General features: G+C 71.9%; 75 protein-coding genes. 44 read left to right on the top strand and 31 right to left on the bottom strand.

Annotation, left to right across the window (positions count from 1 at the left end; translation table 11 throughout):
* The first annotated feature begins 851 nt into the window (after positions 1–851).
* The 3 genes from AB0O48_RS33145 to AB0O48_RS33135 all read left to right on the top strand — a co-directional run bounded on the left by AB0O48_RS33145 (position 852) and on the right by AB0O48_RS33135 (position 2665).
* Complete coding sequence (locus tag AB0O48_RS33145) at positions 852–1484, top strand: LysE family transporter (protein ID WP_357256090.1); 633 nt, start codon at positions 852–854, stop codon at positions 1482–1484.
* A gap of 51 nt (positions 1485–1535) precedes the next feature.
* On the top strand, positions 1536–2189 hold the full coding sequence (locus AB0O48_RS33140; RefSeq protein WP_357256092.1) for an acVLRF1 family peptidyl-tRNA hydrolase: 654 nt from the start codon (positions 1536–1538) through the stop codon (positions 2187–2189).
* A 116-nt stretch (positions 2190–2305) separates the two neighbouring features.
* Positions 2306–2665: a nuclear transport factor 2 family protein gene (locus AB0O48_RS33135; RefSeq protein ID WP_357573058.1), complete on the top strand. Its 360-nt coding sequence runs from the start codon at positions 2306–2308 to the stop codon at positions 2663–2665.
* A 97-nt stretch (positions 2666–2762) separates the two neighbouring features.
* Here AB0O48_RS33135 and AB0O48_RS33130 read toward each other — a convergent pair whose 3' ends face one another.
* On the bottom strand, positions 2763–3683 hold the full coding sequence (locus tag AB0O48_RS33130) for a neutral zinc metallopeptidase (protein WP_357256097.1): 921 nt from the start codon (positions 3681–3683) through the stop codon (positions 2763–2765).
* A gap of 262 nt (positions 3684–3945) precedes the next feature.
* Between AB0O48_RS33130 and AB0O48_RS33125 the strand changes: the two genes are divergently transcribed.
* The gene (locus tag AB0O48_RS33125) at positions 3946–5550 is read left to right on the top strand and encodes an ABC-F family ATP-binding cassette domain-containing protein (protein ID WP_357256099.1); all 1605 of its coding nucleotides are present in this window, start codon (positions 3946–3948) and stop codon (positions 5548–5550) included.
* Between the two features lie 67 nt (positions 5551–5617).
* Here AB0O48_RS33125 and AB0O48_RS33120 read toward each other — a convergent pair whose 3' ends face one another.
* Positions 5618–6217 (bottom strand): cadmium resistance transporter, encoded by a 600-nt coding sequence (locus tag AB0O48_RS33120; RefSeq protein WP_357573057.1) that lies wholly within the window; start codon positions 6215–6217, stop codon positions 5618–5620.
* A gap of 215 nt (positions 6218–6432) precedes the next feature.
* On the opposite strand from AB0O48_RS33120, the gene AB0O48_RS33115 reads away from it, so the two are divergent.
* The 3 genes from AB0O48_RS33115 to AB0O48_RS33105 all read left to right on the top strand — a co-directional run bounded on the left by AB0O48_RS33115 (position 6433) and on the right by AB0O48_RS33105 (position 9566).
* Positions 6433–6660, top strand: coding sequence for a helix-turn-helix domain-containing protein (locus tag AB0O48_RS33115; protein ID WP_007462679.1), 228 nt, complete (start codon positions 6433–6435; stop codon positions 6658–6660).
* A gap of 46 nt (positions 6661–6706) precedes the next feature.
* Positions 6707–7474, top strand: a complete 768-nt coding sequence (locus tag AB0O48_RS33110; RefSeq protein ID WP_357256103.1) for an enoyl-CoA hydratase/isomerase family protein — start codon at positions 6707–6709, stop codon at positions 7472–7474.
* 115 nt (positions 7475–7589) lie between these two features.
* On the top strand, positions 7590–9566 hold the full coding sequence (locus AB0O48_RS33105; RefSeq protein WP_357256125.1) for an ABC transporter ATP-binding protein: 1977 nt from the start codon (positions 7590–7592) through the stop codon (positions 9564–9566).
* A gap of 20 nt (positions 9567–9586) precedes the next feature.
* Here AB0O48_RS33105 and AB0O48_RS33100 read toward each other — a convergent pair whose 3' ends face one another.
* From AB0O48_RS33100 to AB0O48_RS33070, 7 genes are all read right to left on the bottom strand, one after another.
* Entirely contained in the window at positions 9587–9997 is a 411-nt protein-coding gene (locus AB0O48_RS33100; RefSeq protein WP_357256105.1) for a hypothetical protein, read from the bottom strand.
* An 84-nt stretch (positions 9998–10081) separates the two neighbouring features.
* On the bottom strand, positions 10082–10669 hold the full coding sequence (mug, locus tag AB0O48_RS33095) for a G/U mismatch-specific DNA glycosylase (protein ID WP_357256107.1): 588 nt from the start codon (positions 10667–10669) through the stop codon (positions 10082–10084).
* On the bottom strand, positions 10666–11427 hold the full coding sequence (locus AB0O48_RS33090) for an SDR family oxidoreductase (protein WP_357256109.1): 762 nt from the start codon (positions 11425–11427) through the stop codon (positions 10666–10668). Before AB0O48_RS33090 ends, mug begins: the two co-directional genes overlap by 4 nt.
* Positions 11412–11951 carry a hypothetical protein gene (locus AB0O48_RS33085; protein ID WP_365069818.1) on the bottom strand — a complete coding sequence of 180 codons (540 nt, stop codon included), beginning with the start codon at positions 11949–11951 and terminating at the stop codon, positions 11412–11414. Before AB0O48_RS33085 ends, AB0O48_RS33090 begins: the two co-directional genes overlap by 16 nt.
* Complete coding sequence (locus AB0O48_RS33080) at positions 11948–12766, bottom strand: DUF692 domain-containing protein (protein WP_365069816.1); 819 nt, start codon at positions 12764–12766, stop codon at positions 11948–11950. The genes AB0O48_RS33085 and AB0O48_RS33080 overlap by 4 nt, the downstream gene beginning before the upstream one ends.
* On the bottom strand, positions 12763–13701 hold the full coding sequence (locus AB0O48_RS33075) for a TIGR04222 domain-containing membrane protein (RefSeq protein WP_357573056.1): 939 nt from the start codon (positions 13699–13701) through the stop codon (positions 12763–12765). The genes AB0O48_RS33080 and AB0O48_RS33075 overlap by 4 nt, the downstream gene beginning before the upstream one ends.
* Positions 13702–13782: 81 nt before the next feature.
* Positions 13783–14355 (bottom strand): helix-turn-helix domain-containing protein, encoded by a 573-nt coding sequence (locus tag AB0O48_RS33070; protein WP_365069814.1) that lies wholly within the window; start codon positions 14353–14355, stop codon positions 13783–13785.
* 78 nt (positions 14356–14433) lie between these two features.
* Between AB0O48_RS33070 and AB0O48_RS33065 the strand changes: the two genes are divergently transcribed.
* The 3 genes from AB0O48_RS33065 to AB0O48_RS33055 all read left to right on the top strand — a co-directional run bounded on the left by AB0O48_RS33065 (position 14434) and on the right by AB0O48_RS33055 (position 17246).
* Positions 14434–15294 (top strand): carbon-nitrogen hydrolase family protein, encoded by an 861-nt coding sequence (locus tag AB0O48_RS33065; RefSeq protein ID WP_365069812.1) that lies wholly within the window; start codon positions 14434–14436, stop codon positions 15292–15294.
* Between the two features lie 65 nt (positions 15295–15359).
* Positions 15360–16004 (top strand): HAD family hydrolase, encoded by a 645-nt coding sequence (locus AB0O48_RS33060; protein ID WP_357256121.1) that lies wholly within the window; start codon positions 15360–15362, stop codon positions 16002–16004.
* A 309-nt stretch (positions 16005–16313) separates the two neighbouring features.
* Positions 16314–17246 carry an RIO1 family regulatory kinase/ATPase gene (locus tag AB0O48_RS33055; RefSeq protein ID WP_357256122.1) on the top strand — a complete coding sequence of 311 codons (933 nt, stop codon included), beginning with the start codon at positions 16314–16316 and terminating at the stop codon, positions 17244–17246.
* Between the two features lie 41 nt (positions 17247–17287).
* Here AB0O48_RS33055 and AB0O48_RS33050 read toward each other — a convergent pair whose 3' ends face one another.
* Complete coding sequence (locus AB0O48_RS33050; protein ID WP_357069883.1) at positions 17288–17536, bottom strand: DUF2630 family protein; 249 nt, start codon at positions 17534–17536, stop codon at positions 17288–17290.
* Positions 17537–17972: 436 nt separating this feature from the next.
* Between AB0O48_RS33050 and AB0O48_RS33045 the strand changes: the two genes are divergently transcribed.
* From AB0O48_RS33045 to AB0O48_RS33005, 9 genes are all read left to right on the top strand, one after another.
* A complete protein-coding gene (locus AB0O48_RS33045) occupies positions 17973–19286 on the top strand; it encodes a cytochrome P450 (RefSeq protein WP_365069809.1) in 1314 nt (437 codons plus the stop codon).
* 18 nt (positions 19287–19304) lie between these two features.
* The gene (locus tag AB0O48_RS33040) at positions 19305–20192 is read left to right on the top strand and encodes a terpene synthase (RefSeq protein ID WP_357248759.1); all 888 of its coding nucleotides are present in this window, start codon (positions 19305–19307) and stop codon (positions 20190–20192) included.
* Positions 20189–21820 carry a prenyltransferase/squalene oxidase repeat-containing protein gene (locus AB0O48_RS33035; protein ID WP_365069807.1) on the top strand — a complete coding sequence of 544 codons (1632 nt, stop codon included), beginning with the start codon at positions 20189–20191 and terminating at the stop codon, positions 21818–21820. The genes AB0O48_RS33040 and AB0O48_RS33035 overlap by 4 nt, the downstream gene beginning before the upstream one ends.
* Positions 21821–21881: 61 nt before the next feature.
* On the top strand, positions 21882–24443 hold the full coding sequence (locus AB0O48_RS33030) for a nitrate- and nitrite sensing domain-containing protein (protein ID WP_365069805.1): 2562 nt from the start codon (positions 21882–21884) through the stop codon (positions 24441–24443).
* An 81-nt stretch (positions 24444–24524) separates the two neighbouring features.
* Positions 24525–24944, top strand: coding sequence for a roadblock/LC7 domain-containing protein (locus tag AB0O48_RS33025; RefSeq protein ID WP_357248750.1), 420 nt, complete (start codon positions 24525–24527; stop codon positions 24942–24944).
* 5 nt (positions 24945–24949) lie between these two features.
* Complete coding sequence (locus AB0O48_RS33020) at positions 24950–25336, top strand: DUF742 domain-containing protein (RefSeq protein ID WP_357248747.1); 387 nt, start codon at positions 24950–24952, stop codon at positions 25334–25336.
* Positions 25317–25928 (top strand): ATP/GTP-binding protein, encoded by a 612-nt coding sequence (locus tag AB0O48_RS33015; RefSeq protein WP_357248744.1) that lies wholly within the window; start codon positions 25317–25319, stop codon positions 25926–25928. The genes AB0O48_RS33020 and AB0O48_RS33015 overlap by 20 nt, the downstream gene beginning before the upstream one ends.
* A gap of 84 nt (positions 25929–26012) precedes the next feature.
* Positions 26013–26348, top strand: coding sequence for a YciI family protein (locus AB0O48_RS33010; RefSeq protein WP_357248742.1), 336 nt, complete (start codon positions 26013–26015; stop codon positions 26346–26348).
* A gap of 5 nt (positions 26349–26353) precedes the next feature.
* Positions 26354–27610, top strand: a complete 1257-nt coding sequence (locus AB0O48_RS33005; protein ID WP_365069802.1) for a sigma-70 family RNA polymerase sigma factor — start codon at positions 26354–26356, stop codon at positions 27608–27610.
* 289 nt (positions 27611–27899) lie between these two features.
* Here the strand turns inward: AB0O48_RS33005 and AB0O48_RS33000 are convergent, their stop codons facing one another.
* Positions 27900–28268 carry a VOC family protein gene (locus AB0O48_RS33000; protein ID WP_357573052.1) on the bottom strand — a complete coding sequence of 123 codons (369 nt, stop codon included), beginning with the start codon at positions 28266–28268 and terminating at the stop codon, positions 27900–27902.
* Between the two features lie 93 nt (positions 28269–28361).
* On the opposite strand from AB0O48_RS33000, the gene AB0O48_RS32995 reads away from it, so the two are divergent.
* Positions 28362–29327, top strand: coding sequence for a WYL domain-containing protein (locus AB0O48_RS32995; RefSeq protein WP_365069800.1), 966 nt, complete (start codon positions 28362–28364; stop codon positions 29325–29327).
* 342 nt (positions 29328–29669) lie between these two features.
* Here AB0O48_RS32995 and AB0O48_RS32990 read toward each other — a convergent pair whose 3' ends face one another.
* The gene (locus AB0O48_RS32990) at positions 29670–32522 is read right to left on the bottom strand and encodes an aconitate hydratase (protein WP_365069798.1); all 2853 of its coding nucleotides are present in this window, start codon (positions 32520–32522) and stop codon (positions 29670–29672) included.
* A 251-nt stretch (positions 32523–32773) separates the two neighbouring features.
* Here AB0O48_RS32990 and AB0O48_RS32985 point away from each other — a divergent pair, with 251 nt between their 5' ends.
* On the top strand, positions 32774–33490 hold the full coding sequence (locus tag AB0O48_RS32985; RefSeq protein WP_365069796.1) for a DedA family protein: 717 nt from the start codon (positions 32774–32776) through the stop codon (positions 33488–33490).
* A 131-nt stretch (positions 33491–33621) separates the two neighbouring features.
* On the opposite strand, the gene AB0O48_RS32980 is transcribed toward AB0O48_RS32985, so the two are convergent.
* The gene (locus AB0O48_RS32980; protein WP_365069794.1) at positions 33622–34284 is read right to left on the bottom strand and encodes a C39 family peptidase; all 663 of its coding nucleotides are present in this window, start codon (positions 34282–34284) and stop codon (positions 33622–33624) included.
* Positions 34285–35056: 772 nt separating this feature from the next.
* Entirely contained in the window at positions 35057–35245 is a 189-nt protein-coding gene (locus AB0O48_RS32975) for a hypothetical protein (protein WP_357248815.1), read from the bottom strand.
* A gap of 19 nt (positions 35246–35264) precedes the next feature.
* Between AB0O48_RS32975 and AB0O48_RS32970 the strand changes: the two genes are divergently transcribed.
* The 4 genes from AB0O48_RS32970 (at position 35265) to pulA (ending at position 43293) form a co-directional block, all read left to right on the top strand.
* Positions 35265–36041, top strand: a complete 777-nt coding sequence (locus tag AB0O48_RS32970) for a hypothetical protein (protein WP_357572201.1) — start codon at positions 35265–35267, stop codon at positions 36039–36041.
* 225 nt (positions 36042–36266) lie between these two features.
* Entirely contained in the window at positions 36267–36902 is a 636-nt protein-coding gene (locus AB0O48_RS32965; protein WP_357248714.1) for a hypothetical protein, read from the top strand.
* Positions 36903–36995: 93 nt separating this feature from the next.
* Complete coding sequence (locus tag AB0O48_RS32960; RefSeq protein WP_365069791.1) at positions 36996–37688, top strand: cellulose binding domain-containing protein; 693 nt, start codon at positions 36996–36998, stop codon at positions 37686–37688.
* A gap of 109 nt (positions 37689–37797) precedes the next feature.
* Positions 37798–43293, top strand: coding sequence for a pullulanase-type alpha-1,6-glucosidase (gene pulA, locus AB0O48_RS32955; RefSeq protein ID WP_365069789.1), 5496 nt, complete (start codon positions 37798–37800; stop codon positions 43291–43293).
* 72 nt (positions 43294–43365) lie between these two features.
* Here the strand turns inward: pulA and AB0O48_RS32950 are convergent, their stop codons facing one another.
* From AB0O48_RS32950 to AB0O48_RS32940, 3 genes are all read right to left on the bottom strand, one after another.
* Positions 43366–45018 (bottom strand): hypothetical protein, encoded by a 1653-nt coding sequence (locus AB0O48_RS32950; RefSeq protein ID WP_357248706.1) that lies wholly within the window; start codon positions 45016–45018, stop codon positions 43366–43368.
* A 302-nt stretch (positions 45019–45320) separates the two neighbouring features.
* Positions 45321–47522, bottom strand: coding sequence for a hypothetical protein (locus AB0O48_RS32945; RefSeq protein WP_357572204.1), 2202 nt, complete (start codon positions 47520–47522; stop codon positions 45321–45323).
* Between the two features lie 412 nt (positions 47523–47934).
* Positions 47935–49416, bottom strand: a complete 1482-nt coding sequence (locus tag AB0O48_RS32940; RefSeq protein ID WP_357248700.1) for an aminopeptidase P family protein — start codon at positions 49414–49416, stop codon at positions 47935–47937.
* 132 nt (positions 49417–49548) lie between these two features.
* Between AB0O48_RS32940 and asnB the strand changes: the two genes are divergently transcribed.
* Complete coding sequence (gene asnB / locus AB0O48_RS32935; protein WP_088951893.1) at positions 49549–51510, top strand: asparagine synthase (glutamine-hydrolyzing); 1962 nt, start codon at positions 49549–49551, stop codon at positions 51508–51510.
* An 81-nt stretch (positions 51511–51591) separates the two neighbouring features.
* On the opposite strand, the gene AB0O48_RS32930 is transcribed toward asnB, so the two are convergent.
* Positions 51592–52689 carry a lytic polysaccharide monooxygenase gene (locus tag AB0O48_RS32930; protein ID WP_357248812.1) on the bottom strand — a complete coding sequence of 366 codons (1098 nt, stop codon included), beginning with the start codon at positions 52687–52689 and terminating at the stop codon, positions 51592–51594.
* A 394-nt stretch (positions 52690–53083) separates the two neighbouring features.
* Between AB0O48_RS32930 and AB0O48_RS32925 the strand changes: the two genes are divergently transcribed.
* Together AB0O48_RS32925 and AB0O48_RS32920 are read left to right on the top strand one after the other, a co-directional pair.
* Positions 53084–54235, top strand: coding sequence for an XdhC family protein (locus AB0O48_RS32925; RefSeq protein ID WP_365069786.1), 1152 nt, complete (start codon positions 53084–53086; stop codon positions 54233–54235).
* A 109-nt stretch (positions 54236–54344) separates the two neighbouring features.
* Positions 54345–55280 (top strand): PfkB family carbohydrate kinase, encoded by a 936-nt coding sequence (locus AB0O48_RS32920; RefSeq protein ID WP_357572206.1) that lies wholly within the window; start codon positions 54345–54347, stop codon positions 55278–55280.
* Here the strand turns inward: AB0O48_RS32920 and AB0O48_RS32915 are convergent.
* Together AB0O48_RS32915 and AB0O48_RS32910 are read right to left on the bottom strand one after the other, a co-directional pair.
* A complete protein-coding gene (locus AB0O48_RS32915; protein WP_357572207.1) occupies positions 55277–56107 on the bottom strand; it encodes an MBL fold metallo-hydrolase in 831 nt (276 codons plus the stop codon). The two genes, AB0O48_RS32920 and AB0O48_RS32915, sit on opposite strands and share 4 nt — an antisense overlap.
* A complete protein-coding gene (locus AB0O48_RS32910) occupies positions 56104–56508 on the bottom strand; it encodes a hotdog domain-containing protein (RefSeq protein WP_357248688.1) in 405 nt (134 codons plus the stop codon). Before AB0O48_RS32910 ends, AB0O48_RS32915 begins: the two co-directional genes overlap by 4 nt.
* Before the next feature lie 127 nt (positions 56509–56635).
* Here AB0O48_RS32910 and AB0O48_RS32905 point away from each other — a divergent pair, with 127 nt between their 5' ends.
* Positions 56636–57712, top strand: coding sequence for a phosphatase PAP2 family protein (locus AB0O48_RS32905; RefSeq protein WP_365069782.1), 1077 nt, complete (start codon positions 56636–56638; stop codon positions 57710–57712).
* 42 nt (positions 57713–57754) lie between these two features.
* Here AB0O48_RS32905 and AB0O48_RS32900 read toward each other — a convergent pair whose 3' ends face one another.
* The 3 genes from AB0O48_RS32900 to AB0O48_RS32890 form a co-directional block, all read right to left on the bottom strand.
* Positions 57755–59269, bottom strand: a complete 1515-nt coding sequence (locus AB0O48_RS32900; protein WP_365069780.1) for a PH domain-containing protein — start codon at positions 59267–59269, stop codon at positions 57755–57757.
* 43 nt (positions 59270–59312) lie between these two features.
* Positions 59313–59792 carry a PH domain-containing protein gene (locus tag AB0O48_RS32895; RefSeq protein ID WP_357572293.1) on the bottom strand — a complete coding sequence of 160 codons (480 nt, stop codon included), beginning with the start codon at positions 59790–59792 and terminating at the stop codon, positions 59313–59315.
* Between the two features lie 68 nt (positions 59793–59860).
* Positions 59861–60091 carry a hypothetical protein gene (locus AB0O48_RS32890; RefSeq protein WP_357248680.1) on the bottom strand — a complete coding sequence of 77 codons (231 nt, stop codon included), beginning with the start codon at positions 60089–60091 and terminating at the stop codon, positions 59861–59863.
* A 242-nt stretch (positions 60092–60333) separates the two neighbouring features.
* On the opposite strand from AB0O48_RS32890, the gene AB0O48_RS32885 reads away from it, so the two are divergent.
* Genes AB0O48_RS32885 through AB0O48_RS32875 form a run of 3 tightly spaced genes read left to right on the top strand, consistent with a single transcriptional unit; the run spans position 60334 to position 63355 of the window.
* Positions 60334–61431, top strand: coding sequence for a MoxR family ATPase (locus AB0O48_RS32885; RefSeq protein WP_357572209.1), 1098 nt, complete (start codon positions 60334–60336; stop codon positions 61429–61431).
* Positions 61410–62408: a DUF58 domain-containing protein gene (locus tag AB0O48_RS32880; RefSeq protein ID WP_357248806.1), complete on the top strand. Its 999-nt coding sequence runs from the start codon at positions 61410–61412 to the stop codon at positions 62406–62408. The genes AB0O48_RS32885 and AB0O48_RS32880 overlap by 22 nt, the downstream gene beginning before the upstream one ends.
* Positions 62405–63355, top strand: a complete 951-nt coding sequence (locus AB0O48_RS32875; protein WP_357248675.1) for a VWA domain-containing protein — start codon at positions 62405–62407, stop codon at positions 63353–63355. The genes AB0O48_RS32880 and AB0O48_RS32875 overlap by 4 nt, the downstream gene beginning before the upstream one ends.
* A gap of 324 nt (positions 63356–63679) precedes the next feature.
* Here the strand turns inward: AB0O48_RS32875 and AB0O48_RS32870 are convergent, their stop codons facing one another.
* The 4 genes from AB0O48_RS32870 to AB0O48_RS32855 form a co-directional block, all read right to left on the bottom strand.
* Positions 63680–64912, bottom strand: coding sequence for an acyltransferase (locus tag AB0O48_RS32870; protein ID WP_357572210.1), 1233 nt, complete (start codon positions 64910–64912; stop codon positions 63680–63682).
* Complete coding sequence (locus AB0O48_RS32865; protein ID WP_357572211.1) at positions 64909–65814, bottom strand: alpha/beta hydrolase; 906 nt, start codon at positions 65812–65814, stop codon at positions 64909–64911. The genes AB0O48_RS32870 and AB0O48_RS32865 overlap by 4 nt, the downstream gene beginning before the upstream one ends.
* A 99-nt stretch (positions 65815–65913) precedes the next feature.
* Positions 65914–66576, bottom strand: coding sequence for a response regulator transcription factor (locus tag AB0O48_RS32860; protein WP_357248668.1), 663 nt, complete (start codon positions 66574–66576; stop codon positions 65914–65916).
* On the bottom strand, positions 66573–67802 hold the full coding sequence (locus tag AB0O48_RS32855; RefSeq protein ID WP_357572212.1) for a histidine kinase: 1230 nt from the start codon (positions 67800–67802) through the stop codon (positions 66573–66575). Before AB0O48_RS32855 ends, AB0O48_RS32860 begins: the two co-directional genes overlap by 4 nt.
* A 154-nt stretch (positions 67803–67956) precedes the next feature.
* On the opposite strand from AB0O48_RS32855, the gene fabG reads away from it, so the two are divergent.
* The 4 genes from fabG to AB0O48_RS32835 all read left to right on the top strand — a co-directional run bounded on the left by fabG (position 67957) and on the right by AB0O48_RS32835 (position 71380).
* A complete protein-coding gene (gene fabG, locus AB0O48_RS32850; protein ID WP_357248662.1) occupies positions 67957–68661 on the top strand; it encodes a 3-oxoacyl-ACP reductase FabG in 705 nt (234 codons plus the stop codon).
* A gap of 27 nt (positions 68662–68688) precedes the next feature.
* Positions 68689–69456 carry an enoyl-ACP reductase FabI gene (fabI, locus tag AB0O48_RS32845; RefSeq protein ID WP_357248659.1) on the top strand — a complete coding sequence of 256 codons (768 nt, stop codon included), beginning with the start codon at positions 68689–68691 and terminating at the stop codon, positions 69454–69456.
* A 99-nt stretch (positions 69457–69555) separates the two neighbouring features.
* Positions 69556–70608: a ferrochelatase gene (locus tag AB0O48_RS32840; protein WP_357248657.1), complete on the top strand. Its 1053-nt coding sequence runs from the start codon at positions 69556–69558 to the stop codon at positions 70606–70608.
* Positions 70601–71380 (top strand): HAD-IIA family hydrolase, encoded by a 780-nt coding sequence (locus AB0O48_RS32835; protein WP_007462546.1) that lies wholly within the window; start codon positions 70601–70603, stop codon positions 71378–71380. Before AB0O48_RS32840 ends, AB0O48_RS32835 begins: the two co-directional genes overlap by 8 nt.
* Positions 71381–71407: 27 nt before the next feature.
* On the opposite strand, the gene AB0O48_RS32830 is transcribed toward AB0O48_RS32835, so the two are convergent.
* Complete coding sequence (locus AB0O48_RS32830) at positions 71408–72202, bottom strand: hypothetical protein (RefSeq protein ID WP_357248653.1); 795 nt, start codon at positions 72200–72202, stop codon at positions 71408–71410.
* A gap of 184 nt (positions 72203–72386) precedes the next feature.
* Here AB0O48_RS32830 and AB0O48_RS32825 point away from each other — a divergent pair, with 184 nt between their 5' ends.
* Entirely contained in the window at positions 72387–73199 is an 813-nt protein-coding gene (locus AB0O48_RS32825; protein WP_357248650.1) for a DUF3097 domain-containing protein, read from the top strand.
* A gap of 379 nt (positions 73200–73578) precedes the next feature.
* Here the strand turns inward: AB0O48_RS32825 and AB0O48_RS32820 are convergent, their stop codons facing one another.
* Positions 73579–74892, bottom strand: coding sequence for a serine hydrolase domain-containing protein (locus AB0O48_RS32820; protein ID WP_357572213.1), 1314 nt, complete (start codon positions 74890–74892; stop codon positions 73579–73581).
* Between the two features lie 107 nt (positions 74893–74999).
* Between AB0O48_RS32820 and AB0O48_RS32815 the strand changes: the two genes are divergently transcribed.
* The 4 genes from AB0O48_RS32815 to AB0O48_RS32800 all read left to right on the top strand — a co-directional run bounded on the left by AB0O48_RS32815 (position 75000) and on the right by AB0O48_RS32800 (position 79933).
* The gene (locus AB0O48_RS32815; protein WP_357248644.1) at positions 75000–75473 is read left to right on the top strand and encodes an NfeD family protein; all 474 of its coding nucleotides are present in this window, start codon (positions 75000–75002) and stop codon (positions 75471–75473) included.
* Between the two features lie 5 nt (positions 75474–75478).
* A complete protein-coding gene (locus AB0O48_RS32810) occupies positions 75479–76585 on the top strand; it encodes an SPFH domain-containing protein (protein WP_357248641.1) in 1107 nt (368 codons plus the stop codon).
* Positions 76586–76750: 165 nt separating this feature from the next.
* Positions 76751–77518, top strand: a complete 768-nt coding sequence (locus AB0O48_RS32805) for a hypothetical protein (RefSeq protein WP_357572214.1) — start codon at positions 76751–76753, stop codon at positions 77516–77518.
* 213 nt (positions 77519–77731) lie between these two features.
* Entirely contained in the window at positions 77732–79933 is a 2202-nt protein-coding gene (locus tag AB0O48_RS32800; RefSeq protein ID WP_357572215.1) for a transglycosylase domain-containing protein, read from the top strand.
* 65 nt (positions 79934–79998) lie between these two features.
* Here AB0O48_RS32800 and AB0O48_RS32795 read toward each other — a convergent pair whose 3' ends face one another.
* Together AB0O48_RS32795 and AB0O48_RS32790 are read right to left on the bottom strand one after the other, a co-directional pair.
* Complete coding sequence (locus AB0O48_RS32795; RefSeq protein ID WP_357248632.1) at positions 79999–80730, bottom strand: hypothetical protein; 732 nt, start codon at positions 80728–80730, stop codon at positions 79999–80001.
* A gap of 114 nt (positions 80731–80844) precedes the next feature.
* The gene (locus AB0O48_RS32790; protein WP_357248629.1) at positions 80845–82692 is read right to left on the bottom strand and encodes a thiamine pyrophosphate-requiring protein; all 1848 of its coding nucleotides are present in this window, start codon (positions 82690–82692) and stop codon (positions 80845–80847) included.
* A 25-nt stretch (positions 82693–82717) separates the two neighbouring features.
* Here AB0O48_RS32790 and AB0O48_RS32785 point away from each other — a divergent pair, with 25 nt between their 5' ends.
* From AB0O48_RS32785 to AB0O48_RS32775, 3 genes are read left to right on the top strand one after another with little or no spacing between them, the layout of a single operon-like run.
* Positions 82718–83632: an RNA methyltransferase gene (locus AB0O48_RS32785; RefSeq protein WP_357248803.1), complete on the top strand. Its 915-nt coding sequence runs from the start codon at positions 82718–82720 to the stop codon at positions 83630–83632.
* A 47-nt stretch (positions 83633–83679) separates the two neighbouring features.
* Positions 83680–85131 carry an argininosuccinate synthase gene (argG, locus tag AB0O48_RS32780; RefSeq protein WP_357572216.1) on the top strand — a complete coding sequence of 484 codons (1452 nt, stop codon included), beginning with the start codon at positions 83680–83682 and terminating at the stop codon, positions 85129–85131.
* Positions 85132–85169: 38 nt separating this feature from the next.
* Positions 85170–86966, top strand: coding sequence for a PucR family transcriptional regulator ligand-binding domain-containing protein (locus AB0O48_RS32775; protein ID WP_357248623.1), 1797 nt, complete (start codon positions 85170–85172; stop codon positions 86964–86966).
* Positions 86967–87142 lie beyond the last annotated feature (176 nt).

Here is an 87142-nt window from a genome sequence, read left to right as displayed (position 1 = left end):
GTAGCGCGGTGCGCCCGCGTTGCGTGTCCTTGCGCGGTGCGCCCGCGTTGCGTGTCCTTGCGCGGTGCGCCCGCGTTGCGTGTCCTTGCGCGGTGCGCCCGCGTTGCGTGTCCTTGCGCGGTGCGCGCGTTGCGTGTCCTTGCGCCCTGCGCCCGCGTTGCGTGTCCTTGCGCCCTGCGCCCGCGTTGCGTGTCCTTGCGCCCTGCGCCCGCGTTGCGTGTCCTTGCGCGGTGCGCCCGCGTCGCGCCGTCGCGCCGTCGCGCCGTCCCACCCTGCAAGATCGCGCAATATCGTGGTTGTAGTGGTGTCGGCACGTCAGTGAGGCCACTAAAACCAGGATCAAGCACGATCTCTCGTTAGAGAGCCTCAAGCCCCACCGAAGATCCGCGCAACATCAGCGATAGTGCTGCCTCTGGCGCCTCTGAGGCAGCACCATCCCGGAAGTTGCACGGATCTTGGTCACCGCCCCGGGGGAGGGGCGAGGGATGACGCCGGCACGGCGGGGGGCGCAGGCACGGGGGTGCATGGCGCGGGGACGCATGGCGCCGGCGCGGGGCACGGGGGCCGCGGGGCGTGCGGGCGTTCGGCGCGGGCGCTCGGCGCGGGGCACGGGGGCCGTGGGGGCGTGCGGGCGTGCGGGCGTTCGGCGCGGGCGCTTGGCGCGTGGCGTGCGGGCGTTCGGCGCGGGTGCACGGCTCGGGGCCGGAAATGCGGTGGCGCGGGCGTGGCTTCGGCGCGCAGGATGCGCGTGTGATTGAGGCGTACCCGATGCAGGTCCCTGTCCATGCGGCCACTGCCGGGCGTCGACAGCGGCCGATCCGGGGACGAGCCTCGATCCGGCACCGACGATCGTGAGCGGGGCGTTCCTGGCCGGTCTGGTGGCCGGCTACGGCGTCGCCATCCCCGTCGGCGCGATCGCGATCCTGATCCTGGGCCTGAGTGCGCGTACCTCGTTTCGGGTCGGTGCGGCGGCGGCGCTCGCGGTGGCGACGGCCGACGGGCTCTATGCGGCGGTCGCCGCGCTCGGTGGCGCCGGCCTGGCCGGATTCATCGGGCCGGTCGCCGGGCCGCTGCGGGTGGTTGCCGCCGTCGTCCTGCTGGGTCTCGCCGGGCACGGTCTGTGGCGGACCTGGTCCGCCCACCGCTCGCGGCAGACGCCGACGGCACCGGTCGGGCGTGGTTTGAGCACGCCCGGGCGGGCCTACGCGGCGTTGCTCGGGCTGACCCTGCTGAACCCGGCGACGGTGCTGTACTTCACCGCGCTGGTGCTCGGTCGTCGGGACACCGCCGACGCGGACCCGGGCGCGGTGGTGCTCTTCGTGGCGGGTGTGTTCCTTGCGTCGGCGAGTTGGCAGCTGGTCATCGCCGGCGGCGGCACCGTGGTCGGCCGGGCGCTGAGCAGCCCGCGCGGACGACTGGTCACCGGACTGGTCTCCAGTGCGTTGATCGCCGCGCTGGCAGTGGTCGCGCTGTTGCCGCGCTGAGCGGTCCCGCCCGAGGGCCCGCTCGCGTCCGTCGTGCCGTACGGTCGGGCGGTGAGCAGTCGACCAGCAGCCGGGGGCGGTCGGTGGGTCGAGGTCGACCCGGCCCGAATCGGCCGCTGGGTCGAGGGCTTCGCCGGCCGGCACGGCCCGCCCGACACGACCGTGCGGGAGTACGGCCTGCTGCTCACCGCCCCCGACGGATCGACCGCCGAGTTGTACGCCCCACCCGGTGCGCCGTCCAGCGACGACGTCCCCGGGTTCGTGGCCCACGCCGTCGCGCCCCGCCGGATCGGTCTGTTGCTGGCCCGCAAGGGCGCGGTGGCCGTCGGTGTGGCCGACGGTGCCGATCTTGTCGTCTCCAAGGTGGACACCCGGTACGTGCAGGGGCGCACCGCGGCGGGGGGATGGTCGCAGCACCGGTTCGCCCGGCGGCGCGACAACCAGGCGAAGGCGGCGCTGGGTGATGCGGCGGACCTGGCCGTACGGCTGCTGTTGCCGGAGGTGGCGGCGCTGACCGCGGTGGTCTGCGGCGGTGACCGGAAGGCGGTGGACACGGTGCTGACCGACCGGCGGTTGGCCCCGCTCGTGCCGCTGCGGGCCGAGCGGTTGCTCGACGTGCCGGAACCGCGCCACGCGGTGCTTGTCGCGGCGGTGGGTGCGGCCCGTGCGGTGTGGATCCGGTTGCGCGACCCGGCTCCCGAGTGACCTCGGCGCTCGACCGAGGGGAAACCGGCGTTCCTGGTGTGCTGCCGTGCGGCCGGTCCGAGGATGGGCGCATCGACGCGGTAACCCGTGACCGCAACACTCCCAGGGAGATCATCATGTCCGAGGCGCAGATCCTGCGTACCGTCCTCGACCGCTGGAAGTCCGCGGTCGACGCCCACGAGCCGGACCGGGTCGCGTCGTACTTCACCGAGGACGCGATCTTTCAGGGGCTGCGTCCGTACGCCGTGGGCCGTGTCGGGGTCGCCGCGTACTACGCCGGCCAGCCGCTCGGCCTGACCGCCGCCTACGAGATCCGGGAGACCCGGCGTCCCGCCGACGACCTGGTCCTCGGTTATCTGGAGGTCGAGTTCGGCTTCACCGACCGCCGGCCGCTGACGGTCCACCTCGGCGTGCTGCTGCGCCGGATCGGCGACGACTGGCTGATCAGTCACTACCAGGTGTCCCAGCTGAACTGACACGCCCGCGCCGCCCGCGCCGATCGGGGAGTTGTGGTGGACCCCATCCCGGGCACCACAACCGACTGATCGACGCGGACGGCGACCGGAGCGCGGGTCAGAGCTGGTCGGTGCCGAAGGTGTCGCAGGTCTTCGGGTCGCCGCTGTCGAAGCCCTGCTGGAACCAGCGTTGCCGCTGCTCAGAGGTGCCGTGGGTGAACGAGTCCGGGTTGACCTTCCCGCCGGAGCGTTCCTGGATGCTGTCGTCGCCGATCGTCTCGGCGGCCTTCAGCGCCTCGGTGATGTCGCCCGGGGTGATCGAGGTGAAGAGCGGTTCCTGGCCGGTCTTGTCCTTGGTCTCGGTGGCGTGCTTGGCCCAGGAGCCGGCGTAGCAGTCGGCCTGCAACTCCAGCCGCACGGAGGCGGAGCGGGGGCCGCTCTGGTCGCCCTGGCCGGCCTTGGCGTTGGTGCCGAGCAGGTTCTGGATGTGGTGTCCGTACTCGTGGGCGAGCACGTAGGGCTGGGCGAACTCGCCCTTCGCGCCGAACCGGGAGGCCAGCTCCTCGTAGAAGCTCAGGTCGATGTAGACCTGCCGGTCGGCGGGGCAGTAGAACGGGCCGACGCCCGAGTCGGCCTGGCCGCAGCCGGTGCTCACGGCGGCCTGGAAGTAGTTGGTGTCGGTGGGCTCGTACTTTCCGTTGCCCAGCTCCGGGTACGCCGTCTGCCAGTAGGCCTGGATGCTGTTGACGAAGGCCAGGTTGCGGCAGCGGAGGTCGTCGAAGCGCTGCGGGTTGTCACGCGAGCACAGCTGCGACAGGTCGGTGCCGCCGGCCTGCCCCCCGCCCTCGTCGCCGTTGGTCATCGCGTTCAGGCCGAACCCGCCGCCGAGCAGCGCGACGAGCACCGCCACCACGATGCCGATGATGCCGCCCCGGCCGCCGCCCCCGGGGATCGGGATGCCGAAGCCACCGCCCCCGCCGCCCCGACCCCGGTCGTTGACCTGGGAGGTGTCGAGTTCGGCCCGCTCGTTGAGTTCCATACTGACCCCGATCGCCGTATGCGCTGAATGTCGTGTGAAAGTCGTTGTGTCGGTTGCGTGCCGGACGGGGTCCGGACAGCGCTTTCGGTACCCGATGATCTTGATCGGTAATCCGGGCGGACCCTCCGGCGGCGCCCGGTACACTTGTCGGGTGCTGCGCTGCGAAGGCTGAACCGCCCCGCGCCGTCGGGCCCCTTGAGCCCGCCGGCCGTTTCGCGTGCCCCGAGTCAGCCTTCCAGACCCCGAGAGCGAGCCCGAAAACATGATCACAGCCACCGGCCTGGAACTGCGTGCCGGTTCCCGGATCCTGCTGTCCGACACCACCCTGCGCGTGCAGCCGGGAGACCGGATCGGCCTGGTCGGTCGCAACGGCGCCGGCAAGACCACCACGCTCAAGGTGCTCGCCGGCGAGGGGCAGCCGTACTCCGGCCAGATCGACGCGCGCAGCGCCATCGGCTACCTCCCGCAGGACCCGCGCACCGGCGACCTGGAGGTCACCGGCCGCGACCGGGTGCTCTCCGCGCGCGGCCTGGACGTCCTGATGTCCCAGATGCAGGAGATCGAGGCACGCCTCGCCGACGACGCCAGCGACAAACTGGTCCGCCGCTACGGCGCGCTGGAGGACCAGTTCGCCGCGCTCGGCGGGTACGCGGCCGAGGCCGAGGCCGCCCGCATCTGCGCCAACCTCGGGCTGCCCGACCGGGCGCTCGCGCAGACCATCGGCACCCTCTCCGGCGGTCAGCGCCGCCGCATCGAGTTGGCCCGGATCCTGTTCCGCGACGCGGGCGAGAACGGCGGCGGCATCCTGCTGCTCGACGAGCCGACGAACCACCTCGACGCCGACTCGATCACCTGGTTGCGCGGCTTCCTCGCCAACCACAAGGGCGGCCTGATCGTGATCTCCCACGACGGCGCGCTGCTGGAGTCGGTGGTCAACAAGGTCTGGTTCCTCGACGCCACCCGATCCGTGGTCGACGTCTACAACCTGGGCTGGAAGGCGTACCTGGAGGCGCGCGAGACCGACGAGCGGCGTCGCCGTCGGGAGCGGGCCAACGCGGAGAAGAAGGCCGGCGCGTTGATGGCGCAGGCCGACAAGATGCGGGCCAAGGCCACCAAGACCGTGGCCGCGCAGAACATGGCCCGCCGTGCCGAGAAGCTGATCTCCGGCCTGGAGGAGGTGCGGGTCGCCGACCGGGTGGCCAAGGTGCGTTTCCCCAACCCCGCGCCGTGCGGCAAGACCCCCCTCACCGCGACCGGCCTGTCCAAGTCGTACGGCTCGCTGGAGATCTTCACCGACGTCAACGTCGCGGTGGACCGGGGCTCCCGGGTGGCCATCCTCGGGCTCAACGGCGCCGGCAAGACCACCCTGCTGCGGATGCTCGGCGGGCTGCTCACCCCGGACACCGGCGAGGTGCACGCGGGTCACGGCCTGCGGCTGGGCTACTACGCCCAGGAGCACGAGACCCTCGACGTGGAGCGGACCGTGCTGGAGAACATGCGCGCCGCCGCCGTCGAGCAGTCCGACACCGACCTGCGCAAGATCCTCGGCGCGTTCCTCTTCTCCGGCGACGACGTGAACAAGCCGGCCGGGGTGCTCTCCGGTGGCGAGAAGACCCGGCTGGCCCTGTCCACCCTGGTCTGTTCCGGTGCCAACGTGCTGCTGCTCGACGAGCCGACGAACAACCTCGACCCGGTCAGCCGGGAGCAGGTGCTCGACGCCATCGCCAACTATCCGGGCGCGATCGTCCTGGTCACCCACGACCCGGGCGCGGTGCTCGCGCTCAAGCCGGACCGCGCGATCCTGCTGCCCGACGGCGACGAGGACGCCTGGAGCGACGACCTGCTCGAGCTGGTCGAGCTGGCCTGACCGGCGTCGCCTCCGGGCGCGCCGCAGCCGAGCAGGTCGAGGTCCGCAACCGGGCGCGGCGAGGTTCTCAGCCGAGTAGGTCGACCAGCCGGCCCAGCACGCCGGAGCTGACCAGGATCACCACCCCGACGCCGACGAAGATCGCCGGCACCAGCCAGTGGCCCGCGCGTTCGACCAGCCGGACCACGCGGGGGTGCCCGCCCAGCCACGCGCCGGCGGCGCACCACAGGGCGACCAGCAGCACGAACACCAGCAGGAAGATCGCGCTGTCGGCCAGGCCGAGGGCACGGAAGACGGGTACGTAGACGGCCACGTTGTCGGCGCCGTTGGCGATCGTCACCCCGGCCACCCCGAGCAGGCCGGTGACGACGGTGGGGGTCTCGTCGTCGTCGGAACCCCGTAGCGCGCGTACGCCCAGCGCGATCGGCAGCAACCCGAGCAGCCCCGTCCACGGGTCCGGCACCACCAGCAGGCCCGCCGCGACCACCGCGCTGGCCAGCGCGAGCGCGCCGATGCCCAGGTATTGGCCGGCGACAATCTGCCAGGGTCGGGGCCGACCGGTGGTGCGGGCCGCGACGAAGAACAGAGTCAGGATGACGATGTCGTCGATGTCGGTGGCGGCGAAGACCACTGCCGCTCCGGCCGCGGTGCCCAACAGGTCGATCACGACCGAAGGCTACGGGTCGCCGGCGGCCGCCGGCACACGGCATTGGTACGCCCGGACACCACGCCGCGTCGATTGCCAGGATCACTCTATCGGGAAGCTGACATTGCATAGCGTGTCGGTTGGCGAAGAGTTGATATCTGGCGCATGATCGTTCGAGGCGGTCTAATAGGTGGGACCGTATCCGAACCGCACAGTCTGGGACGTGAGGACACAGCATGGCAGCCACTGGCACAGCCACCAGCACTGAGAAGGGTCGCCGGATCGTCGGAGCCGAGCGTCAGACGCTCGCCAAGGACCTGGTAAAGCGGTACACGTCGGGGGAGAGCATCCGCGCGTTGGCGGCCTCGACCGGCCGTTCCTACGGGTTCATCCACCGAGTGCTCACCGAGTCAGGGGTGCAGCTGCGTCAGCGCGGCGGTGCCCGGCGCCGCAAGAAGGCGTGACCCGCCTCCCCGCGTCGTCGACAAGCGCCACGCCCCGGACCGCCCGGTGACCACCGAGGCGACCGGGGTTCGGTTGACCTGCGACGGGCCGGTCGCCACGGTGACGTTGTGCCGGCCCGACGTGCTCAATGCGCAGACGCCTGCCATGTGGCGGGCGATGAGCGACTTCTCCCGTGAGCTGCCCGGTGACGTGCGGGTGGTGGTGGTCCGGGGCGAGGGGCGTGCGTTCTCCGCCGGCCTCGACCTCGCGGTGGCTGGCGCTTCCGGCCCCGGCTCCTTCGCGGAGCTGGCCACGCTGCCCGAGCAGGAATGCGCCGAGCGCATCGCGGAGTTCCAGGCTGGCTTCACCTGGCTGCACCGGCCGGACGTCATCTCCGTCGCCGCTGTGCAGGGCCACGCGATCGGCGCCGGCTTCCAGCTCGCGCTCGCCTGCGATCTGCGCGTGCTGAGCACGGACGCGAAGCTGTCGATGGCTGAGGTGACCCTCGGCCTGGTGCCCGACCTGGCCGGCACGAAGCGTCTCGTGGAGCTGGTCGGCTACGCACGGGCACTGGAGATCTGCGCGACCGGCCGCCGGTTGGACGCCGCCGAGGCGGACCGGATCGGGCTGGCGACCCTGGTGGTGCCACCGGCCGAGGTGGATGGCGCGGTCCAGGACCTGACCGCCGGGTTGCTCGCCGGAGCCCGCGACGCGGTGGTGGAGATCAAGGCACTGCTGGTGGGTGCGGCCGGGCGGTCGCACGCCGACCAGCAGCGCGCCGAGCGGGAGGCGCAGACCCGCCGACTGCGCGATCTGGCTGGCCAGGGAGAATAGGTAAGGACCGGCCGGGAAGATCCAGGTTACGACCGAGGTTGTCACAGCTGTCGGGAGAATTGGCCTGACGGTGCAGTCCGCCCGACGACCCCGGAGGTGAGCGATGTCCAACCCGATGTCCGGCGGTGGCATGGCCGGGTGGAGCATGCTCCGGTCGATGCGCAACAGCGACGAGGTCTCCACCCATCGGCTCAAGCGCGGGGTCGCCCGACGCATCGTGGCCTTCGCCCAGCCCTACCGGCGCGACATCATCGTCTTCCTGGTCACCGTGGTCCTGGCCGCCGTCATCGGCGTGGCCACACCGGTGCTCGCCGGCGACGTCATCAACGCGATCAACCGGGGCGGCACCGAGGCCGGCCGGCTCGTGGTGCGGCTGGCCCTGTTCATCGCCGCGCTGGCGGTCGCCGACGCGCTGCTCTCGCTGGCCCAGCGGTGGTATTCGGCCCGGATCGGCGAGGGCATCATCTTCAACCTGCGCACCCGGGTCTACGACCACGTGCAGCGGATGCCTCTGCAGTTCTTCACGCGTACCCAGACCGGCGCCCTGGTCAGCAGGCTCAACAACGACGTGCTGGGCGCCCAGCGGGCGTTTACGTCGACGTTGTCCGGCGTGGTCAGCAACGTCATCCAACTCGTGCTCACCGCCGCGGTGATGTTCACCCTCTCCTGGCAGATCACCGCGCTCTCGCTGGTGCTGCTGCCGATCTTCATCATCCCGGCCCGACGGGTGGGGCGGCGGCTGGCCGACATCACCCGTGAGTCGTACAACCTCGATGCCAAGATGAACGCGACAATGACCGAGCGGTTCGGGGTGGCCGGCGCGCTGCTGGTGAAGCTCTTCGGCCAGCCCGAGATCGAGGCCCGTCGGTTCGCCGACCGGGCCGAGCGGGTGCGGGACATCGGCATCCAGTCCGCCATGTATTCCCGTACGTTCTTCGTCGCGATGCTGCTGGTCGCCTCACTGGCGCAGGCGCTCACCTACGGCCTCGGTGGCTGGCTCGCCGTGACCGGCGGCGTCAGCGCAGGCACCGTGGTGACCCTCGCGCTGCTGCTGACCCGCCTGTACGGTCCGCTCACCGCGCTCTCCAACGTGCGGGTGGACGTGATGAGCGCGCTCGTCTCGTTCGACCGGGTCTTCGAGGTGCTCGACCTCAAGCCGGGCATCGTGGAGAAGCCCGACGCGGTGGCGGTGCCCCGGGGCGCCGGCCGGGTCGCCTTCCGGGACGTCCGGTTCCGCTACCCGAGCGCCGCCGAGATCTCCCTCGCCTCCCTGGAGGAGGTCGCCACGCTCGACCGCACCGTCAACGAGCCGGTTCTCAAGGGCGTCTCGTTCAGCGTCGAGCCGGGGCAGATGGTCGCCCTCGTCGGCCCGTCCGGCGCCGGCAAGTCGACGCTGTCGATGCTCATCTCCCGGATCTACGACGTCACCGACGGGCAGGTGCTCGTCGGTGGCGTGGACGTGCGGGACGCGACCCTCGCCTCGCTGCGTGACGAGATCGGCGTCGTCACCCAGGATTCGCACCTGTTCCACGAGACGATCGCCGAGAACCTGCGGTACGCCAAGCCGGACGCCACCGACGACGAGATCTGGGCCGCCCTGGCCGGGGCGCAGGTGGCTGATCTGGTCCGGGCGCTGCCCGACGGTCTGGATACCACGGTGGGGGAGCGCGGCTACCGGTTCTCCGGTGGCGAGAAGCAGCGCATCGCCATCGCCCGTCTGCTGCTCAAGGCCCCGTCGGTCGTGATCCTCGACGAGGCGACCGCACACCTGGATTCGGAGAGCGAGGCGGCGGTGCAGCGGGCGCTGTCGGTGGCGCTGGCCGGACGTACCGCGTTGGTGATCGCGCACCGGCTCTCCACCGTGCGCGACGCCGACCAGATCCTGGTCCTCGACGGCGGACGGATCGTCGAGCGCGGGCGGCACGACGAGTTGGTCGCGGTCGGCGGGCTCTACGCCGAGCTGTACCGGACCCAGTTCGCGGTCGCCGACTCGCCCACCCCGTTCGTCGACGCGACCGGCCCCGAGCCGGTGGTCATGCCCCTGGGCACGTACCGCGCCGACGAGGTGCTGCCACCGGCCGCCGCCAACTGACGGTTGCGGGACTGCTCGGCTCAGTCCGCCACGAAGGCCGCGATGGTGCTGGCCAGCGGCGTGCAGGCGAACGCAGCGTAGGCGGCGACGAGAGCGGTGGAGGCGACGCACCACCGGTACCGGGTCGCCGGGCAGCGGCGGCGCGTCGCCACCAGCACACCGACCCCGACCACCGCGAGCAGGATGCCGGGCACCGGCCCGAGCAGGGTGAGGTAGAAACCGGGCACGCCGAGCAGCCAGCCCGGCACGATGAAGGTCCAGGTCGGCGGGTACGGCCGGGGTGCCCACAGATAGGGCACGACGGCCGCGGCGAGGTAGGCCGCCACGGTGTACAGCTGGATGCCGACAAGCGTGCGGATCGGCGCGGTGGACGCCTCGGTGGGGGTCTCGAGGGTCGAGACCTGGGCCGTGCCGGCGGGAACATCCGTCATTGTCGCTCCACTGTGGCGGGATCGTGGTCTGCGCCGAGGGTAGGTGTGCCCGTGCCGCCCGACAAGCTCGTCGCGGACCGCTCGTCAGAACGCCGCCACCCGCAGCTCGGCGAAGGCCAGGCCCAGGGTGACCGGCGTGAAGTGCGCGTTCAGGCCGCTCGGGTTGGGTAGCACCCACAGTCGGGCGCCGGCCAGCAGCTCCGACTGCGGCCCGAAGGTGGCCTTCGGCCGTTGAAAACCGATCCGGTACGCGGTCACCCCCACCACCGCCACCCAGCGCGGCCGGTACCGGGACACCTTCTCGGTGAGGATCGCCGCGCCGGCGAGAAGTTCCTCCGTGCTCAGCTCGTCCGCGCGGGCGCTGGCCCGGGCCGCCATGTTGGTGATGCCGAGCCCGAGCGCGGGCAGCTCGGCCTGTTCGCTCGGGTGCAGCAGCCGGGGGGTGAACCCGCCCCGGTGCAGGGCGGGCCAGAACCGGTTGCCGGGCCGGGCGAAGTGCCAGCCCGTCGCGGCCGACCAGAGGCCCGGGTTGATGCCGACGAAGAGCACCGCCAGCCCCGGCGCGAGCACGTCGGGAATCGTCCGATCGGCTGCCGCCGCCAGGTCCGCGCGGCTCGGCCGGGCCGTCCCGGGCGTCACCGCACGCGCGTCGCCGGCCCCGTCGGGGGTCACAGCCCGCGCAGCGCGCCGCCGTCCACCGGCAGGGTGATCCCGGTGAGGTAGCTCGCGGCGGGGGAGAGCACGAACGCGGCCACCCGGCCGAACTCGGCGGGGTCGCCGAGGCGGCGCAGCGGGATGCTGGCCTCCGCGGCGGCCCGGGCCTGCTCCGGGTCGCCGGTCGCGGCGAAGAGCTCCCGGTTGCGGTCGGTCAGGATCCGGCCGGGCAGCAGCCCCACCACCCGGACGCCGCGCGGGCCGTAGTCGTCGGAGATGTCCTTGGCCGCACCGACCAGGCCGGGCCGGAGACCGTTGGAGATGCCCAGGCCGGGGACCGGGCCGCGAGCCGAGGTGGAGAGCACCAGCCCGATCGCACCACCCGAGGGCAGCGCGGCGGCGATCGTGCGGACCGCGCGGATGGTGCCCAGGAAGACCGTTTCGAAGGAGAGCCGCCACTGCTCGTCGCTGATCGCCGCGGCGTTCCCCGCCGGTGGGCCGCCGACCGAGATCAGTGCGCCGTCGAGCCGGCCGAAGTGCTCCTGGGCGGCGGCGACGAGCTGCCCCGGGGTCTCCGGGTCGGTCAGGTCAGCGGTCACCCCGACGGCGTGCTCGGGACCACCCAGCCGCTGCGCGGCGGCGGCCACGGCATCCGGGTCCCGGGCCGACAGCACCACCCGCGCACCGTCGGCTACCAGGCTCTGCGCGGTCGCGTAACCCAGACCGCGGGAGGCGCCGGTGAGGACGTACACGCGGTCGGTCAGTCCGAGGTCCATGACTCCGATCCTGCCGCATCCGGCACACCGTCGCCGCGAGGGGTGGGTGGGCGCGGCGCGGGGCGCAGCAGACGTACCCGGCCGGCGATCTGCACCGCGACGGCGCCGCCGGCGCGGCCCACCGCCGGCACCCGGCGCGGACGCGGCGTCCGCAGCCCGTCGTAGCGCAGGCGCGCCTCCCGAACAGCCAACTCCTCGGCGGCCACCGGGGGGAGCACCCGCTGGTCGCGCAACGCACGGGCCAGGTCCCAACCGTCGCGCAGTGAGCCGGCGGTGGGTCGCCGGGCGGCCCAGTCGGCGAAGGTGGTCGACCACCCGGCACCGAGACCGGTGGCGAGCAGTGGCCAGTGCCGGGCCACCTCGCCGGCCCGCTTGCGCAGCAGGGCCGCGCGGGTGGCGGCCAGCGGGCCGGGTGCGAACCCCGCCGGTGGCGCACCCCCGGCGACCAGCGCCGCGACCAGTTCGGCCTGTCGCTCGGCGAGCCCCGCGCGGGGCGTGGCGTCGCCGTCGGGTGCGCCCGTCATGTCACGGCCGGAAAGCCCGCCGCGGCGGCCAGGGCGTCCAGTTCGGCGCGGAGTTCGGCGGCCGGCGGGTAGTGGCCGTCGCGTTCCAGCAGCAGCGCCGGCGGTCGCCGTCGGGCGCAGAGCGCCTCGACCAGCTCCAGCACCGCCGACGGCACCGGGTCGGTGTGGGTGTCGTGGTAGAAGCCGCCGTGCTCCGCGCCGCCGGCCACGTGGACGTACGCGACCCGCTCCAGCGGCAGCCGGTCCAGCAACGCCAGCGGGTCGGCGCCCCGGTTGCGAGCGTTGGCGTGCACGTTTGCCACGTCCAACAGCAGCAGCGCCCCGGTCCGGTCGAGGATCTCGGTGAGGAAGTCCGCCTCGTCCAGCTCGTCGTCGGGCCAGTCGAGCAACGCGGCGATCGGTTCCAACGCGATCGGCACCGGAAGCTCGGCCTGTGCCCGCGCCACGTTGGCGCAGACCGCGTCGACGGCTTCCCGGCTGCGCGGCAGCGGCAGCAGGTGGCCGGCCTCCAGACCGCCCGCCCGGACGAACGCGATGTGCTCGCTGACCAGCGGCGCCTCGACACGCTGCGCCACCGCGGCCAGGTGGGCGACCCGGGCCGGGTCGACCGGCTCCGCGCCGCCGAGGGAGAGCCGCACCCCATGCGGTACGACAGTCACCGCGCGTTCCCGTAGCTGCGTCAGGCCGGGCGGGAGTGGCCCGGTGGCGGGTATCCCCTCGGCCACCACCTCGACGAAGCGCAGCCCCGGCAGCTCGGCCACGAAGCCGGCGATCTCCGGACGCCAGCCGATGCCCACCCCGGACGGCCCGGTCATCCGCCGCACCCGCCGCCACCGCCGCAGCCGCCACCTCCACCACCGCAGGAGCCGCCGCCGGAGCTGTCGCCGCCGCCGGAGCTGTCGCCTCCGCCGCCCCAGCCGTCGGAGCCGCCCGTTGAGCCGCCGCTGCTGGAGATGGCCTGGCGCTGGATCTCGGCCTGCTCGGCGAAGCCCGGGTCGAGCGCCCAGAGCGAGGCGGTGCCGTACAGGGCCACGCCCATCGCCGCGCCGGCCGCTCCGTAGGTGGCGTAGGCAGGCGCGGAGGCGGGTTCGAGGTGGGTGTGCTGGCGGCGGACGTCGCGCAGCGCGGCGCGTCCGGCCCTTGTCTGCAGGGGTGCCCGGCGCAGCACCAGCACGATGATGAGTTGCGGGACCAGGGTCAGCAGCAGGTAACCGACCGGGTGACCGTTGACCAGGCCGGAGATCAACCGGAACACACCGAGGGCCAGCAGGACGGTCAGGAGCGCGATCAAGAAGCCGTAAACTTCCCGCTGCCGGTGGCTCGTCAGCAACCCGCGCTGCTCCAGGCCGTTGCGGAGCTGGTCCAGCGCGGAGCGTACGTGTCGGTGCTGCGGCAGGTCCCGGACCCGCGAGTGGTGGTGGGCGGCCCAGTGGATGCCTTGCTCCAGCGGGGTGAGCCCGGTCGGCGCGGCGCCGACGGTGGTCAGCCGACGGTCCGGTCGCACGGCGATCGCACCGCCGCCGCGCAGCCCGCCCAGCGCGGCGTTCACGGCGAGTCGGGGGCCACCATTGAGGTACGCGACCTCCTGCGGCCCGAGCGGATCGTGGGTGGTCCGCCCGTGGGCGCTCAGCGGGCGGATCCGGTGGTAGGCCACGACCGCCAGCGCCACGGCGGCTGCCATGAGGTAGTACCGGAGGAAGGTCGGGCCGGGGATGCCCCAGGTGTCGCTCGACGCGGCGTTGACGATCACTGACTGCTCCTGTCGCCGGAGGGATCGGCGGCCCCATTGTGGAGCAGCGTCGCCACGGTCGGCGGACCGGTGCCCACGCGGTCAGGGACGGCGAACGGCCTCCTCGACGAGGTCGAGCACCGGCCCCAGGTCACCGGCCGGTCGGCCCATCGCCAGGTGCAGCACCAGGCCGTCGTAGGCCAGCTCCAGGAACTGGGCCAGCACGTCGATCGGGACGTCCTCGCGCAACACTCCGGCGTCACGCTGGCGCGCCAACCGGTCGCGGGTCGCCTCGGCGATCGCGGCGGACCGCTCGGCCCAGCGCTTGGCGAACGCCGGGTCGGTGCGCAGCCGGCGCGAGACCTCCAGTTGGCTGCCCAGCCAGCCGGTGGTGTCCGGCGACATGGCCCGGGCGAGCAGATCGCGCATCACCTGCACCAGCCCGTTGCGGGCCACCGTCTCCACCATGGCGGCGGCGTCGTCCTCGGCGACGGCCAGGAAGAGTGAGTCCTTGTCGCGGAAGTGGTGGAAGATGGCGCCACGGGACAGGCCGGTGGCCTCCTCGAGGCGGCGTACGGTCGCTCCCTCGTAGCCGAGCCGGGCGAAACACGCCCGTGCGGCGGCGAGGATCTCCTGCCGGCGCGCGTCGAGCTGGTCCTGGCTTACTCTGGGCACGCGTCGATCGTCGCAGGTCACCCCGGGGGCGTGCAAACCGTACGTACGGCTTGGAATGCCCCCGTCTACCATCGCCCGGTGACCCTGCCCCGCCCCGTGCCCACCGCCCCGCTGACCGTGGCCGCCATCCAGGCCACGCCCGCGCCGGGAGACGTCGCCGGAAACGCGGTCGCCGCCGCCGACCTGGTTCGCCGAGCCGCCGACCGGGGCGCCCGGGTGGCCGTCCTGCCGGAGCTGTTCCTCTGCGCGTACCACCCGCCGACCCTCGCCGCCGACCCGGCCGGCACGGACGTCACGGCCGACCCGGGCGGAATGGTCGCGGATCCCCGCCTCGACCCGCTGCGCGCCGCGGCCCGCGAGGCCGGCGTCACCGTGCTGGTCGGTGTCGCCGCCCGACACCCGGACGGCCGGCGGACCATCGCCGCGCTGGTGGTCGACCGGACCGGCGCGATCCGGGTCGGCTACGACAAGCAGCAACTCTGGGGCGACGAACGCGACCTGTTCAGCGCCGGCGACCGGGGTGCCACGCTGCTCGTCGACGACTGGCGGCTCGGCCTCGGCATCTGCTACGACGGCTGTTTCCCGGAGCACGGCCGGGCCGCCGCCCTCGACGGCGCGCACGCCTACCTGTGCCCCAGCGGATACCTGGCCGGCTCCGAGCACCGCCGCGACCTCTACTACGCCGCGCGAGCACTGGACAACACGATGTTCGTGGTCTTCGCCAACGCGGTCGGCGGCGTCGACCCGTGGCGGTTCAACGGCGGCGCGGCGATCTACGACCCGCAGGGACGGGTGCTGGACCGGGGTGCCGACGACGGTACGGCGGTGCTGGTGGCGACGTTGGACCCGACCGTGCTCGCGGCCACCCGGTCGGCCCATTCGATGCTCGCCGACCGGCTCGCGGACCAGGGCGGCCCCCGGTCGTCGATGTCCGGCTGAGCACATCGTCAGGTCGGTACCCGCTGCATCTGTTGGCGGACACATCGGTCCCGTAGGGTGCCCGAGTGCCACTGCTCCTGCTGGACCTGGACAACACCCTGCTGGATCGGGCCGGGCCGTTCCGCCGCTGGGGTGAGCGCTTCCTGGACGGCATCGGCGCGCCCCCCAGCGACATCGAATGGCTGGTCTCGATCGACGCCGACGGGTTGACCGACCGCTGGGATCTCGCCGACGCGATCCGGGACCGCTACGAGCTGCGCATCCCCTCGATCGACCTGGTGGAGGAGCTGCACGACGGGGTGGTGGCGCAGACCCGGCTCGACCCGCTCACCGCCTGCGCGCTGCGGATCGCCGACGACGCCGGCTGGGTGCCGGTGGTGGTCTGCAACGGCACGGTACGTGTCGACGACGCCAAGATTCGCCGGACCGGCCTGGACCGCTACGTCGCGGACTGGGTGATCTCCGAGGAGTGCGGGGTCAGCAAGCCCAACCCGCGGATCTTCGCGCTCGCCGCCCAGCGGGTCCGGATGTCGCTGCGCGGCGCCTGGGTGGTCGGCGACAGCCCGGAGGCGGACATCGGTGGCGCCGCCGCGGTCGGGCTGCCCAGCGTCTGGCTGCACCGCGGGCGCTCCTGGTCGGACGTCCGGTTCGCGCCCAGCCGCACCGCGGACGGGCTGATCGCCGCGGTCGCCACCATCCTCGCCCGCTGAACGCCCGCCGTGCGCGCCCGCCTCGCGCGCCCGCCCCAAGATTCGCGCAACATCCCCGATGTTGCTGCCTCGGGACGCGCGGAGGCGGCAACATCCCCGATGTTGCTGCCTCGGATCCCGGTCGGGCGGCGCGTGGGCGGTGTCCGGGAGTAATTCGATTGACCCGCCGACGGGCTGCGGCGAGCATTGTCCGCGCATGGTGCATCCCGGGCGTGTGCCCGGTCGAGGGAGAAGGAGGTCGGCCATGGCCGTCGTCGCCTTTCGCTGTCAGCTGCCTTCTTCAGCCTCGACCAAGGGAATCTCACCACAGTGCGCGATCACGACCTTCCGGCGCTGGAGCGCCGGAGCCGCGGCAAGAGCCGCTTCGACGACGACGAACCGCAGTTTCTGAAGCGCGGGCGGCACACCGAGCCGCCCGCGGACCCGGACAGCGCCCCTGACCCGGACACCGGCGAACGCTGGTCGTCCTGGGACGACGCCGTCCACGGACCCCAGCCGCACCCGGGCTGGCTGATCACCGAGCTGGCCGCCAAGGACACCGAGTTGGGTGTGCTGAAGACCGGCAAGGAGGCGGACGTCCACCTGGTCCGCCGGGCCGTACCCGACACCGACAGGTCCTGCCTGTTGGCGGTCAAGCGCTACCGCGAGCCTGAGCACCGCCTGTTCCACCGGGACGCCGGCTATCTGGAGGGCCGCCGCGTGCGCCGCTCCCGGGAGAACCGGGCCATGGCCAGCCGGACGGCGTTCGGCCGGCAGATGATCGCCGGGCAGTGGGCCGCCGCCGAGTTCGCCGCCCTGGCCCGGCTCTGGGACATCAGCGCCGGGAACGACCGGATCGCCGTGCCGTACCCGGTGCAGTTGCGGGGCACCGAGCTGATGCTGGAGTTCGTCGGTGACGCCGAGTCGGGGGAGGCGGCGCCCCGGCTGGCACAACTGCGACCCGATCCGGCCGAGCTCCGCGACCTGTGGGGCCAGTTGGTGGAGGCGCTGCGGGTGCTGGCCCGTGCCGGCTACGCGCACGGCGACCTGTCGCCGTACAACCTGCTCGTGCACCGGGGCCGCCTGGTGGTGATCGACCTGCCGCAGGTGGTCGACGTGGTGGCGAACCCGCAGGGGCCGGAGTTCCTGGCCCGGGACGTGCGGGTGGTCAGCACCTGGTTCGCGGCCCGTGGCCTGCCCGCCGAGCAGGTCGACCCCGGCCTGTTGACAGGTGAGCTGCTGCACGAGGCGGGCCTGCGCTGATCGGAGCGGGTCGGGCGGCCGGGCCGCCCGACCCGCCGGGGTCACTGGAGGTAGCGCTCCACCTCGGGCTTGGGTCGTTCACCCTGTGCGTCCGGGTCGCCGTGGGTGTCCCGGGCTGCCCGCCTGCGGCGCAGGAGGTCCCAACACTGGTCGAGGGACTCCTCCAGGGCGCGCAGCCGCTCGCTGGTCTCGCCCTCGGTGCCCGACTCGTGGGCCTGGGCGTCCGCCCGCAGCTTGTGTTCCTCGTCGACCAGCTCGGTGATCCGGTTCAGGATGGTCTTGTCGTCCATGCTCCTGAGCCTGGCACAGCGGCCCTGGAAGCGCCGGGATTCGTACCCCTGTCGCGCGGCGGTCGTCGGCTGGACCACACCGACAACGGCGCGTCAATGTGCCGTTTTTCACGCTCAGTTCGGATTGTTTCACGCCCTGCTCATCATGGGGCGTCACCTGCGGGATTCTCGCGGATGGGCCGCGCCCGTCCGGATCAAAGGCGCAAATCGCTCGACCAACGCGAAAGTCTTCCCGGTCGGCGTCCTGGTGAAGCGGATTCGTGAATGGGATGCTCTGCCTGATGGTCACGCGCCATCGTTCCGAGGCAGCACGAAGCGACCCGCAGTGCGGTGCCACCGGAGAGGACGGACCCCCTGCAGGTGAATGATGACTGAGCCGACCACCCCGAGACGGCGTGGTCCACACGTGGCCACCCTCCGCCGCACGTTACCCGGGTTGCTCCGTGATCCACTGGGCACGCTGGTCGGCCTGGCCGACGCGTCGCCCGGGCAGGTCGTCCAGCTGAACCTCGGCACGATCCGGCCGTACCTGGTCACCGAGCCCGCACACGTCCAGTACGTGCTCCGCGACAACGCCGCCAACTACACCCGGGCCGGCGACAGCATGTTGTGGCAGTCGGTCAAGAAGCTCGGCGGTGACGGCATCCTCTCCGAGGGCCCGAAGTGGGAGGCGAGCCGCCGGCGGCTCCAGGTCCACTTCACCCCGAAACGGCTGGACGCCGCGGTGGGCGACCTGAGCGGGGCGATCAGCGATGCGGTCGACGAGCTGAACGTTCCGGCGCGCGACGGCGAACCGGTCGACGCGGCCAGCGAGATCTCCAGGATCATCTGCCAGGCCGTCGTCAGGGTCTTCTTCGGCAACCGGATCAGCGTCGCCGACGCCGTGCGGGTCGTCGCGGAACAGGACACCGTTGCCAACGCACTGCGTTTCCGGCTGCTCACCCCGTTCATGCCGGACGCCGTGCCGATGCCCGGCGACCGCGCCTTCCGGCAGGCGGTCCGGAACATCGACGACATTCTGCTGCCGCTGGTCACTGCCGCGCAAAACCAGGACGACGGCGGCGACGACATGGTCGCGTCGCTGGCCCGGGCCCGGGACGCGCATGGTCGCAAGCTCGACGAACAGCGGGTACGCGACGACCTGGTGTCGACGTTCGCCACCACGACCGAGACCACGTACGTCGTACTCACCTGGCTCTTCCCGCTGCTAGAGCAACGGCCCGACGTGGCCGCGCGGCTCTACGAGGAGATCGATCGTGTGGTCGGCCCCGGCGACGTGATCGACAAAAAGCAGCTCGACGAACTGCGCTACACCCGGATGGTGCTCGACGAACTCCTCCGCGTCTACCCGTCCGGCTGGTTGGTGCCCCGCACCGCGGTCGCTGACGACGTCATCGACGGCACCCGGGTCAAGGCCGGCAGCACGATCATCCTCAGTCCGTACGTGACCCAGCGGTTGGCCCGCTTCTGGGACCGGCCGGAGGTCTTCGAACCGGAACGCTTCGCGCCCGACGCTCCCCGGCGCGCCCACCGGTACGCCTACTACCCGTTCGGTGGCGGCGCCCACCAGTGCATCGGCCAGTACCTCTTCCAGCTTGAGGCGCCACTGATCGTGGCGACCCTGCTCAGCCGATTCCGATACCGGCTCTGCACGCCCGGGATGCCGTCGGCGAAGCTGGCCGCGTCGCTGCGACCAAGGGAACGCGTGCCGCTGCTGCTCACCCCCCATCGACAGCCGGCGCTGGCCTGAATGGTGGCACGATCTCACGTGATCACAGACGAACTACGGCAGGCCGCCGAGCACGGGCGCGTCTGCGCCCTCGCCGCCCAGGGGCAACGCGACCTGCAACGGTGTCTGACGGCTCATCCGGACCTTTTCGCGGAAGGGCCCTTCGACGGCGCGCTGACCAGCACCATCGCGATGGTCACCGCGTTCAGCGCGCCCCGGTGTTCGACCGCCGAGCTGCGACTGACCAATCGGGCGGTGCTCTGGGTCTTCGCGCTGGACTGGCAGGTGGACCGGCTGGCCACGTCCGCCGCCGAGGTCGACCGGCTGGTGCAGGGGCAGCTTCGGGTTGCGGACGGCGCACCGCCGCTGGCCGACGATCCGCTGGGCCGGTTCCTCGCCGTTCTGCACGCCGATCTCGCTGCCGCGCCCGCCTTTGACAGGCTCGGCGGGGCATGGCGGGCGGTGGCGCGTCGAAGCCTGCTGGCCATGCGGCGGGAGTGGCAGTGGAAGACGGCGATGGGCGACGACCTCGCACCGCGGCCCACCCTCGCCGAGTATCTGGACAACGCGGACAACCTGGCCAGCACCCTCGTGAACGTCGTGCAGTGGATCCGGACCGGCGCGGCCGAGACCGAGGCTCAACTCGACCGGCTGGTCGTCGTGAGTGACGCGGTGCAACGCGCCCTCCGGCTGGTCAACGACCTGGGCACCTACGAGCGGGACCTCCGCTGGGGCGACCTGAACGCGATCATGCTGGTGGACGACCGGTCGGTTGTGGAACAGGAGCTGAAGCGCCTGGTCGTGGAGGCGACCGGGCTGCTGGAGGAGTTGCGGGACGACTGCCCCAGGGAGGCGGAGTACCTGACCCAGCAACTCGGCTACACCACCGGCTTCTACCGGAGCACCGACTTCTGGGGAGTGTCGTGAGCACTGGGGCCCTGGTCCAGGACACCGGCGCGGCGAAAGGTCCCGGGCCGGCGGGCGACGTCGACGAGGTGATCGCCGAGCTGAGCCGGCACCCGTCCGGCCGTACCTCCGCGTCGCCGTACGAGACCGCCCGGCTGGTCTCCCTGGCGCCCTGGTTGCCACGACACGCCGACCGGATCCAGTACCTGCTTGCCGGGCAGCGCCCCGACGGCGGCTGGGGCGGGCCGGACGGGTACGCCCTGGTGCCCACCCTGAGCGCGGTGGAGGGGCTGATCGCGGCGTTGCTGCGCGACGAGCCGGTGGGCTGGTCCTCCGTGGCGGTGCACGATGCCGTCGACCGTGGGTTGCGACTGCTGTTCGACCGGGCCGCCGGCCCGGCTACCTGCCCCGTGCCGGACCTGCCGGCCGTGGACCTGATCGTCCCGGCCCTCGTCGACCGGATCGCCGACCAACTCGACGACCCGCCGACGCAGTTGGCCCGCTGGCGCGGCGCCGGCGCGCCGCCGATGCCCGACGGGCTGGATCGGCAGCGGCTCGACCGGGTACGCCAGCTGGTCGGATCCGGTCGGCCGATTCCGCCCAAGCTGCTGCACGCGTTGGAGATCCTCGGACCGGCCGCCCGGAGAGCGGAAGGTGTCACCGCGACCGCCGCCGGCCCGGTCGGCGCCTCGCCGGCCGCCACCGCAGCCTGGCTCGGTGACCCCGACGGTACTCAATCCGCCCCGCTGGACTACCTGATTCGGGTGCTCGGTGAGCACGATGGAGCGGTTCCCTGTGCCACTCCGATCACCGTGTTCGAACGCGGGTGGGCGCTGAGTACCCTGGCGCGCGCCGGTGTGCTCCCGGCGGTGCCACCGGAGCTGACCGCGGCGCTGCGCGAGGCGCTGGGACCGGACGGGGCGGCCACCGGGCCGGGGCTGCCCACCGACGCCGACACGACGGCGGTGACGCTGTACACGCTGGCCCTCCTGGGCCACGCCACCGATCCGACGTGCCTGAGCCGCTTCGACACCGGTGAGCACTTCGGCACCTGGCAGGGCGAGGACGGTTCGTCGGTGACCACGAACGCGCACGTGTTGGAGGCGTTCGGTCGGTGCCTGGGCGGCGACGACCCCGCCGCGGCCCCGGTGCTGCGCCGGCTCACCGGCTGGCTGCTCGACCGGCAACAGCTCGACGGTCGATGGTCGGATCGGTGGCACGCCTCGTCGTACTACGCCACCTACTGCGTCGTGCTGGCGCTTCGGGAGTACGGCGGCCCGTCGGCCCACGCGGCGGTGCAGCGGGCCGTCACCTGGGTGCTCGACAGCCAGCGGGCCGACGGTTCCTGGGGGCGATGGCGTAGCACGCCGGAGGAGACCGCCTACGGACTACTCGTGTTGCTGGCAGCGCCGCCATCACCCACGATCCAGGCCGCAGGGGTCGTCGCAGCCCGCCGACTGTCCACAATGCAGGACGAGGCCACCGACACTCCACTGTGGCATGACAAGGATCTCTATCATCCAACGGTGATAGTCCGAGCGGCGGTGGCGGCCGCCCGAGCGTCAGCTGCGGCGCGGCTGAGCGGTTCCGCCCATATCTCAGATAGCCGTTGGTCTGCACCGCTTGAGGGAAATTCCGGACACTGCTAGCGTGCGCCGGGCCGGGGGCTGGGCTCATTCAGCCAATCGAATCGGTCGAGGGACGGGTGGGATGGCTTCCCGCAGTGCAAGTTTGCGCACCAAGATTGTGGCCCTGTTGGTCTCGCTCGCCGCGCTCTGGGCGTTCGCGGCCTGGGTGACCCTGCGCGACGGTTTCAACGTGCTCGGTGCGCAGACGCTCGACGCGCAGGTCGCGCAACCAAGTGAGTCGCTGCTCACCGAGCTCCAACGGGAGCGTCGGATGTCGGTGGTCTACCTTGGCCGCCGCGACCAGGGCCTGGCACAGCAGTTGCAGGTGCAGCACGAGCGCAGCGAGGAGAGGGCGACCGCCTTCGCCGAGTCGGCCCGCAGCTGGCGGGCCCGGTTCGCGTCGAGTGACGAGCTGATCGGGCGGATCGACGAGATGGTCGCCCGACTGGACGGACTCGGCGAGATGCGGGTGGCCGTGGTCTCCGGCTCCGTGGACCGGTCCGGCGCGGCCGCGGCGTACACCGGGGTCCTCGACTCGCTGTTCCGGGTGTACGCGGCCATGGGCCAACTCGACGACGAGCAGATCGCCCAGGACACCGTCAACCTCACCCGGCTCGTCCGGGTGCGGGAGCTGATGTCGCAAGAGGACGCCCTCTTCGCCGGGATGGCCGCCGCCGGTAGGGTCAGCACCCCGGAGTACACCCAGTTCGCCCATCTGGTCGGCGCGCAGCGGTTCCTGGTCGCCGAGGCGTTGGCCGAGCTGCCGGACGCCGACCGCGGGCGCTACGTCCAGATGACCGAGGGGCAGGCCTTCACCCGCCTCCGAGCCCTCGAAGATCGGATGGTCACCGGCGGTCGCCCCAACGCGCCGCCGCCGGTCGAGGCCGACGCCTGGCAGGCCGCGATCGATCCCGCCCTGCAGGAGCAGGAAGCCGTCGTCCTGGCCGGTGGTGACGCTCTGGTGAAGCGCGCCACCCCGGTGGCGGTCTGGGTGGTCATCCGGCTGGTGCTCGCCGCCGGTCTCGGTCTGCTCGCCGTCATCGCCTCCATCGTCGTCTCGATCACCACGGCACGGACCCTGTTGCGTCAGTTGGGCCGACTGCGCGACGCCGCCTGGCAGCTCGCCGACGAGCGGCTGCCGCGGGTCGTGGAGCGGCTCGGGCGTGGCGAGGATGTCGACGTGGCCACCGAGGCGCCTCCGCTGGAATTCGGCACCGACGAGATCGGCCAGGTCGGCAAGGCGTTCAACGCGGTCCAGGAGACCGCCCTGCGTACCGCGGTCCAGCAGGCCGACCTGCGTCGCAACGTCCGCGAGGTCTTCCTCAGCCTGGCCCGCCGCACCCAGGCTCTCGTGCACCGCCAGCTCACCCTGCTCGACGCGATGGAGCGCCGCGAACACGACGCGGACGAGTTGGAGGACCTCTTCCGGGTCGACCACCTGGCCACCCGGATGCGGCGCAACGCGGAAAACCTGATCGTGCTCTCCGGCTCCACCCCCGGTCGGGCCTGGCGGCGCAACGTCCCGATGGTCGATGTGGTGCGCGGCGCCGTGGCCGAGGTGGAGGACTACACCCGCGTTAACGTGCTGCCGCTCGGCCGGGTCTCGCTCGCCGGCCGCGCGGTCGGCGACATGATCCACCTGCTCGCCGAGTTGATCGAGAACGGCCTCTCGTTCTCCCCACCGCACACCACCGTGGAGGTTCGCGGCCAGGTGGTGGCCAACGGGTTCGCCATCGAGATCGAGGACCGGGGCCTCGGCATGAGCGAGGAGGATCTGGCCGCGGCGAACCACCGCATCGTCGACCAGTCCGAGTTGAACCTCGCCAACGCCACCCGCCTCGGGCTGTACGTGGTGAGCCGGCTGACCGAGCGGCACGGCGTACGGGTGCGGCTCAAGGAGTCCGCGTACGGCGGCACCACCGCGGTCGTGCTGATCCCACTGGAGCTCGTCACCGAGGACACTGTCGGCGTCGAGGACTCGGGCGAGATCCGCTCCGGCTCGGCCATCCCGCTGCCGTCGGGGCCGTCCGGCACCAGTGGCCGCCCCGCCATCCTCGCGCCGGTCGCGGTTGCCGCGTCGACGACCAGCACCCGCGAGACGCCGGAAGCGGTGACCCCGCCGGCACCGGTGTCGGACGAGACGGCCACCCCGGAGGTCGTGGCCGACGAGGGCGGCGGCCTGCCCACCCGGCAGCGGACCGTCCCGATCACCGACAGGTCCGAGCTTTCCACCCGAGCCCGGCGCGTCCCGGGCCTGCAAGCCCTGGAGGCCCCCACGGTGCCCACCGGCCTGCCCGCGGTCGACGGCAACCGATCGACCGAGAGCCGCGACGTGCCGGACGCGGCCAGCGACGGTGGTCCCCAGGCCACCGAGGCCGAGGCGGTCCGGACCGACTCGGGCCTACCCGTCCGCGTCCGACAGGCGAACATCGTCCCCGAGTTGCGGGACGACCCGGCCGCGACCGAGGACGACGACGACCTGGATGCGGTACGCGCCCCGGAGCAGGTGCGCCGAATGATGAGTTCGTACCAGACCGGCACCCGGCGTGGTCGGACCGACGCGGCGCGGCTGCTCGGCGGCACCTCCGGCACCTCGACGGCGTCAACCCCCGAGCAGACCGACGAGGACCCGAAAGCGACCTGACCAAGCGCTGGTTTTCCGCGCGGTGTGACGGTCAACCCGAGACGAGAACGGCGCACAGCCGGGCGAGAAGAGGACGACGAAGTGGTGCAGAAGACGGCTTCGAGTGCCGACCTGACGTGGTTGCTGGATGACCTGGTGGGCCGGGTGAAGCAGGCCGAGCACGCGGTCGCGCTCTCCACCGATGGCCTGTTGATGGCCTCCTCCCAGGGGTTGAGCCGGGACGACGGCGAGCACCTCGCTGCCATGGCGGCCGGCATCCAGAGCCTGGCCCGGGGCGCGGGTAAGCGCTTCGGTGGCGGGCAGGTGCAGCAGACCATCATCGAGATGCAGTCGTCGTTCCTGTTCGTCACCGCGGCCGGCCGTAACGCCTGCCTGGCGGTGCTGGCCAGCGAGGACGCCGACGTCGGGCTGATCGCCTACGAGATGGCGATGCTCGTCACCCGCGTCGGCAAGTACGTCGCGTCGCCGTCCCGCACCGAGCAGCCGGCCGGCGAGAGGTAGCGGTGATGACGGTCCAGGGGGAGTCCGCAGGCCAGCAGTGGGTGGATGACCATGCTGGTCCGGTCGTTCGGCCGTACGCGGTGACGCGCGGACGGGCCCGTCCGATCACCGGCACGTTCGACCTGATCTCCCTGGTCACCGCGACCCGAGCCGAGGTCACACCGGAGATCGGTCTCGGCCCGGAGCACCTGGCGATCGTCGGGCTGTGCCAACGCATACAGTCCGTCGCCGAGATCGCCGCCCATCTCGACCTGCCGGTGGGCACCATCCGGGTGCTCCTCGGTGACCTCGCGGCTCGCAGCCTGGTGCAGGTTCGCGAGCCGCACACCACGGCCGGCCTTCCCGACAACAGCATCTTCGAGGCGGTAATCAATGGACTACGGGCACTCTGACCGGCCGGCGGGAGCGACCCCACTGCCCACCGCGATCAAGATCCTTGTCGCCGGTGGCTTCGGCGTGGGCAAGACGACCATGGTCGGTGCGGTCAGCGAGACCCGGCCGCTGCGCACCGAGGAGGTGCTGACGGAGTCGGGGGTCGGCATCGACGACCTGTCCGGGGTGGAGGGTAAGACCACCACCACCGTGGCCATGGACTTCGGCCGGATCACCATCAGCGACGACCTGGTGCTGTACCTGTTCGGCACGCCCGGCCAGGATCGGTTCTGGTTCGTCTGGGACGAGCTGGCGTTGGGCGCGATCGGCGCGGTGGTGCTGGCCGACACTCGCCGGCTCGCCGACTGCTTCCCGTCGATCGACTACTTCGAGGGCCGGGGCACGCCCTTCGTGGTCGCGGTGAACTGCTTCGAGGGTTCCCGCAAGTACCGGCTCGACGAGGTGCAGGCCGCGCTGAACCTGGACCCGGGGGTGCCGGTGCTGCTCTGCGACGCCCGGCAGCGCGAGTCGAGCAAGGAGGTGCTCGTCACGCTGATGGAGCACGCCATGAAGACCCGCGAGGCTCGCCGCCGCGCCGCCAACGGGAACTGACCGGGTTTCTCGGGGAAGGGTGTCCGGAAGACGGTCGCCCGATCGTCATGCTGGCGACACCCCGAGAGACCAGGGAGCGACCAGATGAAGTACCTGATGTTCGTGTGCAGCGACACCGAGCCGGACACCGACCCCACCGAGTTGCCCGACATCCACAAGTGGGTGGCGGAGAACGACTCTCGTGGCCGCCGCCTGACCGGCAACGTGCTGGCGGCGACCAGCGCGGCCACCACCGTCCGTGTCCGTGACGGCGAGCTGCTCATCTCCGAGGGGCCGTTCGCGGAGACCACCGAGGTGATCGTGGGTTTCGACCTGCTCGACTGCGCCGACCTGGACGAGGCGATCGAGGTGGCGCGCACCCACCCGATGGCCCGCGAGGGGCGACTGGAGCTGCGCCCGTTCGCGGACCTGAGCGACTGACGACGTTGTCCACCTCGCAGCGCCGGCCGGTGCGGATCCAGGCGCCGGCCGGCGCGGCGGCGGCGGAGGCTGTCGCTGCCGCCGGCGTCGAGGCGTACCCCCGGATCGTCGCGACCCTGATCCGGGTGACCGGGGACTGGGCGTTGGCCGAGGACTGCGCCCAGGAGGCGCTGGCCGTCGCCCTGGAACGCTGGCCCGGCGACGGTGTGCCGACCAACCCCGGTGGCTGGCTGATGACCGTGGCCCGTAACCGGGCGCTCGACGTGCTGCGTCGGGCCAGCGTGGAGCGCCGCAAGCTGCACGACCTGGCATTGCTCACGCCGACCGATCCGCAGCCAGAGCCCGAGGTGGGGCAGGACGTGGTGGACGACCGACTGCGTCTGATCTTCACCTGCTGCCATCCGGCGCTGGCCCTCGACGCCCGGGTGGCGTTGACGTTGCGAACCGTGTGTGGTGTGCCGACGGCGGACATCGCCCGCCTCCTGCTGGTCAGCGAGTCGACGATGACCCGACGGCTGACCCGGGCGCGCACCCGCATCGCGCAGGCCGGCATCCCGTACCGGGTGCCAAGTGGGCCGGCGCTGACCGAGCGGCTGCCCGGCGTCCTCGCCGTGCTGTACCTGCTGTTCACCCGGGGCTACGCCGCCGACGGCGAGCCGGCCTTCGCCGACGAGGCGGTCCGACTGGCCCGGCTCCTCGACCGGCTCATGCCGGAGCAGTCCGAAGTGGCCGCGCTGCTGGCGCTGTTCCTGTTCCAGCACTCCCGCCGCGACGCCCGCCGGGACGCCGCCGGCGCCCTGCTCACCCTGGAGCGGCAGGACCGCGACCGGTGGGACCGCGCCGGCATCGCCGAGGGCCTGGCCGCGCTCGATCGGGTACGCCGCGACGGGCCGTACGCGTGGCAGGCGCGGATCGCCGCGTGCCACGCCACCGCCGTCTCGGCCGACGACACCGACTGGCCGGCGATCGCCCGGGCCTACGACGCGCTCGCCGACATCCGCCCCTCACCGGTGGTCGCGCTCAACCGCGCTGTCGCGCACGGCTACGCGTACGGCCCGGCCGTCGGGTTGGACCTGCTCGACGCGGCACACGCCGGGGGAGGGCTGGACGGCAACCCGCTCGCGGTGGCCGTACGGGCCGATCTGGTGGCCCGCCAGGGCGACCGGATACGCGCGGCAACCCTGTTCCGGGAGGCGGCGGCGGTCAGCTCGGCCGCCGAACGCCACGCGCTGCTCAAGCGGGCTGCCGAACTCGCCAGGTAGGACAGGGGGTCAGCCGCGGGGCCCACCTCGCCTCCGCCCTCGCCACGGCGGGCGCGTCGGTGATCGTCAACTACCGCGCCGACGCCGCCGGTGCCGAACGCATCGTCGAGGACATCGTCACCGCAGGCGGGCGCGCGATTCGCCGTCCAAGGCGACGTCGGCCGCCGTGGAGACGTCCGAGCGCCGTTCACCCACCGCCCGAAAGGCATTCGGGGAAATGTTGTGCGCCAGCGGTGGTCAGCGATGACCGGCACCCACCTGTGGTGCGCGCCTGCCGCATCGTGGCCTTTCAGTCCCGCGGTGCGACCCGGATACGGTTCCCGTCGGGATCGGCTGCGAGGAAGGTCAGCCCAAACCCCGCATCATGAGGCTCCTGCAGGATCGTGACCCCCTTGGACCGCCACTGCTTGAAGATCGCGTTGACCTCGTCGGGTCCACCGCCGCCGATGGCCAGGCAAACCTCACTGGTACGTGGGACGTCCGGCGACAGATCCTCGAACTGGCCAGACCACACTGCGAGGTCAGCGCCCGGCCCGAGGTCAAAGGTGATGTATCCCGGAGTCTCGAACGAGGGGCTCAGGTCAAGGAGGTCGCCGTAGAAACGAGCTGCGGCGGGAGCGTCGTTCACGTAGACGATGGACACGAAGGATCTGGTCATGGTTGTTCCTTCTCACTGGTCGTAGGTCTGCATCCACCAGCCTGGCCGGAATATGCGCCGTATCGTGTCGCAATTTCCTGGAAAACTTCGCGTGTGAACCCGGACCGCTTCTTCGCACTGATGCTGCTGCTCGAATCGAGAGATGGCGCAACCACCCAGGAACTTGCCTCGGCGCTCGGGGTTTCCCTCCGAACCATCACCCGGGACCTGAACTGGCTCCGCGACGCCGGTCTGCCGGTGACCGCACACCGGGGCCGCCTCGGCGGCGTGACCATGCTGCCCGGGTCCGGGCTCGATCTCACGCGGCTCACGCCCGGCGAGCATGATCATCTTTCGCTGATCGGGCTAGATGAGAAGCAACGCGCGGAGCTCAACACCTCGGCCGAGAGCCGACGCGCGCTCGCCAAGCTCGCCGCGACACAGTCACGTCGCGTTGATGAGCTCCTGCCGCTCAGCGACGTCGTGCACGTGGACAGCCGTCCCTGGCACCAGACACGAGCTTCCGGCACGAATCCGGCTGCACTGATCGGCGCAGTGCGGCGAGGCCGCCAGCTACGGATCGAGTACGACAGCCCACGCGAGCCATGCCCACGTGACCTGGTCGTGGATTCCTACGGGCTGCTCGCCAAGGCCGGCATCTGGTACCTCGTCGCCGACTGTGCCCGAGTGCCACGGATGTACCGACTCGAACGGATCACCACCTGGCAAGAAGTCGACCAGCCACGACGGCTCCGCGAAAACCAAACCCTGGCCACCGTCGCTGCAGCGCTCATCGATCAGTGGGAACACAGCCACGCGATAGAGGTCAGCGCCACCATCGACCCGACCCAGATCGAGAGAGCGCAACGGATCTTTGGCCTACGACTCGTCCGGGACGACGATGAAGAATCCGCCACCGGCCACAAGGTGACAATCCGCTTCCTGAATCTGGAGGACGTGCGAGCACTACTGCCGTTCGGGAACGCCGTCACTGTGCACGGCCCCACCGAAGCCAGGGCTCACCTCCGGGACCTCGCCACCAACCTCGCCCACCACTACGCGCCGTCACCAATGTCCTGAACAGCAACAGCACCACCTAGTTGTCCTCCTCGCGCTGTCGGCCGAGCAGGAGGGCAAGGGTGCCCCCTGGCCGCTCGTCGTTGGCGGCGCCGCAGCAGTAGCGGGCGCCAGAACCCGTCGGCAAGCTCGGTCGGCCGGATCGCCGCCGCAACACGCCGGGGCTTGACAGGGACACGACCTGAACCGGGCGGCGGGCCCGGCTACCCACCGGCGGCGACAACCCATGCCGCCCGGCGCCACGACCGGGCCGATGGAGGCCGCTGCCGAGTCGAGAGCGAGGAGAAACGCAAGGGCCGCTCCCCGCAAGCGCGGAAAGCGGCCCGTACGCCGGACGTCGGTACGTCAGTTGGCGATCATGCGGCGCAGCACGTACTGCAGGATGCCGCCGTGCCGGTAGTAGTCCGCCTCACCGGGGGTGTCGATCCGCACCACCGCGTCGAACTCCACGCCGGTGTCGGTGCTGACCTGCACCGTGCGCGGGGTGTCCCCGTCGTTGAGGGCGGTCACCCCGGTGATGGTGAACGTCTCCGTGCCGGTGAGACCGAGCGACTCGGCGTTGACGTCGACCGGGAACTGCAACGGCAGCACGCCCATGCCGATCAGGTTGGAGCGGTGGATCCGCTCGTACGACTCGGCGATGACCGCCCGCACACCCAGCAGCATCGTGCCCTTGGCAGCCCAGTCTCGCGACGAACCCGAGCCGTACTCCTTGCCGGCCAGCACGACCAGCGGGATGCCGGCCTCCTGGTAGGCGACGGAGGCGTCGTAGATCGAGGTCTGCTCGCCGGTGAGGTGGTTGACGGTGAAGCCACCCTCCACGCCGGGGACCAGCTGGTTGCGCAGCCGGATGTTGGCGAAGGTGCCCCGGATCATCACCTCGTGGTTGCCCCGCCGGGAACCGTACGAGTTGAACTCGTGGCGCGGCACGCCGTGCTCGGCGAGGTACGTGCCGGCCGGAGAGTCGGCCTTGATCGCGCCGGCCGGCGAGATGTGGTCGGTGGTCACCGAGTCACCCAGCTTCGCCAGCACCCGCGCGCCGGCGATGTCCACGACCGGGCTCGGCTCCTGCTGCATGCCCTCGAAGTACGGGGGCTTGCGCACGTAGGTGGAGTCGCTCTCCCAGGCGAAGGTGTCGCCGGTCGGGGTGGGCAGCGACTGCCACCGCTCGTCGCCGGCGAAGACATCGGCGTACGCGGCACTGAACCCGGTCGCGCCGATCGCCTGGGCGATGACGTCCTGGATCTCGGTGCTGTTCGGCCAGATCTCCCGCAGGTAGACCGGGTTGCCCTCGGTGTCCTCACCGATCGGCTCGTTGGCCAGGTCGATGTCCATGGTGCCGGCGAGCGCGTACGCGACCACCAGCGGCGGGGACGCCAGGTAGTTCATCTTGACGTCCGGGTTGATCCGGCCCTCGAAGTTCCGGTTGCCCGACAGCACCGAGACGACCGACAGGTCGTGCTCGTTGACCGCGGCGGACACCTCCTCGGGCAGCGGCCCCGAGTTGCCGATGCAGGTGGTGCAGCCGTAGCCGACCAGGTTGAAGCCGAGCTTGTCCAGGTACGGGGTGAGGCCGGCCCGCTCGTAGTAGTCCATGACGACCTTCGAGCCCGGTGCCAGGGTGGTCTTCACCCACGGCTTGCGGCTCAGGCCCTTGTCGACGGCGTTCCGCGCCAGCAGCGCGGCACCGATCATCACCTGCGGGTTGGACGTGTTGGTGCAGGAGGTGATCGCGGCGATCACCACGGCGCCGTGGTCCAACTCGTACTCGACACCGTCGGCGCCGGTGACCCGTACCGGCTTGCTGGCTCGACCGCCCGCGCCGACCGCCGCGGTCTCCAGGTCACGCGGCTCGTCGGCCGGGTCGCTGAACTCGTTGGCCGGCGGGTCGCTGGCCGGGAAGGACTCGGCGCTGGCCTCGTCGGCCGGGCCGTTGGCACCGCGCGGCAGCTCCTCGCGGGGAACGCCCGGCTTGAAGTCACGCTCGCCGACCGAGTCGTCGGAGACGTAGTCGGTCAGCGCCGAGCGGAACAGCGTCTTGGCGCTGCCCAGCGGCACCCGGTCCTGCGGGCGCTTCGGGCCGGCGAGCGACGGCTCGATGGTGCCGAGGTCCAGCTCCAGGCGCTCCGAGTAGTCCGGCTCGTGGTTCGGGTCGTGCCAGAGGCCCTGCTCCTTGGCGTACGCCTCGACGAGAGCGACCTGCGCGGCGTCGCGACCGGTCAGCTCCAGGTAGCGGACCGTCTCCGCGTCGATCGGGAAGATCGCCACGGTCGAGCCGTACTCCGGGGACATGTTGCCGATGGTGGCCCGGTTGGCCAGCGGTACGGCGCTCACGCCGGGGCCGTAGAACTCGACGAACTTGCCGACCACGCCGTGCTTGCGCAGCATCTCGGTGATGGTCAGCACCAGGTCGGTGGCGGTGGTGCCGGCCGGCATCTCACCGGAGAGCTTGAAGCCCACCACGCGGGGGATCAGCATGCTGACCGGCTGGCCGAGCATCGCGGCCTCGGCCTCGATACCGCCGACGCCCCAGCCCAGCACACCCAGGCCGTTGACCATCGTGGTGTGCGAGTCGGTGCCGACCACGGTGTCCGGGTACGCCTGGCCGCCGCGCTCCATGATGGTGCGGGCCAGGTACTCGATGTTGACCTGGTGCACGATGCCGGTGCCCGGCGGGACGACCTTGAACTCGTTGAACGCGGTCTGGCCCCAGCGCAGGAACTGGTAACGCTCCTTGTTGCGCTCGTACTCCAGCTCCACGTTGCGGGCGAACGCGTCCTCGCGGCCGAACAGGTCGGCGATCACCGAGTGGTCGATGACCAGCTCGGCCGGGGCAAGGGGGTTGACCTTGGTGGCGTCGCCGCCCAGGTCTCGCACCGCCTCGCGCATGGTGGCCAGGTCGACCACGCAGGGCACGCCGGTGAAGTCCTGCATGAGCACCCGCGCCGGGGTGAACTGGATCTCGACGCTCGGGGCGGCGCTGGAGTCCCACGCGCCGAGCTGCTCGATGTGGTCGGCGGTGATGTTCGCGCCGTCCTCGGTCCGCAGCAGGTTCTCCAGCAGGATCTTCAGGCTGTACGGCAGCCGCGCGTGGCCGTCCACCTTGTCAATCTTGAAAATCTCGTAGCTCGCGTCTCCGACGCGTAGCTGGGTCTTCGCACCGAAGGTGTCGAGGCTCGCCACGTCGTACTCCTTCACACCAGCGACCGTAAGTAGTCCTGAGCAGTCTGTCGCACCGGTCGGGGTACCGCCGAGGTTAGGTGACACTTACCGCCCGATCACGCTCTTAACAAAACCGTACGTCCGTCTTGCTATTTGCGCAACCCGAGTGTCGGCCTCCAGCCCACCCTGACCCCTAGCCTCCTAGGACGGTTTGCGGGAGGTGCGGAGGGCCACCGGGCCAGCCGGCCGCGGGTAGGGTTCGAGGCCGGTCGGAGAAGGGGTCAACCGTGTTCGACGTCCAGCACTGGCTCGTGTCGCTGCCACCGATCGCGGTATACCTGCTGGTCGGCGGCGTTATCGGCGTGGAGAGCATGGGCATCCCTCTGCCGGGTGAGATCGTCCTGGTCAGCAGCGCACTGCTCGCCGCCACAGGCGTGGTCGAACCGGAGTGGGTGGCCACCGCCGCGGCCACCGGTGCGATCGTCGGTGACTCCATCGGGTACGCGGTCGGCCGTCGCGGTGGTCGTCCACTGCTGGCCCGACTGGGCCGGCGGTTCCCCCGCCATCTCGGACCCGCCCAACTCGTCCGAGCCGAGCAGAGCTTCGCCCGTTACGGCGTCTGGGCTGTGTTCTTCGGCCGCTTCGTCGCGCTGCTGCGGATCCTGGCCGGCCCGCTCGCCGGGGCACTGCACGTGCCGTACCGGCGATTCCTGCTGGCCAACGCCGCCGGTGGGCTGGTCTGGGCGTTCGGTACCACCTACCTGTTGTTCAGCGTGGGCCGGGCGGCCGAGCACTGGCTCAAGGACATCTCCTGGGCCGGGCTGGTTCTCGCGGTGCTCGCCGGTCTGGCCAGCACCTGGTGGCTGCGCCGACGAGCGCACCGCATCGAGGCGACCGAGCCCGCAGTGGACGCCGAGCCCGCAGTGGACGCCGAGCCAGCAGTGGACGCCGAGCGGGCGGGGGACGCCGAGCCAGCGCGGTCCGTCGGCCCGCCGGCTGGCTGAGTCGCTGGCGGCCGGGACGGCTCATCGTCTTCGGTGCTGCTGGTTGAGGACGCGCTGACGCACATGCCGAAGGGCCGGTCCCCCGTGGTGGGGTCCGGCCCTTCGGTGTAGGCGGTGGTGGTGTGTGTGGGTCAGCTGGTGGCGTAGCCGCGGGTGGCGATCCAGTCGGCGAGGTGCTCGACGGTGATCCAGTAGGAGGCGGTGTTGGGGTCGGCGGAGTCGGCGATCTTGACGGTGGTGCCGTTGTCGCGGTAGCCGACGACGCTGATGTAGTGCCCGCCCTCGTAGGAGTGGGTGTTGCCGTCGGTGTCGGTGCTGGTGCCGGCGATGTTCGCGACGACGGCGCGGCCGTCGTCGACGGTCGTGACGATGTCGGCGCGTAGCGTGTCGGTCTGTGTGGCGTTGGCGTCGGGGCTGCTGATCTCTACGCTGTGGTAGGCGTCGGTCTTGCCGGTTTCCTTGTTCAGGACCGGGGTGATGTCGTTGATGCTGTTGGTGCCGGCCTCGGTGGTGCCCATTTCCTTGGCCATGTCGTCGACGTTGATGTTCTTACCCTGTACGGACAGGGCGTTTCGGGTGGCGGCGGGGCCGCAGTAGTAGAAGTTCGGTTGTGCCTCGTAGCGCACGCCCAGTTCGCGCTCACCGTGACCCTTACGGTCGTTCTGGGTCTGGGTGGTGGGCTTGTCGGTGCTGGGCGCGGCGAACGCGGTGGTGACGGGTCCGGCGATGGCACCGCCGGTGAAGGCGAGGCCGGCGGCGGTCAGGGCGGTCTTACGGATCAGATCGGTACGCATGATGGCGTGCTCCTCTGCATCGGGGGTGCCCGCACCACACCCGGGGGGTGGGTGATCGTGCGGGAAGTGCGAGGGGGATCCGTGCCCGGCGACCCGCCAGCGGGGGTCGGCGTCGGGACAGGGTGTAACCGTTCGCGGTGGCGGGTCATTCCGCCTCCCACCGGGGTGGCGCAGTCCGCGTGCCCGGGGGTTGGCCGGTGGTGGTGCTCGGCCGTGCGGGGGATGTAACCGGGGCGGCCTGCCGGATGTTCCCGGCCGGAGCCGCGTCTCGCGACCCTGACTGCTGCGGTGGGCCTGACTGCTGCGGTGGTCTGCCAGGTATAACGACCCCGCCCGGCCACCGATTCCGCCGCGAGGGTGACCCCGACCCCGGACACGGGTTGCGAAACCGGACGGCCACCTCACACCGGGACCCGCGGAACCGGACACCCCGCCCCGGGCACCCCAACCGGCGCACAGCACGATCCGCGCACGATCAGGGAAAGTGCTGCCTCAGGTCGCAGCGGGGCGGCAGTTCTCCCTGATGTTGCGCCGGTTGTGACCACGGTGGCGACACCGGACACCGCCTCCGACACACCCGGCGATGACACCCACCCCATGATCGTGCTCGATCCAGGAAACAGGCCCCTCACCGCGCGCAGGAGACCACTACAACCAGGATCCAGCACGATCAACCCGAGCACGATCAACCCGAGCCCGAGCCCGAGCCCGAGGACCCGGGCAGAGATGTCACCTCGCGGCGGACGTCCACCGGGAGGGGCGGGGTCGGTGGTCAGGCGCCGTCTGCGGACTTCGCGGCGTCGCCGGCCTGGGCGTGACGTTCCCGCAGGCGCTGCCGAATTTCCTCCGGGGTGTACGCGCGCCGACGCCGCTCGGCCCGCGCGATGACCACGCCGGAGGCCGCCACGCCAGCGAGGCCGGCCAGACCGAGGACCTTCCACCACCGCAATCCTTGCCGCATCGGCCTAGGCTAGTCCCTCATGAGCATCAGCCTGGATGAGGCCGTCGAGCTGACCCGTACCGGCGACGTGTGGGTGTTCCGGGGTCGCAGCGTGCCGGACCGGGCGATCCAGTCCATTACCAACAGCCCGGTCAACCACGTCGGGATGGCGGTCGTGCTGGACGACATGCCGCCGTTGATGTGGCACGCGGAGCTGGGCAGGTCGTTGCCGGATCTGTGGTCGGGCACCCACCAGCGCGGCGTCCAACTGCACGACCTGCGCGACGCGGTCTGCGTCTGGGCCAACCGGTACGGCCAACGGGCCTGGCTGCGGCAACTCGACCCGCCTGCCGACGGGGAGATGGAGCAGGCGGTGCTGCGGACGATCGCGCGGTTGGACGGCACGCCGTTCCCGTCGACGGCGCAGTTGGCGTGGCGCTGGGTGCGTGGTCGGGTGCCGTCGCTGCCGCGCCCCCGCCTGTCCGCGCTGGCGCTCCCCGGCCGGCCAGCATCTCGGCCAGCCCCGGCCACCGAGGACAACCCGGGCAGCCCGGCTCCCCAGGGCAACTCGGCCACCCACGCCACCTCGGCCTCCTCCGGCAACCCGACTGGCTCGGCCGGGGAGCGGGATCGGGCGCTGGAGACGGCGTACTGCGCCGAGGTGGTGGCGGTGACCTACGAGGCGATGGGGTTGCTGCCGGCGGGTCGGCGTCCGAACTGGTACGACCCGGGGCGGTTCTGGAGCGGTGACGACCTGGGGTTGGCCGCGGATGCCCGACTGGGTGCCGAAATCGAGGTGCGGGTGCCGCCGCGCTGACGTGTGACCTCGGGGGGCCTGGGCCGGGCGCGACCCACCGGGATCGTCGGTGGAGTCGAGCCGTTTTCCGTGGCCTGCCGGCCGGTTGGCGCGATCCGTACCCGCCGGGTTTCCGGTGGGTGCGGTGCTGGCTACGCTGTCGCGTCGGTGGGGACGAGGGGAGACCTGATGGCGGTGCGGCCGGACGGTGCGGCAGGGACACGAGCGGCGCGGGTGTTGGCATCGATGCCGTGGGTCGTGGTGCTGCTCGGTGTGTGTGCGCTGGTGGTGCTCCTGGTGATCGCGCTGCTGTCGTTCCGGACCAGGGAGCGGGACGTCGCGCCGCGGGCCGCACCCACGGTGTTCCTGCCGACCGTGCCGGCTGCCTCGTCGGCCACCGGTGGGCCAAGTTCGGCCGCGGTGGAGCGGCGCTCGGTGTCGCCGCGACCGTCGCGCAGTGGTCGGACGCCGTCGCCGCGGGCCACCACCGTGACCAGTTCGCCGACTCCGGCGCGGACGAGTGCTCCGGCGGCGCCGGTCGTGCCGGTCACGCCGACGAACGGCACGGTGGGTGCCCGGTACCAGGTCGGTGAGAACGGCTGGGACGGCGACGCCGCGGTGCTGTCGATCGTGAACGAGTCGGGTCGGTCGGTGGACTGGTCGGTGGAGTTGGCGTTCGACGACGACCTGTGGGCTCTGCGGGCCACTGACGACTCGGGTGTCTCGGTGCGGGGCCGGGGGAACGGCGAGTTCGTGGTGCGTGGCACGCGTTCGCTGGAGGCGGGTGACTCTCGGACGGTGCGGCTGCGGGTCGGCTGGGGTGAGTCGGCGCAGCGGCCGCTCCGGTGCACGATCAACGGGGTCGACTGCCGGCTCGGCTGAGCCGGGAGGGTGCCGCGGCGGGGCGTGTCGTTGGCGCTTCCGGCTCCGGCCGCCGATCGCTAGGCTGCCCGGACGGTGCGCTGAGGGAGGTACATGTCCGGAATGCGTCGTGCCCCGTGGCTGTCGCACGGTCGGGCCGCGATCGTGTCGTCGCCCTGGATCGTGGTGGGCGTTGGTGTCCTCGTGATGGTGGTCCTGCTCTTCATGGCCCTGGGCGCGTACCGGGGGCGTAGTCCCGCGCCGGACGGCGCGCCGGTGCCCCCGGTGGTGCCGCTGCCCACGGGGGTGGGGTTGCCGAGCGCTCCCGGCCCGGCGTCGTCGCCTCCGCCGGTGCGGCCGGGGTTGTCCGGGCGGGCGAGCGGGCTGCCGACGAGCGCGTCGGCGGGGTCGCCGTCGGTCGGCCCGTCTGTCGGCGCGACGGGGAGTGGGCCGGTGGTGACGCGGTCACCGAGTCGGGCTCCGCAGGGGCAGCCGGCGATGAGTGGGCGGTACCGGGTGGTGCAGAGCTTCGACGGGGGTTTCATCGGCGAGGTGTCGATGGTCAACCGGTCCTCGCAGAGTCGTGGGTGGACGGTCCGGTTGGAGTTCTCCGGTGGGCGGTTGGTGACCACCTGGGTGGAGGGCGTGCCACAGGGGACGCTTCGTCAGTCGGGCGACGGTTTCACCTACGTCAGTGGGGTGGACGTGCGGTCTGGCGGGTCGGTGTCGTTGCGGTTCCACCTGGAGCGGACCTCCAGCACCCCCCGTGAGTGCACTGTCGACGGGGTGCGCTGTAGCGGATTCTGAGCGGCGCTTCCGCAAGGATGCTGCTGTGTTACGACCATGTTTGCAAGGCATTGCAGAATGTTTCGGCAAGGGTTAGCGTGCGGCGCATCACGACCAGAGGAAGGCGTCGATGAGACCCACGCCGATACCGCGCACCGCCCTGCTGGCCCTCGTCCCCCTGCTCACCCTCACGCTCGTCGGCACTCCGGTCGCCGCGCATCCGGCCGCCGCCGCTGTCCGGTCGTCCGACGCCGCCGTGTTCGCCCCCACCGGCGCCGCGCAGTGGCGTGCCGAACCCACCGCCGAGGCGCTGCTCAAGGCGGGCGACAACCCGGCGCGCGCCGAGCAGTTCTACTTCGTCCTGCCGGACCGCTTCGCCAACGGTGACCCCCGCAACGACCCGGGCGGGCTGACCGGTGACCGGTTGCGGACCGGGCTCGACCCGACCGACAAGGGCTTCTACCACGGCGGTGACCTCAAGGGCGTCATCGACAGGTTGGACTACATCCAGGGGATGGGCACCACGGCCATCTGGCTCGCCCCGGTCTTCAAGAACCGGCCGGTGCAGGGTGCCGGCAACGACATCTCGGCCGGCTACCACGGCTACTGGATCACCGACTTCACCCAGGTGGACCCGCATTTCGGCACCAACGAGGAGATGAAGCGGCTGGTCACGCTCGCCCACCGGCGCGGCATCAAGATCTACCTCGATGTGATCGTCAACCACACCGCCGACGTGATCAAGTACGCCGAGGACACGTACGCGTACGTGGACAAGGCGACCTCGCCGTACACGGACGCGCAGGGGCGGGCGTTCGAGGATCGCCACTACGCCGACGGCAGCCGCGCGTTCCCGCCGGTCGACAAGGAGTCCTTCCCGTACACCCCGGTCCTTCCGGAGCCGGGTGACGCGAGCGTCAAGGTTCCGGCGTGGCTGAACGACGCGACCATGTACCACAACCGGGGGGACTCGACCTTCGCGGGCGAGAACAGCGAGTACGGCGACTTCTTCGGCCTCGACGACCTGTGGACCGAGCGGCCCGAGGTGGTCCGGGGGATGACCAAGGCGTACGGGGACTGGATTGGCGCGATCGGCGTCGACGGGTTCCGGCTGGACACCGTGAAGCACGTCAACATGGAGTTCTGGCCGCAGTTCAGCCAGGGCATCGAGCGGGCCGCCGAGAAGGCCGGCAAGAAGGACTTCTTCATGTTCGGTGAGGTCTACAGCGCCGACCCGGAGGTCAGTTCCCGCTACGTGCGGCAGGGTGGCCTGCCGGCGACTCTCGACTTCGCCTTCCAGGAGGCCGCGCGCGGCTACACCGCCGGCGCCGGCTCGGCGAAGGCGCTCGCCGACGTGTACGCCCGTGACGACCTCTACGCCGCCCGGGACACCGACGCGGGCCGGTCGCCCACCTTCCTCGGCAACCACGACATGGGCCGGATCGGGTCGTTCATCGCCGGCGGTGGCACCGACCCGGCCAGCCACCTGCGCCGCGACCAGCTCGCGCACCAGCTGATGTTCCTGACCCGGGGTCAACCGGTGATCTACTCCGGCGACGAGCAGGGCTTCACCGGACCCGGCGGGGACAAGGACGCCCGGCAGGACATGTTCGCGTCGAAGGTGCCCGACTACCTCGACGACGACCTGCTCGGCACCGACCGCACCCACGCCAGCGACCAGTTCGACACCGGCCACCCGCTGTACCGGACGATCGCCGAGCTGGGCCGGCTGCGCCAGGCGCACCCCGGGCTGCGCGACGGTGTGCAGGTCACCCGGTACGCCGCCGACGGCCCGGGCGTGTTCGCCGCGTCCCGGATCGCCCTCGCCGACCGGACCGAGTACGTGGTGGCGGTGAACAACGCCGACACCGCGCAGACTGTCACCGTGGACACCTGGTCGGCCGGCGCAACCTTCACCGGCATCTACGGCGGCAGCCAGACTGCCACGGCCGGCGCCGACGGCAAGCTGAGCCTGACCGTGCCGCCGCTGTCGGCGGTGGTGTACCGGGCCGGCACCCCCATCGCGCAGGCGGCCGGCAAGCCGACCGTCACCATCACCAGCCCGGCCCCGGACGCGCCGGTCGCCACCCGTGCCGCGGTCACCGCCCAGGTCACAGGTGACCCCCTCGCCACCGTCACCGTCGCCGCCCGGGTCGCGGGTGGGCGGTGGACGTTGCTGGGCAGCGCGGACCACGCGCCGTACACCGTGCAGCACGACCTGACCGGCCTGGCCGGCGGCACCCGGATCGAGTACAGGGCGGTGGTCCGCGACGGCCGGGGCCGCACCGCGACGGCCCGGTCCACCGCCACCGTGGGTACGCCCCCGCCCGGCGGCTCGCGGGACTGGGCGGTGGTGCACTACCAGCGCCCCGCGGGTGGGTACGACGACTGGGGGCTGTACGCCTGGGGTGACATCGACCCGGCGTACGTCACCGAGTGGCCCAGCGGGCAGCCGTTCGCGGGGGAGGACTCCTACGGGCGGTTCGCGTGGGTGAAACTCAAGCCGGGCGCGACGTCGGTGAACTTCCTGGTCGTCGACAAGGCTGGTACGAAGGACGTCGCCCAGGACCGCAGCATCGACGTCACCTCCACCGGGGAGATCTGGCTCAAACAGGGCGACCCGACGATCTACCCGACCCGGCAGGCAGCCACCGGTGAGCCGGACCCGCCGGTCGAGGAGGGCACCGCGGTGATCCACTACCGGCGGGCCGACAACACCTACGACGGCTGGGGCCTGCACGTGTGGGACGGCGCGGCCAACCCGACCGAGTGGTCGACGCCGCTGAAGCCCGTCCGGACCGACGCGTTCGGGGCGGTGTTCCAGGTGCCGCTGGCGGCCGGCGCGAGCGCGCTGAACTACATCATCCACAACGGTGACACCAAGGACCTGCCCGACGATCAGCGGCTCGACCTGGCCGGCGCGGGCCGGGAGGTGTGGCTGCTCGCCGCCACACCGGGCCGGTTGCTGCCGACGACGACGACCACCGCCAGCGGGGACACCGACATCGGCAAGCAGAAGGCACACTGGATCGACAGGTCCACCGTGGCGTGGCAGACGTCGCCGACCGACGGCAGGACGTACGCGCTCGTCGTCGCGCCCGAGGGCGGGATCGGCGTGGCCGACGGGGAGCTGACCGGGACGTACACGACGTTGCCGTTGCGGGCGCAGCGCAACGGGCTCACCGAGGCCCAGCGCACGAGGTTCCCGCACCTGTGGTCGTACCGCAGCTTCGCCCTGGACCGGGGCGACCTGGCCAAGGTCCCGGCGGCGTTGCGCGGGCAGGTGCTGGTGACCGAGCGCGACGCGGAGGGTGCCCTGCTCGCGGCGACCGGCGTGCAGATCCCCGGGGTGCTCGACGACGTGTACGCGCGGGCCGCCGACGCCACCCTCGGGCCGACGTTCGCGGGCCGGACGCCGAGCGTCGCGCTGTGGGCGCCGACCGCGCGGACGGTGGCGTTGCAGCTGTTCGACTCGCCCACCGCCGCGCCGAGGACCGTGCCGATGCGGCGCGACGACCGCACCGGTGTGTGGTCGGCGCGCGGCGACCAGAGCTGGACCGGGAAGTACTACCGGTACCAGGTGCGGGCGTGGCAGCCCGCCGCGCAGAAGATGGTCACCGCGGCGGTGACCGACCCGTACTCGGTGGCCCTCGCCGCGGACTCCACGCACAGCCAGCTGGTCGACCTGAACGACCCGGCGCTGGCCCCGGCGGGCTGGCGGACGCTGCGCAAACCGGCTCCGGTGCCCCCGGCGAAGGCGCAGATCACCGAGCTGTCGGTGCGGGACTTCTCCACCGCCGACGAGACCGTGCCGGCCGAGCGGCGGGGGACGTTCCTCGCCTTCACCGACCCGAAGACCGCCGGCATGACCCACCTGAAGGCCCTCGGTGACGCCGGTGTCAGCCACCTGCACCTGCTGCCGGCGTTCGACTTCGCGACGATCCCAGAGCGGCGGGCCGACCAGCGTCAACCCGCCTGCGACCTGGCCGCGCTCCCGCCGGACTCCGCCGAACAGCAGAAGTGCGTGGCGGCGGTCGCCGACACCGACGGCTACAACTGGGGATACGACCCGCTGCACTACACCGTGCCCGAGGGCGGCTACGCCGTCGACCCGGCCGGGGCGGCGCGGACCACCGAGTTCCGGCGGATGGTCGCCGGGGCGAACGACGCCGGGCTGCGGGTCGTCATGGACGTGGTCTACAACCACACGGCCGCGGCCGGCACCGACCCGAAGTCGGTGCTCGACCAGATCGTGCCCGGCTACTACCACCGGTTGCTGGAGGACGGCACGGTCGCCAACTCCACCTGCTGCGCCAACACCGCTCCCGAGCACGCCATGATGGGCAAGCTGGTCGTGGACTCGCTCGTCACCTGGGCGCGGCAGTACAAGGTGGACGGCTTCCGGTTCGACCTGATGGGTCACCACCCGAAGGCGAACATCCTGGCCGTCCGCGCGGCGCTGGACCGGCTGACCGTCGCCCGCGACGGCGTGGACGGCCGGTCGATCCTGCTCTACGGCGAGGGCTGGAACTTCGGCGAGGTCGCCAACGACGCCCGGTTCGTCCAGGCCACCCAGGCCAACATGGCCGGCACCGGCATCGGCACCTTCAACGACCGGCTGCGCGACGCGGTGCGCGGCGGCGGGCCGTTCGACACCAACCCACGGGTGCAGGGCTTCGCGTCCGGGCTCTACACCGACCCGAACGGCGACACGGTCAACGGGTCACCGGCCGAGCAGAAGGCCCGCCTGCTGCACGCCCACGACCTGATCAAGGTGGGGCTGACCGGCAACCTGCGCGGCTACCGGTTCACCGACACCGCCGGGCGGCAGGTCACCGGGGAGCAGGTGGACTACAACGGCTCCCCGGCCGGCTACACCGCCGCGCCGGGGGAGGCCGTCACCTACGTCGACGCGCACGACAACGAGATCCTGTACGACGCGCTGGCGTACAAGCTGCCGCAGGCCACCTCGGCGGCGGACCGCTCCCGGATGCAGGTGCTGGCCCTGGGCAGCGTGGTGCTGGGGCAGGGCACCGGGTTCGTCACCGCCGGCACCGAGCGGCTGCGGTCGAAGTCGCTGGACCGCAACTCGTTCAACTCCGGTGACTGGTTCAACCAGATCCGCTGGGGTTGTGAACGGGGCAACGGGTTCGGCGCCGGTCTGCCGCCCTCGCCCGACAACGAGGACAAGTGGTCGTACGCGTTGCCGCTCCTGGCGGACCCGGCGCTGGTGCCGGACTGCGCGGCGATCAACACCACGAACGCCCGGTACGCCGAGTTGCTGCGCATCCGGGCGTCGTCGCCGGTGTTCGGGCTGGCCACCGCCGAGCAGGTGCAGCGGCGGGTGGCGTTCCCGCTGTCCGGGGAGCAGGAGACGCCGGGCGTGCTGACCATGACGCTGGACGCCCGGGGGCTGGGCGGGGCGTGGCAGTCGGTGACTGTCGTCTTCAACGGCACCCCGGAGACGGCGACGCAGACGGTGGCCGACCTGCGCGGTGCGGATGTGGCGCTGCACCCGGTGCTCGTCGACTCGGCCGATCCGGTGCTGCGTACCGCCTCGTTCGACCGGGCGGCCGGCACGTTCAGCGTCCCGGCGCGCAGCGTGGCGGTGTTCGTCCAGAGGTAGTGAACGTGAACCGGCCCCCTTCCGCGTGGCGCGGAAGGGGGCCGGTGCGTTGTGCTGGCGCTACCTCTTCGATCAGGCGAAGCAGTTCTCGATGCTGCCGCCCGGGATGGCCAGGCAGTTCGTCGGACGGTTCGCGGTGATGGCGGACTTGTCGTCCACGTTCACCTCTCCGAAGAAGCTGAAGACACCGCCCGGCTCGAAGGTGGAGAAGTTGTGGGCGACCTTCGTCTTCGACAGGTTGACCTCGCCGAAGATGTTGAAGATGCCGCCGCCGACCCCGATCGGACCCACGGCCCGGTTGCCGACGACCTCGCTGTCGCGCAGCGTGGTGACGCTGCCAGCGTTGAAGAGCCCGCCGCCGAAGAAGCCGGCGGTGTTGTCCTTGACGGCGCTCTTCTCGAACGTGACCGCGCTGTCGAAGGCGATGGCCACACCACCACCGACACCGGCGGTGCTGTTCTTCTCGATCACGACGTGGTGCAGGTTGAGCTGGCTGTCCGCCGCCGCGAGGCCGCCACCGGCGAGGACCGCGGTGTTCGAGGCGAACTTCGTCTCGTACGCCGTGGTGTTGCCCTCGATGTCGAGGTAGCCGCCGCCGAAGCCGAGCGTCTCGTTGTCGGTGATCTCGGCCTTCTTGAGCTCGACGGTCCCACCGTTGACGTCGTCGGTGAAGATCTCCGCGGCGCCGTTGGAGATACCGCCACCACCGATGACGGCGGTGTTGTCGGTGATCTTCGACTCCTCGACCTTGAGCAGGCCGGCGTTGAAGACACCGCCACCGAAGAAGAAGGCGGTGTTACGGGTGACGGTGCTGTGCCAGATCTTCGTGGTGCCGAAGTTGGCCACACCGCCGCCGTTGCCGCCGGACTGGTTCAGGACGACCTCGGACTCCAGGATCTCGGCGGTGCCGCCCGGCTGGACCAGGATGCCGGCGCCGTCGTTCTCCTCCGGCTCCTCGACGAGCGGCGTGACGACGCCCGGCGTGACCTTCTTGGTGACCTTCGGCGCGGCCTTCAGGCCTGCCTTCGGGTTGGCCTGTCGGGTGCTGAGCGCCTGGGCCAACGGGGTGCCCGCCTTCACCTGCGCGGCGAGCGCCTCGGAGTCCGAGTAGGCCGCCCAGACCGCGGCCGGCTCGACGCCGTTCTCCAGCTCGAGGGTCTGGCCACCCTTGATGGTCAGGCCCTTGATGGTGAGGTGACCACCGGCGCCGACGTTGAGGATGCGGAAGTAGTCGGCCGTGGCTTCCCGGGAGATCGTGGTGTGCTCACCCTTGAGGGTGATGTGCTCCGTGATCACCGGAAGGCCGTTGCCCTCGTAGTCGTTGCGGGTCAGGTTGTAGGTGCAGCCCTTGGCCAGCTCCAGCACACCGCCGTGCTTGTTGTTGGCGAACACGATGGCCTGAATCAGCTTGTCGGTGTCGCAGGGCACCTCCTTCCCGCGCTCGTGGTCCTTGTCCCGGTCCTTGTCCTTGTCCTTGTCCCGGTCCTTGTTCCGGTCCTCGTCCTTGTCCCAGTCGCGCGCCTCGTCACCCCGCTGGTCGCCGTCCTTGCTGACCTGCGCGGTGTTCCAGTTCAGGCCGACCGCTCCGGCGCTGCCCGCGACGCCAACCGCCGCGAGACTGATCACGCCCGTCAAACCGGCCACGCCACTGGCGAGCCAGAGCTTGCGGCGGCGCTTGGCCGTCGCCCGCCCGGAGGCTTCGTTGTTCGTTAGGTAGTTGGACATCGGAGCTCTCTGCCCTCTCCTCGTACCAGACAGGGTCGCCGCCGTCAGACGGGTGTCCCCTGCTACAAATCGGTTGTAGCTCCCAAAACCACCGTATGAGAAGGTTCCTCGCCTCGCGGGCTTATCCGAGAGAACCCCACATTCGGTTCATGTTGCGTCGGGAAGGGCCGGGACACCCCGCCGGACCCACTGCCGCCCAGGACGGCCGTAGAACCCTCTTGACCTGCCAAAACGGGTACGCCCCTCCGAGCCGGTGACGGCACGGAGGGGCGTACCTCTCTATGTGGTTCAGCCCCACCCGATCAGGCGAAGCAGTCCGAAACGTTGAAGCAGTTGGTCGGGCGGTTGGCGGTGACCGCGGACTCGTCATCAAGCGTCACGGTGCCGCCGAAGCTGTTGAAGATGCCCCCCGGCTCAAGGGTGGAGAAGTTGTGCGCCACAGTCGTCCGGTGGAGTCTGACCTCGCTCCCGTCGGCGTTGACGATGCCGCCGCCGCGGGCGATCGGACCGACGGCCCGGTTGCCCACCACTTCGCTGTCGCGCAGCGTGGTGACGCCGTCGTCGTTGTAGAGGCCGGCGCCCCACAAGATCGAGGTGTTGTCCTTGATCCTGCTGCTCTCGATCGTCGCGACGCTGTCGGAGCTCACGAACAGGCCGCCACCCTCGCGAGCGGTGCTGTTCCTGACCACCGTGGCGTCCTTGAGGGTGAGCTGGCTGTCCGCCACCGCGATGCCACCACCCTCGAGCGCCGCGGTGTTGTCACCGACCGTCGTCTGGTGCAGCGTCGTGGTGCCCTCGACATCCAGCACGCCGCCGCCGAAGCCGAGCGTCTCGTTGTCGGTGACCTCGCTCTTGTAGACCCAGACCGAACCGCCCACAACACCCTCGCTGCGGATCGCCGGCGCGCCGTTGGAGATGCCACCGCCACCGATGATCGCGGTGTTGTCCTTGATCTTCGACTCGTCGACCTGGAGTACGCCGGCGTTGAAGATGCCGCCGCCGGCGAAGAAGGCGGTGTTGTGCGCGACCGTCGTCTTGCTGAGCCTGGTGCTGCCGAAGTTGGCCAGCCCACCGCCGTTGCTACCGGACTGGTTGTAGAGCAACTCGCTGTCCAGGATCTCGGCCCGACCACCGGGTTGCACCAGCACCCCGGCACCGTCGGTGAACCCGGGCTCCTCGACCAGCGGCGTCACCGCCGACCCGGCCGGCGCCGGCTTCGCCAGCACGGGCATGGCCGGTGCGGCCTGGACGGCCGTTGTTGCCGCTGCCGTGGCCGGTCCGGCCTTGGTTGCTGATGCCGCCTTGGCCGCGGGTGCCTCGGCGGGTGCCGCCTTGGCCGCGGGTGCCTCGGCGGGTGCTGCCTTGGCGGCCGTTGTCGCGGCGGGCTTCGCTGCCGCCTTGGCCGCTGTTGTTGCGGCGGGCTTGGCTGGTGCCGCCTTGGCGGCTGGTGCCGCCTTGGCCGCTGGTGCGGCGGCCTTGGCGGGTGCTGCCTTGGTCGCCGGTGCTGCCTTCGTCGCCGGTGCCGGTGCGGGCTTCGCTGCCGTGCCGGTGGCGGTGGAGCGGGTCAGCGCCGAGTACGGCGCCCAGACCGCCGCCGGGTCGGCGGTTATCGGGGACTGCAGGGTCTGGCCGCCCCTGATGCTCAGGCCCTTGAGGGTGAGACGCCCGCCGGGGCCGACGTTGAGGATGCGGAATTCGTCGGCGGTGGCCTCCCGGCCGATGGTGGTGTGCTCGCCCTTCAGGGTGATGTTCTCGGTGATCACCGGAAGGCCGTTGCCGTCCTGGTTACGGGTCAGCGTGTAGGTGCAGCCCTTGGCCAGATCCAACACGCCGCCGTCCTCGTTGTTGGCGAAGGTGATCGCCTGGATCAGCTTGTCGGTGTCGCACGGGACCTGCCTGCCGCGGTCCTTCTCGTCGCGCTTGTCGTCCTGGCGCTTGTCGCCTTGGCGCTTGTCGTCGCCGGACCGGTCGTCGAAGCCGCTCCAGTCGTCGCCGCCCCACTCGTGGTCCTGAGCGTCGGTTTCCTTGGCGCCGTTCTCGTCCGCGCCGCCAGCGTCGCTGACGTTCTGCCGGTTGGTCGACGGCTGCGCGTCGGACACCTGGTCGGATTTGGGCTTGTCATCCCGGGCGGCCACACCGCCGAGGGCCGCCAGGCCGACCACGCCGGTCAACCCGGCAACGCCGGCGACCCACAGCGCCCGCCGTCGTCGTGTCGGCGGAGCTGTCGAGGCCCCGCCGTCGGTACTCGTTACGTCGTTGGACATCAGAGCCTTCCGCCCTCTCCTGCTACCAGACGGGATCGCACCGCCCGAGGCGCCACGACCAGCTACAAATGGGTTGCAGCCTCTGATCCCCACCGTATGAGAACCATCTTCGCGACGCGGACTTATCCGAGATAACCCCGCATTTGGCGCAGGCCGGATGAGGCCGGGCAGGCGGTCCGGGCCGGTGAAAAGGGCGTGAGCAGCGCAAAGGCGGCTCTGACGGGCGAATGTCACCGCCATCGCGGGACAGGCAACGCCCACCGATCCACGTGCCGCCCACCGACCCACGGGCCGCCCGCCGCCCACGCCGCAGGCGGTGCCCAAGGGCGTGATCCACTCGGGTTTCAGTACAGGGCGGTGTTCGTGCGGTCTGGATGGGGCGGTTTCCGTGAAGCCGAGTGGATCACGGGAGTGGTCGGCCGCCACGGGTGCGGGCTGCCGCTGCCCGGGCGGCGCAGCACGGTGCTTGGCCGAGCCGGAGGTCTTGTCAACACCGGCGCACCGGCGCTGGGCCGGGCCGGAGGTCTTGTCAACACCGGCGCACCGGCGCTGGGCCGGAGCTCGTCGACAACAGCGCACCGGCGTCGCCGGGCCGGTGGTCGGCTGGCGGCGGCGCCGGTGCGGTGGTCGGGCGGCGGGGCTGGTGCGACGGTCAGCCGGGCAGGCGGGGGCCGGCCTCACGCTGCTCGGCCAGCCAGGTCTCCACCTCGTCGGAGGTGCGGGGCAGCCCGGCCGACAGGTTCACCGCGCCGGACGCGGTGACCAGTACGTCGTCCTCGATCCGGATGCCCACGCCGCGCAGCTCGGCGGGGACCAGCTCGTCCTCCGGCTGGAAGTACAGGCCGGGCTCGACGGTGAGCACGTAGCCCTCGCCCAGCGCGCCGTCGCGGTAGGTCTCCTTGCGGGCGTTGGAGCAGTCGTGCACGTCGATGCCGAGCATGTGGCCGAAGCCGTGCAGCGTCCACCGCCGGTAGACGGTCGACTTCTCGTCCATCGCCTCGTCCACGCTCACCGGCAGCAGGCCCAGTTCGGACAGGCCCTCGGCGAGCACCCGCATGCAGGTCAGGTGGACGTCCTTGAACGTCACTCCGGGGCGGATGGCGTCGATGCCGGCCTGCTGCGAGGCGTACACGATGTCGTAGACCTGGCGTTGCAGCGCGGTGAACCGGCCGTTGACCGGCAGGACCCGGGTGACGTCGGCGGTGTAGAGGTTGCGGCCCTCGACGCCCATGTCCATCAGCAGCAGGTCACCCGGTCGGGTGGCGCCGTGGTTGTGCACCCAGTGCAGGATCGTGGCGTGCTCGCCGGCGCCGACGATCGAGCTGTACCCGACGTCGTTGCCGTCGTGCCGGGCCCGCAGCGCGAAGACACCCTCCAGGAGCCGCTCGGACACCGCGCGGTCGGCCGGGAGGATCCGGGCCACGTCCTCGAAGCCGCGGACGGTGGCGTCGATCGCGTCCTGGAGTTGGCCGATCTCCCACTCGTCCTTGACCAGCTTCATCTCCGAGATGGCGATCGCCAGCTCCCGGTCGCGGGCCGGCTGGCCCTCGGCGCGCGGGCCGTCGTAGGCGCGGACGGCCGCGTCCACCTGGGCGTCGAAACCGCGCAACACCCGGGTACGCCCCGGCGCCAGGTCGGCGAGGGTCGCCTCCAGGCCGGTCAGGTCGGCGGTGGGCAGGCCCAGCTCGGTCGACTTCTCGCTGAGCGTGTGCCGCCGGCCCACCCACAGCTCGCCGTTGCGGCTGCGGAAGAACTCGTCGGTCTCCCGGGACGATCGGGGCCGCATGTACAGCGTCGCGTCGTGCCCGGAGCCGTTGGGGCGCAGCACCAGCACGCTGTCGGCGTCGTGGTCGCCGGTCAGGTAGGCGAAGTCACTGCCCGGCCGGAACGGGTAGTCGGTGTCGTTGGCCCGGACCTTCTCGGTGCCGGTGGGGATGACGAGCGTCTCGCCGGGGAAGGCCGCCGAGAGCGCGGCGCGCCGCTTGGCGTAGTTCGGCGTCTCCGGCCGGGGCGACACGGGGAGCGCGGTGTCGCGCCAGCCCTGCCGCATGAAGGACAGGAACGCCTCCGGGAAGTCCGGATCGTGCGATTCCGTGCCGTCCGTCGGCGTACCGTCGGTTTGTCCCTCGGTCATTGCGCCGCTCCCTCCGCCTCGTTGCTGATCCCGACGGTACCGCGCGCCCCGGTTCGCGCTGACGCCCCCGGGAGTCGGGTGGATCGACGGACGGCTGCAAGGGCCGACAGCGCGCGTGGAAAGATGGCCACCATGTGCGGACTTCTGGCCTTCTTCAGCGCGAACGGCAACGCCGCAGCGCATCGCGACCACATCGCCGGAGCGTTGGAATGCCTGCACCACCGCGGCCCCGACGAGACCGGGGTCGAGGTGGTCGGCGACGCTTCCGGCCGGTACGCGGACGGCGTGTTCGCCCACAAGCGGTTGGCCATCATCGACGTCGCGTCGAGCCACGAGCCGCTGCCCTACGCGAACGGCCGTTACCTGCTCACCTTCAACGGTGAGATCTACAACTACATCGAGCTGCGCGAGGAGTTGATCAGGAACTTCGGCGCGCAGTTCGCCACCGCCGGTGATGGCGAGGTGATCGTCGCCGGCTACCACTTTTGGGGTGAGCAGGTGCTCACCCGGCTGCGGGGCATGTTCGCCTTCGTCATCTGGGACCGGCAGGAGCGGCGCGCGTTCGGTGCCCGCGACTACTTCGGCATCAAGCCGATGCACTACCTGGAGACCGCCGACGGCCTCTACCTGGCGTCGGAGAAGAAGGCGCTGCTGCCGTTCGCGCACAGCAACTACCAGGGTGACGCGGGCGTCGACACGGCCAACCTGAGCCACTACCTGACCCTTCAGTACGTCCCGGAGCCCGGCACCCTGCACAAGGGCATCAGCCGGATCGGCTCGGGGGAGTACCTGAACTGGACCCCGGGTGGGCGCATCGACGTACGGCGGTGGTATCGGCCGGTGTTCCGGCCGGCGCCGGTTGACGACGAGCAGAAGCTGTACCACGAGATCCGGGAGACGCTGCGGGAGAGCGTGCGCATGCACATGCGCTCCGACGTGCCGGTCGGCTCGTTCCTGTCCAGTGGCATCGACTCGACCGCGGTGGTGGCGCTGGCCCGGGAGTTCAACCCGAACATCCTCACCTTCACCGTCGGCTACGACGTCCCGGGTTACTCCGAGATCGACGTCGCCCAGGAGTCGGCGCGGCACCTGGACGTCACGACGATCCCCACCAAGATCGGTCCGCAGGACATGATCGACGCGCTGCCGAAGATCGTCTGGCACCTGGACGACCCGGTGGCCGACCCGGCGCTGGTGCCGCTCTACTTCGTGGCCAAGAAGGCCGCCGAGCACGTCACCGTGGTGCTCTCCGGCGAGGGCGCGGACGAGTTCTTCGGCGGCTACACGATCTACCGGGAGCCGCTGTCGCTGGGCACCGTCAACGGCCTGCCCGGCGGGGTGCAGAAGGGTCTGCGCGCGGTCTCCAAGGCGATCCCGCAGGGCGTCAAGGGCAAGAGCTTCCTGGAGCGGGGCACCACCCCGATCGAGGAGCGCTACTACGGCAACGCGCGGATGTTCACCGAGGAGGAGAAGCAGCACCTGATGCGCCGCTACGACCCCTCGGTGCGCTACACCGACGTCACCGCCCCGATCTACGCCGAGTGCACCGAGCTGGACGACGTCACCAAGATGCAGTACGTCGACCTCTACACCTGGCTGCGCGGCGACATCCTGGTCAAGGCCGACCGGATCTCGATGTCGCACTCGCTGGAGGTGCGGGTGCCGTTCCTCGACCGCGAGGTGTTCGACGTCGCGGCGAAGATCCCGGTGGACCTGAAGCTGCCGCCGCGCTCCGACGCCACCAAGTACGCGATGCGTCAGGCGTTGCAGGGTGTCGTGCCGCCGGCCATCGTCAACCGCAAGAAGCTGGGCTTCCCGACCCCCACCCGGGTCTGGCTGCGCGGCGAGATGTACGAGTGGGCCCGGCACGTGCTCAGCACCTCGGGCGCGGGTGACCTGCTCGACCTGTCGTACGCGCTGCGGCTGCTCGACGAGCACAAGCGGGAGGAGGCCGACCACTCCCGCAAGGTGTGGACGGTGCTGATCTTCTGCATCTGGCACGCGATCTTCGTGGCCAAGACCCTCGACCCGGGCATCCAGCGCAACCAGTCCGCCCTGCTCACGAAGCCGGTGGTCGGTTCCATGGTCCGCTGACACCCACAACGACCAAGAGGTTTGCGTCACCGGAACGACTCCGGATGACGCAAACCTCTTGATCGTTTCAGGGGGTGGCGGCTACTTGCGGGCGCAGGTGACCGTCGGGAGTCCGTTCGTTCCTGTGCTGCTGGCCAGGAAGCCGAACGTGGTGGTGCCCTCCGGTGCGACTGTGCCGTTGTAATTGACGTTCGTCGCCGTCACCGACGAGCCGGACGACGTCTGGGTGGCGCCCCAGATCTGACTGATCGCCTGCCCGTTCGGCCAGGTCCAACTCGCGGTCCAGCCATTGAACGGCGTACTGCCGTGGTTCATGATCGTGACCTCGCCCTGGAATCCGCCCTGCCAGGCGCTGCTCACCTTGTAGACCGCCATGCAGTCACCGCCCGGCGGTGGCGTGGTCGGGTTCGGCGGCGGGGTCGTCGGGTCCGGCGGCGGCGTGGTGGGGTTGGGCGGCGGGGTGGTCGGGTCCGGCGGCGGGGTCGTCGGGTCGGGCGACGGCGAACCGGTACCCGGACCCACCCCGGTCACCTGACCGTTGCCGCCGTCGAAGGTCACGTCGGAGCAACCGAAGAAGTTCTCCTGCGAGTCCGAGCGCACCCAGCGGGAGTAGATGATGTGCCGGCCACTCTTACCCGACGGCAGGTTGCCGCTGAAGTAGTAGTGCCCGTCGTTGGTGCCGACCGCGCCGCGCTGCGGCGGGTTGGTCACCGTGAGGAACGGCTGCTCCAGGTCGCTCCAGGCCAGGGCCCGGGTCGGGCTCCAGCTGTCCTTGGTCACGTAGAAGTAGAACGTGCCCGGGTGGTGCGCCCAGTTGCTGTACTTGAAGTCCAGCCGCGACCCGGCGGTCAGGTGGGTCAGGGGCCAGTCGGTGCGGGGCAGGTCGTAGCCGCGGAAACCGGTGGCGCCGCCGCTGCACAGCTGCCCGTCCGGGATGAAGCCGGTGGTGCGGCCGCCAGCGTCGGAACGCAGCACACTGAACCAGTTGTAGAGCGAGTTCGCCCCGCTCTGCGCCACCGCGGCGGAGCACGCGGGGTTGTTCGGCCGGATCTCACCGGTCTGGCTTTTGCCGTCCTGCCAGCACAGGTAGGTGCGGCTGCCCGGGGTCATCGCCGCGCCGTGGGCGGCGGCCGGCTGGGGACTGGACGCCAGGGCGACAGCGCCCAGCGCGAGGGTCATGGCCGCGGTGAGCAACGCGGCCGTACGGGAACGGTTCACGGGTTCTCCTGACTCGCGAGGCGCGCCGCCCGAGCCGCCCCGCCGCGAACGGACGGGACGTGGCCTGCTCGCCCCGCTGAAATGAGCGGTGCGACGATCACGGCGACGTGCCCCGGCGAAGCCCAGCCGGTGGACGCGTGCCATCAACGGTCCTGTCAGGGACCGGCGCCCTCGCGTGTGTCGAACCCGGCAACCGGTGGCGCGGCAGCCCTCGCACCGCCCGGTACACGTCATCCCATCACGCCACGCCACGCCAGCGCAATAGCTGTCCCTCGATGGATGAGTTGACCCACCGGCCGCCGTTCAACGCCATATCCTGCGGACGGGGACGACGGAGGCGGAGAGGTGACGGCCGGTGCCGGACGTGTTCGACGAGGTGCACCGCCGGTGCCGCGCCGGTGAGCCGGTCGCGCTGGCCACCGTCGTGGCCACCTGGCACTCCGCACCGCAACCGCCCGGCGCGGCGATGGCGGTGGCGACCGACGGCACGGTCACCGGCAGCGTCTCCGGCGGCTGCGTCGAGGCGGACCTCTACGAACGGTCCCGCCGGGTCTTGGACACCGGCGCCGCCGAGCTGATCCGGTACGGCATCAGCGACGACGACGCGTACTCCGTGGGTCTGACCTGCGGTGGCATCCTCGACGTGTTCGTGGAGCGCGTCGAGGCCAGCGCCCTGCCGGGGCTGGCGGCGGTCGCCGCCGCCCGCCGAGACGGCCAACCGGCGGCGGTGGTCACCTGCGTGGCCGCCGACGCCGGCGATCCACCGGGCGCGCCGCCGACCGATCCAGCTCGACGGTTGGGCCGGCGACTGGTGCTGACCGGCCAGCAGTCGATCGGGTCGCTGGGTGACGACCGGCTCGACGACGCCGCCCGCGTCGACGCCCTCGGGCTGCTCGCCGCCGGGCACAGCGGGGTGCTCCGGTACGGCTACCACGGGCAGCGGCGCGGCAGCGGCATCAGCCTCTTCGTGACCGCGTACGCCACCCCGCCCCGGATGATCGTCTTCGGGGCGATCGACTTCGCCGCCGCGGTGGCCCGGATCGGCGCGTTCCTCGGCTACCGGGTCACCGTCTGCGACGCCCGAGGAGTCTTCACCACCGCCCGGCGCTTCCCCGAGGCCGACCAGGTGGTGGTGCAGTGGCCGCACCGCTACCTGCGAACGGAATTGGACGCGGGCCGGACCGACGGGCGGACCGTGGTGTGTGTCCTCACCCACGATCCGAAGTTCGACGTGCCGGTGCTGGAACTGGCGTTGCGCCACCGGTTGGCGTACGTCGGCGCGATGGGTTCGCGGCGCACCCACGACGAGCGGCACAAACTGCTGCGCGAGGCGGGGCTCGGCCCGGAGCAGCTCGCCCGGCTCGCCTCGCCGATCGGATTGGACCTCGGTGGTCGTACCCCGGAGGAGACCGCGGTGAGTGTGGCCGCGCAGATCGTCGCGGCCCGCTGGGGTGGCACCGGTCGCCCCCTCGCGGCGCTCGACGGGCCGGTCCACCGGCCCGGGTAGCCCGTCCACCGCTTCGGCGCCCACCGAGCGGCGCGCTGTGCCAGCCTGGGGGCACGGCGATCGGCTCGGCGTGCGACGGCCGGTGGTTGGTGACGACGAGAGGATCGGCATGGGGTACGCGGTGGTACTCGGCGAGGCACTCGTCGACCTGCTCGACACCGAGCGCGACGGGGAGCGGGTCTACCGGCAGGCGATCGGCGGCGGGCCGCTCAACGTCGCCGTCGGGGTGGCCCGCCTCGGCGGTGCGGCACAGTTCGTCGGGTCCCTCGGCGACGACGTGCTGGGCGGCCGGATCCGCGCCTTCCTCACCGCGGCCGACGTCGGGGTGGCCGGTGCGGTGACGGTGCCGGCGCCGACCACGCTCGCGGTGGTCACCTACGCCGGACCGGAACCCGACTTCCGTTTCTACGGCGAACCGGCGTCCTACGGCCTGCTCGGCCCCGACGACCTGGACCTCGCGCTGGTGGAGGGCGCCGACGTGCTCTCCTGCGGCTCGATCGCGCTGCTCCAGCCCGGCCCGCTGGCCGCCGCCCGGCGCGCCTGGTCGCTTGCCACGGGTCTGCGGGTCTTCGACCCGAACGTACGCCCCCGGGTGCTGACCGGGCCGGAGGCGCTGGACGGGCTCCGCCAGGTGGTGGCCGAATTCGCCCCCGGCGCGCACCTGGTCAAGCTGAGCTCCGCCGACGCTGGGCTGCTCTACCCCGGTGAACCGGTCGAGGGGGTGGCCGCGTACCTGCGCGAGCTGGGGGCCGCCACGGTGGTGGTGACGCTCGGCGCGGCCGGCGCGGTGCTGGCCGCCGCCGACGCCGACCCGGTCCGGGTGCCGGCCCCGAAGGTCGACGCGGTCGACGCCACCGGCGCCGGCGACTCGGTGCTGGCCGCGCTGATCGCCGACCTGCTCAACGACGGCGAACCGGACTCCCCGGCCGGGTGGGTCGAGCGGGTCGCGTTCGCGCTGCGGGTGGCGGGCCTGGTTTGCGAGCGCCCGGGTGGCGCCACCGCCATGCCCACCCGCGCCGACGTCGACCGCCGCTTCCCGGGTTAGGCCTCGCCGTCCAGTTCGCGGTAGCCGCGGCGGGCGGCGACCAGGGCGGCGCGGGCGCCGAAGGGAGCCTCCGCGGCCACCCTCTCGGGCGGCGCGCTGCCGGTGTGCGCGGCCCGGATCAGCCAGGCCAACCGCACCAGGTCGGCATGTTGGGCGCGGACGAACTCGACGTCCACCGGGTCGCCGTGACCCGGCACCACCACCGTGCGCGCGGTGGTCAGCCGCAGCAGGTCCGCGACCGCGTCCGGCCACCGCAGGGGGTACGCGTCCTCGAAGGCGGGCGGCCCGCTCTGCTCCACCAGGTCCCCGGCGACGAGCACGTCGGCGTCCGGCACGTGCACCACCAGATCCGCGTCGGTGTGCCCCCGCCCCGGGTGGCGCAGCAGCACCCGCCGGCCACCCAGATCGAGCGACGTCTCGGTGTGCACGGTGTGCGTGGGGGCGAGCAGCGGGGTGTCGGCCAGCTCGGCGGCGAGCTCGGGATGCTCCTCGCGCAGCTCCGCGTACGCCTCCCGGCGCAGCCCCTCCGGGTCCGTGCGCAGCGCCGTGGCGGCCAGCTCGTGCGCGTACACCGGGCGGGGCGGGTCGCCGGCCAGGATGGCGTTGCCGAAACAGTGGTCGTAGTGGTGGTGGGTGTTGACGAGCGTCAACGGGCGGTCGGTGATCGCCCGGACGGCCGCGGCCAGGTCGGTGGCCTGCGCGGCCGACGAGAGCGTGTCCACCAGCAGCGCCTCGTCGTCCCCGACGACGAGTGTGACGTTGACCCGCAGCAGTGGTTCGCGAAGCACGTGCACCCGGTCGGCGACCTCGACGAACCCGGTGGTCACGACGAACGCCCGGCGCGTTCGACGAAGCGTTGCCGGTCCACCAGGATCCGGTCCACCCGACCCCGGGCCACCGTCTGGTCACCGTCGCTGACCGTGACCTCGAACGACAGCCGGCGACCGTCGACGGTTGCCAGCAGCGCCTGCGCGCGGACCGTCCGGCCGACCACGGTCGGCGCCAGGTGCTCCAACTCGACCCGGGTGCCCACGGTCGTCGACCCGGGCGGCATCCCGGTCGTCGTCGCCGCGACGGTGGCCGCCTCGGCCAGCGCCAGCACCCGTGGAGTGCCCAGCACCGGTACGTCCCCGGAACCGACCGCCTGGGCGGTGTCCGCGTCGGTGACGGTCAACTCGACCTGGGCGGTCAGACCCGGCGTGAAGGCCGGCTCGGGCTGCTCCTGCATGGTCGTCAGCCTAGGTGTTCGCCGGACACGGTGAGCACGCGCCCGGCGATCCGGGCGCACCCACCCGCGACGAGCACCGGGTGGTCCCCGTCGGTCGATGCCGTACCCGTCGTTAACCTTGACGACGATGGCCGTCGTGACTGACCCCCAGCCCCCCGCCCGGACCGACCCGCCCGCGTCCCCGGACGGGGGTCGTCGGCGCGTCGTCGCGATGACCGTCTGGGCGGTCGCCTTCGTCGCCGCGTGGCTGGCCATCGGCCTGCCCACCGACCCGACGTACGCCTTCGTCTGGATCTGGCTCGCGACCATCGCCTGGAACAGCGACCGGCCCTGGCGCAGCCACCTGCGCTTCGCTCGGGACTGGGTGCCGGTGGTGCTGCTGTTCGTGATCTACAACCTCTCGCGCGGGTTCGCCGACAACGGGGCCACGCCGCACGCGATGGAGCTGATCGTCGCCGACCGGTTCATGTTCGGTTGGGCCACCGGCGGGGAGGTGCCCACCGTCTGGTTGCAGCAGCACCTCTACCACCCGCAGGTGCACTGGTGGGACGTCGCCGCGAGCTGGGTGTACTTCTCGCACTTCGTGGTGGCGCTGACCGCCGCCGCGGTGCTCTGGCTGCGCGACCGGCACCGCTGGGCGGCGTACATGCGGCGCTGGGGTTTCCTCTGCGCCGCCGGCCTGGTGACCTACTTCATCTACCCGGCCGCCCCGCCCTGGTGGGCGGCACAGAACGGGCTGCTCACCGAGGTCGCCCGGATCTCGACGCGGGGCTGGAAGGCGTTCGGCATGCACGGCGCCGGCAACGTGCTCAACGCCGGCCAGATCGCCTCCAACCCGGTCGCCGCGATGCCGTCGCTGCACACCGCGTGGGCGTTGTTCGTGGTGCTGTTCTTCCTGACCGCCACCCGCCGTCGCTGGTGGCCGCTGCTGCTCGCGTACCCGCTGGCGATGACCTTCACCCTGGTCTACTCGGGTGAGCACTACGTCATCGACGTGCTGGTCGGCTGGGCGTACGTGGGGCTGACGTTCCTGGTGGTCGGTCTGGCGGAGCGTGGTTGGGCAGCGTGGCGCGTCCGCCACCCGCGCGCCAGGTCGGCCACGGAACCCCCACCGAATCCCGCCGACCCCCCGCCCGCCGAGGCCCCCACCCCCCGACAACCAGACACCACCACAACCCACCCCGCAATCCCCGCCGACCACTGACCCCCACCCCGGCCCCCCGCCACCGGGGGTGGCGCCGGCGGGTCAGGGTTGGGTGCGGGCTTGGTGGGCTCTTTCGGTCAGGTCCGCAGCCAGGGACCAGGCCTCTGCCAGGTCGCGGTCCTGGGCGGTGGCGCCGGAGCCGCCCGCGGTGTCCGCGTGCACGGTGGCCAACCCGAGACGGCGCTGGATGGGCCCCTGGACCACTCGCACGCTCTGGATCCGGGCGTACGGCACGATCACCAGCTGCCGGGTGAGCCGCCCGGACCGGGTGGCGAAGACCCGCTCGAACAGCCCCGCGCCGAAGGCGGCACGGCCCAGTGGGTGCAGCCAACGGGTCCGGCGCGGAGGTGGGCTCAGCGGGAGCGCGTCGAGGCGTACCCCGGGAAGCACCTCGGCGACGATCATCGTCGCCGTCGGCAGGTCGCCGACCGGCAGCAGCCGGTCGGGCCGGCTGCGGTCGTCGGCCTCCGCGACGGAGTAACCGGCCACCTCCAGCCGCAGCCGCAGCCAGCCCTTCATCCGCCAGAGCAGCGGCCAGGTGGCCCGCACGGTCTGCACCCGCTCCAGCGGCACGGTCTGCGCCCGCGTCTCCAGCAGACCGTTGTGCACCCGCAGCGTGGCGCCGTCGCGGGCCAGCCGGAAGTTCCAGTCGTCGAGGACCCGGCGGATCGGTTGCAGCAGCACACCCGCCATCGCGGTCAGGGTGCTCGCCACCGCCACGAACGACCACGACCCGGCGGTGAGGAACTGCACCACGACGAAGGCCACACCGAACGGGAGCAGGAACGCCTGCGGGGTGAGCAGTTGGCTGACCAGCAGGTTCTGGTTGCGTACCGCGTGCAGTGGCCGGCCGGGCGCGGCCGCCGGTGGCGCCGTCGCACCCGGGGCCACCGGGGCGGTCGCGTCGCCGGGCGCGGGTAGCTGCGCCACCCGCCCGGCCAGCGCCAGCAGACGCTCGCGCAGCAGGGCGGCGTCGGTCACCCCGAGGTACGCCAGTGGCGCCTCGGTCTTGCCTCCGCCGACGACCTCCAGGCGCAGCTCGGCCAGGCCGGTGAGCTGGGCGAGCAGCGGCCGGACCACCTCCACGGCCTGCAACCGTTCCAACGGGATGGCCCGGGTACGCCGCCAGAGCAGCCCCTCGTACACCCGAAGTTCCCGGCCGACGACGTGGTAGCCGGTGTTGTACCAGCTGATCACCGACAGCACTGTCGCGCCGAGCGCCAGCACCGCCACCATCGCGGCGAACCAGCCGAAGCCGACCCGGGACAGCGTCGACCAGGACAGCCCGGCGATCACCACGACGAGGGACTTGGCGCCGTGCAGCACCGGGCTGAGCGGGTGCAGTCGCTGCCGGGGTTCGCCCTCGCCGCCGCCGGGTGGTGCCGGCCACGGTTCGGGCGCGCCGAACGGGTCGGCGGGAGCCGCGTCGGTGCCTGGCACGCCAGTGGCTGCCGGGCCAGTGGGCAGCACCGGCCCGGGTGGCGTCGGGCCAGCGGGCAGCACCGGCCCGGGTGGCGTCGGGCCAGCGGGTGGCGAGGCGCTCGGCCCGTCGCTCATCGCAGCGACCCTCGGCGGGGACGGTGGTTGCCCGCGCGGGCGCTCACAGCCCCTCCGCCCGGTCCTCGCCGAGCGCGGTGAGCCGATCGCGCAGCCGGGAAGCCTGCGCCGGCCGCAGCCCGGGAACCCGGGCGTCGCTCGCCGCCGCCGCGGTGTGCAACTGCACGGTGGCCAGGTCGAAGGCGCGCTCCAACGGCCCGGCGCTCACGTCGACGAACTGCATCCGCGAGTACGGCACGATGGAGAGCCGGCGGACCAGCAACCCGTGCCGGACCAGCAGGTCGTTCTCCCGCTCGGCGTACCCCCAGGCCCGGACCGCCCGGCCGATCGCGATGGCCCGCCACACGCCGAGCACCACCACGACGGCGACGGCGAGCCCGAACAGCCACTGGCCGCTGAGCGCCCAGCCGACGGCCGTCACCGCCAGCCCGATGGCGACGACGATCGCCAGCCGGATCAGCTCCACCCAGATCAGGTCGGTGGAGATCGGTTGCCAGTCGACCGTGTCCGGCCAGGGCTCCAGCGGCCCGCGGCCCGCCGGTGCGGCCGTCGAGGCGTCGGGTCCGGAAGGCGGTGGGGCGCCGGGGGTGCTCACGTGTCGAGCGTAGGCGATCCGGGCACCGCGGTGACGGCACGCAGGAAGCCGCGAGCGTCCAGGAAGTCACCGAGGCTGGTCCGATGGTCGGCGCAGGCCAGCCAGGTCTTGCGCCGATCGGCGTCGTGCAGCCGGGGATTGTTCCACTCCAGGGCCCAGACGGCGGCGGCCCGACAGCCGCGGGCCGAACAGACGAGGGCGTCGTCGGCGGTGGAGGGGATGCTCATCCGGGCCAGTCTAGGGGTGGCCGCACGGGAAGTTTGATCGCCGGGCGACCACGGGGGGAGCCGCCCGGCGACGGGGTGAATCGTACACGCGGCAGGCCGGTCCAGGCACACCCTCGACGGGCGATTCTGCTGCCGGGGACGGCGCGGCGAAAATCGGCTTCTCCCCACCTCGACACTCAGCAAGGCATGCGAGTCTTGATACCGCACGAGCCGCGACGACCGACAAACGCTGTGGAGGACCGGTGGCCCAGCCGACCATGCCCGACGCCCCGACGCCGAACGGAGCGGCACCTGCGCCGGTGACCACCCCCGCGCAGGACGCCACTCTGTTGGAGAAGGCGCTGTTCGAGATCAAACGTGTGATCGTCGGGCAGGACCGGATGGTGGAGCGGATGTTCGTCGCACTGCTCGCTCGCGGTCACTGCCTGCTCGAAGGAGTGCCCGGGGTCGCCAAGACCCTGGCGGTGGAGACCCTCGCCAAGGTCGTCGGCGGGTCGTTCGCCCGGGTGCAGTTCACCCCGGACCTGGTGCCCGCCGACATCATGGGCACCCGCATCTACCGGCAGTCCAGCGAGAAGTTCGACGTCGAGCTGGGGCCGGTCTTCGTCAACTTCCTGCTCGCCGACGAGATCAACCGGGCTCCGGCGAAGGTGCAGTCCGCGCTGCTGGAGGTGATGAGCGAGCGGCAGGTGTCCATCGGCGGCGAGAGCCACCGGGTGCCCGACCCGTTCCTGGTGATGGCCACCCAGAACCCGATCGAGCAGGAGGGCGTCTACCCGCTGCCGGAGGCGCAACGCGACAGGTTCCTCATGAAGATCGTGGTGGGTTACCCGACCGACGCGGAGGAACGCGAGATCGTCTACCGGATGGGTGTCTCCGCGCCCGAGCCGACCGCGGTGTTCGACACACCCGAACTGGTCGCCCTGCAACGCAAGGCGGACCAGGTCTTCGTGCACAACGCCCTGGTCGACTACGCGGTCCGGTTGGTGCTGGCGACGCGTACCCCCGCCGAGCACGGCATGCCCGACGTCGCGCAACTGATCCAGTACGGGGCCAGCCCACGCGCCTCGCTGGGCCTGGTCCGGGCGACGCGTGCGCTGGCGCTGCTGCGCGGGCGCGACTACGCGCTGCCGCAGGACGTGCAGGACATCGCGCCGGACATCCTGCGGCACCGGTTGGTGCTCAGCTACGACGCGCTCGCCGACGACGTGCCCGCCGACCACATCGTGCACCGGGTGATGTCGACGATTCCCCTGCCGGCGGTCGCGCCCCGGCAGCAGGCCACCGGCCCGACGACCGCGCCGCCGCCGGGCGCTGGCTGGCCCGGGCAGCGGCCGTGACCTCACCCACCCCTCGTCCCGCCCCCGACCGCAGCGAGGCCGTGCTGTCCCGGCTGCAACTGCTCGTCACCCGCAAACTCGACGGTCTGCTCCAGGGCGACTACGCCGGTCTGCTGCCCGGGCCGGGCAGCGAGGCGGGCGAATCCCGGGAGTACCGCCCGGGCGACGACGTGCGCCGGATGGACTGGCCGGTCACCGCACGGACCACCACACCGCACGTGCGGCGTACGGTCGCCGACCGGGAACTGGAGACCTGGCTGGCGGTGGACCTGTCCGCCAGCCTGGACTTCGGCACCGGGAAGTGGCTCAAACGCGAGGTGGTGGTGGCCGCCGCGGCAGCCGTCACCCACCTGACCGTGCGCGGCGGCAACCGGATCGGCGCGGTGATCGGCACCGGTGGCGGTGTGTCCGCACCGGCCCGCCGCTGGCGTGGCGGAGCCGCACCGCCGGCCGGCCCCGGCGTGCTCACCCGGCTGCCGGCCCGCTCCGGTCGCAAGGAGGCGCAGGGCCTGCTGCGTACCCTCGCCGGCACCGCCATCCAGCCGGGCCGTGGTGACCTGGGCGCTCTCATCGAGATGCTCAACCGTCCGCCCCGGCGGCGCGGGGTGGCCGTGGTGATCTCGGACTTCCTCGCGCCGGCCGAGCAGTGGGCGCGGCCGATGCGCAAGCTGCGGGTCCGCCACGACGTGCTCGCGATCGAGGTGATCGACCCGCGCGAGCTGGAGTTGCCCGACGTGGGGGTGTTGCCGGTGGTCGACCCGGAGAGCGGCGAGCTGCACGAGGTGCAGACTGCCGATCCACGGCTGCGGCAGCGCTACGCCGACGCCGCGACCGCCCAACGGGCCACCATCGCCGCCGCCCTGCGTGGCGCCGGCGCGGCCCACCTGCGTCTGCGTACGGACCGAGACTGGCTGCTGGACATGGTGCGATTCGTGGCCGCGCAGCGGCACGCGCGTACCCGGGGGACGACACGATGATCCGTTTCATGCAACCGTGGTGGCTGTTGGCGGTGCTGCCGGTGCTCGCCCTCGCGGCGTTCTACGTGTGGCGGCAGCTGCACCGGCGGGCGTTCGCGATGCGGTTCACCAATGTGGACCTGCTGCGTACGGTGGCCCCGAAGGGGCTCGGTTGGCGTCGGCACGTTCCGGCGACGGCGTTCCTGCTCTGCCTGCTGGTGCTGGCCACCGCGCTGGCCCGGCCGGCGGTGGACACCCGGGAGCCGCTGGAGCGGGCCACCGTGATGCTCGCCATCGACGTGTCGCTGTCGATGCAGGCCGACGACGTGGCGCCGAACCGGTTGGAGGCGGCGCAGGAGGCGGCCAAGCAGTTCGTCGGTGAGCTGCCGGAGAGCTACAACCTGGGTCTCGTGTCGTTCGCCAAGGCGGCGAACGTGCTGGTGCCGCCGGGCAAGGACCGGGACGCGGTGACGAGCGCCATCGACGGTCTGGTGCTGGCCGAGGCGACCGCTACCGGTGAGGCGGTGTTCACCTGCCTGGAGGCGATCCGGTCGGTGCCGGCCGACGGCGCGGCGGGCATCCCGCCGGCACGGATCGTGCTGCTCTCCGACGGGTTCCGCACCTCCGGGCGGGCGGTGGAGGAGGCGGCGGCCGCCGCCCAGGCGGCGAACGTCCCGGTCTCCACCATCGCGTTCGGCACCGACACCGGCCAGGTCGACATCGGCGGGCAGTTGCAGCGGGTGCCGGTGGACCGGTTGGCCCTGGCCGAGCTTGCCGAGACCACCGAGGGCTACTTCTACGAGGCGGCCTCGGTGAGCGAGCTGAAGCAGGTCTATCAGGACATGGGCAGCTCGATCGGCTTCCGGACCGAGCCGCGGGAGGTGACCCAGTGGTACGCCGGGTTGGCGCTGCTGCTGGCGCTCTGCGCCGGGGCGCTCAGCCTGGTGTGGTCGTCGCGGATGCTCTGAGCGGTGCACCGGCGGCGGTCACCGACCGCCGCCGGTCAGCACCACCTCAGTGGCCGCCGCCGGCGAGTACGAAGACGATGGCCACCCAGACGGCGGCGAGGGTGAAGCCCAGCGGGGCGACGTAGCGGCTCATGGACGGCTCCGGGTGGCGGCTGGACGGTCCGCGTGCGGGGGCGGACCGCAGGGGGTGGGGACGCGCACACGAAGTCGTGACCGGGCGGCTCCCGACGACCGTCGGCGAACCGGACGGCGCGGCACACTCCTCGGCGTGTGCCGAGGAGTGGGGGAGCGGAGCGGGGTCAGCTCACCAGACTGAGTCGTGGCTCAGCGGGGCTGACCATCGGCCCGGCCACGACTGGGAGGATCGCTATCTCGCACAGCGATCACCTCCTGCAAGTCGGGCCGGCCGGAACGTCGATGATCGTACACCTGCGCAGCCGACGAGACGCACTCGGCCGACCGGCCGGCGACCCCTCCACCGCCCGGTCGGCGCCCCGGCCGCGACTGGCCCGTCCGCACGATCGTGACCAGCACCGCGGCGAGCAACGGCAGCCAGCACAAGCGCGCCAGCACCCAGCCCGGGCCGTCCGGCACGGTGTGCAACCCGGGCAGCGCCAGCCCGCCGCGGGCGGTGAGCGCGGTCACCCCCACCAGTATCGGCTGGTGGCACAGATAGATCCGGAACGCGCAACGGTTCACCTCGGTCACCGCTCGGCCCGGCACCGGCCGGGCCAGCAGCCGTTCCAGCGCCGGCCGGGCGAGCAGCCCCAGCCCGACCTGGGTCACCGCCAGCGCCACGGCCAGCAGCGACGGCGGGTTCAGGTTGGACACCCCGGCCCCGGGCACGCCGACCGCGCTCACCGGGTAGCCCAGGGCCAGCACCGCGGTGAGCGCGGCCACGCCGCCGGCCGCGAGCATGCCCGCCGCCCGTCGGCCGGCCAACCGCCCGTCGGCGTGCGCCACGCCCAGCAGGTACGGCACGGACCAGGCCGCCACCACGCTGACCGGTGGCAGGTGGCCGCCGGCCGGCAGCAGACGCACCGCCACGTCCGCCGCGGCGACCACGACCACCGCCGGTACGACGCAACGGCCCAACCCCCACCGGCGGACGGCGGCGCGCAGCGGTCCGGTCATCGCGATGAGGAACACCAGCGGCACCAGGAACCACAACGGACTGATCGCGAGCCGCAGCGCGACGGCGAGCGTGTCGTCCGGGGTGCCGGCCACGGTGGCGGCGAGCAACACGGCGGCACCCACCCCGAGCAGCGCCACCGTCGGCAGCAGCAGCCGGCGCAGCCGACCGGCCAACCAGCCACCCGCACCGCCCCGGTGACCGGCCAACGACCGGGCCGAGCCGAAGCCGGCGGTGAAGAAGAACAGCCCGAGCGTCTGCAACACCCAGGTCACCGGGGCCAGAGCGGGCAACGCGGTGAGCGGGCTGGCCTGGTGCAGCCCCCCGTCGCCGGTCAGCACCAACCCGGTGACCAGCCAGTGCCCCAGCACCACCCCGCCGATGGCGTACGCCCGCAACGCGTCGACGGTACGGTCCCGGTTCACCGCGGGTCCCCGACCCGGTCGGCGTCGACAGCGCCCAGCACGACGGCCGCCACCGCGACGAGCGTGGCGCTGCCCGGGGCCAGGTAGCCGTCGTGCCCGGTCACCCCTCCCGCCGGCAGGGTGCGGGCGCCGAACGACGGGTCGCCGGGGCGGCGGCCGAAGCCGAGACCGGGCAGCCGTACCGGCGGAACCCGACGGATCCAGTCGGTGCTCGCCTCCGCCGCCCAGAATCGCCGCCCGCCGGGCAGGTCGTCGGCGCGCTGCACCCCGGCGCCGACGCCGCCGAGGCTCACCACGTCGGTGACCTGGGCCGGGGCGTCCGCGGCCGCCAGGGCCACCACCAGCGACCCGTAGCTGTGCCCGACCAGGGTGATCGTCGCCGCCGGACGACGCGCCGCCAGTTCCCGCAGCAGTCCGGCCAGCCCGGCCGCGCCGCGCCGGGCGCTGAGGCCACCGGCGGCCGTCAACACCCCGTCGGGCGGGTCGTAGCCGAGCCAGGCCAGCACCGCGACCCGCGCCGCCGGCTCGCTCGCCCGCAGTTCCCGGTAGAGCTGCCGGGCCTGCGTCGCCGGCGCCCGCCCGGACACCCCGCCCAAACCCCTGTCGAAGTCGGCCAGGGTGCTGCCCACCCCCGGCACCAGCACCACGATCCGGTCCGCGTCGGCCAGGTCGCCGAGCACCTCGACCGCGCGGCCGTCGCCGCGCCTGTCGAACGAGAGGAAACGACGCCCGTCGGCCGCCCAGTCCGCGTACGGCGGACCCGCCGCGCGCATCGCCGCCGCCGTGACCGGGTACGCCTCCACGAACCCGCTCGCCGCGACCGGCTCGGGTCGGGTCGGCAGGACCAGGTTCACGCCGAGCACCGCGGCCAGCGCCACTCGGCTGGCACCTCGTCGTCGCATCTCGTTCTCCCTCCGGAATGTCGTCCGGAGGCACAGTGCGCGGGAGGGCGGTGCGTGGTCGTCGTCCCGGGGAGCCGTCTGCGGGCTGGCTCCGGGGGACTACTCGCCAGCGGCCACCAGACCCGTCTCGTACGCCAGCACCACGGCCTGGGCCCGGTCGCGCAACCCCAGCTTGGCCAGGATCCGCCCGACGTGCGTCTTCACGGTCTGCTCGGCGACCACCAGGTCGCCCGCGATCTCCGCGTTGTTGCGACCCCGGGCGATCAACCGCAGCACCTCGGTCTCCCGGGGGGTGAGCCCGGCCAGGTCGGTGGGGCGGGGCCGGCGGCGGTCCGGGCGGGCCGCGAACTCGGCGATCAGCCGGCGGGTGACCGCCGGGGCGAGCAGCGCGTCCCCGGCCGCCACCACCCGCACCGCCTGCACCAGATCGGCCGCCGGGGCGTCCTTGAGCAGGAAGCCGCTTGCCCCGGCGCGCAGCGCCTCGTACACGTAGTCGTCGAGGTCGAAGGTGGTGAGGATGAGCACCCGGGGGCGCTGCGCCGACCGGTCGCCGAGCAGCTTGCGGGTGGCCTCCAGCCCGTCCATGACCGGCATCCGCACGTCCATCAGCACCACGTCCGGGTCGAGCCGGCGGGTGGCGGCGACGGCCTGCGCGCCGTCGGCGGCGTCACCCACCACCAGCAGGTCCGGTTGGGCGGCGAGCAGCGCTCCGAAGCCCTGCCGGACCATCGCCTGGTCGTCGGCGATCAGCACCTTGATCACGCGTCCCCGCCTTCCGCGTCGTACGGCAACTCGGCCGCCACCGCGTAACCCCCGTCGGGCAGTGGCCCGGCGGTGAACGTACCGCCCAGCGAGGTGGCCCGCTCCCGCATGCCGGTCAGCCCGTGCCCGGAGCCGCCGTCGGCGGTCGGTCGGACGTCGGCCGGGGAGTTTTCGACGCGTACCCCCAGCCCGGAGGGACCGGTGCGGACGGTGACCCGCACCGCGGCCCCGGCCGCGTGGCGGGCCGCGTTGGCCAGGCTCTCCTGCACGATGCGGTACGCGGCCAGCCCGACCGGGGCGGGCACCCGGTCGTCGGTGATCGGCTCGGCGTCCAGGGAGACCGGCAGCCCGGCCCGGCGCGCCGCGTCCACCATCGCGCCCAGGTCGGTGAGGTCCGGCTGCGGTGCGGTCTGCGGACCGGTCGCCTCGCTGCGCAGCACCCCCAACAGCCGCCGCATGTCGGTGAGCGCGTCGCGGGCCGAGGCGGCGATCGCGACGAACTCCGCGGCGGCCGGCGCGGGCACGTCCGACAGCCGGTACGGCGCGGTCTCCGCCTGCACCGCGATCAGTGACATGTGGTGCGCCACCACATCGTGCATCTCCCGGGCGATCCGGGTGCGCTCCTCCAGCACCGCGCGCCGCTCCTGCTCCCGTTCGCTCAGCTCGGTCTGCGCGTCCAGCGCCCGCCGGGACAGCCGGTTGCGCCGGATCAGGTCGCCGACGATCGCCAGCGCGCCGAGCAGCAGCAGGACCGGAACCCGGTTGTTGGGGTGGACGAAGGTCAGCACCGGCACCGTGGTGATCGTCACCACCCAGGCCAGCACCGGCCGGTCGACCCGCGCGACGACCACCGCCACCACCGCGACCGACCCGAGCGCCAACGGCGGGGTCCAGGGCCAGGACCGGACGGCCGGCGCGTTGAATGTGCAGATCAGCAGGGCCAGCACCGTCAGCCGCCAGGCCAGCAGCGGACGCCGGGGCAGCGCCAGCAGCGGCGCCACCGTCATCGCCGCGAACAGCAATGCGATCGGCATCGGCAGGCCCCAGCCGCTCTCCACCGTCAGCGTGATCAGGAAGAGGCCGAGGACGGCCAGCAGACCGACCGGGGCGGCGTAACGGGCTGGCCCGGGCCAACGGGCCAGCAGGGGCCGTTCGGGCCGGGCGTCCGGGCCTACCAGGGTCTGCCGTAGGGCCCGCAGGGCCACCGCGATCGGATGCCGGTTCACCACCCGGAGGCTACGGGCCGACCCCACCACGAGGCGTGCCACCAGGGGTTGATCCCCGTGTCGTACCCCGGTGTGACACGACTCCCGTTAGCGCTTACCTACTGGTAACGCCTAGGCTCGCCTGCGACTGAGATCAGCTGAGCAAGGGGGAACAGTGGCCCGTACCGTGCTGGTGACCGGGGGTAACCGGGGAATCGGCCTGGCCATCGCGCAGGCCTTCGCCAAGCAGGGCGACCGGGTGGCGGTCACCCACCGTAGCGGCGAGGCACCCGACGGGCTGTTCGGCGTCCGCGCCGACGTCACCGACGCGGCCTCCATCGACGCCGCGTTCACCGCCGTCGAAGCCGAGTTGGGGCCGGTCGAGGTGCTCGTCGCGAACGCCGGCATGACCGCCGACACGCTGCTGCTGCGGATGACCGAGGAACAGTTCACCGGGGTGGTGGACACCAACCTCACCGGTGCGTTCCGGGTCGCCAAGCGGGCCTCCGCGAAGATGCTCCGCGCCAGGTGGGGCCGCATGATCTTCATCTCCTCGGTGGTCGGCCTCGCCGGCGGCGCCGGGCAGGTCAACTACGCCGCCAGCAAGGCCGGTCTGGTCGGCGTCGCCCGCTCGATCACCCGGGAGCTGGGCGGCCGCAACATCACCGCCAACGTGGTGGCGCCCGGCTTCGTCGACACCGACATGACCGCCGGCCTCACCGACGACCGCAAGGCGGAGCTCCTCAAGTCCATCCCGGCCGGCCGGATGGCCAGCCCGGACGAGGTCGCCGCCGTGGTCACCTGGCTGGCCTCGGACAGCGCCGGGTACGTCTGCGGCGCCGTCATCCCGGTCGACGGCGGCCTCGGCATGGGCCACTAACCCTTTTGACTACGGAGGAAATCAGCGATGTCCGGACTGCTCGCCGGTAAGCGACTGCTCGTCACCGGTGTCATCACCGACGCCTCGATCGCCTTCTCGGTGGCGAAGCTCGCTCAGGAAAACGGTGCGCAGGTCGTGCTCACCGGCTACGGCCGGCTCTCCCTGGTCGAGCGGATCGCCAAGCGACTGCCCGAGCCGGCCCCGGTCATCGAGGTGGACGTCACCAACACCGAGCACCTGGCCGGCCTCGCCGACCGGGTACGCGAGCACGTCGACGGCCTCGACGGCGTCGTGCACTCGATCGGCTTCGCCCCGCAGAGCTGCCTGGGCGGCGGCTTCCTCGACGCCCCCTGGGAGGACGTGGCGACCGCGCTGCACGTCTCCACCTTCTCGTACAAGTCGCTGGCCATGGCGGCGCTGCCGCTGATGTCGCCCGGCGGCGCGGTGGTCGGCCTGACCTTCGACGCGACGAAGGCGTGGCCGGTCTACGACTGGATGGGCGTGGCCAAGGCCGGCCTGGAGTCCGCGTCCCGCTACCTCGCCATGCACCTGGGCAAGCAGGGCATCCGCAGCAACCTGGTCGCCGCCGGGCCGCTGCGCACCATCGCCGCGAAGTCGATCCCCGGCTTCGACCAGTTCGAGGAGGCCTGGTCCGAGCGGGCGCCGCTGGGCTGGAGCCTCACCGACCAGGAGCCGGCCGCGCGGGCCTGCCTGGCGCTGCTGTCCGACTGGTTCCCGGCCACCACCGGCGAGATCGTCCACGTCGACGGCGGCTACCACGCCATCGGCTCCTGAGCTCTACCGCGACGCTCCCTGGCCCCCGTCCGCGTGATCCACGCGTCCGGACCAGGGGGCGTCGCCGGGCCGTCGCGGTCGAGGGACAAGAATGACCCCATGTCGTACGACGCGGTGGTGCTGGTGTCCTTCGGTGGCCCGGAGCGGCCCGAGGACGTGATGCCGTTCCTGCAGAACGTGACCCGGGGTCGAGGCGTGCCGCCCGAGCGGCTGGCCGAGGTCGCCGAGCACTACCAGCACTTCGGCGGGGTGTCCCCGATCAACCAGCAGAACCGCGAGTTGCTGGCCGCGATCCGCGCCGACCTCGCCGCGCACGGCCTCGACCTGCCCGTCTACTGGGGTAACCGCAACTGGGATCCGATGCTCGCCGACACCGTGACCCAGATGCGCGACGACGGGGTCACCCGGGCGCTGGCCTTCGTCACCAGCGCGTACGGCGGCTACTCGTCCTGCCGGCAGTACCAGGAGGACATCGCCGCCGCGCGCGCCGCGGTCGGCCCGGACGCCCCGGTGATCGAGAAGCTGCGCCAGTTCTGGGACCACCCCGGCTTCGTCGAGCCGCACACCGACGCGGTCCGGGCAGCCCTGGGCCAACTCGACCCGGCGAAGCGGGACACCACCCGGCTGGTCTTCACCGCCCACTCCATCCCCAGTTCGATGGCGGCCAACGCCGGCCCGCACGGCGGCCGGTACGAGGCGCAACTGCACGAGACCGCCCGGCTCGTGGCCGCAGCCGCCGCCCCCGACCTCGCGTACGACCTGGTCTGGCAGAGCCGCTCCGGCCCCCCACAGATGCCGTGGCTGGAGCCGGACATCAACGACCACCTGACCGCCCTCGCGCAGGGCGGCACCACCTCGGTGGTGGTCAGCCCGATCGGTTTCGTCTCCGATCACCTGGAAGTCGTCTGGGACCTGGACACCGAGGCGCTGGAAACGGCCAAGCAGCTCGGCCTGGACTTCGTCCGGGCTGCCACCCCGGGCGTTGACCCGCGCTTCGTGACCATGGTGCGGGAGCTCATCACCGAGCGGACCGACCCGGACGGCGCGCAACTGCGCCGTCGCCTGGGCGAGCTGCCGATGTGGGACACCTGCCCGACCGTCTGCTGCGTACCGACCCGCCGTCCGACGCCTGCTGGGGGCACCGATGCATGACCGCAAGCCCGTGCAGAGTTGGCTGACCGACATGGACGGCGTGCTGGTGCACGAGGGCCAGCCGGTGCCCGGGGCACCGGAGTTCATCAACCGGATGCGCGCCTCCGGCAAGCCGTTCCTGGTGCTGACCAACAACTCGATCTACACCCCGCGTGACCTCACGGCCCGGCTGAGCCGGATGGGGCTGGACGTGCCGGAGGAGTCGATCTGGTCGTCCGCGCTGGCCACCGGCCAGTTCCTCGCCGACCAGCGGCCGGGCGGCACCGCGTACGTCATCGGTGAGGCCGGGCTGACCACGGCGCTGCACGCGGTCGGCTACGTGCTCACCGACTTCGCACCGGACTACGTGGTGCTCGGTGAGACCCGCACCTACAGCTTCGAGGCGATCACCAAGGCGGTCCGTCTGATCAACGACGGGGCGCGGTTCATCTGCACCAACCCCGACGTGACCGGCCCATCCGTGGAGGGTGCGCTGCCGGCCGCCGGCTCGGTCGCCGCGATGATCTCCAAGGCGACCGGGGTGGAGCCGTACTTCGTCGGCAAACCCAACCCGATGATGATGCGCTCGGCGCTCAACACGATCAACGCGCACTCGGAGACCACCGCGATGATCGGCGACCGGATGGACACCGACATCCTCTGCGGCCTGGAGGCCGGGCTGGAGACCATCCTGGTGCTCACCGGGATCAGCAGTCGTACCGAGGCGGAGCGCTACCCGTACCGCCCGTCCCGGATCATCAACTCGGTCGCGGACCTGCTCGACGAGATCTGATCGACCTGCCTCGCCGGGCCGCCTGGGTCAGGGGCGTAGGGGGGCGTTGCAGGCGGCCACCAGCGCCTGCCGGCAGGCCGTGGTGAGGGGGCGCAGAGCCGCGTCGCGCTGCTGGGCCTCGTAATTGTTGATCGCGCCGCCGGGCGCGGCGTGCCCGGCCAACGCGAGCACCCGGTCGAGCACCGCGGCGCGGGCGAAGAGCCGGCGGGCTCGCGGGTCGAAGCCTGGTGGCAGGTCGGTGGCGCCGTCCGGACGGCGCAGCGCGGCCAGCGCACCGGCCAACTCGGGTCGCCACTGGGCCACGTCGAGACGGGTCAGCGCGGCGGTCGTTTCGGCCAGCGCGGCGGCCAGCTCGGCCTCCGCCTCGGCGGCGCCGGGCAACGACAGTGACGCGGCGGGGGCGTTGGCCGGCAGCGGGTAGACCCGCCAGAGCACCGTCTCGAAGCAGTCCCCGGAGCCGGAGGTGTGCGAGCGGACCTCCGGGATCAACCCGAGCCCGCCGGCTACCACCGCCTCGCCCGTGACCAGCGCCGCGCCGGCGAAGTCACCGGGGCCGGGCAGCCCCCGGGGGTCGCCCGGCGCGGGGAGCACCAGGCGGATGTCGTCCGGGGAGAGCTTGGCCAGGGTGGGCAGCGCGGCGCCCAGCGGGACGTCGGTCCAGGTGCCGGGTGCGTCCGCGACGAGATGTTCCTCGTCGCCGGCGATGGCGTCGGCGACCTCGTCGTACGGCACCAACCCGGCGCGCCACGCGCGCACCCAGGCGACGAACCGGCTCGACCGGCGCGGCGTGAGTGTGGCCGCGCCCGTTGCGGGGGTGGACATGCCGAAAGGGTACGTGGTCCCGGCCGGCCCTGTCTCGACTGCCGCTCCGGTCGCCCGGCCTGCCACCAACTGCCCTGTTCGCCCCAATCCCCGGCCCCTGGCGTGCGTGTGTGGTCGGCGGTCCTGGGACGGGGCGGTGTGTCGAGGGCCGGGGTGGGCGCGGGCTGGGTTTAGCGTGATCGACATGGCGGGGCGATACGGCGAGGACGTGTTGGCGGGAGACTGGCGACGGCGGAAGGTCACCCCGGAGGTGGACGCCGAACCCGATCTCGTGGTCGAGGATGCCGACTCCGGGTTCTGCGGAGCGGTGGTGGGTTTCGAGGCCGGCGCGGTGGTGTTGGAGGACCGGCACGGTAAACGGCGCAACTTCCCGCTGCTGCCGGCGGCGTTCCTGCTCGACGGCCGCCCCGTGACGCTGCGCCGGCCGAGTCGCGCGTCGGTGCCGGCGGCCCGTCGACGGACGGCATCCGGTTCGGTGGCGGTGGACAACGTCCGCGCCCAGGTGGCGAAGGCCAGCCGGATCTGGGTGGAGGGCATCCACGACGCCGCGCTGGTCGAGCGGATCTGGGGCGACGACCTGCGGATCGAGGGTGTGGTCGTCGAACCGTTGGACGGCATCGACGCCCTCGACGCCGAGGTACGCGGCTTCGCCCCCGGTCCGACCCGACGCCTCGGCGTGCTCGTCGACCATCTCGTGCCGGGCAGCAAGGAGAGCCGGATCGTCGCCCGGGTGAACTCGCCGTACGTGCTGGTCACCGGCCACCCCTACGTGGACGTCTGGCAGGCGGTGAAGCCGGCCGCGCTGGGCATCGCGGCCTGGCCGGTGGTGCCACCGGGGCAGCCGTGGAAGGAAGGGGTCTGCGCGGCCCTCGGAGTGGCCGAGCCGGCCGCGATGTGGCGGCACATCCTCTCCCGGGTGAACAGCTTCGCCGACGTGGAGACACCCCTGATCAACGCGATGGAACGCCTGATCGACTTCGTCACCGAACCCATCTGACCCACCCGACCCCGCCCACGTACGCAGCCGCGTACGCGCCGACCAACCCGCGCGATGCCCGCGCCCGCCGCGATGTGTGCGCGCGCCGCGATGTGCGCGCCCGCTCGCGCAAATTCGCGCTCGACCCCGCAAGATCGCGCTCGAACCAGGATGTAGTGGCCTCGTCGGCCGTGGATGCCACTACATCTGGGATCGAGCACGATCTTCAGATCGGAAGGCGGGCGCGGCGCGGGGTGCGGCGCGCAGGGTGCGCGGGGTGCGAAGGCGCGCGGGGTGCGAAGGCGCGCAGGGTGCGCGGGGTGCGCGGGGTGCGAAGGCGCGCGGGGTGCGAAGGCGCGCGGGTGGGCGGGGTGCGCAGGCGCGCGGGGTGTCGGGCGATTCAGGGTTCCTGGTCGGGGGTGCGGGTGTAGACGAAGGTGGCGATGTCCAGCGCGACCGCTCGGCCCTGCTCGTCGCGGCGCACGGTGAGGATCTCGCCGTCCTGGACGCCGGCCCGGCCCCGCCAGCGGTCCGGTCCCTCGGCGACGAAGCGGAGGTTCGGCGCGCCGAGCGGGCCGGCGTGCAGGTCGCCGGCGGTGTCCGCGTACACCTCGATTGTGGTGCCCATCCACCACCACCGGCCGGTCAGCTCGGCCAGTTCGGCGGGTGGCGGGGCGGCGGCCGGCCGCCACGGGGTGACCGGCGCGGGTTCGGCGTCCAGCACCTGGGTGAGCAACTGTCGTCCGAGTACGCCGAGGTGCACACCGCGCAGGGTGTACGCGTTGACCAGGCCGACCACGGCGGTACGGGTGGGTCGGTGTACGGCCAGGGATGCGCCGTAGCCGGGCATCGAGCCGCCGTGGCCGACGTACACCCGGTTGCCCTCCCGGAAGAGTTCCAGCCCGAGGCCGTGCCCGTGGGTCCAGGACTCCAGGTCGCTGACCACGACGGGGGAGCACATCTCGGTGAGCGTCTCGGCGGCGAGCACCGAGGGGTCGGGGTCGGCCAGGAACGCGGCCCACCGACCCAGGTCCTCGATCGTCGACCAGAGCTGCCCGGCGGGGGCCATGGCACCGGTGTCGGTCCGCGGTTCCTCGCGCAGCGTGTCGTGCCAGGGGTGGACGACGTAGCCGCGGGCGAACGGCTCGGTGGCCGCGTACGTGGTGCGGCGCAGGCCCAGCGGGGCGAGGATCCGTTCGCCGAGCAGGTCGACCCAGGGTGTCCCGGTGAGTCGTTCGAGGACGCCGCCGAGCAGCCCGTACGCGAGGTTGGAGTAGTGGTACGTGGCGTGCGGCGGGTAGGCGATCTTGTCGGGGGTGACCCCGGTGAGCAGGGTGGTCAGGTCGACCCCGGCGGTCCGCTCCCACCAGTCACCTTCGGGCTCGCGCTGGATGCCGCTGGCGTGCCCGAGGAGTTGGCGCAGGGTGAGCGCGCCGACGCCGGTGCCGGGGAGGTGCTCCTCCAGCGGGTCGTCGACGGCGAGCCGGCCGGCGTCGCGCAGTTGCATGATCAGGGTCGCGGTCATCGTCTTGCTGATCGAGCCCAGCCGGTACTGCAGGTCGGCGTCCGGGCGGGGGTACTCGCCGGCGCTGGCCAGGTGGACCAGCGCGCCGTCGCGGACCACGCCCAGCACCAGCGACGGGGCGTGCCCGTCGAGCTGCGCCTGGGCGACCTGGGCGTCGATCTGTCGGGCGGTCTCGGGCAGCAGGGTCAATGGGATCTCCTCGGGTCGGACCGCGAATAACTGTCGGAAAGGGATTCGCCGAGCCTACTGATCTTCCTGGGGAGGCCGCGCGTGCATATACGTGTCACGATCGTGGTGTGGACGCCGTGGTGTGGATCGTATTGGGTGTGCTGCTGGCCGTCGCGGAGATCTTCACGACGACGCTATTTCTGATCATGTTCGCGGCTGGTGCGTTCGCCGCTGGCGGTGCTGCCGCCCTGGGCGCGCCGGTAGCGGTGCAGGCCCTGGTCTTCGCGGTGGTGTCGGCGCTGAGTCTGTTGGTGGCCCGGCCGGCCCTCCGGCGGCACCAGCGCTCGTCGCTGGAGAGCGGCGAGCAGCCGTTCGGCGTGGAAGCGATCGAGGGTTCCACGGCGTTGGTGCTGGAGCGGGTGGACGCCGACCACGGCCTCGTCAAGATCGACGGTGAGCTGTGGAGTGCCCGCTCGTACGACACGACGCAGACGTTCGACCCTGGTCAACGGGTTCGGGTGATCAAAGTCCGGGGCGCGACAGCCCTGGTGTGGCAGGACGATATTTCTTCCGCCGGTGAGCTGCCGGAAGCGAGAGGGTGAACGGGATGACCTTAATCGGGGTGGTGGTGATCGCGGTGGCGTTGATCGCCGTGATAACGCTGGCCAAGGCGGTGCGGATCGTGCCGCAGCAGCGCCAGGACGTGGTGGAACGGCTCGGTAAGTACAAGCGCACCCTCAGCCCCGGCCTCAACCTGCTGGTGCCGTTCATCGACGCAGTGCGTACGAAGGTCGACATGCGGGAGCAGGTGGTCAGCTTCCCGCCGCAGCCGGTGATCACCTCGGACAACCTGGTGGTCTCGATCGACACGGTGCTCTACTTCAAGGTGGTCGACTCGGTCCGGGCGACCTACGAGATCTCCAGCTTCCTCCAGGCCATCGAGCAGTTGACCGTCACCACGTTGCGTAACGTGATCGGTTCGCTCGATCTGGAGCGCGCGCTGACCAGCCGGGACGAGATCAACCGGCACCTCTCTGGGGTGCTGGACGAGACCACCGGCCGGTGGGGCATCAAGGTGACCCGGGTCGAGATCAAGGCGATCGAGCCGCCGGCCAGCATCCGTGACTCGATGGAGAAGCAGATGCGCGCCGAGCGGGACCGTCGCGCGGCGATCCTGACCGCCGAGGGCCACAAGCAGTCGGTGATCCTCACCGCCGAGGGTGACAAGCAGTCGGCGGTGCTGCGGGCCGACGGTGACCGGCAGGCCCGGATCCTGCAGGCCGAGGGTCAGGCGAAGGCGATCAGGACGGTCTTCGACGCGATCCACCAGGCGAACCCGAGCCAGAAGGTGCTCGCCTACCAGTACCTGCAAGCCCTGCCGCAGATCGCCCAGGGCAGCGCCAACAAGGTCTGGATCGTCCCGGCCGAGCTGACCAAGGCCCTGGAGGGCATGGGTGGCGCGCTCGGCGGGCTGAGCCAGATGGTGGGGGACCTGCCCGCACCGGAGGCGGCCGAACACGCGAGCCAGGTCGAGCGCGAGGCCGCGGAGGCGGCGCAGGCCGCGGCGGACGCCGCCCAGCAGATCCACGACGAGGTACGCGTCGCCGAGGCGCAGGCCACCGGCGGCAACAAGCCGCAGGGGCTGCCCGCGCCGGAGCCGGTGTCTGCGGCCAGCCTGACCGAGGACCCGGCCGACCAGCGCGAGCGCGGCTGATCGCGTACGCCGGCCCGGCTGGGGGCTCTGACCCACAGCCTTAATGCGAGAAAGACTCATGGGGCGCTCCGAGGCCTGCCACGATCGGTCCTAGGACGGGTGGTGACCAGGCAATCGGGGCGCCCCGGCGCGTTCCGCACCACTCGCGGACGAGCGAGGTGACGCATGAAGGATCCGGCGAATCGGATGTGGTCCTCGGCCCCGGTGCCCGGCGCGCACGACCCGGTCGCCCCACTGGGGTCCCGCAGCACCGGTGGCGGGTTCGGCGTACTGCCGTTCGTCGACGAGCCAACCGCGGGTGGCCCGGCCACGAACGCCAGCTGGGCCTGGTCGGTACGCCGGTTCGCGCGGGCGGCCGTGTGGCTGCTGCCCGCGTACGCCATCCTCTACGGCGCGGTGGCGATGGCCAGCGACGGTGGGGTGGGCAACGACCCCTATCCGGCCGACGGCCGGGCGGTGTACCTGATCGGTTGGGTGGCCGCGGTCTGGCTCGGGCTGCTCGCGCTGCTGGCCCTCACCGGGCTGCTGGCGGCGACCCGCAGCCGTCGGGTGGCGGCCGCCGGGCTGCTGGTCAGCATCGCCGGCACCGTGCTGATGCTGCCCTTCGCCGGGCTCGAAGAGCAGACGCCGGTCTTCGGGACCACCGCGCGGTCGTTGGTGCTGCTCGGCGCGACGTTCTACAGCGTGGGCTGGTTCCTCACCGGGTGGGCGGTCGCCCGCTCGGGCACCTTCAGCCTCGGCGACGGCGTCATGCTGATCATCGCCGCGCCCCTTCTCGGCCTGGGCGGCGCCCTGATCGGCTCGCTGCAGACGTTCGGTGCGATCTTCGTGCTGATCGCCGGCATCGGCATCGGCTACCGCTCCGGCCGCCTGATGCCCCGCGAAACCGCAAGAGACGCCGCCACAGCAAGCCTAAACACCCCAAACCCCTAACCCACCCACCCCGCCCGCCCCACCCCACCCCGGTGATCAAGAGGTTTGCGTCAAGCCAAGGCCGTTTTCTGACGCAAACCTCTTGATCACCGGGGTAGAGGGGGTGCCCGCCCGGCCCCGGGTGGGGGGGTGGTCGGGGTGGGGGCGTGAAGTTGCTGACAATTGCGGGGTGGGGGTGGTCGGTTGACGGCTTTCGTGGCAATCCTGGGGAGCATGGCCGCTTCCCGCTCGCCGCTGTCGCGGCTGTTCACCGTGCTGCTCGCCGGTGTGTTGGCCGGGCTTGTCCTGGCCGTCGCCGCGCTCCCGGGCAACCTGCTCCTCGGCCTCGGCGCCCGCGCCGCGCTCGGGTCGTACGCCGCGTTGCCGGCCTCGCTGAAGACCCCCGCGACTCCGCAGCGCTCGTACCTCTACGCCAACGACGGCAAGACGCTGATCACCACGTTCTACGACGTGAACCGCACCGACGTCCCGTTGTCGGAGATCGCCCCGGTGATGCGGCAGGCGATCGTGGCGGCCGAGGACCGGCGCTTCTACGACCACGGTGGCGCTGACCTGCGCGGTCTCGCCCGCGCACTGGTCGCGAACGTCAAGGGCGGCGGCACCGAGCAGGGCGGCTCGACGCTGACCATGCAGTACGTCCGTAACGTCCTCAAGACCGACCCCACCCGCACCGCCGAGGAGCGCGCCGCCGCCACCGACCCCACCGTCGGGCGCAAGATCCAGGAGATCCGGTACGCGAGCGCGCTGGACAAGAGCCTCGGCAAGGACGAGATTCTCGACCGGTACCTGAACATCGCCTACTTCGGCTCCGGCGCGTACGGTGTCGCCGCGGCCAGCCAGCGCTACTTCGGCAAGCCGCCGGCGCAGCTGACCCTCGGTGAGTCGGCCCTGCTCGCCGGCCTGGTGCAGTCCCCGGACGCGTACAGCCCGATCAGTGGCGACAAGGACGACGCGTTGGCCCGCCGGTCGTACGTGCTGGACTCGATGGTCGCCACCGGTGCGATCACCGCCGAGCAGGCCGCCCAGGCCAAGGCGGAGCCGCTGAACCTGCACCCCACCGCCCAGCCCAACGGCTGCACCGCCGTCTCCCAGGGCCACGACGACTGGGGCTACTTCTGCGACTACCTGCGCCAGTGGTGGCTGACCCAACCGGCCTTCGGGGCCACCGTGGCGGAGCGCGAGCAGGCGCTGCGGTCGGGCGGCTACACCGTGGTCACCTCGCTGGACCCGAAGATCCAGGCCACCGCGCAGAAGCAGGCCACCAAGGTCTACTCCTACGACAACAAGCGCGCCCTGCCGATCGCGGCGGTCCAGCCAGGCACCGGGCAGGTGTTGGCGATGGCGGTCAACCGCCACTACAGCCTCGGCGACAACCCGGCCGGGCAGGCGAACTACCCGAACACCGTCAACCCGTTGATCTCCGGCGGAGCCAGTGTCGACGGGTACCAGGCGGGTTCGACGTTCAAGCTGTTCACCATGCTCGCCGCGCTGGAGTCGGGCCGTACCCTCTCCACCGGTTTCGACGCGCCCGCCAAGCTGCCCACCCGGTACGCCGCCGAGGGGCCGGGCAGCTGCGACGGCCACTGGTGCCCGGCGAACGCCAACCCGGACTGGATGGACGGGTACCGGATGATGTGGGACGGCTTCGGCCGCTCGGTGAACACCTACTTCGTCTGGTTGGCCGAGCAGGTCGGCCAGGACAAGGTGGTCGAGATGGCACAGCGGCTCGGCATCACGTTCCGCGCCGACTCGGACGCCGCCTTCGCGAAGAACAACGCCGCGAACTGGGGTTCGTTCACCCTCGGCGTGGCCGCCACCACGCCGCTGGACCTGGCCAACGCGTACGCCACGGTGGCCGCCGAGGGCACCTACTGCACCCCGGTGCCGGTGGTCTCGGTGACCGCCGCGGACGGCACGAAGGTGCCGGTCGGGCAGCCCTCCTGCAAGCGGGTGCTCGACCCCGACGTCGCCCGTGCCGCGACCGACGCGGCGCGCTGCCCGGTGGGTCAGCAGTCGGCGTTCGGGCAGTGCAACGGCGGTACCGCCACCGGTGTGAACGACATCCTCGACGGTCGGCCGGTGGCCGGTAAGACGGGCAGCTCGGAGCAGAACTCCACCGAGACGTTCGTCGGTTTCACCCCGCAGGTCGCGGTGGCCGGCATCGCCGCCAACCCGGACGACCCGGCCGACTCGGTGGGCTCGGCGGTGCAGGGCAAGGTGATCGACGCGGTGGCCCGGGTCATCGCCACCGCCGTGCAGGGACAGCCGAAGAAGGCGTTCGCGGCACCCAGCCACGAGTTGGCCGGCGACGCGCACCGCCCGGTGCAGCGCCCCGCGGTCCCGGACCGTCCACAGCCGCCCACCACCGAGGAGCCACGCTCGCCCCTGCAACGCTGGCTCGACCGCCGAGGCTGACCCGGCAACGTGCCGGCGCCTCCGCACCGATGGTGCGGAGGCGCCGGCCGAGGCGTGTGGATGGGCTACTTGCGCTTCAGTTGGTCGAAGTCGACGATCTGGTCCGCAGGCGGCGCTTTCAGCTCATCGAAGGTCGCGCCGAAATCGCTGAACGTGATCTGGCTGCCCGCGTCCGCGCCGTTGCCCTCCACCCGGACCGGGTACGGCTCACCGGTGGTGGCGATGTAGAGCGTGCCGTCCTTGTCGCCGTCGACGAGGCCGATCGTCTTCATGCCGTTGATCTCCTTGGCCTCACCCTTGGTCATGGTGCCGTCGGGCTTGAGCAGCGCGTCGGCGTTAGTGACGTCGAACAGCTGGGTGAACTCGTCCTCCTTGGAGACCTTGGCCCACTTGTCACCCATCATCTTCACGATCTCACCGGACGCCTGGGCGCCGGCGCTCTTCGCCCAGAACTTCTCGTCCGGCCGGATGTACTGCTGGCCGCCCACCGCGAGCAGCTCCACGGTGCCCTCGGTCGTGGACACTTGACCGGCCAGGTCAGTGCCGGTCCTCTTCAAGTCGAGGGTCATCTTCTGGCCGTCGTCGACTATGTCCCCCGCCAGGCGGTAGGACTTCGCGTTCTGCACCGCCGTCGTGGCGCGCTGAAGCGCCTCGTTCGGTTCGAGCGCGGCGACACCGTTGTCCTTCGAGGCATTCGATGCCGGCTCTCCGCCGTCACCGTCGCCGCCGCCGCAGCCGGCCAGCAACGCCATCGCCACCACGGCGACCATGCCTCGTCTGATTGTCGTCGATCTCATCGTCGGCTCCCTCATGCCACCCCCCGTGGGTGAGCAGACAGCCAGGTACCCATGATCGATCGCGGGCAATCCCTCGATGTGTCGGAGATCCCGGATCAGTGCGGAGTCCTCCGGTCAGCCCTTGCGGCGGCGCGGGCGGTAGCTCGCGAGCGTCGACGGGATGCCCCGGCGGATGATGCCGGCCCAGTCGGTGTCGCCGCGCAGCACCGCCGCCGCGGTCTTGCGGGCCTGTTCGACGGTGAAGTGCGGCGGCAGCATCAGCTCGGCGGGGTCGACCAGGGCGTTGATGACCACCGGTCGATCGGCGGCGAGCGCCCGCTCCCAGACCGCCGGCACCTGCTCCGGGGAGTCGACCAGCTCACCGTGCAGCCCGAGCACCTGTGCCCACTGGTGGTAGGCGATGTCCGGCAACTGCTGGCTGTCCGGGAACATCGGCGTCCCCTCCGAGGAACGCTGTTCCCAGCTGACGAACGCCAGATCCCGGTTGTTCAGGACCAGCACCACGAATCGTGGGTCGGCCCACCCGCGCCAGTACTTCGCCACGGTGATCAGCTCGTTGACGCCGTTCATCTGCATGGCGCCGTCACCGATCAACGCGACGAGCGGCCGGTCCGGGTGGGCGAACTTGGCGCTCAGCGCGTACGGCATGGCACCGCCCATGGACAGCAGGGTGCCGGACAGGCTGGCCAGCATCCCGGGGCGGACCTGGAGGTGGCGGGCGTACCAGGCGGTGGTGGTGCCGCAGTCGACGGCGAGCAGCACGTCGTCGGGCAGCCGCTCGTTGAGGGTGTGGAAGAGCAGTTGCGGGTTGACCGGGTCGGCGGTCTGCTCGGCCAGGTCGCGTTGCACGCGTCGCCACGCGGAGGTGGCCTCGGCGATCTCCGCCCGCCAGGCGGTCGGCCCGGGTCCGGGGCCCAGCTCGTTCAGCAGCGCCCGCAACGTGGGGCGGGCGTCGCCGGTCAGGTTCACCTCGGTCGGGTACCGCAAACCGAGCTGGGTGCCGTCCAGGTCGATCTGCACCGCGCGGGCCTGTCCGGGCGGTGGGTAGAACTCCGAGTACGGCATGTTGCTGCCCACGATCAGCAGTCGGTCGCAGCCGGTCATCAACTGCCAGCTCGGTCGGGTGCCGAGGAGTCCGATCGCCCCGGTGACCCAGGGTTCGCGATGGTCGACGACTGTGAAACCGAGCAGGGCGGTGGCCACCCCGGCACCGAGCCGATGGGCGATCTCGCGGACCTCCTCCTGCGCGCCCAGCGCGCCCTGCCCGACCAGCATGGCCACCCGCTGCCCACCGCTGAGCACCTCGGCGGCTCGCCGCAGGTCGGCCTCCGGCGGCACGGTGGGCGTGCTGCTCGGCACGTTGCTGGTCTGGTAGTAGCCGTGCGCGTGGGGCGGGTCCGGGATGGCCGGCTCGTCCTGGATGTCCAGGGGGAGGATCAGGGCGGTGACGGTACGTCGGGCCAGCGCGGTGCGGCACGCCCGGTCGACCAGGTGGCGTACCTGCGCCGGGTGGTCGAGCTGGGCGAGGAATGCCGCTGCCACGTCCTTGTAGAGGGAGAGCAGGTCGACCTCCTGGTAGTAGCCGCCGCCCTCCGCGGTGGTCGCGGTGTGCCCCACCAGGGCGATCACCGGTTGGTGGTCGAGCTTGGCGTCATACAGGCCGTTGAGCAGGTGGATGGCGCCCGGGCCGCTGGTCACCAGGGCGCAGCCAAGCGGTCCGCCGCCGTACTTGACGTGTGCCGACGCGGCGAAGCCGGCGGTCTCCTCGTGGCGGACCTGGATGAACTGGGCGCGACCACCTGTGCGTTGCAGCGCGGACGTGAGGCCGTTGATGCCGTCGCCGGGGTAGCCGAAGTAGCGGTGCACGCCCCAGCTGGCCAGCCGGGACACGATGTGGTCCGCGACGGTCGGGTGCCGGGGCAGGGCCCCCGCCGCACCTGCGGTGGTGTGGTCTGCGCTCACCTGGCTGATCCTCCCGGCCGGCCCGATGCTGCGCCGGTCATTGCCCTTCTTCTCCGGACAAACCACTCCGGCGGGCGGGCGTCGGAGGGCGAGGCTCGCCGTCCGGCAGAATCGTCGGGTGCCCGTCCACGAGATCACCGATCCTGACGACGACCGGATCGCCGACTACCGCGCGCTCACCGACCTCGAACTGCGCACCCGCTGGGAGCCGCCGCACGGCCTGTTCATCGCCGAGGGGGAGCTGGTGCTGCGCCGGGCGTTGCGGGCCGGCTACCCGGCCCGGTCGTACCTGGTCGACGCCAAGCGGGTCGACCAGCTCGCCGACCTGGACACCGGCGACGCGCCGGTCTACGCCGCGACGCCTGACGTGCTGGAACGGGCCACCGGTTTCCACGTACACCGGGGGGTGCTGGCGTCGTTCCACCGCCGGCCGCTGCCGACGGCGGACGAGGTGCTGGCCGCCGCGCGCCGGGTGGTGATCCTCGAGGACATCAACAACCACACCAACCTGGGTGCCGTCTTCCGGGGCGCCGCCGCACTCGGCATCGACGGGGTGTTGTTGTCGCCGACCTGCGCCGATCCGCTCTACCGGCGCAGCGTCCGGGTCAGCATGGGCGAGGTCTTCGCGGTGCCGTACGCCAAGTTCAGCCGCTGGCCGGCGGGCCTGGACCAGGTGCGGGAGGCCGGCTTCACGGTGCTGGCGTTGACCCCGGCGGCGGAGGCGCTGCCGATGCAGCGGCTCTCTCCGGACCAGCGGGCGCGGGCGGCGTTGCTGTTCGGTGCCGAGGGGCCGGGGTTGACCGGCGCGGCGCAGAGCGCCAGTGACGTTCGGGTGCGGCTCCCGATGCGACGCGGGGTGGATTCGTTGAACGTCGCTGCCGCCGCGGCGGTCGCCTTCTGGGAGCTGGGTCGCGACGACCCGCTGGACGAGAACGATTAATTCACTCCGGCTTGCATGTCCATGCGCTCTGTTGCATAATTTTCCCCGTGTCCAAGGTTCTCACCTCCCTGCCCTCCGGCGAACGTGTCGGCATCGCCTTCTCCGGCGGCCTCGACACCTCGGTCGCGGTCGCGTGGATGCGCGACAAGGGCGCCGTGCCCTGCGCCTACACCGCCGACATCGGCCAGTACGACGAGCTTGACATCGCCTCGGTGCCCGGCCGCGCGCTCAGCTACGGCGCCGAGGTCGCCCGACTCGTCGACTGCCGCGCCGCCCTCGTCGAGGAGGGCCTGGCAGCATTGACCTGCGGGGCCTTCCACATCCGCTCGGGCGGCCGGGCGTACTTCAACACCACCCCGCTCGGTCGGGCCGTGACCGGGACCCTGCTGGTCCGGGCGATGATCTCCGACGACGTCCAGATCTGGGGCGACGGCTCGACGTTCAAGGGCAACGACATCGAGCGCTTCTACAGGTACGGCCTGCTGGCCAACCCGATGCTGCGCATCTACAAGCCGTGGCTCGACACCGCCTTCGTCACCGAACTGGGTGGGCGCAAGGAGATGTCGGAGTGGCTGCTCGAACGCGGCCTGCCCTACCGGGACAGCACCGAGAAGGCGTACTCCACCGACGCCAACATCTGGGGCGCCACGCACGAGGCGAAGACCCTTGAGCACCTCGACACCGGCATCGAGACGGTCAACCCGATCATGGGCGTCCGGTTCTGGGACCCGGCGGTGGAGATCCCGACCGAGGACGTCACCATCGGCTTCGACCAGGGCCGCCCGGTGACGATCAACGGCAAGGAGTTCGGCAACGCCGTCGACCTGGTGCTGGAGGCCAACGCCATCGGCGGCCGGCACGGCCTGGGCATGTCGGACCAGATCGAGAACCGGATCATCGAGGCCAAGAGCCGCGGCATCTACGAGGCGCCCGGCATGGCGCTGCTGCACTACGCGTACGAACGGCTGGTCAACGCCATCCACAACGAGGACACCCTGGCGAACTACCACAACGAGGGCCGTCGCCTGGGCCGGCTGATGTACGAGGGCCGCTGGCTGGACCCGCAGGCGCTGATGCTGCGCGAGTCGTTGCAGCGCTGGGTCGGCACGGCGGTCACCGGCGAGGTGACCCTGCGGCTGCGCCGGGGCGAGGACTACTCGATCCTGGACACCACCGGCCCGGCCTTCAGCTACCACCCGGACAAACTGTCGATGGAGCGTACCGAGGATTCGGCGTTCGGCCCGTCGGACCGGATCGGCCAGCTCACCATGCGCAACCTGGACATCGCCGACTCGCGGGCGAAGCTGGAGCAGTACGCCAACCTCGGCATGGTCGGCGGGGGGACCCCGCAGCGGATGGTCGGCGCCGCGCAGGCGGCCTCGACCGGGCTGATCGGCGCGATGCCGGAGGGCGGCGCGGAAGCGATCGCCTCCCGGGGCGTCGCCTCTGCCGACGACGAGGCACTTGACCGGGCCGCCATGGAGTTCGGCGTCGACTGAGCGAAACCGCGCTGACCCTCCGTGACGTCGCCCGACGAATGTCGAGATCCGGCGTCACGGAGGGTAGCGTGTCGGCCGTGTTCCCTACCGTGCGTGAGGTCCTCGCCCTGGACCCGGTCCGCCACGGCGCACCGCGCGTGGTCGCCGGGGACGCCGGGCTGGACCGGCCGGTCCGCTGGGTGCACGTCGCCGAGGTGCCGGACATCGCCACCCTGCTCGGCGGCGGCGAGTTGGTGCTCACCACCGGCATCGGCCTGCCCGGCGACGACGCCGGGCTCCGCGCGTTCATCGGGGACCTGGCCGACGTCGGCGTCTCCGGGCTCGTCGTCGAGTTGGGCCGCCGCTACGTCAGCGGGGTGCCCCGGGTGATGGTCGCCGCCGCCGAGCGGCGCGGGCTGCCCCTGGTGGAGCTGCGCCGCGCCACCCCGTTCGTGCGGATCACCGAGGCGGTACACGCCCTGATCGTCGACGCGCAGCTCACCGAGCTGCGCGCCACCGAGGAGATCCACCAGCGCTTCAACGACCTGTCCGTCGAGGGCGCCGACGCCGCCGAGGTGATCCGGCAGGCCGCCGAGCTGTCCGGTTGCCCGGTGGTGTTGGAGAACCTGTCCCGCCAGGTGCTGGGTTACGACCCGGCGGGGGAGAGCGCCGAACTGCTGTTGGACGGCTGGGAGCAGCACTCGCGGCGGATCCGACCGGCCGGTCGGACCGCGTACGACCCGGACAGCGGCTGGCTGGTGACCGTCGTCGGCGCCCGGGGGCAGGACTGGGGGCGGCTGCTGCTGCGCTGGCCGGCCAGCGGCGACGTGCCCAGCGCCCAGTCCAGCGAGCCGATCGCCGGCCCGCCCACCCGGTTGACCATCCTGATCGAGCGGGCCGCGTCCACCCTCGCGCTGGGCCGGTTGATCCGCCGCGACGCCGAAGGGCTGGAACGGCAGATCCACCGCACCCTGCTCACCGCGCTCCTCGACCACTCCCGACCGGTGGACGAGATCGCGCTGCGGGCCAAGGCGCTCGGCGTGGTGCTCGACCGTCGGCACCTGGTGGGCGTGATGGTCCGACACCGGGCTGAGGACCCGGGCGGGGAGAGCGGCCCGGAGGCCGCGCAGGCCCGGCTGCGGGACCTGTCCGAGGCGGTCGGCCAGACGCTGCGCGAGGCGAAGCTGACCGGGCTCACCAGCGCGGTCGACGACAACTCGGTGGGTGTGCTGCTGGCCCTGACCGACCCGGCCGCCGAGGACCGCGCGCTGTCCGCGTTCGCCAGCGCACTGCGTCGGGTACGCCTCGACTCCGGCGCGGGGCGGGTGACCTCCGGTGGCGACGCGCCCCGGTCGGCGGCCACTGCCGAACCGCTCGCTGTCGATCCGCACCGGGTTGCTGGTCCGGGTGCCGTGATCGTGGCCGCCGGCTCCGGGGTGGGGAGCCTGCGCGAGGCCCGACGGTCGTTGGTCGAGGCGCGGCAGATCGCCGAGGCGGCCCGGCAGGACCGGCGGGACCTGCCGATCTTCCGGCTACCGCACGTCGGGCTGGCCGGGCTGCTGCACCTGCTGCGCGACGAGCCCCGGTTGCAGACCTTCGTGGAACGCGAACTCGGCGCTCTGCTGGAGTACGACGCCCGCCACCCCCGGGAGCAGTTGCTCGACACCCTGCGCGCGTACCTGGAGCAGGGGCGCAACAAGACCGCGGGCGCCGCTGCCGCCCACCTGTCCCGGCCGGCGTTCTACGAGCGCCTGGCCCGCATCGCCCGCATCCTCGACGTGGACCTCGACTCGGTAGAGGCCACCCTCTCCCTACACGTAGCCCTACTGGCCCTAAAAGCAGTCCGAACCCCCTGACCAGCCTCGGTGATCAAGAGGTTCGCGTCAGAAATCCCAGTCCTGTTGACGCAAACCTCTTGATCACCGGTGCGAGGCGGGGCGGGCTGCCCCAGCCGGAACCGCACGTTCAGGATCTCCCGGATCCGGGCGTCGATGTCCGCCTCGGTCAGCAGGCCGGTCGCGAGGGCCTGTTT

The organism is Micromonospora sp. NPDC085948 (assembly GCF_040686315.1).
Classification (GTDB): domain Bacteria; phylum Actinomycetota; class Actinomycetes; order Mycobacteriales; family Micromonosporaceae; genus Micromonospora.
The sequence above is the reverse complement of the archived record's forward strand: the minus strand, read 5'-3'. Positions and strand labels throughout refer to the sequence as shown.

Excerpts from the sequence above, each read along its gene's own strand:
- AB0O48_RS33130 (WP_357256097.1), bottom strand. The coding sequence starts at position 3,683 with ATGGAACTCAACGAGCGGGCCGAACTCGACACCTCCCAGGTCAACGAC.
- AB0O48_RS33085 (WP_365069818.1), bottom strand. The coding sequence starts at position 11,951 with ATGACGGGCGCACCCGACGGCGACGCCACGCCCCGCGCGGGGCTCGCC.
- AB0O48_RS32975 (WP_357248815.1), bottom strand. The coding sequence starts at position 35,245 with ATGCGGCAAGGATTGCGGTGGTGGAAGGTCCTCGGTCTGGCCGGCCTC.
- AB0O48_RS32950 (WP_357248706.1), bottom strand. The coding sequence starts at position 45,018 with ATGTCCAACTACCTAACGAACAACGAAGCCTCCGGGCGGGCGACGGCC.
- fabI (WP_357248659.1), top strand. The coding sequence starts at position 68,689 with ATGTCCGGACTGCTCGCCGGTAAGCGACTGCTCGTCACCGGTGTCATC.
- AB0O48_RS32910 (WP_357248688.1), bottom strand. The coding sequence starts at position 56,508 with ATGCAGGAGCAGCCCGAGCCGGCCTTCACGCCGGGTCTGACCGCCCAG.
- AB0O48_RS33010 (WP_357248742.1), top strand. The coding sequence starts at position 26,013 with ATGAAGTACCTGATGTTCGTGTGCAGCGACACCGAGCCGGACACCGAC.
- AB0O48_RS33115 (WP_007462679.1), top strand. The coding sequence starts at position 6,433 with ATGGCAGCCACTGGCACAGCCACCAGCACTGAGAAGGGTCGCCGGATC.
- AB0O48_RS32785 (WP_357248803.1), top strand. The coding sequence starts at position 82,718 with ATGCTGCGCCGGTCATTGCCCTTCTTCTCCGGACAAACCACTCCGGCG.
- AB0O48_RS32940 (WP_357248700.1), bottom strand. The coding sequence starts at position 49,416 with ATGACCGAGGGACAAACCGACGGTACGCCGACGGACGGCACGGAATCG.
- AB0O48_RS33125 (WP_357256099.1), top strand. The coding sequence starts at position 3,946 with ATGATCACAGCCACCGGCCTGGAACTGCGTGCCGGTTCCCGGATCCTG.
- AB0O48_RS32900 (WP_365069780.1), bottom strand. The coding sequence starts at position 59,269 with ATGAGCGACGGGCCGAGCGCCTCGCCACCCGCTGGCCCGACGCCACCC.
- AB0O48_RS32930 (WP_357248812.1), bottom strand. The coding sequence starts at position 52,689 with ATGACCCTCGCGCTGGGCGCTGTCGCCCTGGCGTCCAGTCCCCAGCCG.
- AB0O48_RS33100 (WP_357256105.1), bottom strand. The coding sequence starts at position 9,997 with ATGACGGATGTTCCCGCCGGCACGGCCCAGGTCTCGACCCTCGAGACC.
- AB0O48_RS32920 (WP_357572206.1), top strand. The coding sequence starts at position 54,345 with ATGGGGTACGCGGTGGTACTCGGCGAGGCACTCGTCGACCTGCTCGAC.
- AB0O48_RS32960 (WP_365069791.1), top strand. The coding sequence starts at position 36,996 with ATGTCCGGAATGCGTCGTGCCCCGTGGCTGTCGCACGGTCGGGCCGCG.
- AB0O48_RS32835 (WP_007462546.1), top strand. The coding sequence starts at position 70,601 with ATGCATGACCGCAAGCCCGTGCAGAGTTGGCTGACCGACATGGACGGC.
- AB0O48_RS32805 (WP_357572214.1), top strand. The coding sequence starts at position 76,751 with ATGAAGGATCCGGCGAATCGGATGTGGTCCTCGGCCCCGGTGCCCGGC.
- AB0O48_RS33080 (WP_365069816.1), bottom strand. The coding sequence starts at position 12,766 with ATGACCGGGCCGTCCGGGGTGGGCATCGGCTGGCGTCCGGAGATCGCC.
- AB0O48_RS32800 (WP_357572215.1), top strand. The coding sequence starts at position 77,732 with ATGGCCGCTTCCCGCTCGCCGCTGTCGCGGCTGTTCACCGTGCTGCTC.
- AB0O48_RS32875 (WP_357248675.1), top strand. The coding sequence starts at position 62,405 with ATGATCCGTTTCATGCAACCGTGGTGGCTGTTGGCGGTGCTGCCGGTG.
- AB0O48_RS33015 (WP_357248744.1), top strand. The coding sequence starts at position 25,317 with ATGGACTACGGGCACTCTGACCGGCCGGCGGGAGCGACCCCACTGCCC.
- AB0O48_RS33020 (WP_357248747.1), top strand. The coding sequence starts at position 24,950 with ATGACGGTCCAGGGGGAGTCCGCAGGCCAGCAGTGGGTGGATGACCAT.
- pulA (WP_365069789.1), top strand. The coding sequence starts at position 37,798 with ATGAGACCCACGCCGATACCGCGCACCGCCCTGCTGGCCCTCGTCCCC.
- AB0O48_RS33030 (WP_365069805.1), top strand. The coding sequence starts at position 21,882 with ATGGCTTCCCGCAGTGCAAGTTTGCGCACCAAGATTGTGGCCCTGTTG.
- AB0O48_RS32945 (WP_357572204.1), bottom strand. The coding sequence starts at position 47,522 with ATGGCGGTGACATTCGCCCGTCAGAGCCGCCTTTGCGCTGCTCACGCC.
- AB0O48_RS32795 (WP_357248632.1), bottom strand. The coding sequence starts at position 80,730 with ATGAGATCGACGACAATCAGACGAGGCATGGTCGCCGTGGTGGCGATG.
- asnB (WP_088951893.1), top strand. The coding sequence starts at position 49,549 with ATGTGCGGACTTCTGGCCTTCTTCAGCGCGAACGGCAACGCCGCAGCG.
- AB0O48_RS32840 (WP_357248657.1), top strand. The coding sequence starts at position 69,556 with ATGTCGTACGACGCGGTGGTGCTGGTGTCCTTCGGTGGCCCGGAGCGG.
- AB0O48_RS32965 (WP_357248714.1), top strand. The coding sequence starts at position 36,267 with ATGCCGTGGGTCGTGGTGCTGCTCGGTGTGTGTGCGCTGGTGGTGCTC.
- AB0O48_RS32810 (WP_357248641.1), top strand. The coding sequence starts at position 75,479 with ATGACCTTAATCGGGGTGGTGGTGATCGCGGTGGCGTTGATCGCCGTG.
- AB0O48_RS32865 (WP_357572211.1), bottom strand. The coding sequence starts at position 65,814 with ATGCGACGACGAGGTGCCAGCCGAGTGGCGCTGGCCGCGGTGCTCGGC.
- AB0O48_RS32905 (WP_365069782.1), top strand. The coding sequence starts at position 56,636 with ATGGCCGTCGTGACTGACCCCCAGCCCCCCGCCCGGACCGACCCGCCC.
- AB0O48_RS33050 (WP_357069883.1), bottom strand. The coding sequence starts at position 17,536 with ATGGACGACAAGACCATCCTGAACCGGATCACCGAGCTGGTCGACGAG.
- AB0O48_RS33000 (WP_357573052.1), bottom strand. The coding sequence starts at position 28,268 with ATGACCAGATCCTTCGTGTCCATCGTCTACGTGAACGACGCTCCCGCC.
- AB0O48_RS33105 (WP_357256125.1), top strand. The coding sequence starts at position 7,590 with ATGTCCGGCGGTGGCATGGCCGGGTGGAGCATGCTCCGGTCGATGCGC.
- AB0O48_RS32775 (WP_357248623.1), top strand. The coding sequence starts at position 85,170 with ATGTCGAGATCCGGCGTCACGGAGGGTAGCGTGTCGGCCGTGTTCCCT.
- AB0O48_RS33135 (WP_357573058.1), top strand. The coding sequence starts at position 2,306 with ATGTCCGAGGCGCAGATCCTGCGTACCGTCCTCGACCGCTGGAAGTCC.
- AB0O48_RS32970 (WP_357572201.1), top strand. The coding sequence starts at position 35,265 with ATGAGCATCAGCCTGGATGAGGCCGTCGAGCTGACCCGTACCGGCGAC.
- AB0O48_RS32825 (WP_357248650.1), top strand. The coding sequence starts at position 72,387 with ATGGCGGGGCGATACGGCGAGGACGTGTTGGCGGGAGACTGGCGACGG.
- AB0O48_RS33090 (WP_357256109.1), bottom strand. The coding sequence starts at position 11,427 with ATGGACCTCGGACTGACCGACCGCGTGTACGTCCTCACCGGCGCCTCC.
- AB0O48_RS32830 (WP_357248653.1), bottom strand. The coding sequence starts at position 72,202 with ATGTCCACCCCCGCAACGGGCGCGGCCACACTCACGCCGCGCCGGTCG.
- AB0O48_RS32890 (WP_357248680.1), bottom strand. The coding sequence starts at position 60,091 with ATGAGCATCCCCTCCACCGCCGACGACGCCCTCGTCTGTTCGGCCCGC.
- AB0O48_RS32980 (WP_365069794.1), bottom strand. The coding sequence starts at position 34,284 with ATGCGTACCGATCTGATCCGTAAGACCGCCCTGACCGCCGCCGGCCTC.